This window comes from Phenylobacterium sp. (assembly GCF_013911965.1).
Classification (GTDB): domain Bacteria; phylum Pseudomonadota; class Alphaproteobacteria; order Caulobacterales; family Caulobacteraceae; genus Phenylobacterium.
This window is the reverse complement of the sequence record NZ_JACESE010000004.1, coordinates 54,802-164,425: the sequence shown is the minus strand read 5'-3', so window position 1 is coordinate 164,425 and position 109,624 is coordinate 54,802. Positions and strand designations below refer to the sequence as shown.

The 109,624-nt window shown below is 70.4% G+C and carries 113 protein-coding genes and 1 tRNA gene (2 of these 114 running past the window's edge); 42 read left to right on the top strand and 72 right to left on the bottom strand.

Features of this window, described 5'->3' with window-relative positions:
* On the top strand, positions 1-299 hold the 3' portion of the coding sequence (gene rsmD / locus H2041_RS05755; RefSeq protein WP_293410465.1) for a 16S rRNA (guanine(966)-N(2))-methyltransferase RsmD. The gene continues 274 nt to the left of window position 1, outside the view; only the last 299 of its 573 coding nucleotides appear in the window; its start codon lies beyond the left edge, outside the window; it ends in the stop codon at positions 297-299.
* Here the strand turns inward: rsmD and H2041_RS05750 are convergent.
* Positions 285-560, bottom strand: a complete 276-nt coding sequence (locus H2041_RS05750; protein ID WP_293410463.1) for a YjhX family toxin — start codon at positions 558-560, stop codon at positions 285-287. The two genes, rsmD and H2041_RS05750, sit on opposite strands and share 15 nt — an antisense overlap.
* A 350-nt stretch (positions 561-910) precedes the next feature.
* Here H2041_RS05750 and H2041_RS05745 point away from each other — a divergent pair, with 350 nt between their 5' ends.
* Positions 911-2,524, top strand: coding sequence for an ATP-binding protein (locus tag H2041_RS05745; RefSeq protein ID WP_293410461.1), 1,614 nt, complete (start codon positions 911-913; stop codon positions 2,522-2,524).
* A gap of 77 nt (positions 2,525-2,601) precedes the next feature.
* Positions 2,602-3,375, top strand: coding sequence for a MerR family transcriptional regulator (locus H2041_RS05740; protein ID WP_293410458.1), 774 nt, complete (start codon positions 2,602-2,604; stop codon positions 3,373-3,375).
* Here H2041_RS05740 and mutL read toward each other — a convergent pair.
* On the bottom strand, positions 3,372-5,237 hold the full coding sequence (mutL, locus tag H2041_RS05735; protein WP_293410710.1) for a DNA mismatch repair endonuclease MutL: 1,866 nt from the start codon (positions 5,235-5,237) through the stop codon (positions 3,372-3,374). The genes H2041_RS05740 and mutL overlap by 4 nt on opposite strands.
* 68 nt (positions 5,238-5,305) lie before the next feature.
* On the opposite strand from mutL, the gene H2041_RS05730 reads away from it, so the two are divergent.
* Positions 5,306-6,274: a TraB/GumN family protein gene (locus H2041_RS05730; RefSeq protein ID WP_293410455.1), complete on the top strand. Its 969-nt coding sequence runs from the start codon at positions 5,306-5,308 to the stop codon at positions 6,272-6,274.
* A gap of 39 nt (positions 6,275-6,313) precedes the next feature.
* Here H2041_RS05730 and H2041_RS05725 read toward each other — a convergent pair whose 3' ends face one another.
* From H2041_RS05725 to H2041_RS05700, 6 genes are all read right to left on the bottom strand, one after another.
* A complete protein-coding gene (locus H2041_RS05725) occupies positions 6,314-6,868 on the bottom strand; it encodes a DUF3035 domain-containing protein (RefSeq protein WP_293410453.1) in 555 nt (184 codons plus the stop codon).
* 62 nt (positions 6,869-6,930) lie between these two features.
* On the bottom strand, positions 6,931-7,422 hold the full coding sequence (lspA, locus tag H2041_RS05720; protein ID WP_293410451.1) for a signal peptidase II: 492 nt from the start codon (positions 7,420-7,422) through the stop codon (positions 6,931-6,933).
* Between the two features lie 58 nt (positions 7,423-7,480).
* Complete coding sequence (gene ileS, locus H2041_RS05715; protein WP_293410450.1) at positions 7,481-10,429, bottom strand: isoleucine--tRNA ligase; 2,949 nt, start codon at positions 10,427-10,429, stop codon at positions 7,481-7,483.
* A gap of 163 nt (positions 10,430-10,592) precedes the next feature.
* The gene (locus tag H2041_RS05710) at positions 10,593-11,657 is read right to left on the bottom strand and encodes a trypsin-like peptidase domain-containing protein (protein ID WP_293410447.1); all 1,065 of its coding nucleotides are present in this window, start codon (positions 11,655-11,657) and stop codon (positions 10,593-10,595) included.
* A 29-nt stretch (positions 11,658-11,686) separates the two neighbouring features.
* Positions 11,687-12,622 carry a bifunctional riboflavin kinase/FAD synthetase gene (locus tag H2041_RS05705; RefSeq protein WP_293410445.1) on the bottom strand — a complete coding sequence of 312 codons (936 nt, stop codon included), beginning with the start codon at positions 12,620-12,622 and terminating at the stop codon, positions 11,687-11,689.
* 4 nt (positions 12,623-12,626) lie between these two features.
* Entirely contained in the window at positions 12,627-13,049 is a 423-nt protein-coding gene (locus tag H2041_RS05700) for a MaoC family dehydratase (protein WP_293410443.1), read from the bottom strand.
* 123 nt (positions 13,050-13,172) lie between these two features.
* On the opposite strand from H2041_RS05700, the gene H2041_RS05695 reads away from it, so the two are divergent.
* On the top strand, positions 13,173-13,652 hold the full coding sequence (locus H2041_RS05695; RefSeq protein ID WP_293410441.1) for a copper resistance protein NlpE: 480 nt from the start codon (positions 13,173-13,175) through the stop codon (positions 13,650-13,652).
* Positions 13,653-13,658: 6 nt separating this feature from the next.
* Here the strand turns inward: H2041_RS05695 and H2041_RS05690 are convergent, their stop codons facing one another.
* The 5 genes from H2041_RS05690 to H2041_RS05670 all read right to left on the bottom strand — a co-directional run bounded on the left by H2041_RS05690 (position 13,659) and on the right by H2041_RS05670 (position 18,708).
* Positions 13,659-14,522 (bottom strand): TIGR01459 family HAD-type hydrolase, encoded by an 864-nt coding sequence (locus tag H2041_RS05690; protein ID WP_293410440.1) that lies wholly within the window; start codon positions 14,520-14,522, stop codon positions 13,659-13,661.
* A gap of 34 nt (positions 14,523-14,556) precedes the next feature.
* Complete coding sequence (locus H2041_RS05685; RefSeq protein WP_293410438.1) at positions 14,557-15,816, bottom strand: EAL domain-containing protein; 1,260 nt, start codon at positions 15,814-15,816, stop codon at positions 14,557-14,559.
* 110 nt (positions 15,817-15,926) lie between these two features.
* Positions 15,927-16,805: a 3-hydroxybutyryl-CoA dehydrogenase gene (locus tag H2041_RS05680; RefSeq protein WP_293410436.1), complete on the bottom strand. Its 879-nt coding sequence runs from the start codon at positions 16,803-16,805 to the stop codon at positions 15,927-15,929.
* Positions 16,806-17,026: 221 nt separating this feature from the next.
* The gene (locus H2041_RS05675; RefSeq protein ID WP_293410434.1) at positions 17,027-17,959 is read right to left on the bottom strand and encodes an electron transfer flavoprotein subunit alpha/FixB family protein; all 933 of its coding nucleotides are present in this window, start codon (positions 17,957-17,959) and stop codon (positions 17,027-17,029) included.
* Complete coding sequence (locus H2041_RS05670; RefSeq protein WP_293410432.1) at positions 17,959-18,708, bottom strand: electron transfer flavoprotein subunit beta/FixA family protein; 750 nt, start codon at positions 18,706-18,708, stop codon at positions 17,959-17,961. The genes H2041_RS05675 and H2041_RS05670 overlap by 1 nt, the downstream gene beginning before the upstream one ends.
* A 142-nt stretch (positions 18,709-18,850) precedes the next feature.
* On the opposite strand from H2041_RS05670, the gene H2041_RS05665 reads away from it, so the two are divergent.
* Positions 18,851-19,120: a hypothetical protein gene (locus tag H2041_RS05665; protein WP_293410430.1), complete on the top strand. Its 270-nt coding sequence runs from the start codon at positions 18,851-18,853 to the stop codon at positions 19,118-19,120.
* 13 nt (positions 19,121-19,133) lie between these two features.
* Here H2041_RS05665 and H2041_RS05660 read toward each other — a convergent pair whose 3' ends face one another.
* Both H2041_RS05660 and H2041_RS05655 read right to left on the bottom strand, forming a co-directional pair.
* A complete protein-coding gene (locus tag H2041_RS05660; RefSeq protein ID WP_293410428.1) occupies positions 19,134-19,712 on the bottom strand; it encodes a cob(I)yrinic acid a,c-diamide adenosyltransferase in 579 nt (192 codons plus the stop codon).
* A 7-nt stretch (positions 19,713-19,719) separates the two neighbouring features.
* The gene (locus H2041_RS05655) at positions 19,720-19,920 is read right to left on the bottom strand and encodes a twin transmembrane helix small protein (RefSeq protein ID WP_293410425.1); all 201 of its coding nucleotides are present in this window, start codon (positions 19,918-19,920) and stop codon (positions 19,720-19,722) included.
* Between the two features lie 370 nt (positions 19,921-20,290).
* Between H2041_RS05655 and H2041_RS05650 the strand changes: the two genes are divergently transcribed.
* Together H2041_RS05650 and H2041_RS05645 are read left to right on the top strand one after the other, a co-directional pair.
* On the top strand, positions 20,291-20,947 hold the full coding sequence (locus tag H2041_RS05650) for a TetR/AcrR family transcriptional regulator (RefSeq protein WP_293410422.1): 657 nt from the start codon (positions 20,291-20,293) through the stop codon (positions 20,945-20,947).
* Positions 20,948-21,059: 112 nt separating this feature from the next.
* Complete coding sequence (locus tag H2041_RS05645; RefSeq protein WP_293410420.1) at positions 21,060-21,674, top strand: TetR/AcrR family transcriptional regulator; 615 nt, start codon at positions 21,060-21,062, stop codon at positions 21,672-21,674.
* Between the two features lie 24 nt (positions 21,675-21,698).
* Here H2041_RS05645 and H2041_RS05640 read toward each other — a convergent pair whose 3' ends face one another.
* Entirely contained in the window at positions 21,699-23,342 is a 1,644-nt protein-coding gene (locus H2041_RS05640; protein WP_293410418.1) for an acyl-CoA dehydrogenase family protein, read from the bottom strand.
* Between the two features lie 74 nt (positions 23,343-23,416).
* On the opposite strand from H2041_RS05640, the gene H2041_RS05635 reads away from it, so the two are divergent.
* Entirely contained in the window at positions 23,417-24,043 is a 627-nt protein-coding gene (locus H2041_RS05635) for a glutathione S-transferase (RefSeq protein WP_293410415.1), read from the top strand.
* Here H2041_RS05635 and H2041_RS05630 read toward each other — a convergent pair.
* Positions 24,040-24,837, bottom strand: a complete 798-nt coding sequence (locus H2041_RS05630) for an alpha/beta fold hydrolase (protein WP_293410412.1) — start codon at positions 24,835-24,837, stop codon at positions 24,040-24,042. The two genes, H2041_RS05635 and H2041_RS05630, sit on opposite strands and share 4 nt — an antisense overlap.
* A 75-nt stretch (positions 24,838-24,912) precedes the next feature.
* On the opposite strand from H2041_RS05630, the gene H2041_RS05625 reads away from it, so the two are divergent.
* Positions 24,913-25,896, top strand: a complete 984-nt coding sequence (locus tag H2041_RS05625; protein WP_293410410.1) for a hypothetical protein — start codon at positions 24,913-24,915, stop codon at positions 25,894-25,896.
* Positions 25,897-25,901: 5 nt separating this feature from the next.
* On the opposite strand, the gene H2041_RS05620 is transcribed toward H2041_RS05625, so the two are convergent.
* The 5 genes from H2041_RS05620 to H2041_RS05600 all read right to left on the bottom strand — a co-directional run bounded on the left by H2041_RS05620 (position 25,902) and on the right by H2041_RS05600 (position 31,203).
* Positions 25,902-26,285, bottom strand: coding sequence for a GFA family protein (locus tag H2041_RS05620; protein WP_293410407.1), 384 nt, complete (start codon positions 26,283-26,285; stop codon positions 25,902-25,904).
* A 32-nt stretch (positions 26,286-26,317) separates the two neighbouring features.
* A complete protein-coding gene (locus tag H2041_RS05615) occupies positions 26,318-27,418 on the bottom strand; it encodes an aromatic ring-hydroxylating dioxygenase subunit alpha (RefSeq protein ID WP_293410405.1) in 1,101 nt (366 codons plus the stop codon).
* 45 nt (positions 27,419-27,463) lie between these two features.
* A complete protein-coding gene (locus H2041_RS05610; RefSeq protein WP_293410403.1) occupies positions 27,464-29,068 on the bottom strand; it encodes an alpha-glucosidase family protein in 1,605 nt (534 codons plus the stop codon).
* A gap of 1 nt (position 29,069) precedes the next feature.
* Positions 29,070-29,675: an ATP-dependent Clp protease proteolytic subunit gene (locus H2041_RS05605; protein WP_293410400.1), complete on the bottom strand. Its 606-nt coding sequence runs from the start codon at positions 29,673-29,675 to the stop codon at positions 29,070-29,072.
* A 64-nt stretch (positions 29,676-29,739) separates the two neighbouring features.
* Complete coding sequence (locus tag H2041_RS05600) at positions 29,740-31,203, bottom strand: M20 family peptidase (protein WP_293410397.1); 1,464 nt, start codon at positions 31,201-31,203, stop codon at positions 29,740-29,742.
* A gap of 120 nt (positions 31,204-31,323) precedes the next feature.
* Between H2041_RS05600 and H2041_RS05595 the strand changes: the two genes are divergently transcribed.
* The 3 genes from H2041_RS05595 to H2041_RS05585 all read left to right on the top strand — a co-directional run bounded on the left by H2041_RS05595 (position 31,324) and on the right by H2041_RS05585 (position 35,148).
* Positions 31,324-32,049, top strand: coding sequence for an extensin family protein (locus H2041_RS05595; protein ID WP_293410395.1), 726 nt, complete (start codon positions 31,324-31,326; stop codon positions 32,047-32,049).
* Positions 32,050-32,137: 88 nt separating this feature from the next.
* Complete coding sequence (locus tag H2041_RS05590; RefSeq protein WP_293410393.1) at positions 32,138-32,890, top strand: extensin family protein; 753 nt, start codon at positions 32,138-32,140, stop codon at positions 32,888-32,890.
* A 125-nt stretch (positions 32,891-33,015) separates the two neighbouring features.
* Positions 33,016-35,148 (top strand): TonB-dependent siderophore receptor, encoded by a 2,133-nt coding sequence (locus tag H2041_RS05585; protein WP_293410390.1) that lies wholly within the window; start codon positions 33,016-33,018, stop codon positions 35,146-35,148.
* Positions 35,149-35,152: 4 nt separating this feature from the next.
* Here the strand turns inward: H2041_RS05585 and H2041_RS05580 are convergent, their stop codons facing one another.
* From H2041_RS05580 to H2041_RS05570, 3 genes are read right to left on the bottom strand one after another with little or no spacing between them, the layout of a single operon-like run.
* Positions 35,153-35,935 (bottom strand): ATP-binding cassette domain-containing protein, encoded by a 783-nt coding sequence (locus H2041_RS05580; protein WP_293410387.1) that lies wholly within the window; start codon positions 35,933-35,935, stop codon positions 35,153-35,155.
* Positions 35,932-36,756 (bottom strand): ABC transporter permease, encoded by an 825-nt coding sequence (locus H2041_RS05575; RefSeq protein ID WP_293410384.1) that lies wholly within the window; start codon positions 36,754-36,756, stop codon positions 35,932-35,934. The genes H2041_RS05580 and H2041_RS05575 overlap by 4 nt, the downstream gene beginning before the upstream one ends.
* A gap of 53 nt (positions 36,757-36,809) precedes the next feature.
* Entirely contained in the window at positions 36,810-37,907 is a 1,098-nt protein-coding gene (locus H2041_RS05570; RefSeq protein WP_293410381.1) for a putative urea ABC transporter substrate-binding protein, read from the bottom strand.
* Between the two features lie 259 nt (positions 37,908-38,166).
* Here H2041_RS05570 and H2041_RS05565 point away from each other — a divergent pair, with 259 nt between their 5' ends.
* A complete protein-coding gene (locus H2041_RS05565; RefSeq protein WP_293410378.1) occupies positions 38,167-39,171 on the top strand; it encodes a 2-oxoglutarate and iron-dependent oxygenase domain-containing protein in 1,005 nt (334 codons plus the stop codon).
* Here the strand turns inward: H2041_RS05565 and H2041_RS05560 are convergent.
* Genes H2041_RS05560 through H2041_RS05535 form a run of 6 tightly spaced genes read right to left on the bottom strand, consistent with a single transcriptional unit; the run spans position 39,168 to position 44,411 of the window.
* Positions 39,168-39,722, bottom strand: a complete 555-nt coding sequence (locus tag H2041_RS05560) for a CopG family ribbon-helix-helix protein (RefSeq protein ID WP_293410376.1) — start codon at positions 39,720-39,722, stop codon at positions 39,168-39,170. The two genes, H2041_RS05565 and H2041_RS05560, sit on opposite strands and share 4 nt — an antisense overlap.
* The gene (locus H2041_RS05555) at positions 39,719-40,507 is read right to left on the bottom strand and encodes a hypothetical protein (protein ID WP_293410374.1); all 789 of its coding nucleotides are present in this window, start codon (positions 40,505-40,507) and stop codon (positions 39,719-39,721) included. Before H2041_RS05555 ends, H2041_RS05560 begins: the two co-directional genes overlap by 4 nt.
* An 18-nt stretch (positions 40,508-40,525) precedes the next feature.
* Positions 40,526-41,338, bottom strand: a complete 813-nt coding sequence (locus H2041_RS05550) for an ABC transporter permease (protein WP_293410372.1) — start codon at positions 41,336-41,338, stop codon at positions 40,526-40,528.
* On the bottom strand, positions 41,335-42,231 hold the full coding sequence (locus H2041_RS05545; protein WP_293410369.1) for an ABC transporter permease: 897 nt from the start codon (positions 42,229-42,231) through the stop codon (positions 41,335-41,337). The genes H2041_RS05550 and H2041_RS05545 overlap by 4 nt, the downstream gene beginning before the upstream one ends.
* Positions 42,228-43,277 (bottom strand): ABC transporter ATP-binding protein, encoded by a 1,050-nt coding sequence (locus H2041_RS05540; protein ID WP_293410367.1) that lies wholly within the window; start codon positions 43,275-43,277, stop codon positions 42,228-42,230. The genes H2041_RS05545 and H2041_RS05540 overlap by 4 nt, the downstream gene beginning before the upstream one ends.
* Positions 43,278-43,289: 12 nt before the next feature.
* On the bottom strand, positions 43,290-44,411 hold the full coding sequence (locus H2041_RS05535) for an extracellular solute-binding protein (RefSeq protein ID WP_293410365.1): 1,122 nt from the start codon (positions 44,409-44,411) through the stop codon (positions 43,290-43,292).
* A 288-nt stretch (positions 44,412-44,699) separates the two neighbouring features.
* On the opposite strand from H2041_RS05535, the gene H2041_RS05530 reads away from it, so the two are divergent.
* Both H2041_RS05530 and H2041_RS05525 read left to right on the top strand, forming a co-directional pair.
* The gene (locus H2041_RS05530; protein ID WP_293410362.1) at positions 44,700-45,881 is read left to right on the top strand and encodes a 2-oxoglutarate and iron-dependent oxygenase domain-containing protein; all 1,182 of its coding nucleotides are present in this window, start codon (positions 44,700-44,702) and stop codon (positions 45,879-45,881) included.
* Entirely contained in the window at positions 45,853-46,083 is a 231-nt protein-coding gene (locus H2041_RS05525; protein ID WP_293410360.1) for an aldehyde dehydrogenase family protein, read from the top strand. Before H2041_RS05530 ends, H2041_RS05525 begins: the two co-directional genes overlap by 29 nt.
* A gap of 32 nt (positions 46,084-46,115) precedes the next feature.
* On the opposite strand, the gene H2041_RS05520 is transcribed toward H2041_RS05525, so the two are convergent.
* The 4 genes from H2041_RS05520 to H2041_RS05505 form a co-directional block, all read right to left on the bottom strand.
* Complete coding sequence (locus H2041_RS05520) at positions 46,116-48,464, bottom strand: penicillin acylase family protein (RefSeq protein ID WP_293410357.1); 2,349 nt, start codon at positions 48,462-48,464, stop codon at positions 46,116-46,118.
* Positions 48,465-48,531: 67 nt separating this feature from the next.
* Positions 48,532-49,323 carry a DUF1295 domain-containing protein gene (locus H2041_RS05515; RefSeq protein WP_293410355.1) on the bottom strand — a complete coding sequence of 264 codons (792 nt, stop codon included), beginning with the start codon at positions 49,321-49,323 and terminating at the stop codon, positions 48,532-48,534.
* 65 nt (positions 49,324-49,388) lie between these two features.
* Entirely contained in the window at positions 49,389-50,642 is a 1,254-nt protein-coding gene (locus H2041_RS05510; RefSeq protein ID WP_293410353.1) for a cation:dicarboxylase symporter family transporter, read from the bottom strand.
* A 119-nt stretch (positions 50,643-50,761) separates the two neighbouring features.
* The gene (locus H2041_RS05505; RefSeq protein WP_293410350.1) at positions 50,762-51,853 is read right to left on the bottom strand and encodes a sensor histidine kinase; all 1,092 of its coding nucleotides are present in this window, start codon (positions 51,851-51,853) and stop codon (positions 50,762-50,764) included.
* 184 nt (positions 51,854-52,037) lie between these two features.
* On the opposite strand from H2041_RS05505, the gene H2041_RS05500 reads away from it, so the two are divergent.
* The 5 genes from H2041_RS05500 to H2041_RS05480 all read left to right on the top strand — a co-directional run bounded on the left by H2041_RS05500 (position 52,038) and on the right by H2041_RS05480 (position 57,711).
* Positions 52,038-52,679 (top strand): glutathione S-transferase family protein, encoded by a 642-nt coding sequence (locus H2041_RS05500; RefSeq protein WP_293410348.1) that lies wholly within the window; start codon positions 52,038-52,040, stop codon positions 52,677-52,679.
* Positions 52,680-52,728: 49 nt separating this feature from the next.
* Positions 52,729-54,534, top strand: a complete 1,806-nt coding sequence (gene lepA, locus H2041_RS05495) for a translation elongation factor 4 (RefSeq protein ID WP_293410345.1) — start codon at positions 52,729-52,731, stop codon at positions 54,532-54,534.
* 86 nt (positions 54,535-54,620) lie between these two features.
* Entirely contained in the window at positions 54,621-55,424 is an 804-nt protein-coding gene (locus tag H2041_RS05490) for a hypothetical protein (protein WP_293410342.1), read from the top strand.
* 157 nt (positions 55,425-55,581) lie between these two features.
* Positions 55,582-57,108 (top strand): ATP-binding protein, encoded by a 1,527-nt coding sequence (locus H2041_RS05485; RefSeq protein WP_293410339.1) that lies wholly within the window; start codon positions 55,582-55,584, stop codon positions 57,106-57,108.
* A 57-nt stretch (positions 57,109-57,165) separates the two neighbouring features.
* Positions 57,166-57,711, top strand: a complete 546-nt coding sequence (locus H2041_RS05480) for a hypothetical protein (protein ID WP_293410337.1) — start codon at positions 57,166-57,168, stop codon at positions 57,709-57,711.
* A gap of 28 nt (positions 57,712-57,739) precedes the next feature.
* Here H2041_RS05480 and H2041_RS05475 read toward each other — a convergent pair whose 3' ends face one another.
* Together H2041_RS05475 and H2041_RS05470 are read right to left on the bottom strand one after the other, a co-directional pair.
* Positions 57,740-58,228 (bottom strand): pyridoxamine 5'-phosphate oxidase family protein, encoded by a 489-nt coding sequence (locus tag H2041_RS05475; RefSeq protein ID WP_293410335.1) that lies wholly within the window; start codon positions 58,226-58,228, stop codon positions 57,740-57,742.
* Positions 58,229-58,294: 66 nt separating this feature from the next.
* Positions 58,295-59,188, bottom strand: a complete 894-nt coding sequence (locus H2041_RS05470) for a phytanoyl-CoA dioxygenase family protein (protein ID WP_293410333.1) — start codon at positions 59,186-59,188, stop codon at positions 58,295-58,297.
* 122 nt (positions 59,189-59,310) lie between these two features.
* Here H2041_RS05470 and H2041_RS05465 point away from each other — a divergent pair, with 122 nt between their 5' ends.
* The 7 genes from H2041_RS05465 (at position 59,311) to H2041_RS05435 (ending at position 63,230) form a co-directional block, all read left to right on the top strand.
* Positions 59,311-59,766, top strand: coding sequence for a DUF5615 family PIN-like protein (locus H2041_RS05465; protein ID WP_293410331.1), 456 nt, complete (start codon positions 59,311-59,313; stop codon positions 59,764-59,766).
* A 58-nt stretch (positions 59,767-59,824) separates the two neighbouring features.
* Entirely contained in the window at positions 59,825-60,010 is a 186-nt protein-coding gene (locus tag H2041_RS05460; RefSeq protein WP_293410328.1) for a YegP family protein, read from the top strand.
* Positions 60,011-60,108: 98 nt separating this feature from the next.
* Positions 60,109-60,246, top strand: a complete 138-nt coding sequence (locus H2041_RS05455; protein WP_293410326.1) for an entericidin A/B family lipoprotein — start codon at positions 60,109-60,111, stop codon at positions 60,244-60,246.
* Between the two features lie 142 nt (positions 60,247-60,388).
* On the top strand, positions 60,389-60,793 hold the full coding sequence (locus H2041_RS05450) for a DUF983 domain-containing protein (protein ID WP_293410324.1): 405 nt from the start codon (positions 60,389-60,391) through the stop codon (positions 60,791-60,793).
* A gap of 102 nt (positions 60,794-60,895) precedes the next feature.
* A complete protein-coding gene (locus tag H2041_RS05445; RefSeq protein ID WP_293410321.1) occupies positions 60,896-61,054 on the top strand; it encodes a DUF3309 family protein in 159 nt (52 codons plus the stop codon).
* 91 nt (positions 61,055-61,145) lie between these two features.
* Positions 61,146-62,480, top strand: coding sequence for an MFS transporter (locus tag H2041_RS05440; protein WP_293410318.1), 1,335 nt, complete (start codon positions 61,146-61,148; stop codon positions 62,478-62,480).
* Positions 62,481-62,486: 6 nt separating this feature from the next.
* Positions 62,487-63,230, top strand: coding sequence for a DUF599 family protein (locus H2041_RS05435; RefSeq protein WP_293410316.1), 744 nt, complete (start codon positions 62,487-62,489; stop codon positions 63,228-63,230).
* A gap of 3 nt (positions 63,231-63,233) precedes the next feature.
* Here the strand turns inward: H2041_RS05435 and H2041_RS05430 are convergent, their stop codons facing one another.
* Entirely contained in the window at positions 63,234-63,575 is a 342-nt protein-coding gene (locus H2041_RS05430) for an MmcQ/YjbR family DNA-binding protein (RefSeq protein WP_293410314.1), read from the bottom strand.
* Positions 63,572-64,222 carry a peptide-methionine (S)-S-oxide reductase MsrA gene (gene msrA / locus H2041_RS05425; RefSeq protein WP_293410311.1) on the bottom strand — a complete coding sequence of 217 codons (651 nt, stop codon included), beginning with the start codon at positions 64,220-64,222 and terminating at the stop codon, positions 63,572-63,574. The genes H2041_RS05430 and msrA overlap by 4 nt, the downstream gene beginning before the upstream one ends.
* A 202-nt stretch (positions 64,223-64,424) precedes the next feature.
* Here msrA and H2041_RS05420 point away from each other — a divergent pair.
* Positions 64,425-64,514, top strand: a tRNA-Ser gene (locus tag H2041_RS05420).
* Between the two features lie 87 nt (positions 64,515-64,601).
* On the opposite strand, the gene H2041_RS05415 is transcribed toward H2041_RS05420, so the two are convergent.
* From H2041_RS05415 to H2041_RS05375, 9 genes are all read right to left on the bottom strand, one after another.
* The gene (locus tag H2041_RS05415; protein ID WP_293410308.1) at positions 64,602-65,024 is read right to left on the bottom strand and encodes a hypothetical protein; all 423 of its coding nucleotides are present in this window, start codon (positions 65,022-65,024) and stop codon (positions 64,602-64,604) included.
* On the bottom strand, positions 65,021-66,136 hold the full coding sequence (locus H2041_RS05410) for a hypothetical protein (protein ID WP_293410306.1): 1,116 nt from the start codon (positions 66,134-66,136) through the stop codon (positions 65,021-65,023). Before H2041_RS05410 ends, H2041_RS05415 begins: the two co-directional genes overlap by 4 nt.
* A 256-nt stretch (positions 66,137-66,392) precedes the next feature.
* Entirely contained in the window at positions 66,393-66,791 is a 399-nt protein-coding gene (locus H2041_RS05405) for a hypothetical protein (protein ID WP_293410304.1), read from the bottom strand.
* A 73-nt stretch (positions 66,792-66,864) separates the two neighbouring features.
* Complete coding sequence (locus H2041_RS05400) at positions 66,865-67,218, bottom strand: hypothetical protein (RefSeq protein WP_293410301.1); 354 nt, start codon at positions 67,216-67,218, stop codon at positions 66,865-66,867.
* Between the two features lie 645 nt (positions 67,219-67,863).
* A complete protein-coding gene (locus H2041_RS05395; RefSeq protein ID WP_293410299.1) occupies positions 67,864-68,253 on the bottom strand; it encodes a VOC family protein in 390 nt (129 codons plus the stop codon).
* A 65-nt stretch (positions 68,254-68,318) separates the two neighbouring features.
* The gene (locus H2041_RS05390) at positions 68,319-68,960 is read right to left on the bottom strand and encodes an SMI1/KNR4 family protein (protein ID WP_293410297.1); all 642 of its coding nucleotides are present in this window, start codon (positions 68,958-68,960) and stop codon (positions 68,319-68,321) included.
* Entirely contained in the window at positions 68,957-69,124 is a 168-nt protein-coding gene (locus H2041_RS05385; protein ID WP_293410294.1) for a hypothetical protein, read from the bottom strand. Before H2041_RS05385 ends, H2041_RS05390 begins: the two co-directional genes overlap by 4 nt.
* Before the next feature lie 60 nt (positions 69,125-69,184).
* Entirely contained in the window at positions 69,185-69,538 is a 354-nt protein-coding gene (locus H2041_RS05380) for a TfoX/Sxy family protein (RefSeq protein ID WP_293410292.1), read from the bottom strand.
* An 11-nt stretch (positions 69,539-69,549) separates the two neighbouring features.
* Entirely contained in the window at positions 69,550-69,933 is a 384-nt protein-coding gene (locus H2041_RS05375; protein ID WP_293410289.1) for a DUF805 domain-containing protein, read from the bottom strand.
* A gap of 172 nt (positions 69,934-70,105) precedes the next feature.
* On the opposite strand from H2041_RS05375, the gene H2041_RS05370 reads away from it, so the two are divergent.
* Positions 70,106-71,035, top strand: coding sequence for a hypothetical protein (locus tag H2041_RS05370; protein ID WP_293410286.1), 930 nt, complete (start codon positions 70,106-70,108; stop codon positions 71,033-71,035).
* Between the two features lie 4 nt (positions 71,036-71,039).
* Here H2041_RS05370 and H2041_RS05365 read toward each other — a convergent pair whose 3' ends face one another.
* Entirely contained in the window at positions 71,040-72,068 is a 1,029-nt protein-coding gene (locus H2041_RS05365; RefSeq protein WP_293410285.1) for an FUSC family protein, read from the bottom strand.
* A 50-nt stretch (positions 72,069-72,118) separates the two neighbouring features.
* Positions 72,119-74,146 (bottom strand): ATP-binding protein, encoded by a 2,028-nt coding sequence (locus H2041_RS05360; protein ID WP_293410282.1) that lies wholly within the window; start codon positions 74,144-74,146, stop codon positions 72,119-72,121.
* Between the two features lie 364 nt (positions 74,147-74,510).
* Here H2041_RS05360 and H2041_RS05355 point away from each other — a divergent pair, with 364 nt between their 5' ends.
* Positions 74,511-75,047 carry a response regulator transcription factor gene (locus tag H2041_RS05355; RefSeq protein ID WP_293410278.1) on the top strand — a complete coding sequence of 179 codons (537 nt, stop codon included), beginning with the start codon at positions 74,511-74,513 and terminating at the stop codon, positions 75,045-75,047.
* 14 nt (positions 75,048-75,061) lie between these two features.
* Here H2041_RS05355 and H2041_RS05350 read toward each other — a convergent pair whose 3' ends face one another.
* Positions 75,062-75,913 carry an MBL fold metallo-hydrolase gene (locus H2041_RS05350; RefSeq protein ID WP_293410276.1) on the bottom strand — a complete coding sequence of 284 codons (852 nt, stop codon included), beginning with the start codon at positions 75,911-75,913 and terminating at the stop codon, positions 75,062-75,064.
* 67 nt (positions 75,914-75,980) lie between these two features.
* Here H2041_RS05350 and H2041_RS05345 point away from each other — a divergent pair, with 67 nt between their 5' ends.
* The 3 genes from H2041_RS05345 to H2041_RS05335 are packed head-to-tail and all read left to right on the top strand — an operon-like array spanning position 75,981 to position 77,691.
* On the top strand, positions 75,981-76,316 hold the full coding sequence (locus H2041_RS05345) for a metalloregulator ArsR/SmtB family transcription factor (protein ID WP_293410274.1): 336 nt from the start codon (positions 75,981-75,983) through the stop codon (positions 76,314-76,316).
* Entirely contained in the window at positions 76,307-77,086 is a 780-nt protein-coding gene (locus H2041_RS05340; protein ID WP_293410271.1) for a sulfite exporter TauE/SafE family protein, read from the top strand. Before H2041_RS05345 ends, H2041_RS05340 begins: the two co-directional genes overlap by 10 nt.
* Positions 77,083-77,691 carry a cyclopropane-fatty-acyl-phospholipid synthase family protein gene (locus H2041_RS05335; RefSeq protein WP_293410269.1) on the top strand — a complete coding sequence of 203 codons (609 nt, stop codon included), beginning with the start codon at positions 77,083-77,085 and terminating at the stop codon, positions 77,689-77,691. The genes H2041_RS05340 and H2041_RS05335 overlap by 4 nt, the downstream gene beginning before the upstream one ends.
* On the opposite strand, the gene H2041_RS05330 is transcribed toward H2041_RS05335, so the two are convergent.
* The 4 genes from H2041_RS05330 to H2041_RS05315 are packed head-to-tail and all read right to left on the bottom strand — an operon-like array spanning position 77,688 to position 82,679.
* Positions 77,688-78,038: a helix-turn-helix transcriptional regulator gene (locus H2041_RS05330; RefSeq protein WP_293410266.1), complete on the bottom strand. Its 351-nt coding sequence runs from the start codon at positions 78,036-78,038 to the stop codon at positions 77,688-77,690. The two genes, H2041_RS05335 and H2041_RS05330, sit on opposite strands and share 4 nt — an antisense overlap.
* A 4-nt stretch (positions 78,039-78,042) precedes the next feature.
* Positions 78,043-81,285: an efflux RND transporter permease subunit gene (locus H2041_RS05325; protein ID WP_293410264.1), complete on the bottom strand. Its 3,243-nt coding sequence runs from the start codon at positions 81,283-81,285 to the stop codon at positions 78,043-78,045.
* On the bottom strand, positions 81,285-82,310 hold the full coding sequence (locus H2041_RS05320) for an efflux RND transporter periplasmic adaptor subunit (protein WP_293410262.1): 1,026 nt from the start codon (positions 82,308-82,310) through the stop codon (positions 81,285-81,287). The genes H2041_RS05325 and H2041_RS05320 overlap by 1 nt, the downstream gene beginning before the upstream one ends.
* A 15-nt stretch (positions 82,311-82,325) precedes the next feature.
* Positions 82,326-82,679 (bottom strand): rhodanese-like domain-containing protein, encoded by a 354-nt coding sequence (locus H2041_RS05315; protein ID WP_293410259.1) that lies wholly within the window; start codon positions 82,677-82,679, stop codon positions 82,326-82,328.
* A gap of 165 nt (positions 82,680-82,844) precedes the next feature.
* Here H2041_RS05315 and H2041_RS05310 point away from each other — a divergent pair, with 165 nt between their 5' ends.
* The 3 genes from H2041_RS05310 to H2041_RS05300 are packed head-to-tail and all read left to right on the top strand — an operon-like array spanning position 82,845 to position 84,794.
* Entirely contained in the window at positions 82,845-84,122 is a 1,278-nt protein-coding gene (locus tag H2041_RS05310) for an FAD-dependent oxidoreductase (RefSeq protein WP_293410257.1), read from the top strand.
* Complete coding sequence (trxC, locus tag H2041_RS05305; protein WP_293410707.1) at positions 84,119-84,568, top strand: thioredoxin TrxC; 450 nt, start codon at positions 84,119-84,121, stop codon at positions 84,566-84,568. Before H2041_RS05310 ends, trxC begins: the two co-directional genes overlap by 4 nt.
* Before the next feature lie 22 nt (positions 84,569-84,590).
* A complete protein-coding gene (locus tag H2041_RS05300) occupies positions 84,591-84,794 on the top strand; it encodes a DUF2892 domain-containing protein (protein ID WP_293410255.1) in 204 nt (67 codons plus the stop codon).
* Here the strand turns inward: H2041_RS05300 and H2041_RS05295 are convergent.
* The gene (locus H2041_RS05295) at positions 84,754-85,866 is read right to left on the bottom strand and encodes a nitronate monooxygenase family protein (RefSeq protein WP_293410252.1); all 1,113 of its coding nucleotides are present in this window, start codon (positions 85,864-85,866) and stop codon (positions 84,754-84,756) included. The genes H2041_RS05300 and H2041_RS05295 overlap by 41 nt on opposite strands.
* A gap of 45 nt (positions 85,867-85,911) precedes the next feature.
* Positions 85,912-86,772 carry a universal stress protein gene (locus H2041_RS05290; protein ID WP_293410248.1) on the bottom strand — a complete coding sequence of 287 codons (861 nt, stop codon included), beginning with the start codon at positions 86,770-86,772 and terminating at the stop codon, positions 85,912-85,914.
* Positions 86,773-86,912: 140 nt separating this feature from the next.
* Here H2041_RS05290 and H2041_RS05285 point away from each other — a divergent pair, with 140 nt between their 5' ends.
* Positions 86,913-87,362: a host attachment protein gene (locus H2041_RS05285; protein WP_293410245.1), complete on the top strand. Its 450-nt coding sequence runs from the start codon at positions 86,913-86,915 to the stop codon at positions 87,360-87,362.
* Between the two features lie 6 nt (positions 87,363-87,368).
* Here the strand turns inward: H2041_RS05285 and H2041_RS05280 are convergent, their stop codons facing one another.
* From H2041_RS05280 to H2041_RS05270, 3 genes are all read right to left on the bottom strand, one after another.
* Positions 87,369-89,156 carry an alpha/beta fold hydrolase gene (locus H2041_RS05280; protein ID WP_293410243.1) on the bottom strand — a complete coding sequence of 596 codons (1,788 nt, stop codon included), beginning with the start codon at positions 89,154-89,156 and terminating at the stop codon, positions 87,369-87,371.
* A gap of 20 nt (positions 89,157-89,176) precedes the next feature.
* Positions 89,177-91,882, bottom strand: coding sequence for an HAD-IC family P-type ATPase (locus H2041_RS05275; RefSeq protein WP_293410241.1), 2,706 nt, complete (start codon positions 91,880-91,882; stop codon positions 89,177-89,179).
* An 87-nt stretch (positions 91,883-91,969) separates the two neighbouring features.
* A complete protein-coding gene (locus H2041_RS05270; RefSeq protein WP_293410238.1) occupies positions 91,970-93,151 on the bottom strand; it encodes a hypothetical protein in 1,182 nt (393 codons plus the stop codon).
* 108 nt (positions 93,152-93,259) lie between these two features.
* Here H2041_RS05270 and H2041_RS05265 point away from each other — a divergent pair, with 108 nt between their 5' ends.
* The 3 genes from H2041_RS05265 (at position 93,260) to H2041_RS05255 (ending at position 97,296) form a co-directional block, all read left to right on the top strand.
* Positions 93,260-94,744 carry a CehA/McbA family metallohydrolase gene (locus H2041_RS05265; RefSeq protein ID WP_293410236.1) on the top strand — a complete coding sequence of 495 codons (1,485 nt, stop codon included), beginning with the start codon at positions 93,260-93,262 and terminating at the stop codon, positions 94,742-94,744.
* Positions 94,745-94,998: 254 nt separating this feature from the next.
* The gene (locus tag H2041_RS05260) at positions 94,999-96,501 is read left to right on the top strand and encodes a PAS domain-containing methyl-accepting chemotaxis protein (protein ID WP_293410234.1); all 1,503 of its coding nucleotides are present in this window, start codon (positions 94,999-95,001) and stop codon (positions 96,499-96,501) included.
* A gap of 171 nt (positions 96,502-96,672) precedes the next feature.
* Positions 96,673-97,296, top strand: coding sequence for a DUF1134 domain-containing protein (locus tag H2041_RS05255; protein WP_293410232.1), 624 nt, complete (start codon positions 96,673-96,675; stop codon positions 97,294-97,296).
* A 1-nt stretch (position 97,297) separates the two neighbouring features.
* Here the strand turns inward: H2041_RS05255 and H2041_RS05250 are convergent, their stop codons facing one another.
* The 10 genes from H2041_RS05250 to H2041_RS05205 form a co-directional block, all read right to left on the bottom strand.
* Positions 97,298-97,744 carry a VOC family protein gene (locus H2041_RS05250; protein WP_293410230.1) on the bottom strand — a complete coding sequence of 149 codons (447 nt, stop codon included), beginning with the start codon at positions 97,742-97,744 and terminating at the stop codon, positions 97,298-97,300.
* A gap of 62 nt (positions 97,745-97,806) precedes the next feature.
* On the bottom strand, positions 97,807-100,239 hold the full coding sequence (gene pheT, locus H2041_RS05245; RefSeq protein ID WP_293410228.1) for a phenylalanine--tRNA ligase subunit beta: 2,433 nt from the start codon (positions 100,237-100,239) through the stop codon (positions 97,807-97,809).
* A 102-nt stretch (positions 100,240-100,341) separates the two neighbouring features.
* The gene (pheS, locus tag H2041_RS05240) at positions 100,342-101,451 is read right to left on the bottom strand and encodes a phenylalanine--tRNA ligase subunit alpha (protein ID WP_293410226.1); all 1,110 of its coding nucleotides are present in this window, start codon (positions 101,449-101,451) and stop codon (positions 100,342-100,344) included.
* A 124-nt stretch (positions 101,452-101,575) separates the two neighbouring features.
* Positions 101,576-101,932 (bottom strand): 50S ribosomal protein L20, encoded by a 357-nt coding sequence (gene rplT / locus H2041_RS05235; RefSeq protein WP_293410224.1) that lies wholly within the window; start codon positions 101,930-101,932, stop codon positions 101,576-101,578.
* A 17-nt stretch (positions 101,933-101,949) separates the two neighbouring features.
* On the bottom strand, positions 101,950-102,150 hold the full coding sequence (gene rpmI, locus H2041_RS05230) for a 50S ribosomal protein L35 (protein WP_293410222.1): 201 nt from the start codon (positions 102,148-102,150) through the stop codon (positions 101,950-101,952).
* A 132-nt stretch (positions 102,151-102,282) separates the two neighbouring features.
* Positions 102,283-103,494 (bottom strand): MFS transporter, encoded by a 1,212-nt coding sequence (locus tag H2041_RS05225; protein WP_293410220.1) that lies wholly within the window; start codon positions 103,492-103,494, stop codon positions 102,283-102,285.
* On the bottom strand, positions 103,491-104,756 hold the full coding sequence (locus H2041_RS05220; RefSeq protein WP_293410218.1) for an MFS transporter: 1,266 nt from the start codon (positions 104,754-104,756) through the stop codon (positions 103,491-103,493). The genes H2041_RS05225 and H2041_RS05220 overlap by 4 nt, the downstream gene beginning before the upstream one ends.
* A 188-nt stretch (positions 104,757-104,944) precedes the next feature.
* The gene (gene infC, locus H2041_RS05215) at positions 104,945-105,466 is read right to left on the bottom strand and encodes a translation initiation factor IF-3 (protein ID WP_293410705.1); all 522 of its coding nucleotides are present in this window, start codon (positions 105,464-105,466) and stop codon (positions 104,945-104,947) included.
* A 122-nt stretch (positions 105,467-105,588) separates the two neighbouring features.
* The gene (locus H2041_RS05210; RefSeq protein WP_293410215.1) at positions 105,589-106,584 is read right to left on the bottom strand and encodes a glycosyltransferase family 9 protein; all 996 of its coding nucleotides are present in this window, start codon (positions 106,582-106,584) and stop codon (positions 105,589-105,591) included.
* Positions 106,584-107,747 (bottom strand): glycosyltransferase family 4 protein, encoded by a 1,164-nt coding sequence (locus H2041_RS05205; protein WP_293410213.1) that lies wholly within the window; start codon positions 107,745-107,747, stop codon positions 106,584-106,586. Before H2041_RS05205 ends, H2041_RS05210 begins: the two co-directional genes overlap by 1 nt.
* Positions 107,748-107,829: 82 nt before the next feature.
* On the opposite strand from H2041_RS05205, the gene H2041_RS05200 reads away from it, so the two are divergent.
* A complete protein-coding gene (locus H2041_RS05200) occupies positions 107,830-108,573 on the top strand; it encodes an alpha/beta hydrolase (protein WP_293410211.1) in 744 nt (247 codons plus the stop codon).
* On the opposite strand, the gene H2041_RS05195 is transcribed toward H2041_RS05200, so the two are convergent.
* Complete coding sequence (locus H2041_RS05195) at positions 108,570-109,430, bottom strand: SDR family oxidoreductase (protein WP_293410209.1); 861 nt, start codon at positions 109,428-109,430, stop codon at positions 108,570-108,572. The genes H2041_RS05200 and H2041_RS05195 overlap by 4 nt on opposite strands.
* A gap of 4 nt (positions 109,431-109,434) precedes the next feature.
* Positions 109,435-109,624, bottom strand: partial view of an NAD-dependent epimerase/dehydratase family protein gene (locus tag H2041_RS05190; protein WP_293410206.1) — the 3' portion only. Its footprint extends 1,019 nt past the window's final position; 190 of the gene's 1,209 nt are visible here — the last part of the coding sequence; the start codon falls outside the window, past its right edge — the gene reads right to left on this strand; the stop codon is at positions 109,435-109,437.

Below are 109,624 nucleotides of genomic sequence, written 5' to 3'. Positions count from 1 at the left end.
TGGGCCTGTTCGGCCGCACGCGCGTCCACCGGCGCGATGCGACGCAACTGGGCGTCCGGCCCGGCGCCGACGGCCCGGCCTTCGACATGGCCTTCCTCGATCCGCCCTACGCCAAGGGCCTGGGGGAGATCGCGCTCGCCCGCCTGGCCGACGGCGGCTGGCTGGCGCCGGGCGCGATCGTCGTCCTCGAGCGCGGCGTCTCGGAGCCGGACTTCAGCGTCGAGGCCTATGAGGCTCTGGACGCGCGCGACTACGGCGCCGCGCGCGTCCACTTCCTGCGCTACTCACCAGGCGCGTGAGGTCGTCCGGTTGTCGGCCTGGCTCCGCAGGTTGGCCAGGCCCTCGCGGGTGATGCGATAGGGGCCGCCGCCGCGGCTGGCGATGAAGCCGCGGCGCCTCAGCGCCTTGAAGACGTGAAGGTCGCAGTCGACCAGCCGCCAGCCGTCGCCGGTGATGCAGTCGACCTCGATGATGGCGCCGCGCGCGTCGCGCACGGGCAGGATTCGGGCGCCCTGGGCCAGGGCGTGCAGCGTCCTCTGCTGCCGCTTGGGAATGTTCAAGACGGAAGTTCCGGAAGTCAGGCATAGGCCATGCCGCCCGCGCGCCGTCGCGGCGCGGGTTGCGGGGTTCCGGCCTGTGGGGTCGCGACGCCAGGGGCGTCTGCGAAGGCCTCAGGCCTGGGCGCTCATCGCAACGGGAGGCATAAGATCCCCTCTTCCAGTGGACGCAGGCTAGCACCTCCGGCGCGGGCCGCAAGTCGGGACGATTAGTCAGTATTCGGAGAAAATCGTCGGCAAAGTTACAGTTATGTGACAGAATTCAAAGCCTTATCCGTCAAGGAGCTTCACCCTCTATTAGAGCTTCACCGGTGAAGGGTTGGGCCAACCTTCGCCCCGGGAGCCCCCACTCCATGTCGGCCAACCTTTTCGACCTTGCCGCGCCCCTGCCCGCCATCTCTCCGGACACGCAAGGCCAGGGGGTCTATGACCGCTTTCAGGCCGAACCCGACACCCTGGCGATCGCGGTTGTGGACGAGGAAGGACGGCCGGTCGGCCTCGTGGAGCGCAACGCCTTCTTCGTGGCCATGGCGGCGCACTATGGCCGCGCCCTCTATGCGCTGCGGCCGATCTCGCTTCTGATGAACCGCTCGCCGCTGGTCGTCGAGGGCGACACCTCGGTGGCCGACTTCTGCGGCCAAGCCCTGGCCGAACGCGCCTCGGAACTGCTGCGCGGCTTCATCGTCACCAACGGCGGCCGCTATGCCGGCGTCGGCAGCGCGCTCTCCCTGCTTCAGGCGACCAGCGAAGCCAACCGTCGCCACGCCGACGAGATGACGGCGCTGGCCGAGACGCTGGGGCGGGCGGAGGCCCAGGCCAAGGCGGCGCTCTCGGCCAAGTCCCAGTTCCTGGCCGTGATGAGCCATGAGATCCGCACGCCGCTGAACGGCGTCCTGGCCATCGCCGACATCCTGCAGCGCAAGCTCGGCGCGGGCGAGCTGAGCCCCTATGTCCAGACCATCCAGGACTCCGGACAGACGCTCCTGCGGCTGCTGACCGACGCGCTCGACCTGTCGCGGGCCGAGTCCGGGCGCCTGGAACTGACCGAGGAGCCTTTCCGCGTGGCCTCGGTCCTCGACGACGTGGCTGCGCTGTGGAGCGCGCGGGCCGAGGAGAAGGGCGTCTCGCTGGTCTTCTCCTATGAGGGCGAGGCCGAGCAGTGGGCGTTGGGCGACGCCGTGCGCATCAAGCAGGTCTTCAACAACCTGATCAGCAACGCGCTCAAGTTCACCGACCGCGGCGGCGTGGAAGTGGTCCTGCAGGCCGAGCGTGAGGACATGGTGGTGCGGCTCGCGGGGCTGGTCCGGGACACCGGCCTCGGCGTGCCGGCCGACCGTCTGGCCCAGATCTTCCAGCCCTTCAGCCAGACCGAAGCGGGTCTGCGCCAGGGCGGCGCGGGCCTGGGTCTCTCCATCTGCCGCCAGCTGGTCGAGCAGATGGGCGGCGAGATCGCCGCCGAGCGCAATGTCGGGCCAGGCACGACCTTCCGGTTCGCGTTCCCGCTCTATGACGTGCCGGCGCCGACCGAGGCCGACGCCGACGGCGAGGGGGAGGTCGAGGCGCTGCCCGGCGGTTTCCGCGTCCTTGTCGCCGACGACAACGCCACCAACCGCCTCGTCGCCGCCACGCTCTGCGAGATGTTCGGCGGCGAGGTGACGACGGCCGAGGATGGCGAACAGGCCGTCGCCGCGGCCCGCGTCCACGCCTTCGACCTGATCCTGATGGACATCAAGATGCCCAGGCTGGACGGCCTTGGCGCCACGCGGCAGATCCGCAGCCTGCCGGGCGCGGCCGCCCGCACGCCCATCGTGGCCCTGACGGCCAACGCCGACCCCTGGGACGCGGCCGCCTACCTCGCCCAGGGCATGGACGAGGTGGTGGAAAAGCCGATCAAGGCCGAACGCCTGCTGGCGGTGATGTCGCGCCTGCTGGACGGATCCGAATCGATCGGCGAGGCGGTGGCCTGACCCGCGCACGAAAGCCGCTTGACCCTCACCCTTCGTGAGGACCCACCTGCCTTGTCCATCGGCGAGGACGAGGTTTCGTGACGGACTATACGGTCAAGACCGTGGCCAGGCTTTCCGGCGTAAGCGTGCGCACCCTGCACCATTACGACGAGATCGGCCTGCTGCGGCCGGCGCACATCGGCGCCAACGGCTACCGCTACTACGGGCGGGAGGAGCTGCTGCGCCTGCAGCAGATCCTCTTCCACCGGGAGCTCGGCATGCCGCTGGCCCAGATCGCAGCCGTGCTCGATGCGCCCGGCTTTGATCGGGCGGCGGCCCTGCGGGCCCATCGGGAGCGGCTTTGCGAGCGGATGGCGCGCAGCCGCGACCTGATCGAGACCATCGATGCGACCCTCGCCGCCCTCGAAGGAGTGACGAAGATGGACGAGACGAAGATGTACAAGGGCTTCGACCCCGAGACCCAGGCCCGGCACGAAGCCTGGCTGACCGAGCGCTACGGCGGCGGAATGGACGACAGGGTCGCCCAGTCCAAGGCCGGGCTGGCCGCCATGGGCGCGCCGGCGGCCCAGGCCCTGTTCGCCCAGGGCGAGGCGCTGGAGGCGGAGTTCGCCCGCGCGCTGGAGGCTGGCGCGCCGGCGGACTCGGAGGCGACGCAGGCGCTGGCCCGGCGCTGGTGCGACTGGATCGCCCAAGCCTGGAACCGCGCGCCGGACCGCGCCGCCTTCGAAGGCCTCAGCCGCCTCTATGAGGAGCATCCGGAGTTCCGCGCCCGCTATGAGGCGCGCTGCGCCGGCCTCACGGAGTATCTGGGCGCGGCGATGCGGGTCTTCGCCGGGCGGGAGCTCGCCTAGCGGCGGCCGAACAGCCGCTCGATGTCGGCGAGCTTCAGTTCCACATAGGTCGGCCGCCCGTGATTGCACTGGCCGGAATGGGGGGTGGCCTCCATCTGGCGCAGCAGGGCGTTCATCTCCGGGCCGGTCAGCCGGCGTCCGGCCCGGACCGACCCGTGACAGGCCATGGTGGAGCAGACCTCGGCCAGCCGCTCCTTCAGCGACAGGGCCTGGTCGGTCTCGGCCAGGTCGTCGGCGATGTCGCGCACCAGACCGCCGGCGTCGGCCTCTCCCAGCAGGGCTGGCGTCTCGCGCACCAGCACGGCGCCGGGGCCGAAGGATTCGACGACCAGGCCCAGGCCGGCCAGTTCCTCGGCGCGGGCGACGACCCGCTCGGCCTCGGCGGGATCGAGCTCGACCACCTCGGGGATCAGCAGGGCCTGGCGGGCGACCGCGCCTTCGGCCATCTCGGCCTTCATCCGCTCATAGACGAGACGCTCGTGGGCGGCGTGCTGGTCGACGATGACGACGCCGTCGCGGGTCTGGGCGACGATATAGGTCTCGTGCACCTGGGCGCGGGCCGCGCCCAGCGGGTGGTCGACGAAATCGGGGACCGGCGCCGGCGCGGGGGCCTCGGCCAGTCCGGCCGGCGCGGCGTAGGCCGGCGCCTCATGGCCAGGCTCGGTGCGGGCCGAGGTCTCCGACAGGCCCGGAATGGCCTGGGCGACCGCCTGTCCCCAGCCGCCCTGGCTCCAGCTGGAGAATCCGGCCGGGGAGGGGGCGCTCGGCCGCCAGCCCGGCGGCGGGCCGCTGGCCGGACGCAGCCCCTGCAGCGCCTCGGCGGCCACGGTGGTGGAGGCGCGATGGCCGGCGGCGGCCAGGGCGTGGCGCAGGCCGCCGACGATCAGGCCGCGCACCAGGGCCGGATCGCGGAAGCGGACCTCGGCCTTGGCCGGATGGACGTTCACATCCACCAGGGCCGGATCGAGGGTCAGGAAGAGGGCTGTCAGAGGGTGGCGGTCGCGAGCCAGGAAGTCGGCATAGGCGCCGCGCAGGGCGCCCTGCAGCAGCCGGTCGCGCACAGGCCGGCCGTTGACGAACAGGTACTGGTGGGCCGCATTGCCCCGGTTCAGGGTCGGCAGGCCGGCATAGCCCGTCAGCCGAACGCCATCCCGCTCATGGTCGATCAGCAGGGCGTTCTCGGAGAATTCGCGCCCCATGATGGCCGACAGGCGCGCCAGGCGGCCCTCGTCGCCCTCGCGCTCGGCAGGCATGCGCAGCACCCGGCGCCCGTCGACCTCCAGGGTGAAGCTGACCGCCTCGTGGGCCATGGCCTGGCGTTTCAGCTCCTCGGCGATGGCCATGGCCTCGGCCCGTTCGGACTTCATGAACTTCAGGCGGGCCGGGGTGGCGTAGAAGAGGTCGCGAACCTCCAGACGCGCCCCATGGGGTCCGGGAAAGGCGGCCGGCGTCACCTGGCCCATGGCGCCGCCGTCGACCCGCAGGCCATAGGCCTCGGCCGCGCCGCGCGCCCGGCTGGTGATCGAAAGTCGGGCCACCGAGCCGATGGAGGGCAGGGCCTCGCCGCGGAAGCCCAGGGTGGCGATGCGCAGCAGGTCGTAATCGCCGGCGTCGTCGGGGGCGAGCTTGGAGGTGGCGTGACGCTCCACGGCCAGCGGCAGCTCCTCGGGCGACAGGCCGCAGCCGTCGTCGGCCACCAGGATGCGCGACAAGCCTCCGCCTTCGACCTGCACCTCGATGTTGCGCGCCCCGGCGTCGAGCGCGTTCTCGACCAGCTCCTTGATGGCGCTGGCCGGCCGCTCGACCACCTCGCCGGCGGCGATGCGGTTGACGGTCTCGGGGGGAAGGCGGCGGATGGGCATGGTCAAGCTTGTGTCCAAATCCAAATATAGGACGATTCATGGGCCGAGCGGGGGCTTTGGGAGAGATCATGCGTCTGAAAGCCGCCCTTGCGGGCCTCGCCGTCCTCTTCGCTCCCCTGGGCGCCGGGGCCCAGCAGGCACCGGCCCAGAACCCGGCCGTCCTGGCGCCCGATCCCGACGCCACTCTGGTGGAGGAGCTGGTGGTCACCGCCCGCGACGCCGGCCCGGCCTGGTGGCGGGTGTCCGACGCGGACTCCACCGTCTATGTGCTCGGCGTGCCCTCGGTGATGCCCAAGGGCGCCGGCTGGGACCCCAGCGTGCTCGAACGGCGGCTCGACGGCGCCAATCGGGTGATCCTGCCGTTCAACAACGCCAGCGTGAACCTGCTGACCGCGCCCGGGGCGGTGATCAGTCTGATGCGGCTGCGATCCTCGACTCCCTTCGAGGACACCCTGCCGCCGGACCTGGCGCGGCGCTTCGTGGCGGCGCGCGAGGCGGCGGGCCAGGACGCCGACCGCTACAAGACGAAAAACGGTCTGGCCGCCGCCCTGCTGCTGGTCAGCGACTATCGCGACGCCGCTAGGCTCACCGCCGCCGACCCGGCCAAGACCATCGGCCGCATGGCGGAGTCGCGCGGCGTGCGTGTGGAGGCCAAGACCTATGACGCCGCGCCGCTGCTGGCGGCCATCGTCCGCACGCCGGAGTCCGCCCAGCGCGCCTGCGTGGTCGCCGCGCTCTCCGCCATCGAGGCCGGGCCGGACTCAGCGCAGGCGGCGGCCCGCGCCTGGGCCTGGGGGCAGGTCCGCGGGGCGCTGAGCGGCGAGCGGACCTACGAACGTTGCATCGCCTCAGCGCCGGGCGCGCGCGACCTGGACGCGCGGATGAAGGATGATCTGGCCCAGTCCATCGTCCGGGCGCTTCGCGAGCCCGGGCATTCGATCGCGGTGGTGCAGCTGAGGCCCCTGCTGGCCGAAGGCGGCGTGCTCGACCGCCTGCAGCGGCAGGGCTACGACATCCGCACGCCCGCCGAGGGCTGAAACGAAGACGAGGCGCCCAAGCGCCTCGTCCGTCCGGTCTCAGAGGCCGGGAAGCTTGATCCGGCCGCTGGATTCGCGGCGGATGACCACGTCGCCGCCGCCGGTGATCTCGTTGATCCGCTGCTCTTCGGCGGCGGCGTCCACGGGGGCGGGGGCTTCGGCGCCCGGAGCGCTGGGGGTCGGGCTGGACGCGCCGTCGCGCCAGAACATCACCGTATCGGCGAAGCTCTTTTCCTTGTGGGCGATGTCGCCGAACTCGTCGTCCACCACATAGCGGATCAGCGGATCGGCGCGCTCGACGCCAGCCTTGGCGACGAGAAGCTGTTCGCCCTGGCTGCGGCCGGCGGCCTCGCGTTCGCCCAGCAGGGCGGCGCGGGCGGCGCTCTCGGGCTGCAGTTCCTGCGGGCGCGGCTCGCCGGGCGCCGGCGGGCGCAGGGCGTAGTCCGGCGGCACCACCAGCGGGGCCTTGGTCACCACGCGGAATTCGTCCGGCGTGACCTTGGTCATGCCGAGCGCCTGACGGGTCGAGGTGCAGCCGGCCAGACCGACCGCAGCCGTCAGGGCGCCGGCGAGGATCATGCGGTTGAGGGTCATGACAAAACGCTCCGTAGGGCCGCCCCCGGCCGTAAAGTCCACTGCATTAGCGCAAACCACCCTCAGGCGCCAACGCCCTTGGTCTCGCGGCGGAGGCTGTCGAGCAGCAGCAGCACGACGCCGATGGTGATGCCGGAGTCGGCGATGTTGAACACCCAGGGGAAGTAGAGCCTCGAGACGTCGATGAAATCGACCACCGCCCCGAACCGCGCCCGGTCGATGGCGTTGCCGATCGCCCCGCCCATGACGAGGCCGAGCGCCGCCGCCAGCAGGCTGCGGTCGGCCTTTCGGGCCCAGAAGACCAGGACGATGGCCACGACCACGGAGAAGACCACCAGCAGCCAGCGGCCGAGGTCGGCGTCGGCGCGCAGCAGGCCGAAGCTGACGCCCTGATTCCACACCATGGTCAGGTGGAAGGGGCCGACCACCTGCTCGCTCAGTCGGCCGGGCAGGTCGTAGACGTAGAGGATCCAGTACTTGGAGAGCTGGTCGAGCACGATCACGGCGAGCGCGATCGCATAGGCGGTCCAACCCTGGCGGGTCGCCAGTTTCACGGGCCTCGTCTCCTCGTCAGCTCACGGTCAAGCCGGGCGGGCTTTATGGACGCAGCCCTCAGGCCGCGCCAGCCTCGCCGTGCGCGGCGTCCCAGGCGGCCACCGCCTCGGCGTCGCGCAGCGACAGGTCCGGATAGCGCGGATCCTCGCCCACCTCCGGCAGGACGCGCCAGGAGCGCGCGCATTTGCGCCCCTCGGCCTTGCGCGGCTCGACGGCGACCTTGGACTGTTCGGCCAGCCGGAAGGCGCCGGCCGGACCCTCGCCGGCCACCAGGCTCGCCTGGCTGGTGCGGAACACCTCGGCCGGGTCCAGGCCCTCGAAGGCGGCCATCAGCTCGGGGTCGGCGATATGGACCACCGGGGCGGCTTCCAGCGCCGCGCCGATGCGCTTCTCGCGACGTTCGACCTCCAGCGCGCCGGTCACCACCGCGGTCACCGCCTGCACCTTGGCCCAGCGGGCGGCCTCGGCCTCATTGCGCCATTCGGCTGGCGTCTGCGGGAAGACGCGCAGGGCGTTGGGGCCGGCGTCGGGGAAGCGCGTCGCCCAGGCCTCCTCGGTGGTGAAGGGCATCAGCGGCGCCAGCCAGACGGTCAGGCGCTCGAAGACGAGGTCCATCACCGTCCGCGCGGCGCGCCGCCGCAGGGCGCTGGGCATGTCGCAATAGAGGGCGTCGCGGCGCACGTCGAAGAAGAGCGCGGAGAGCTCCTCCTGGCAGAAGGCGATCAGCGGCCGGATCACGTCCTGGAAGGCGTAGGTCTCGTAGGCGGCGCGGACCTCGAGGTCGAGTTCCTGCAGCCGGTGCAGGATGAACCGCTCCAGCGGCGGCATCTGGTCGAGGGCGACCGCCTCGGCCTCCGAATAGCCGGCCAGGGCGCCCAGCATGTAGCGCAGGGTGTTGCGCAGCTTGCGGTAGGCGTCGGCGGTGGTGGCCAGGATGGTCTTGCCGATCCGCTGGTCGTCCGAATAGTCGACCATGGCGGCCCACAGGCGGATGATCTCGGCCCCGGACTCCTTGATCACCTGGTGGGGATCGACGGTGTTGCCCTTGGACTTGGACATCTTCTCGCCGTTCTCGTCCATGGTGAAGCCATGGGTGAGGACGCCGTTGTAGGGCGCGCGGCCCCGGGTGCCGGAGCTCTCGAGGAGGGAGGACTGGAACCAGCCGCGGTGCTGGTCGGAGCCTTCCAGATAGAGGTCGGCGGGCCAGCGGGTGTTCTCCCGGCCCTCCAGGGTGAAGGCGTGGGTCGAACCGGAGTCGAACCAGACGTCGAGAATGTCCTCGACCTTCTCGTAGCGCTCGGGATCGTGGGCCCCGAGGAAGTCGGCGGCGGGCCGCGTGAACCAGGCGTCGGCGCCCTCGGCCGCGATGGCGGCGATGATGCGGGCGTTGACCTCTTCGTCGTGCAGCGGCTGGCCCGTCTCCTTGTCGACGAACATGGCCAGCGGCGCGCCCCAGGCGCGCTGACGGCTGATCAGCCAGTCCGGCCGGCTCTCGACCATGGTGCGGATGCGGTTGCGGCCGGCCTCGGGATAGAAGGCGGTGGCCTCGATCGCCTCCAGCGCCGTCTCGCGCAGGGTGCGGCCGCCGTGCTGGGGCGTGTCCAGCGGCTGGTCCATGCGGATGAACCACTGCGGCGTGTTGCGGAAGATCACCGGCGCCTTGGAACGCCAGGAGTGCGGATAGGAATGCTCCAGCCGGCCGCGAGCCAGCAGGGCGCCGGCCTCGATCAGCTTCTCGATGACGGCGTTGTTGGCCGGGCCGAACTTCCCGGCCTTCTTGCCCTCGGTCTCCAGCACCTTGAGCCCGCCGAACAGCGCGACGTTCGGATAGTAGGCGCCGTCGGGATCGACCGTTTCGGGGATCTCGCGATGACCGTGGGCCAGCCAGACCAGATAGTCGTCGGCGCCGTGGCCCGGGGCGGTGTGGACGAAGCCCGTGCCGGCGTCGTCGGTGACGTGCTCGCCCGCCAGCAGGGGGACGGAGAAGGCGTAATGGGTGTCCAGCGCCGCCAGCGGGTGTTCGCAGACCATGCCGCGGCAGTCGACGGCCTCGATGCGGCGCCACCTGGCGACCTTGGCGGCCTTGAAGACGTCTTCGGCCAGCTTGTCGGCCACGATCAGCCGGTCGCCCGGCTTCGCCCAGGGCTCGAACTCCAGCCCCTCTTCCATGGCCTCGACCTGGAAGACCGAATAGGCGACGGCCTCGTTATAGGCGATGGCGCGGTTGGCGGGGATCGTCCAGGGCGTGGTGGTCCAGATCACCACGCTGGCGTTGCGGGCGGCGTCGGAGCCCTGGGCGACCGGGAACTTCACCCAGATCGTGGGGGAGACGTGGTCGTGATACTCGACCTCGGCGTCGGCCAGCGCCGTGCGCTCCACCGGGCTCCACATCACCGGTTTGGAGCCGCGATAGAGCTGGCCGCTCATGACGAACTTGTGGAACTCCGCGACGATGGCCGCCTCGCTGCCATAGTCCATGGTGGCGTAGCGGTTCTCCCAGTCGCCGATGACGCCCAGGCGCTTGAAGCCCTCCTTCTGGACCTCGATCCAGTGCGCGGCGTAGGCGCGGCACTTCTCGCGGAACTCGGCTTTGGAGACCTCGTCCTTGCGCCGGCCCTGGCTGCGCAGCTCTTCCTCGATCTTCCACTCGATCGGCAGGCCGTGGCAGTCCCAGCCGGGCACGTAGTCGACATCGTAGCCCAGGGCGAACCGCGAGCGGACCACGAAGTCCTTCAGAGTCTTCTGCAGGGCGTGGCCGATATGGATGGCGCCGTTGGCGTAGGGCGGGCCGTCGTGCAGCACGAAGAGCGGCGCGCCGGCGGCCTGCCGCGCCTTGCGGGCGGCCTGATAGAGGCCGATCTCGTCCCACTTGGCGAGGATCTGCGGCTCCTTCTGCGGCAGACCCGCGCGCATGGGGAAGTCGGTCTGGGGAAGGAAGACGGTCTCGCGATAGTCGCGGGCGCCCGGCTCGGTGGAAGCGGTGCGCTTGTCGGCGTCGTCAGCCATGGGAAATCTTAACGTCCAATCGGGTCGGAGAAGAGCGGAAACGTCCCGGCGCGCGCTGGATCGATGGGTCCGGCGGCGTCACGCCGGGCGGATAATTCGCTCGCTCGTCCAACCTCTTCTCATGGGCGCGTCCTAGCAGACGCCCGCCCGGGGGGCGAGCCCTTTAGGCCAGGGCTTCGAGCCGACGCTCCGGCGTCCGCTCCCGCGGCGTCACGGTGACCTCGAAGCGGCGGCCCTGGCGGATCGCCTCCAGCCGCATGGCGCGCCCGATGCTTTCGGGGCCGAGCGCCCGCAGGAGATCGTCCAGGCCCCGCAGCGGCCGGCCGTCGACCGCCGTCAGCAGGTCGCCGGTCTCCAGACCCGCGGCCCGCCCCGGACCCTGGGGGTCGAGGCCGGCGATCCACACGCCGAACGGATGGGAGAGCCCCATGGCGCGGGCCAGGTCGCGGGGCAGGGCGGCCTGCTGCGCGACGAGGCCGAGCGCGCCGCGCCGCACGCGGCCGTGCTGCAGCAGCTCGCCCATCACCCAGGCGGCGGTGTTGGCGGCGATGGCGAAGCAGAGCCCCTGCGCGCCGACGATGATCGCCGTGGCCACGCCGACGACGCGGCCGGCGCCGTCCACGAGCGGGCCGCCGGACGAGCCGGGATTGAGGGAGGCGTCGGTCTGGATCAGATCCTCGATCATCCGCCCGCGCTCGCCGCGCAGGGAGCGGCCCAGAGCCGAGACGACGCCGGCCGTCACCGTGGCGTCGAAGCCCAGCGGGGCGCCGATGGCCACCACCAGCTGGCCGGGCCGCAGGGTCTTGGAATCGCCCAGCTGCGCGTGGGGCAGGACCATCTCGCTCTCCGCCCGCAGGACGGCGAGGTCGGTGTCGGGGTCGTCGCCGATCACGCGCGCCCGCAGTTCCCGGCCGTCCTGGGTGCGCAGGCCCACAAGGCTCGCCCCGCGGACCACATGGCTGTTGGTGAGCACCAGCCCGTCCGGGGCCACGATCACGCCCGATCCCACGCCCTCGACGGCGCCGTCGGCGCGGAACGGGTGAACCCGCACGACCGCCGGGCCCACCTGTTCGACCGCGGTGACCACCACGCGGGAATAGCCGTCCAGCGGCGTCTCGACGGCCGGCGGATGATCTGCGGCCACAGGGGGCGGGAGCCGCCGCTGCGGCGCCTCCCGCCGGATCGCCCGGGCGAAGGTCTGATACTTGCTGGCCTTGGTGCGCGACACGTCCCCCGCCCCCCGCGTGGCCGGAAGCCTCAGAACTCCGGCATCAGGATTTTACGCGCCTGGGCGGCGTCGCGCATCACCTGTTCGACCATGGCGTCGAGGCCGTCGAACTTCAGCTCCGGCCGCAGGAAGGTGATGAGGTCCGTCTCGATGGTCTGGTCGTAGATGTCCTCGTCGAAGTCGAAGAGCCAGACCTCCAGCACCGGCGCCACCTCGCCGACCGTGGGATTGACGCCGATATTGGCCACCCCCGGCACCTCGCGCCCGTCGGGAAGGCGGGTGCGCGTGGCGTAGACGCCGAACTTCGGCTGCACGTAGTCGTCCACCTGGACATTGGCGGTGGGGAAGCCCAGTTCGCGGCCCAGCTGCCGCCCGCGCTGCACCGGACCCTCGATGGCGAACGGACGGCCGAGGATGGCCGCCGCCACCTCGGGCCGGCCGTCGCGCAAGGCGTCGCGCACGCCGGTGGAGGAGTACTTCTCCCCCTCCTTGTCGGCGACGGCGGCGGCCACCGACACGCTGAAGCCGAATTCCTCGCCATAGGCGCTCATGGTCGCGGGACTCCCGGTCCGGCCCTTGCCGAAGGAGATGTCGAAGCCGACGGCCACGTGCCGCACGCCCAGGCCCTCGTGCAGGACCTCGCGGGCGAACTCGCGGTCGGTGAGGTTCTTCATCTCCTCGTCGAACGGCAGGATGTAGAACAGGTCCACCCCCAGGGCCTCAAGCGCGCGGGCCTGCTGGGCCGGACGCATCAGGCGAAATGCCGGTTCATTGGGCTGGAAGATCCGCCGGGGATGCGGTTCGAAGCTGATCACGCCGAGCGGCGCGCCGAGCCGTCGCGCCGCCTCCGCCGCCTGGGCGATGACCTTCTGGTGCCCGCGGTGGACACCGTCGAAGTTTCCCAGCGCGACGGCCGCGCCGCGGTCGCGGGCCGACAGGCCCCGCCAGTCTCGAATGACACGCATCTGTTCAAGCGCTCCGCTTGGGAACCACGACCACGGCTTCGCCGTCAGCCACCACCTTGCCGCCCACCTTGCAGCTGGTCGCCAGCGTCACGTGACCGCGCCGCTCGTCCAGCTCGCGCACCACCACCTGGGCCACGACCTCGTCGCCGATGCCCACCGGCCGGCGGAAGCGCAGGCTCTGGGAGAGATAGACCGCGCCCGGACCCGGCAGGCGCGTGCCGAGCACGGCGGAGATATAGGCCCCGGTCAGCATGCCGTGGGCGATGCGCCGGCCGAAAGGCGTTTCCCGGGCGTAGTCCTCGTCCAGGTGCAGCGGATTGGTGTCGCCCGAGACCTGGGCGAAGGCCTCGATGTCGGCGGCGGTCACCGTGCGGGCGATCTCCGCACCCTGGTCGAGGCTGAGATCCTCGAAGAATAGTCCCGGCAAATCGCGCTCCCCTCTTGCGGCGTTCCTGGCGGCTCTACGGGCGCGGGGTTCATCTGGACGAAGCCCGCGTCCTCGCACACTCTCCGACCGCGTGGAGGCTTTCCAATGGGGGGGAAGATGGGAATGTTCAAGTCGAGCGTCGGGATCGCCATCCTGGCGGGCGTCCTGGCGTCGTGCGGCCAAGAGAGCGGCCGGCCGGCCGAAGAGGCCCCGCCGCAAACCACGGCGGCGGCGGAAGCGCCCGCCGAAACGCCGGTTCTGCTGGGCGTCTTCGAGGGCGTCCTGCCCTGCGCCGACTGCCCGGGCATCGAGACGCGGCTCGAACTGACCCGCAAGGGGCCTCATTGGGGCGACGGGACGTACCGGCTGACGGAAACCTATCAGGGCCGGGGCGATCCGATCGTCAGCGAGGGCGAGTGGGGCACGCTGCGCGGCAGCGCCGCCGATCCGGACGCCACCGTCTATCAGCTCGATCCGGCGACGCCGGAAACCAGCCGCTACTTCCGGGCGGACGGCGAAGATGCGCTGCGCGTGCTTGACCGGGATCTGAACGAGACGCCGGCCGACATGCCCTACACGCTCACCCGCGTGGCGGCGGAATAGCGGAGCTCACCAGCCGAGCGCCGCCATCGCCCAGCGCGCCTCCGCCCCTTCCTGGGCGAGCAGCCGGCCCACGGCCTCGGCGTTCAGGCCGTCAGGACCGATGGTCTCCGCGCCGTGGATCCCGCCGGCCACGAACAGCACGTCCAGGCCCTGGGCGTTGGCGCCCTTGACGTCGGTGGCCACACCGTCGCCGATGCAGAGAATGCGCGAGCGGTCGACGGGGCCGCCCGCCAGACGCTCGGCCTCGATCACGCACAGGTCGTAGATGGGCGCGTGCGGCTTGCCGGCCATGGCGACCTTGCCGCCCAGGGTCTCGTAGAGCTGGGCGAGCGCCCCGCCGCAATAGATCAGCCGGTCGCCGCGCTGCACGACGATGTCGGGATTGGCGCAGACCATCTCCAGGCCGCGGGCGGCGGCGGCCTCGAAGCGGTCCTGATAGTCGCCGGGGCCTTCGGTTTCGTCGTCGATGGGGCCGGTGCAGGCGATGAAGGCGGCCTCGTCCAGACGGGAGAAGGAGAGGCCCAGGCCCTCGTACAGCGGGGCGTCGCGGTCGGGGCCCAGGCGCCAGGCCGGACCGGGCGCGCGTTCGGCCAGCAGGCGACGGGTGGCGTCCCCGGAGGTGACGAAGGCCGACCAGGCCTCGCGCGGCACCTTCAGCGAGTCGAGCTGGGCCACCACGTCCTTGGATGGGCGTGGCGAGTTGGAGATCAGGATCACCGGTCCCCGCTCGGCGCGCCAGCGGGCGAGCGCCGCGCAGGCCTCGGGAAAGCTCTCCCGGCCGTTGTGGATGACGCCCCAGACGTCGCTCAGCAGGACGTCGTAGCGGTCGGTGAGGTCGGAAAGGCCTTGCGGCGTGGCGGGCGTGATCATGGCCGCGCGGCGGTAGCCTTCGCCGCGCCTGCGGTCAACCGCGTCCGCCGGCGCGTCGGCGGAGGTTCTGGCGCAGGAAATCCGTCGGCGGGTCGGCCTCGGCCAGGACCGCCTCGCGGATCGGGCGCGGCTCGCCGAACAGGTGCCCCTGGCCGTAGCCGACGTCGAGCTCCAGGAGGTCGACGATCTGGCGCTCGCTCTCGACCTTCTCGACGATCACCTCGACGCCATAGCGGCGGGTCAGCTGGCAGAAGTCCTCGGCCGCGAGGTCCGGCAGGGACTTCAGCACCAGGCGGCCGTCCAGCTCGACCATCTCGTCCAGCAGCATCTGGGCGCCCACGCGGACGAACTTCACGTCCGACCGGCTGAGATCCTGCAGGTCGAAATCGAGGTCGGTGACCTTGTCCAGCGAGAAGCGGAAGCCGAGATCGGCGAGCTTGGCCATGTTGCGGGCTTCCACCGAGCCGCGCGCCTCGAAGGCGGCCTGGCCCAGTTCGAAGATGAGCGCGCCGGCGAGATCCCGGTTGGCCGAGAGCATGTCCAGGAACTGCGGGAAGAAGCTCTCGTCGCCCAGGCTGGTGGGCGCCACATTGCAGAAGATGCCGACCTGACGGTCCTGCTTGGCCAGGCGACGCACGATCTGGACGCAGCGGAACAGCAGCAGGTTGTCGATCGAGGTCATCAACCCTTCAGGCTCGGCGACGCTGATGTACTCGGCGGGCATCAGGACCCGGCCGCTCTCGTCGCGCAGGCGCGAGAAGCTCTCGTAGAAGACCGTCCGCCGCTGGGGCAGGGCCACGACCGGCTGGAGATAGAGGTCGACGCGGTTTTCCGCGAGCGCGCCCCGCACCGTCTCCAGCAGGGCGGATTCCCGTCGATGGTCGTGGGCGTGGCGGGCGTGGATCGGCGGGGCGGTCATCCGCTCCTCCAGCCGCTGGCCCATGCGCTGCACCAGGTCCTCCAGCATGTGGACCTCGCTCGACAGTTCTTCGGAGCGGCGAAGGGCGTCGTCGGTGATCGTCTCGACCACCTCGGAGAGGCGCGCGTCCACCCGCTCCACCTGGTCGATCAGGATCTTGTGGGCGTCACGGATGGCGGCGATCTCGGTGCGCAGGCCGGCCGCGGTGAGCGCGTGCTCGATCAGCCCGTGGAAGGCGAAGGCCAGACCCAGGCCGCCGACCAGGGCCGCAACGCCCGCACCCCATCCGCCGCCGTTTCGCCAAAGCGACAGGGCGATGATCAGGGCCAGACAGAGATAGGCGCCGCAGAGCAGCGCGAGAGTCAGCCGTCGCATGATCCCGCCTGTTCGAATCGCCCCGATTATCGAACGGCGAGGCTCTGCAAGTCGAATGGATTAACAGAGTCGAAGTGACGCGGCCGCCGGGCGGCGGCGAAACCGGCCGATCAGCGGGTCGGGACCGGCGTCTCGCCGCGATAGTCGTAGAAGCCGCGGCCGGCCTTGCGGCCCAGCCAACCGGCCTCGACATACTTCACCAGCAGCGGGCAGGGCCGGTACTTGGAGTCGGCCAGGCCGTCGTAGAGGACGTTCATGATCGACAGGACGGTGTCCAGCCCGATGAAGTCGCCCAGCTCCAGCGGGCCCATGGGATGGTTGGCGCCCAGCTTCATGGCCGTGTCGATGGCCTCCACCGTGCCGACCCCCTCATAGAGGGTGTAGATGGCCTCGTTGATCATCGGCACCAGGATGCGGTTGACGATGAAGGCGGGGAAGTCCTCGGCGTTGGCGGTGGTCTTGCCGAGCGAGCGCGCGAAGCTCACCGCGGCCTCGTAGGTTCCGGCGTCGGTCGCGATGCCCCGGATGATCTCCACCAGGTTCATGCGCGGCACGGGGTTCATGAAGTGCAGGCCGATGAACCGCTCGGGCCGGTCCGTGGCCGAGGCCAGACGGGTGATCGAGATGGACGAGGTGTTGGAGGCCAGCAGGGTGTTTTCGGCCAGGTGCGGCGACAGGGCGCGGAAGATGGTCTTCTTGACCTCTTCGTTCTCGGTCGCAGCCTCGATGGCCAGGTCGGTGGCGCCGACGTCCTGAAGCTCGACGGCCGGCTTGATGCGGGCCAGAGCGGCGTCCATCTGCGCCTGGTCGATCATCCCGCGGGAGACCTGGCGGGCCATGGCCTGCTCGACGATCGAGACGCCCGCCTCGATGCGCTCGCGGCTGACGTCGTGCAGCCGGACTTCGTATCCGCCCAAGGCGCAGACGTGCGCGATGCCGGAGCCCATCTGGCCGGCGCCGATGACGCCGACAGACTTGATCTCAACCATGTCCATTCGCCCCAAAAACTGGCGGGCGGACGAAGAGCCGCCTCTGTCTGTGACGGCTTTCTAACATGCCGCGCGCGGGCCACGCCAAGGCCTTTATGTTGCGCCGCAATGTAATCGGTGTTCCGCCTGTGGCCGGAATGTCGCGCCTTCGCCGGCGCCGGGCGCAAGAAAAAAGGCGGCGCCCGGGGGCGCCGCCTTCGTTCTCCGGTCCGGTCCGTCGGTCAGCCGAGGGCGGACATCAGCTCCGGCACGGCCGACTTGTAGTCGGCGACCAGGCCGTAGTCGGCGACCTGGAAGATCGGCGCGTCGGGGTCCTTGTTGATCGCCACGATCACCTTGGAGTCCTTCATGCCGGCCAGGTGCTGGATGGCGCCGGAGATGCCGATGGCGATGTAGAGCTCCGGGGCGACGACCTTGCCGGTCTGGCCGACCTGGTAGTCGTTGGGCGCATAGCCCGCGTCCACGGCCGCGCGGCTGGCGCCGACGGCGGCGCCGAGCTTGTCGGCCAGGGGCTCGATCACCTTCTGGAACTCTTCGGCCGAGCCCATGGCGCGTCCGCCGGAGACCACGATCTTGGCGCCGGTCAGTTCCGGACGCTCGGACTTCACGATCTCTTCGTTCACGAACTTGGTGGCGCCCGCGCCGGCCCCGGCGTCGGCGTTCTCCACGGAGGCCGAGCCGCCTTCGCCGGCCGCCTTGAAGGCGGTCGTGCGGACGGTCAGGACCTTCTTGGCGTCTGAGGACTGGATGGTCTCCAGGGCGTTGCCGGCATAGATCGGGCGAACGAAGGTCGAGCCGTCGACCACCTCGATCACGTCGGAGATGTAGGAGACGTCCAGCTTGGCCGCGACGCGGGGCGCGAAGTTCTTGCCCTGCGAGGTGGCCGGGGCGACGACGGCGTCGTAGCCGGCGGCCAGCGGCACGATGGCGGCCTCGAAGGCCTCGGCCAGACCGTGGCCCAGGTCGTCGCTCTCGGCCAGCAGGACCTTGCGCACGCCTTCGATCTTGGCGGCCGCGTCGGCGACGCCCTTGGCGTCCTTGCCGGCCACCAGCACGTCGACGTCGCCGCCGATGGCCTTGGCCGCCGAGACGGCCTTGTGGGTGTTGTCGCTGAGCGCGCCGCCGGCGTGGTCGGCGATGACGAGAACGGCCATTAGAGCACCCCCGCTTCGTTCTTGAGCTTGGCGACCAGGTCGGCCGCGGTTTCGACCTTGATGCCGCCGCCGCGCTTCGGCGGCTCGGTCACCTTCACCACCTTCAGGCGGGGGGCGACGTCGACGCCGTAGGAGGAGACCTCCTTGGTGTCGAGCGGCTTCTTCTTGGCCTTCATGATGTTGGGCAGCGAGGCGTAGCGCGGCTCGTTCAGGCGCAGGTCGGCGGTGACGATCATCGGCAGCGGCGCCTCGATCGTCTGCAGGCCGCCGTCGACTTCACGCGTCACGGTCGCCTTGTCGCCGGACACTTCGACCTTGGAGGCGAAGGTGGCCTGCGGCCAGCCGAGCAGGGCCGCCAGCATCTGGCCGGTGGCGTTGTTGTCGCCGTCGATGGCCTGCTTGCCGAGGACCACCAGCTTCGGCGCCTCCTCGTCGATGACGCCCTTGAGCACCTTGGCCACGGCCAGCGGCTCGAGGTTGGCGTCGGTCTGGACGAGGATGGCGCGGTCGGCGCCCATGGCCAGGGCGGTCCGCAGGGTTTCCTGCGCCTGCGCCGGGCCGATGGAGACGGCCACGACCTCGGTCGCGACGCCCTTTTCCTTCAGACGGACCGCCTCTTCGACGGCGATCTCGCAGAAGGGGTTCATGGACATCTTCACATTGGCGAGGTCCACACCGGTTTCGTCGGACTTCACCCGCGGCTTGACGTTGTAATCGATCACCCGTTTGACCGGGACCAACACCTTCATGAGGGCCTCAAATTCGCTTTGGGAAGAATGGGTCGCATGGGGGCATAACGTTTCCCGCGCGCTTTGCAAGTCGGGGATATGGGGCGATTGGCGCCCCACGTGGCCCTAGTCAGGCCGCAATGCGCCGAATATGAGCGTTTCCATGAGCCGCATCATCAACCGACTGAAACTCGTATTCCTGGGCGTCTTCGCCGTCCTGGTGGCCGGCATGTTCGGCTACCATGCCTACTTCGTCTGGCCCGGCGAACGGTGCGAGGCGAAGGGCCGCTGGTGGGATCCGGAGACCCGCATCTGCGCCCGCCCGGTCCTGATCTCCGACATCACCGGCCGGACGCTTCCGGAGAAGAAGGCCGCCGAAGCCCGCGCCGCGGCCGCCGCGGCGGCCGAAGCCGAGACGCCCGCCGCGAACTAGGCCGCCCGCCGTTTCAGGTCTCCCGGGTCGCGCCAGGAATCCACAGGACGTCTTCGGCGCCGTTGTGGTTGGCGCGCCGCGCGGCGACGAACAGCAGGTCGGACAGCCTGTTCAGGTATTTGAGCGCCGGGGCGTTGACCGCCTGCTCGGCGGCGAGGCCCACGGCCAGCCGCTCCGCCCGGCGACAGACGGTCCGGGCCAGGTGCAGGGCCGCGGCGGCGGCCGAGCCCCCGGGCAGCACGAAGGAGGTGAGCGGGCCCAGATCGGCGTTGATGCGGTCGATCTCGGCCTCCAGCCGGTCCACCTGCCCCTGCGTCGTGCGCAGGACCTTGGCCGGGTCTTCGCCCTCGCGCACCGGCCGGGCAAGGTCGGCGCCGAGATCGAAGAGGTCGTTCTGGGCGCGGCTCAGAATGGCGTCGAGTTCGGCGTCCTGGGCGGTGTGCAGCCGGGCCAGCCCGATGCAGGCGTTGGCCTCGTCCACGGCTCCGTAGGCCTCCACCCGGACGTCGGTCTTGCTGACCTCCGAGCCGTCGGCGAGCCGCGTGCGGCCGCCGTCGCCGGTGCGGGTGTAGATGCGGTTCAGCACGACCATGGCGGGGTCAGCCGTTGTGCCGCCACCACACGGCGACCACCAGGACCAGGATGGCGCAGGCCTGGAGGATCACGCGCAGGCGCATCAGCCGGTTGGAATAGGAGCGGCCGAAGTCGCCGCCGCGGAAGAGAGAATAGATGCCCACGCCCAGCGCCGCCGTCACGGCCAGCAGGCTGAGGGGAATGAGGACGGCGAAGAGCTGGTTCATGCCCTATAATCTAGGCGCTTGTCGGCCGATGCGCGACTCCGCACACGCGTCGCAGTCTCCTGTTCCAGTGATCTGGCTCATCGAACGGCGTTTGGATCGCAGCCGGGGAGATCCTTCGACGGTGGGCGGCAAAGAAACCCTTAGCGGGTTGGAAACCATCTGCGACGGTGCGTCGCGCGCAACGGGCGCCGAAATTGTTCGCAACAGGCGCCGTCGCCATTGTAACAGCGGTTATTGAACACGCTCGATGAACATCCTCACTTGAGATCGTCTCCGATCGAGCGCAAATAGGCCGCCGAGATCGACGTTCGACGATTCAGGGTTGCAACCCGCGGTCGAGCCCACTTCACGGCGTGGTCAGCTGGAGTAGATGAGTATGAAACACGTGTCCGGAATCGAAGGTCAGAGCGAAGCCCGCGTCCGCATGCCGACGCGTCGCGCCCTGGCCAAGCAGCAGACCCGCGCCAAGGTCCTGGCCGCCGCCCGTCAGCTGTTCAGCACCGAAGGCTATGAAGGCGCGACCATCCGCGACATCGCCGCGGCCGCCGGCATGTCGACCGGCGCGGTCTTCGCCAACTTCGCCGACAAGTCCGAACTCTTCCGCGAAATCATGGTCGCCGACCTGGCGGCCCTGGAGGAGGCCATGATCGAGGCCGCCGCCCGCGGCCGCAACGTCGACGACGCGCTGCTCAAGATCTTCAGCGCCGGCTACGCCTTCTACAAGAGCCAGATGCCGCTCGCGCGCGCGGCCTTCGGCATGTCCTGGTCCTGCGAGGACGGTCAGGCCCTGCGCGGCATCGCCCACGTGCAACACATCGTCGACCTCTTCGGGGAACAGCTCGCCCTTGGCGTCGAGCGCGGCGAACTTTCCCAGGAGTGTGAGATCAAGCTGCGCAGCCAGATGCTGTTCGACGCCTATCTCGCCAACTATCCCAACGCGATCTTCGCCGGCTGGGGCCTGGACGCCCTTCAAGCGCGCGCCCGCGATCAGATTCGCGTCATCCTGGCCGGCGCGCGCCGCGGCTGAGCCGCCGAACTGTTTCAAAACTGAAATGGGCCTTGCGGGCCGGGCCGCCTCAGGTTCAGCTAGGCGCGGTACAGTTGCAGGACGCGTCGTCAGAACGCGCTTGGGGGGAAATTTGAACGTACGCCAGGCCCAAAAGGAGGCGACCCGGCAACGCGTCCTCGACGCGGCGCGCGACCTTTTCGAGACCGTCGGCTACGAGGAGACCACCGTGCGGGAGATCGCGCGGCAGGCCGGCGTCGCCGTCGGCAGCGTCTTCACCTGCTTCGCCTCCAAGGCCGACGTGCTGAGCCAGGTGATGGCCGAGCGGCTGGACGACCTCTATGCCGAGCTCGATCGGGTCGCGCCGCACCTGCGGGGTTCGACCGTCGACCGGCTCTGTTCGATCTTCGCTCTGCATTACGCGTTCGAGACCCGGCGCACTCAGCTCTTCCTGGCCCACATCTCCGCCGCCTACGCCTGGCGGCCGGGGTCGCCCACCACGCCCTATGGCCGCAATCCGCGTCTGCGCGGCGTGATCCGCGACTGCGTGACGGCGGGGGTGGAGCTCGGCGACGTCGATCCCGCCGCCGATCCGGACCTGATCGTCGACACGCTGATGGCCGCCTATGCGTGGAACTACCGGCTGGCCGCCTGGGAGGACGCCTCGCCCGAGCGCATGAGCGGCGTGATGGACGCGCAGATCGCCCTCATCGCCCGCGGCTTCACCCCCGGCAGGGCGGCGTCCTGATCCCGACGCCTCGCGCGCGGCGACCTAGTTGCCGCCCTCCAGCAGCCGCCGCGCAATGACCTGCGCCTGAATCTCGCCGGCGCCTTCGAAGATGTTCAGGATGCGGGCGTCGGCCAGCAGCCGGCTCACCGGCTGTTCCACCGCAAATCCGTTGCCGCCATGGATCTGGACCGCGTTGTCGGCGCTGGCCCAGGCGATCCGGGCGGCGGTCAGCTTGGCCATGCCCGCCTCCAGATCGCAGCGCCGGCCTTCGTCCTTGGCGCGTGCGGCGTACCAGGCCAGCCGGCGCGCCCCGAGGATCTCGGCGGCCATCATGGCGATCTTGTCCGCCACGCGCGGGAAGCTGGCCAGCGGCTGACCGAACTGCCGGCGCGCGAGGGCGTAGTCGACGGCCAGGTCGAGGGCGTTCTGGGCCACGCCGATGGCGCGCGCAGCCGTCTGGATGCGGGCGGATTCGAAGGTGGCCATCAGCTGGACGAAGCCCTGGCCTTCCCGTCCGCCGAGCAGGGCGTCGGCCGGAACCTCGAACCCGTCGAAGGCGATCTCATACTCCTTCATCCCCCGATAGCCGATGACCGCGATCTCCGCGCCGCTCATGCCCGCGGCGGGGAAGGGCTCAGCGTCGCCGCCGCGCGGCTTCTGCGCCAGCAACATGGACAGGCCGCGGTGGTCGCGGCTTTCGGGGGCGGTGCGGACCAGAAGCGTCATCAGGTCCGCGCGGGCGGCGTGGGTGATCCAGGTCTTGGCGCCGCTGACGCGCCAGCCGCCGGGGGTCCGATCGGCTCGCGTGCGGAGGGCGGCGAGGTCCGAGCCGGCCTCCGGCTCGGTGAAGACCGCCGTGGGCAGGATCTGTCCCGCGGCGATGGCCGGCAGCAGGCGCGTCTTCTGCTCCTCCGTTCCGTGGGCCAGGATCAACTCGCCGGCGATCTCCGAGCGGGTGCCGAGGGAGCCCACGCCGATATAGCCCCGCGACAGGGCCTCGGAGACCACGCACATGGCCACCTTGCCGAGCCCCGACCCGCCATAGGCCTCGGGCAGGGTCAGGCCGAAGACGCCGAGGGCCGAGAGCTCCTCGACGAGCGGCAGGGGAATCAGCGCGTCGTCCAGGTGCCAACGATGGGCGAAGGGGGCGATCTTCGCCGCCGCGAACGCGCAGAACTGGTCGGCGATCTGTTCGTAGGTCGCGTCGAGCCCGCTCGCCTCCAGCGACGGCCGGCCGCGGGCGGCCGCCAGCAGTTCGACAATGCGCGCAGACGCGCCCGGCGGCGGGCGCAGGCGCTCGGCCAGGGGCGCAAGACGGGCGGGGTCGAATCCCATCTCGCCCGGCCGGACGATCTCGCCCTGGCTCATCGGCAGGCCGCCGGCAAGCTGGCTCAGATACTCGTAGGCGAGCAGTTGGGCCGGACGGGCGCTGGCCTCGTCGAACTGCCCCGCCGCCGACAGCTCGCGCGCCCAGGCCGCCGTCTGACGGAGAGTCTGGGCGTAGGCCGCCGCCCAGGCGAGGCCGTGGGCGGCCCTCTGTTCGTCGTCCAGGCGCCGGCGGTCGAGCCGGCCCTCGGGCGCGATGGCGGCGGACAGGGCGAGGCGGCCCTGCGCCACGCAGGCCTCGGCCGCCTCGGCGGCGTCCTCCAGGCGATCGATCAGGTCGGCGGGAACTTCGGCGGTCATGAGCGGACTATAGGCGCAGCTTGCCCGGCGGCGCCACGTATGCGTACGCTGTAAGCGAAAAATCGGAGCCGCAAATGATCGTCGTCCACCACCTCAACGATTCCCGCTCTCAGCGCATTCTCTGGCTCCTGGAGGAACTGGGCGCGCCCTATGAGATCCGCAACTATGCGCGCGACGCCCAGACCCGGCTGGCGCCGCCGGAGCTGAAGGCCGTCCATCCCCTCGGCAAGTCGCCGGTGGTCACCGACGGCGAGATGACGGTTCACGAGTCGGGCGCGATCATCGACTACCTGATCCGCCGCCACGGGGCCGGAAAGCTGCAGCCGCCGGCGGGCAGCGCCGACCACGAGGTCTATCTGCAGTGGCTGCACTACGCCGAGGGCTCGGCCATGCTGCCCCTGATGCTGTTCATGTACGTCATGCGCCTGGGCGAGGGGGGCGCCCCCCTGCATCCGCGCATCGAGGGCGAGATCGACAACCACCTCGCCTATCTCGACCAGGCGCTCGAGGGCCGGGACTATCTGCTCGGCGAGGCCCTGACGGGCGCCGACATCCAGATGAGCTTCGTCGGCGAGGTCGGCCGCGCCTTCGGGAAACTGGCCGGCTACCCCCAAGCCACGGCCTGGCTGGACAGGCTGCACGCTCGGCCGGCCTACAAGGCCGCCATCGAGCGTGGCGGCCCCTACGGCCTGGGCGGCTAGAAGCGGTCCGCGAAGGGGTCGTCGAGCATCCCGTCGAGGAAGTCGAAGACGGCGGCCTTGGTGAGGGCGTGCGGAATGGCCGAGAAGTGGTCGCAACCGACCACGGTCACCCCGCGTCCTTCCGGGAAGGCGGAGGCCAGGCCGTCCGGATCGCCGGCGCCTGAGTCCCTCTGACCCGCCACCACCAGCACCGGCACGGGCGAGCGGTTCATGGCCTCCACGTCCAGCGGCGGATTCTGCGCCCGGGTGAAGGCGGCCAGGGCCCGGCGATCCTCGCCCTGTTCGTCGGCGAAGTGGCGGAAGCTGCGGAGCATGGGGTGGCTGATGGTTTCGGGGTCGTCAGCCAGCATGGCCTGCGCCATGGCGTCGGTCGGGCCGGACGGCGCGCGCGGCTCGAGCAGCTTCTCCCCCACGCCGCCGAGGATCAGGTTCGAGAACCGTTCCGGAGCCGCCATCGCGGCGGCGAGCGCGGTGCGCGCGCCCATGGAATAGCCGAACAGGTCCACGCGCCGCAGGTCCAGATGGTCGAGGAGGGCGATCACGTCGGCCGCCAACCGGTCGCGGCCATAGGCTTCCGGCTCGTACAGCTTTGCGCTCTCGCCATGGCCGCGCTGGTCGAGGGCGATGCAGCGCATGCCGCGGCGCTCCAGGGCGGCGTACCAGCCCGTGCGACGCCAGCCTTCCTTCCGGTTGGAGGCGAAGCCGTGGACCAGCAGCATGACGCCCCGGGACTCGTCCGGGGGCGCGATGTCGTCAAAGGCGATCTCGACGCCGTCTGTCGTGAAGGTCGGCATTAAACACTCAATAACGTCGTTCGATAGAATATGCGGCGATCGGCCGCAGAAAGACGGCCGGCAATGGAGGGAGCTATGGGCGAAACGGGTCCCGATCAATCGATCGAGCTCACCATGGACCGGATCGAGCGCGAGGCAAAGCGCGCCGCCCGGGCCAAGGAGCTCCAGGAGCGCTTCGGCGCGGCCGGCGAGGGTCGCATGGGGCCGGCGGCGGAGGCCGACGCCCTGGCGCAGAGGATCGCGCAGCTCACCGGCTGCCACAGGATCCCCTATCGCCCGCGCGACTGGGCGAGCGTGGCCGCCAAGCCGCGCATCCAGGTGGTGCGGACCAACGATCGCGAGATGGAGGCGCGCCGGGCGCTGAACGCCTACCGGCCCGGATGGCTGGAGCAGCTCTTCGGCTCCGACCGCGAGAAGCGCCGGCAACTGGCCGCCCGCGTCGCCGAGGCCGTCACCCAGGACGAGCAGGCCTATCGCGAAGCCTGGCGCGAGGCCCAGAAGCACAACGGCGAGATCGACTTCGCCTGCAAGCTCGCCGAACTCGACATGCGCACCATCAACGAGGGGCTTTCGGAACACACGACCCTGCCGGCGGCCTATGACGCCGTCGACCGCTTCCGCTTCTGCTCGCCGGCGAAGGGGCGGTTCCAGATTCAGATCGAGGCCCACGACCTGGCGGGCCTGCCCTGCGAGGAAGCCGAACGCCAGCCCGGCGGCCGGGCGGTGTTCCGCCCCATGCCGCGCGGGCGCCTGCATCAGCTTCATGGCGCCAATGTCTGCGCCTCGGCCCTCCGGTTCGCCGTCGAGATGCTGGGCTTCCTGCCGCTCGACGAGGTGGAGGTCGTCACCCACTGCGACCTGCGCAACCCGAACACCGGCCTGTTCGAGCGCCATCCCATCCTGCAGATGAAGCTGACCCACGCCGTGGCGGCGCGCACGCCGTTCGAGAAGGCCGAACCCATCGCCCTGGCCGCCCAGGTCGGGGCCAGGATGAACTGGACGCTGCAGGCGGGCTTCTCCCCCATCTCCCTCGACGGGCTGGAGGTCGACGCCGCCTGACGCCGCTAGGGCCGGGGCTCCTCCCGGTTCCGGGGGTAGCGGCGGTCAAGCGGGAAGGGCGGGAGCCAGGCCTCCCTGCGTACGGTCCAGGATTCGTGGGTCGGGACGAACTGGTTCGGCTCGTCCAGCGCGCCCAGGTGGACCTCGATCTCGTCGTCCGTGCGGGCGAGGACCGAGGATCCGCAGCGCCGGCAGAAGCATCGACCGGCAGAGTCGCCCATCTCGCCTTGGACGCTCACCGCCTCCCGCGGGAAGATGGCGGCGGCGTAGAAGAGCGCGCCGTGATGCTTGCGGCAGTCCAGGCAGTGGCAGAGGGCGACCCGACGGGGCCGGCCCACGGCGACGAACCGGACATCCCCGCAGAGACAACCGCCCTGGAACTGTTCCATGTCCGTCTCCGCCGGCGGGCGCGCGCTTCAGCCTAGCTGCGCCAGCGGAGCTGCGCGGGCTCCACCGGATTGGCGAAAGCCCGGCCCTCACGCCGGCTCTGGGCCCATTCGCGCTTGAGCTGCTGATACCACTTGGCCTGGCGGTCGGCGTCGTCGATCCACAGCAGGGAGGGATCGTAGCGCAGGCCCTCGTTCTGCAGGTTCACCATGTCGCCGTCCTGGCGCAGGAAGGCCCGGGCGCCGGCGGCGATGAAGGGCTTGAGCAGCCAGAAGGCCGGATGGTCCGACCAGACGATCTGGGTGATCCGCGTCTTGGCGGCGTTCAGCGGCGTCAGGCAGGTAAGCGACAGCACCTGCCGCTCGCCCACCGTCACATGCTCCCAGCGCAGGCCCGGAATGCGGAAGGTGATCTCGGTGAGCGGCTCGCCGCCCAGGATGGCGTAGGCGCGGCTGTTCTTGGACGGCTCGTGCCGGACCATGGAGAAGCCCTGCTCGCGCGGCTCGAACCGCTTCGACTTCTCGTGCTGGCTCTTGGAGGAGCGCCACCACCACTGCTGGTGGACGTAGGGCCCGTGGGCCGGGTCCATCAGGCCGACGACGGCGTGGTCGATATGGCTGTCGAAGTCCATGCGGTCGACCAGCTTGGGCTTTCCGCCGACCACGCCTGGAAAGACCGGCGGATCGTAGTCTGGCTCGCCGGCGCCGCGGGCGTCGCTGGCCATCCAGATGAAGACCAGGCCCTGGCTTTCGCGAACGGGGAAGCGGCGCACGCGGATCTTGGAGACGTCCATCGCCTGGTCGGCCACCAGGGAGGGAATGGCCGTGCAGGCGCCGTCCGTGCCGAAGCGCCAGCCGTGATAGGGGCATTCGACGCTCTCGCGCCCGTCGGCCTCCGCCGTCAGCTTGCCGGCCGAAAGGGGCGCGGCGCGGTGGGGGCAGATGTCGCGGATGGCGTAGGCCTCGCCCTTGCGCCCGCGGCCCAGCAGGACGGGCTCGCCGAGGATCTCGTAGCGCTGCAACTTGCCCGGCTTCAGGTCGCTGGAGAGGGCCGCGAAGTACCAGATGTCGGTGAGGAAGCCCTCGCCGAACTTCGTCGCGGTCGCGCGGGTGGTCTTGCTGTCGCCTTCGGCCATGGGCGCCTTCTAGCGGGCCGGAAACGGCCCCGCACCTAATCTAGATCAAAGTTTCAGGAACCGGCAGGCATGCGGCCCGAGCGACAGGCCGCCCTCCCGCGGTTCGGCCGTCCCGGCGCTCACGGGCAGCATCTCGCCGCCCTTCAGCAGAGGGTGAACCGCCTCGGCCGCGGCGCTGCTCATGTTGAAGACGCAGGCCACCGCCTGGCCCTCATGGCGGCGGACGAAGGCGAGGATGGGCTCGGGCGTGTCCAGGAACTCGATGCCGCCCAGGGTGAGGGCGCGCGACGCCTTGCGCAGGGCGATCATCTGCCGCGCGAAGGCCAGGGCCGAGCGGGGATCGAGCTCCTGCCGGTCGACCGCCAGCGGCCGGTGCGCCTCGGCCGCGGGCAGCCAGGCCGCGCCGGTGGAGAAGCCGAGCTGGGGCGCATCGGCCTGCCAGGGCATGGGCGTGCGGGCCCCGTCGCGGCCCTTGGCGATCGGCCAGTAGAGATCGCCCACCGGATCGCGCAGCTCGTTGCGCGTCAGTTCGGCTTCAGGCAGACCCAGCTCCTCGCCCTGATAGAGCAGGATCGTCCCGCGCAGGCTCATCAGGAGGCCGAGCATCAGCTTGGCGACGGCCACGCCCGCGCCTGGACCGCCGAAGCGGCTGACCGTGCGCATCACGTCGTGGTTGCTGAGCGAGATCGTGGGCCAGTGATCGGGATGGGCCTCCAGCGTCCGGTAGTGGTCGCGGAACGGCCCGGCCGCCAGCCTGCGCGCCTTCAGGAGCACGAAGGTGTAGGCCGAGTGCAGCCCCTCCTGCGGGCTGCAATAGGCGCCGCAGCGCTCCTCCTCCTCGGAGAACTCGCCGAACACGAAGCGGTCGGCGCCGTGCGACTCGACGCGGCGGCGGACCTCGTCCAGCAGGGGGATGTTCTCGGGCAGGTTGGAATCGAACAGGTGCCGCTGCATGTCGCTGGCGTGGGCCCAGGCGGCGCGATCGCGCTCGGCGGGCGGAACCGCCGGATTGTCCCGCAGCAGGTCGTCGTGGAGGAAGGCGTTGGCCACGTCGAGGCGGAAGCCGTCGGCGCCGCGGGCGAGCCAGGTGTCGAGCACCGAGAGGGCGGCTTCCCGGGTCGCCGGGTTGCGCCAGTTGAGCTTGGGCTGCTGGCGCAGGAACTTGTGGTGATAGTGCTGGCGGCGCGCCGGCTGATAGGCCCAGGCCGGCCCGCCGAAGACGCTGAGCCAGTTGTTGGGCGCGGTCCCGTCGTCGGCCGGATCGGCCCAGACGTACCAGTCGGCCTTGTCCCCGCCCGAACCCCCGTCGCGGCTGGCCGCGAACCAGGGATGCTCGTCGGAGGTGTGGGAGAGAACCTCGTCCAGCAGGACACGCAGGCCGCGGGCGTGCGCGGCCTGCGTCAGGGCCTGGAAGTCCTCGACCGAGCCGTAGTCCGGGTGGACCTCGTCATAGTCGGAGACGTCGTAGCCCCAGTCGCGATTGGGCGAGGGGTGGATGGGGGAGAGCCAGACGGCGTCGACGCCCAGGCTCTGCAGATAGTCCAGCTTGGCCATGACGCCCGCAAGGTCGCCATGACCGTCCCCGTCGGAGTCGAAGAAACTCCGGACGTAGACGTGGTAGACCACCGCCCCCTTCCACCAGGGGCCCATGTCAGACCGCCGCGGCGTTCTCGATGATCTTCGAGACGAGGCCGTATTCGACCGCCTTCTCGGCGTTCATCCAGAAGTTCCGATCGGTGTCCTTGACGACCTTCTCATAGGTCTGGCCGGTCTCGCGCGCGATGATGCGGTTGACCCGCTCGCGCATCTTGACGATCTCCTCGGCCTCGATCTCGATGTCCGAGGCCTGGCCCCGCACGCCGCCCATCGGCTGGTGCAGCAGGAAGCGGGTGTTCGGCAGGCAGAAGCGGTTCTCCTTGGTGGCGCCCAGGAAGATGTGCGCCCCGGCGCTCGCCACCCAGCCGGTGCCGATGACCTTCACCTTGGGACCGCAGTAGCGGATCATGTCGTGGACGGTGTCGCCGCTTTCCACGTGGCCGCCGGGGGAATTGACGAAGACCTTGATGTCCTCGTCGCTCTCGCCCGACAGGGCCAGCAGCTGGGCGGAGACGCGCTCGGCCAGCCGCATGTCGATCTCACCGAAGATGAGGACGGTGCGCGACTTGAAGAGCGCGTTCTGCACCGGCCCCGCCGTCATCGGCATGTCCGGCAGGCGGCCCTCTTTGTCGTCGTCTTCGTCTTCGAGGCGGAAACCCATTACGCTCTCCTAGAAATCAGCGGTGAGGCGGAACGTGCGTCCTCGCGCGCTCCGCCGCAAGGGGTCAGCGCGCCGCCGTGGCCATGAGCCGGGCGTAGAAGCGCACCATGCGGTCGAGATTCCCCAGCGTCATGCGCTCGTCCACCCCATGGATCATGGTCGTCTCGGACATGGAGAGGGTGATCGGCTGGAAGCGGTAGGTGTCCTGCGCCACCTCGGCCAGAAAGCGGCTGTCGGTGCCGGCGGTGACCAGGCCCGGCGCGACCGGAGCGCCGGTGACGTCGGCGGCGAGGGCGGCGATCACCTTCCAGCCGTCGGATTCCGTCGACGAGACGGCCGAGGGCTCCACCGGCGGACGGGACCAGGCGAATTCCACCGGCAGGTCGCCGACGGCGTCCTTCGCGCGCGCCAGAACGTCCTCCGAGGTGTCGCCGGGCGCGATGCGGTAGTTGATCCAGGCCTTGGCCTCGCGCGGCAGGACGTTCTCCTTGGCGCTGCCCTGCAGCATGGTCGGCGCGATGGTGGTGTGCAGCAGGGCCGCGCCGGCCGGGGTGGCCGCCATCTGGCGCAAGATCAGCGGCTCGGTCGCCCAGGTATTGGCCAGCGCCGCCTTCAGCGGCAGGGGCGCATCGGCGCCCAGGGTGCGCAGCATGTCGGCGCCGGGACCCTCCAGGCTCATCGGGAAGGGATGGTCGGTGATCTCGCTCACCGCCTTGGCCAGAACGCCGACCCCGGTCTGCGGCGGCGGGGCCGAGGAGTGGCCGCCGTCCGCCGGCGCCGAGACGATGAGGGTCGCATAGCCCTTCTCGGCGACGCCGATCAGGGCGGCGGGGCCGCCGGTCAGCGGATTGTCGGCGACCACCAGCAGGCCCTCGTCGAGGACGAACTGCGCCTTCAGGCCGCGGGCCTTCAGCAGGTCGTTGGCCGCCTGAGCCCCGCCGCCGCCGACCTCCTCGTCGTGGCCGCTGACGATGATGATGGTGCGGCGCGGCTGGAAGCCGGACGCCGCCAGGGCCTCGGCCGCCTCGAACAGGCCGATCAGGGACCCCTTGTCGTCCACCGCCCCGCGGCCCCAGACCGCGCCGTCGGCGATGACGCCGTCGAAGGGCGGATGGGTCCAGCCCTCGGCCGCGTCGGCCGGCACGACGTCCTGGTGGGCCATCAGGACGATGGGATCGAGGGACGCGTCGGACCCCGGCCAGGTGTAGACGAGGGTATGGCCGGCGACGACGTCGCGGCTCATGACCCGATGCGCCGCCGGATAGGTGGTCTGCAGCCAGGCGTGCAGCCGGTCCCACTCGGCGGCCTGGTTGTCGGCGGCCTCCTGGTGGCTGACGGTCCGGAAGCCGATGGCCTGGGACAGGTGGGCGGCGGCTGTCTGCAGGTCGAATGCGGGGGCGGGGGCCAGCGCCGTCCCAGGGTCGAGGGCGACCGGCGCCTCGTAGGTGGCGGTCCGCACGGCCGCCACGCCCGCCAGAACGACCACCGCCACCCCGGCGGCCAGCGCCGCCTTTGTCCAGATCCGCATGAGACCCCCCTGTCCTTCGCGACGGGACCTTAGGTCGCCGGCCCGCGCCAAGCCAAGGGCGTATGAACCGCCGCCCCCGGCCGGCGTTCGTCATCCGTGGAGCTTCCGGACTGGATCAGGGTGAAAAGGCCGGCGCCGCCCGAGGCTCTCGCCTTCGGAGGGCTGTGGGCGAGCCTGCTCGACTTCGCCCTGGTGGCCGTGGCGCTGGTCTGGGCGATCGACGCCTTCGCGCCGCCCCAGGACCTGCCCTGGAAGCCTCTCCGCCTCTCGCAGCCGCCGGGCCTCGCCACCGCGGCCAAGTTCGAGCGCGCCGCCCAGGATCCCGAGCTCTGTCGCCAGATCCTCGAGGAGGGCGGCGTCGACTTCACCGAAGAGCCCGACCGGCGGGCGAGCGACTGTCCGTTGACCAATACGCTGCGTCTGCGCGGCGGCGTGACGCCCCTGTCGCCCGCCGCGCCGGTGATGACCTGCCCGCTGGCGCTCGCCTACGCCTTCTGGGACCGTCACGTGCTCGAGCCGGTGGTCGAGCGCACGCTGGAGACGCAGGTGGCGCGGGTGGAGCACTACGGCGTCTTCGCCTGCCGCAACATCTACGGCCGGGCGGAAGGCCGCCGCAGCGAGCATGCCGGCGCCAACGCCCTCGATGTCGCCGCCCTCGCCCTGCAGGACGGCCGGCGCATCAGCGTCGTGGGCGACTTCCGCGACGAGGACGAGACGGGTGCGGCTCTGCGGGCGGCGCGGACCGGCGCCTGCGACTATTTCCGCGCCGTGCTCAGCCCCGACTACAACGCCGCCCACGCCGACCACCTGCATCTGGATTTCGGCCGATACGGCGTCTGTCGCTAGATTACGCGCCGCCGCCGTTAACCTTCGGTCGCCTCGCCGCGCCAGGCCCGCTAGGGTCGACGCGACCTGAACCGCCCTGCGCGAGGCCATGGCCGCCTATCGAGTCCCGCATCGTCCCGAGGTGGAGGCCCGCGCCCGGCGCCAGACCCAGATCGCCCGCTGGGTCGGGCTTGCGCTGATCTGGCTCCTCGTCGGCGTCCTGATCTTCCTCGGCGAACGCGCCATTCCCGACCAGCATCTGCCCTGGACGCCCCTCAGCGTCGTCGACCCCATCGGGGCGGCGACCAAGGCCAAGGCCGCGCGAACCGGCGAGGACGTGGCCGCCTGCCGCGGCGTGCTGGCCAAGGGCGGCCTGACCTATGTGCTGGCCGAAGACTCCGCCAACGGCTTCTGCTCGGTCCGGGACGCAATCCAGATCACCGGCGGCATGGCCCCGCTCCTGCCGGCCGATGCGGCCATGACCTGCAAGCAGGCCCTCGCCGTCGCCATCTGGGAACGCCAGATCGTCCAGCCCGCCGCCTTCGAGGCCTTCGGGCACGCGGTGGTCGGCATCGAGCACTACGGCGCCTATTCCTGCCGCCGGATCTACGGCCAGCAGGCCGGGCCGCCCAGCGAGCACGCCAGCGCCAACGCCCTGGACGTGGCCGGCTTCCGGCTGGCCAACGGGGAGGTGGTGTGGGTCAAGTCCGATTGGGACGATCCCGGGCTGCGGGGCCGCTTCCTGCGCCAGGTGCGGGAGGGCGCCTGCCGCGTCTTCATCACCACCCTGTCGCCCGACTACAACGCCGCGCACGCCGACCACCTTCACCTGGACATGGGCGGCAAGCCCCTGTGCGCCTGAGCCACACCCGGCGAGTCTGCTAGCGCGAGGCATTCGCAAGGCGTTGCCAAGGCGCCGGCCGGGCCCCTATAAGCTCCCAAATTTGCGATTGCCTCGCAATAACGTCACGCCTTGGGGGTTCCACAATGTCCATCCGTCCGTCGGTCCGTTCGCGCCTGCTGCTCGGGGCCGCTCTCGCCGCGCTCGCCGCTCCGGGACTCTCGCAGGCCGAGGATGCGCCCACCCGGGTCAGCGAACTGATCGTCACCGGCGAGGCGGGCGAGGTCACCGTCGCGACGAAGACGGACACGCCGCTGCTGGAGACGCCGCAGGCCGTCTCGGTCATCTCCGGCGAGACTCTTCGCGAGCGTGGGGTGATGTCGATCCAGGACGCGCTGCTCTATTCGGCCGGCGTCCGCTCGGACGCCTACGGCAATGACGGGCGGGTCGATTCCTACTTCGTCCGCGGCGTCGCCCCGGCCCAGTACCTGGACGGGATGCGCTCCACCTACGCCTATTACGACACCGCCAAGGTCGATCCCTATGCGCTCTCCAGCGTGGAGATCATGCGCGGCCCGGCCTCGGTGCTGTACGGCCAGGGCTCCATCGGCGGCATCGTCAATCTGACCTCGAAGCGGCCGGACTTCGTCCGCAGCGGCGAGATCGTCGGCATGGTCGGCAACTATCAGCGCACCCAGATCCAGGGCGACGTGACGGGCCCGCTCAACGGGGCCGCCACCCTGGCGGGGCGCTTGGTCTTCCTCGGCCGCGACGCCGAGACCCAGGTGGACTACATCGAGGACGACCGCTTCTTCGTGGCGCCCTCGCTCACCTGGCGGCCGAACGCCGACACCGAGTTCACCCTGCTGCTGCATCATCAGGAAGACACGACCGGCTCGACCACCCAGTTCCTGCCGCACCAGGGAACGCTGCTGCCGAACGTGAACGGCGAGCTGCCGTCCAGCACCTTCGTCAGCGAACCTGACGTGGAGCTCTATCGGGCGATCCAGTCGAACGTCAGCCTCTTCGCCCGCCACCGGTTCAACCCGCACTTCGAGTACCGGCTGAGCGCGCGCGGCTCGTGGTCGGACGTCAACTACCAGACCATGTATCCGAACAACTACAGCAACCCGCTCGACCCGTGGGTGCAGCCGGGGCAGGCGGGCTACGCCGGGCCGCAGCGGAGCATGTACCGCTACATCTCCTACTCCTTCCCGGCGTCGCGGGCCTATTCGATCGACAACCAGTTCCAGGCCGACTTCAAGACCGGCGCGGTGGCGCACAAGCTGCTGTTCGGCGTCGACGGTCAGCAGTACCGCCAGTTCATGGAGTCGGGCTCGGGCCTGACGACCGCCATCGACCTGTTCGACCCGGTCTATGGGAACTACGCGGAGCCGGCGGTGACGCGTCGGGCGACCACCGAGCAGGAGCAGCTGGGCTTCTACCTCCAGGATCAGATCACCTTCGGCGGCTGGAACCTGATCCTGGGCGTGCGCCGCGACGAGGCGGTCACGCGCTCCATCGCCGTCAGCGGCGCGGTGAGCGAGCAGGAGTCCGACGCCACCACCTATCGCGCCGGGCTGCTCTACGCCTTCGAAAACGGGCTTTCGCCCTATGTCAGCTATTCGGAGAGCTTCCTGCCGGTGGCCGGCGCCAATCTGGCCGGAGAGCCCTTCGAGCCGCAGAAGGGCGAGCAGTGGGAGGCCGGGGTGAAGTGGTCGCCTGCGCCTCAGTATCTGGTCACGGCCACGGCCTTCGACATCCGCGACACCAACCGGCTGACCAGCGACCCGACCAATCCGCTCAACCGCATCCAGACCGGCGAGGTCCGCTCCAGCGGCTTCGAACTGGAAGGCCGCGGCATCTTCCAGGAGGTCTGGGACGTGTCCGCCAACTACACCTACAACGACGTCGAGGTGTCGAAGAGCACGAACCCTCTGGAGGTCGGCAAGCCCTTCGCGGCCCAGCCGCTGCACACCGCCTCGGCCTGGGTGACGCGCCGCTTCCGCATCGGCGCCGACGGCGAGCTCAGCCTGGGTCTGGGCGCCCGCTGGTACGGCGAGTCGACCGATCAGACCGCCAACCGCACCTTCGTCCTGACGACGCCGTCCTACAGCCTCTTCGACGCGCTGATCGCCTACGAGCAGGACAACTGGCGCGCGGCGCTGAACGTGAAGAACCTCGAGGACGAGTACTATCTCACCACCTGCCTGGTGCGCGGCGACTGCTTCATCGGCGCCCGGCGGACGGTGGTCGGCAGCCTGACCTACCGCTTCTAGGGCGTCAGGCCTCCGCCGGGGCCGGCGCCATGGCGGCCAGCTCCGGCGGGATCTGCGGGCGCGCCTTGTCGTCGAGGGGGAAGTCGTAGACTGCGGTCGAGCCGAACCGGTGCGGAGCGTGCGGGTCGTGGCGGCGCTTGTCGATGGCGATCACCCGCGTGCCCAGCTTGAAGGCTTCCTTGATGTCGTGGGTGACCATCAGGATGGTCAGGCCGTGTTCGCGCCACAGCCCGGTGATCAGCTCGTGCATGTCGAGCCGGACGCCGGGGTCCAGGGCGCCGAAGGGCTCGTCGAGCAGCAGGATCCGCGGCTTGGTGATCAGGGCCTGGGCGATGGCCAGGCGCTGCTGCATGCCGCCCGACAGGGCGCGGGGATAGGCCTTGAGCGAGTCGCCCAGGCCCACCTGACGCAGCATCGCCACGGCCTCGTCGCGGGCCTGGCGACGGGCGCGGCCGGTCAGCATGCCCGTGACCGGCGCCTGATCGCAGCGGGCGCCGAACATCACGTTCTGCAGGGCGCTCATGTGCGGGAAGACGGAGTAACGCTGGAAGACCACGCCGCGGTCGGGGCCCGGCTCGGGCGGGATGGGTTCGCCGTCCAGCAGGATGGCCCCGCGGGTCGGCGCCTCCTGCCCGAGCGCCAGGCGCAGGAAGGTGCTCTTGCCCGCGCCCGAGGGGCCGACGATGGAGACGAAGGCGCCGCGGGCGACGTCGAGGCTGAGCTTTTCGAGGACGATCTTGTCGCCGTACTCCACCCATACGTTGCGGAACGAGAGGGCCGGGCTCATCGGCGGCCTCCCGGGGCGTGCGCCCACGGAAAGGCGACCCGGCTCCAGGTGAGCAGCATCAGGTCGATGACCACCGCCAGCAGGGAGATCCAGGCCACGTAGGGCAGGATGATGTCCATGGCGAGATACCGGCGCACCAGGAAGATGCGGTAGCCGAGCCCCACGTCCGAGGCGATGGCCTCGGCCGAGATCAGGAACACCCAGGCGGGCCCGAGCGAGAAACGCAGGGCGTCGATCAGGCGCGGCATGGCCTGGGGCAGGGCGACCTGCAGAGCGGTCAGCCAGGTGGAGGCGCCCAGCGTCTGGGCCTTGACGATCTGCTCCTCGGGGATGGCGGCCACATGGCCGGCCATGTCGCGGACCATGAAGGGCGTGATGCCGACGAAGATCAGCACGATCTTGGCGGTCTCCCCCAGGCCGAAGACGATGAACAGGATGGGCAGGACGGCGATCGGCGGGATGACCGATATGGTCGCCACAAGGGGCCCGAGGCCCGCCCGCGCATAGGGCAGCAGGCCGATGGAGAGGCCGAGCACCAGGGTGGTGGCCGCCGCCGCGCCCACGGCGATTCCCAGGCGCTTCAGACTGGCCCGGGTGTCGGCGACCAGCGGGATTTCGCCGGTGCGGGGGTCCTCCTGCAGGGCCATGATCTGCATGGATTCGGCCATGGCCGCCGGCGTCGGCAGGATCTTGTCGCGCGGGTTCTCCGCATGCCGCGCCTGGGCGGCGACCAGGTAAAGCAGGATGAGGGCCGCGATGGGCAGCAGGCCCAGGAGAAGGCGACCGCCGCCATGCGGCCGGGCGTTCAGCAATCGGCGCATGGGGCGGTCAGTCCTCCGACATTACGCGTCGCACAAAGGGTCGGCGGGCGGTCTTAGAGAGACCCGTCGGCCGCGGCCTGGGTGTAGGTCGGGTCGAAGCGCAGCTTCACGTTGTCGGCGTCGCCCAGGATCTTGCCGCCGGGGAATTCCAGCCCGATGTCGTCCACCGAACGCGCGCCCTGGCCGAACAGGCCGGCCTGGAAGCTGAACTGGCGCACCTTGTCATTGGCCGCCACGATGTCCTCGCCGGTCATGGCCGCCAGCGCCGCCTGAGGCTGGTAGTACATGTAGGTGGTCTTCAGCTGGTCCTCGTAGCCGGCCAGGTCGGTGCCGGCGATCTTGGCCATGGCCTCGCGGGCGGCCGCGCCTTCGGGCGTGTCGGCGCTCATCAGGGCCATGGTCTCGTACCAGATGCCCGCCAGCGCCTTGCCGAGGTTGGGATTGGCCTGCAGCGCCTCGGTCGAGACGATCATCATGTCGAGGATCTCGCCGGGGATCTGGGTCGAATTGAACACCTCGGTGGCGTTCGGCATCTTCTTGATCTCGGCCAGCTGCGGGTTCCACGGCACGACCGCGGTGGTCTCCGGCGCGGCGAAGGCGGCGACGATGTCGGCGTCGGAGGTGTTGACCACCGTCACGTCCGTCATGGCCAGGCCGGCGCTCTCCAGGGCCCGGGCCAGCAGGTAGTGCGAGACCGAGTTCTCCACGAGGTTGACCGAGCGGCCCTTGATGTCGGCCATGCTCGAGCCGCCCTTCAGGATCACCCCGTCATTGCCGTTGGAATAGTCGCCCACGATGACGACCGTGGTGTCCTTGCCGGCGGCGGCGGGGATGGTCAGCGCGTCCATGTTGGTGGAGGTGACGCCGTCCAGCTTTCCGGCCGTGAACTGGTTCAGGGATTCGACGTAGTCGTTGATCTGAACGAGCTTGATGTTCACGCCGTACTTGTCGGACCACTTCTTCACGATGCCGGCCTGTTCGGCATAGGGCCACGGCATCCATCCGGCATAGATGGTCCAGCCGATGGTGTACTCCTGGCCGGCGGCGGGCGCCGCGGCCGTCTCCTCGGCCTTCTGCCCGCAGGCGGCGAGCGCCAGACTGCCGAGCGCCGCCACTGCGACGGCGCGCAAACCCGTGATCCACGTCTTCATTCGGACCCCCTTCATCCGCGGACGCGGCCGGAGCGCCGCGCCTTCGGTATTACCCTCGGGCGATTTCGTAATAATCCAACCGGCGTTCGGCCGGGGCGGCGAGACGGCGGGCGCGGCGCCCGGATTCGAGGCGCCAAGGCGCGCAGGCGCCTGTGATCCGCTCAGTTTCGAGCGCCAGGCCGGCGGTCGGCGCGGGGGCTGGTGAGTGTTACGATCTGTTCAGTTCGTATGCGTCGAACGCAGCCCGATGGAGGCCGTTTTGAGCGGCGATTTCGACCACATTCCTATTGTGGACATCAGGGGCCTGGCCTCCGCCGACCCCGCCGAGCGCCGCGCGGTGGCCGGAGCCATGGGCGAGGCGGCCCGCGAAATCGGCTTTCTCTATGTGTGCGGCCACGGCGTGGACGAGGCGCTGTTCGAGGGGCTGCTGGACGCGGCCCGGCGCTTCTTCGACCAGCCCCTCGCCGCGAAGATGGAGAGCTATATCGGCGGCTCCTCCAACCACAGCGGCTATGTGCCGGAGGGCGAGGAGGTCTTCCCCGGCGGGACCATCGACCGGAAGGAGGCCTACGACCTCAACCTCGACCTGCCGGAGGCGCGGGGCGAGGCCCCGATGCTGGGGCCCAACCGGTGGCCCGACCTGCCGGGGTTCCGCGAGGCGGCGAGCGCCTACTACGCCGCGGTCTCCGATCTGGCGCGCCGGCTGTTCCGCGGCTTCGCCCTGGCGCTGGACCTGCCGGAGGACCACTTCGAACCCTACCGCCGCCGGCCGCCCAGCCAGCTTCGCATGATCCACTATCCCTTCGATCCCGCCGCCCAGGACCGCGAGGGGATCGGCGCCCACACCGACTATGAGTTCTTCACCATCCTGCGCGGCACGGCCCCGGGCCTGGAGGTGCTGAACGGCCGGGGCGAGTGGATCGACGCGCCGCCGGTTCCCGGCGGCTACGTCATCAACATCGGCGACATGCTGGAGGCCTGGACCAATGGCGCCTTCACCGCCACCACCCACCGGGTCCGGAAGGTGGCCGAGGAACGCTACAGCTTCCCCTTCTTCGCCACCTGCGACTACGAGACGGTGGTCGAACCCGACCCGCGGCTGGTCGCGCCGGGCGAAGCGCCCCGATATCCGCGCCTGGTGTCGGGCGAGCACCTGTTCGCCCAGACCGCCCGCACCTTCGCCTATCTGAAGGCCCGCCGCGCGCGAGGGGAGCTGGTCCTGCCGGAGGACGAGCCCCGCTTCGGCCGCACGGTCCGCGCCTAGAGGGCGGCGCGGCGGACGGCCCGCGTCTCCTCGATCTCGGCGCCGCCATGGGCGTGCAGCGGCGGAAGGAGGGATGTGGTGGTCACCAGCTTCAGCTGCTGGACGGCGCGCACGCCGCGCAGCCGGTCGCAGAGCTGCTGCAGCCGCTCCACCGAGCCCTGGACGAGCAGCACCTCCAGGGACTGGTCGTCCTCGAGGAAGACGTGCTGGGAGGAGATCACCTCCTTGACGAACTCGCTCTGCACGCGGGCGAGCGCGTGCCGCACGCGGCCGGAGTCGGCGCGGTAGATCAGGGTGATCGTGCCGGCCCGGACGCCGTCGCCGCCGTCGCGGTCCACATCGGCCACCTCGTGGCGGATCAGTTCGGCGATCAGTTGCGAGCGGCCGGGCAGGCCGCGCTCGGCCACCATCTGATCCACCTGGGCGAGCAGCCGGGCCGGCAGGCTCACGCCGATGCGGGCGAGCTGGGAGCCGGAGGCGGAGTCGGCGGCGGCTTTGCGCGGGACGTTCGGCAAGATCGCGACCTTGGCGGCGGCAGGGGCGGCCTTCATAGCGGCTCATCTTCGGTCGTGGCCAGGGCGAAGAGCGCGGCCAGCCGATCGGGCGGCGCATCCGCCTCCAGCAGGGACCAGGTCTCTCCGTCCGGGAGCCTCAGCCGCCCGCCGTGCAGTTCCGGCGGCGCGTTCCAGAGACTGCGGCCCTCCAGCCAGGGAAGCGTCGAAAGGCTGATCCGCCAGCGCTCGCCGATCCGCCCGTAGGCGATGGGCATGGACAGCAGGTCCTCGGCCGCGCTGCGCCGCCCGGCGGCGAGCTCCGCCTCCACGAGCGCCGCCAGCGACTCGCCCGCCAACGGCGCGCCGCGGCCGCGCATCATCAGGAAGTGGTCGCCGGCGATGACCAGCAGGCCCGGGCCGCCCGCGCGGGCGAAGGCGGCGCGCAGGCCGCCGCTCTCCGGCTCCAGACGCCAGATCTCCTCGTATTCGGCATGGATGCCGCCTTCGACGAGGACGTCGCCGTCGAGCGTCCAGGTCCCCTCGTCCGGGACGGGGCCGGGCGGCTGGTAGTCGAGGTCGCGCCGCCAGGCGCACATCTGCGGCGTCACAGTCAGCTGGCCCGCGAAGCCCTGGGTGCGCGCCAGCTCGACCAGTTCGGCGTCGGAATAGTCGGCGAAGCTTGTCGCGCCGGGTCTGCGGGGCGCGTCGGCGCGCACCCGGATATCGCCGTACCAGGACAACGACTGCACCCAGCAGACGCGGGTGGTGTCGTCCAGGTATCCGCCCGGCGCGGTGATCCGCTCGCGGCGCCAGACGCCGGTGACCTCGGGGGGAACGGGCACGCTTCTTGGTCCTCCGGCTCAGGCTTCCAGGGGTCGGGTGCGGCCCATCAGCCGCGGCAGGTCGGCGAGCTTCGACATCAGGATGAAGGCCGCGAAGCCCAGCGTCATGAAGATCACCGCCGCCACGCACATGGTCGGCTCGTAGCCCTGGCGCATGTTGGCGAAGATCCGGATCGGCAGGGTCTGAACCGTGAAGCCGGCGACCATGTAGGCGATCAGGTACTCGTTGATGCTGAGCACGAAGACGAAGACGAAGGCGCACAGGATGTAGGGCGTCATGGCGGGGCGGACGACCATCCGGAAGGCGTCGGAATCCCGCGCGCCCATGGTGTGGGCCGCCTCCACCTGGGCCTTGTCGATGGCCGAAAAGCCGACGCTGAGCAGGGAGAGCGGAATGCCCAGCAGGACGATGGCGTGGCTCAGCACCACATTCTCCAGCCGGCCGACATGGCCGGTGACGCCCCAGAAGGCCGACAGCATCAGGGCGGCCACCACGCCCGGTATCAGGAAGAGGGCCGCGCCGACGCCGGCCAGGGCCCGGGCGACGCGCGCTTGGTAGCGCCAGATGGCGTAGGTGATCGGCAGCGCGACGAGAACGGCGACGGCGGCGGCGAGCGCGGCGATGGTCAGCGAGCGCTCCAGCGAGGACATCCAGCCATGGTCGCCGAAGAAGGCCTCATACCAGCGCAGGCTGAACGCCGTGGGCGGGAAGCTCATGCGCCGGGTGTCGTTGAACGAGACCGAGACGACGACGATCAGCGGCGCGGCCAGGAAGAGGGCGATCAGGCCGAGGAATCCCCGGCGGGCGAGCGTCCCGAAATCGATCCTCATGCGGCGGCCTCGGGGCGGCGCGACAGGATCCGGGTCAGGGCGAGCAGGGCGACCATGAAGGCCACCACGGCCACGGCGTAGGCGGCCGCCAGGGGAACGTTGCCCGCGGCCATGGCGGCGTTGTTGATGTGGATGGCGATGGTCCACTGCGGCGGGCGGCCGAGCACCAGGGGCGTCAGATAGGCGCCGAAGGTGAAGATGACGACCAGCAGCACGCCGGTCAGGATCTGGCCCCGCATCATCGGCGCGATCACGGTGGCGAAGGTGGTCAGGCGCGAGGCGCCCATGGTGGCCGCGGCCTGCTCCACCTCCGGGTCGAGCTGGGACAGCGCCGGATAGAAGAACAGGATCACATAGGGCAGCAGCAGATAGACGAGACAGGTCAGGACCGCCGGAAAGTTGGGATAGAGCGACTGGCCCGGCGCCAGCAGGCCGACGGCGGTGAGCGCGCCGGCCAGTGAGCCGCTGGTCGAGAGCAGGACCTGGAAGGCGAAGACGATCAGCACTTCCGACAGGGAGAGCGATCCGAGCAGGAAGACGAGCCAGGCGACCTGGGCGCGCCGCCTCATGCGGGTGATGAAATAGGCGGCGGGGAAGGCGAGCGCCACGCATATGGCCGCTCCGCTGGCGGCCAGCAGCAGGGAGAAGCCCATGACGCGCGCGAAGAGCGGCGTGGCGAGCTGGCGGTACTGGGTCAGTTCGAAGCCCGGCGACCAGAGGCCGCCCACGTCGCGATGGGCCAGGCTGATCTGCACCATCAGAAAGGCCGGGACCACGGCCATCAGGGCGATATAGAGGGCCGGCCCGGCGAGCAGGCCGGTCAGCACCCAGCGGTCGCGGCCTTGCCGATCGGCCGGCGCGGAAAGGGCGAAGGGGGCTTCGACGGCGCTCATCCGGCCAGCACCCGGCAGCGTTCGGCCGGAAGACGAACATGGGCCCGGTCGCCGTGGGTCGCGCCGATCCAGTCGCGGGGCTGGACGACGCCCAGGATGTCGCCGCCCTCGCAGTCGACGCGCACCTCCACATAGGCGCCCATGTCGCGCACCAGCTTGATGATCCCGGACACCTCGTTGCAGCCGCCGCCGGCGGCCGGACTGATCAGTATGTCCTCCGGCCGGATGGCCAGGGTGGCGGGGCCGGCGGCGGGCAGTCCGGTCGCCCCGACCTTCAGCGGCGTGGCGCCGTAGCGGACGGTGTGGGCGTCGAGCACCTCGACGGGCAGCAGGTTGCTGGCCCCGATGAAGTCGGCGACGAAGCGGTTGGCCGGCTGCTTGTAGATCGAGACCGGCGGCCCGTGCTGCTGGATCTTCCCTTCGCCCATGACGACGATCGAGTCGGCCATGGACATGGCTTCCCGCTGGTCGTGGGTGACCAGGACGGTGGTGATCTTCAGCCGCTGCTGCAGCAGGCGAAGCTCGGTCTGCATCTCCTCGCGCAGCTTGGCGTCGAGCGCCGAGAAGGGCTCGTCCAGCAGGAAGACCGGCGGCTCCTGGGCGAGCGCCCGGGCGATCGCCACCCGCTGGCGCTGCCCGCCGGAGAGCTGGCTGACCGCCCGCTTCTCCAGGCCCGGCAACCGGACCAGGTCGAGCAGTTCCTCCACGCGCGCCTTGCGCTGGCGGGCGTCCCAGCCGCGCAGCTTGAGCGCGAAGCCCACGTTCTCGCCGACGCTCAGGTGGGGGAAGAGGGCGAGCGACTGGAAGACCATGCCGAACTGGCGGGCGTTCGCCGGCTGGCCTGTGATGTCGCGGCCGTTCAGCAGGATCTCGCCCGAGGTGGGGGGCTCCAGGCCCGCAATCATGCGCAGGACGGTGGTCTTGCCGCAGCCCGAGGGACCGAGGAAGCAGACGAACTCGCCGTGCGGAATGGCGAGGGAGACATGGTCGGCCGCAAGCTGCGAACCGTAGGCCTTGGTCAGGTCGCGCAGTTCGAGTCCGAACATGACCGTCGCTCCCTAGCTCGCCAGCATCTTGTTGAATTCGGTGACCATGAGGTCGAGGTGCAGGCGGCGCGCCTCGAGGTTGATGGCGATGGGCGTGGTCTGCAGGGCGAGCCCGGCGCGCGTCGCCGGGTCGAGGTCGAGCAGTTCGCCGCGGATCAGCGGCGGGGCGTGCATCTGCTTGGCGATGAGCTCCTGCGCCTGCGGCGAGATCATGAAGTCGATGAAGGCGTCGGCCTCGGCCGTCTTGGTCGAGGCCGTCGGCTGGCACCAGCTGCCGAAGTCGATGACGGGGCCCTCCTTCGGGAAGACCACCTCGATCGAGGCGCCGCTCGCCCGCAGGGTCTCGGCGACGTCGGCGAAATAGACGCCGCCCTGCACCTCGCCGTTCTCCAGCGCGGTCTGCATGCTGCCTTCGGATTCCCACCAGAGCTTGGTGTTGGGCTTCAGCCCGGCCATCTTGGCCACGCACTCGCGGATGCCCGCCTCGGACGTCAGCATCTGCGGCCCGTCGAAGAAGGTGGCGGCGGTGACCTCGAACATCGGGCCGGCGCCCGTGCCGGCCAGGCCCCAGGCGTTGCGGTGCTGCGGCGCCCAGAGCTCGGTCCAGCTCGTCGGCGTGGGCGAGATCGCCTTCGGATCGGTGACCATGGTGAAGTACCAGCCGATGCAGCCGACGGCGGCGACGCCCTCCGGCGTTCGGCTCACATAGGCGTCGGGCAGGTTGGCGAGGTTGGGGATGGCTGCGGCGTCGCGCGTGCGCCAGAGCCCGGCGGCATCGCCGCGCATCACGTCCACCGGCGCGCTGATGCAGAGGTCCATCGGGGCCTGGCCGGCCCTGTTGGCCTCGATGAGCTGCAGCAGGAACTGCAGGCCCGCCGGCTGGGGGATGGAATCCACCCGGATGCCCGTGGCCTCTGTGAAGACCGGATAGGCGTGGTCGCGCAGGGCCTGCTCGAAGTTGCCGCCGTAGGAGGAGACGCGAAGACTGCGCCCGCCGCCGGCGCCGCCGCCCGAACATCCCGCCGCCAGACCCGCGAGGCCGGCGGCCCCTGCGCCCAGGAGCAGGCCTCGTCGGTTCAGCTGGCCGGCGCGCGTCCCGGCGCCGAAAAGTCCGCCTCGACCGGTTCCACGCATCGCCAGCTCCGTACTCGCCGCCCCGCTCGGGCCCTTCGAGCCGATACCGGCGACCGGTCGCTGGCAAGCGATGGGCGAGCCGGCTGGCGAGCGCCGCACGATTGCTTGGCGGCTGGGCGCCGCCCTTGGGCGCCGCGACTACGATTTGAACAAATCGTATTACTGGAGCCGATTTCCTCCGGGCCTCGCCCATCCCGCCGCGCGAGCGGCCGTGTTCTCCGACAAGGTTTCCGCCGCGGCCCGCCGCGAGGCGTCGGCCGTGTCATCCCTGCCCAGGAGACGCGAAGCATGAGCACCGGCGAAGCGACGCAGACCGAGCCGACATCGGTGGGCGCCATGGGCGCCAAGCTGATGGCCTTCACCGAGATTCCCGTCATCGACATCGCCGCCCTTCGCGGCGACGACGCGGAGGCGAAGGCGGCGACCGTGGTCGAGATCGGCCGGGCCTGCGAGACGGTCGGCTTCTTCTACATCCGGAACCACGGCGTGCCGCAGGCGCTGATCGACCGCACCTACGAGCTGTCGCGCCAGTTCCACTATTCGCCGCGGGAGCTGCGCGAGAGGGTGCACATCCGCAACTCGCCCGGCACGCGCGGCTGGGCGCCGATCTCCGACGAGGACGACGACGGCGATCCGGAGCTCTACCGGCTGGTGGAGCCGAGCCCGGACAACGACTACCTGACCAAGCCCCGCCTGCACGCGGCCTTCGACCTGGCCATCGAGATCGACGAGGACGACCCGGACTTCAAGGCCGGCAACCTGATGCTGGTGCCCAACCAGTGGCCCGACTGGATCCCCGGCTTTCGGGAGGAGGTCATGGCCTATTACGACGCCGTGCGCGATGTCGGCGACCTGCTGTTCCAGGCCTTCGCCGAGCGCCTCGGTCTCGACCCCGACTTCTTCCGTGAGCGCACCAGGAAGACGCCCTCGCAGCTTCGCCTGCTGCACTATCCCGAAAACGACCGGCCGATGGACAACGACCATCTGGGCATCGGCGCCCATTCGGACTTCGAGTGTTTCACCATCCTGCACACCGGCGGACCGGGCCTGCAGGTGATGAACGCCGCCGACGAGTGGGTGGAGGCGCCCCCGATCGAAGGGGCCTACATCGTCAATGTCGGCGATCTGCTGGAGGGCTGGACCAACGGGCGGTTCAAGGCGACCCAGCATCGGGTGGTGAACACCGGCAAGGAGCGCTTCTCGATGCCGCTGTTCTTTGCGGTGGACTACGACGTGGTGGTCGAGCCGCTGCCGCAGTTCGTCACCGCGGATAACCCCTCGCGCTACACCCGCATCGTCGCCGGCGATCACCTGGCGGGCTTCAGCGTCCACGGCGCCAAGCACCTGCGCAAGAAGATCGTCCGCGGCGAGCTGAAGATCGACTTCCCGATCCACAGGGAGAACCCGTTCAAGCGCAAGGCGGTCAACGAGTACCAGGCCGATGCGGCGGCCAAGGAGCCGGCCCGTTGAGCGCGGCGATCGAGGCTGCGCTGAGCGGCGCCCGGGTTCGGGCGGCGAGTGGCTCGACATCGTCAAGCCGGCGGACGAGGCGGTGATCGGCCGGCTGGCGGTGGCGACCCCCGGCGATCTGGACGAGGCGCCGGCCGCCGCACAGAGCGGCTTCCAGGCCTGGCGCAGGACCACGCCGATGATGGAGGGCATCGACGCCTAACTGACCCGGAAGGTGGTCGCCCACCTGCCCGTTTAGCGGCTGGCGGGAGTCAGGACGATCACCGTCTCGGTGGCGGCCTCCACGGCCGGGCGGGAATAGACCAGCGGCACGTACTCGCCCTTGGCCCACAGCGGGAAGAGGTCGCGGTAGTGCGGGCTGGCCGGATCGCCGGACTGGCCGGGCGTGTTGACCACGCGGCTGTTGTCCCATTCGCCCACGTCCAGGACCATGCGGAAGGAGCCGCCCGCCACCACGCGGTAGTCGCTGGCCCGCCAGGTGGCCGCGAGCGGGCTCAGCATCGTGCCCGACATCGGCGCCGGCCCGACGGCCAGCCGCTCGCGGTCGCCCTGCGGGACGAGCGGGCTCAGCGGGTGTTCGAACCGGGCCTGGTGCAGGTCGCCCCAGCGCCAGGCCGAGGTGTCGGGGCCAAGCTTGTTCCGCACCTCGCTGAAGGCCGCCTGCAGGCTTTCGCTCAGGATGGCGTCCCGCGTGGCGGCGTCGGCGGTCGCGAGGAAATCGGTCACGGCCGGCAGGTCGCCGGAGCCGATGATGCGGGCGGCCGGCGCCGGGGCGGCCCTGGCCACGGCGACCCGGCCCAGATGCTTGAAGATCCACACCTCGTAGAGCGCGGCTGCGGCGCTGTCGGCGCTGGCGCGGCCGTCCCAGTCGCGCAGCAGGGCGACGGCGGAGGCGACCTCGGCGTCCCTGGGGCTGAGGCCCGCCAGCAGGGGCAGGATCTCCCGCGCCGTGGCGTTGGTCGGGTCGGTCTGCAGGGCCATGGAGTCGGCGAGGGTGACGCTGTCGTCGGCGGCCAGGACCTCGGCGATGCGGGTGAAGCGGGCGTCGTTGCTCCACTCGTAGCTCACCTGGCGCTCATAGCCCGGCGGCAGGTTGAACTGGTTGGCCGTGGCCAGCCAGCCCTGGTCCGGATCGAACGCGCTGGGGAGCTGGTCGGCGGGCAGGTAGCCGTCCCACTCGTAGCGCCCGTCGCCGGGCACCGGCGTCAGTCCGTCCCAGTTGGGCCGCACGGGCACGCGCCCGGCCGCGATCCAGCCGATGTGGCCGGAGGTGTCGGCGAAGACCTGGTTCTCGCTGGGCGCGCCGAACCGGCTCATGGCGCTCTTGAACTCGTCCCAGTTGCGCGCGGTCATGTAGTCGGCGGAGCCGAAATAGGCCGAGGTCCCCGGGCTGCCCCAGACGCTGCGCACCGCATAGGCGCGGTGGTTGGCGACGTCCTCGAAGACCACCGGGCCATGGCGCGTGAACTTCAGGGTCGCCGTGTGGGGCTCGCCGCCGCGGACGGCGATCGTCTCCTCTTCGACCCGCATCTCTTCCCAGCCGTCGCCATAGCGATAGCGCCCGGGGTTCGCCGGATCGGTTTCGTAGACGTAGAGGTCCTCCTGGTCGGCCGGGAAGATGGTCAGGCCGAAGGCGATGGTCCCGTTGTGGCCGATGGACACGCCGGGCAGGGCAGGCTCGCCGGCGCCGATGGCCGAGAAGCCCGGCGCCTCCAGGTGCACGATGTAGCGCAGCGACGGGACGCCGTGCGCCCGGTGCGGGTCGTTGGCCAGGATCGGACGCCCCGTGGCGGTGCGCGAGGGCGCGATGGTCCAGTTGTTGGAGCCTATGGCTTCGGCCGGCAGATCCTCGGCCGCGGCGACGACCACCTCGCCCGCCTCGAAGCTCACCGACTGGGTGGCGAGCCGGTAGTCGGCCAGAACCTCGGCGGGGATGGCGCAGGGGTCGAGCCCCTCGGGCAGGGCGATCTCGCGGGCCGGCTCGAGCTTGCGGTTGAGGGCGTTGGCTTCGAGCCCGGCCTCGCAGGTGATCCGCGCCCGCTCGACCTCGGCGGCGGCGTTGCGGGTCAGGCCATGGCTGCGGATGCGAACCACTTCCTCGGGCGCCCAGCGCGCCGGCCGCGCGCCCGTAATCTCGAACTCTTCCGGCAAGGGCCGCTCACCGCGCTCGATCTCGTCCACGAAGGCGTTGATCCCGGCCGTGAAGGCCTCGGCGTAGCCCTTGGCTTCCGGGCCATAGGCGGCCCATTCGGCGTCCATGTCGCCGCGATAGAGGAACAGGCGCGCCGCCCGGTCCTGGGCGACGTATTGCGGGCCGAAGTCCTCCGCCAGACGGCCGAGCCCGCGCTTGCGCCACAGGTCGATCTGCCACAGCCGGTCGCGGGCGACGTTGTAGCCCTGCAGGAAGAGGGCGTCGCGGACGCTGCCCGCATAAATGTGGGCGACGCCCCAGCGGTCGATCCGGATCTCCGCCGGCGCCTGCAGCCCCGCGACGGAGCGCGCGAGGCGCGAGGGTTCGGCCGCGGCCGAAGCCGCCAGCGCCGCCAGTCCGACGGCCGCCACAAGTCCTGCGCGTGCGCCCATGTCTCGCCTCCCTTTGTCTGTTCTTGCCGGCAGCTAAGCGGCTGCGGGGCGGGGAGGCAATCGCCGGTCAGTCCGCCTTCGGCGGCCAGGGGATGATGGACGAGGTGTTGCGGATGTAGTCCGCATAGCCCGGCCGGCGTTCCTCCATGCCCTTTTCCACCGTCGGCGCGCCGCTGCCCTTGGCGAGCAGGAAGGTGATGAGGAGGGGGCCGGCCAGGGACCAGGCGCCCAGGCCGGTCTCGGCGGCGATCATGTAGAGACCCCACCAGACGCAGGCCTCGCCGAAATAGTTGGGATGGCGGCTGTAGCGCCAAAGGCCGGTGTCGAGCACCTTGCCCCTGCTGTCCGGGTCGGCCTTGAAGCGGTCGAGCTGGGCGTCGGCGACGCCTTCATAAATGGTCCCGAAGACCGCCAGCGCCGCGCCCGCCAGCGCGAGCGGACCGAGCGGGACGGCCTCGATCTGGCCGAGCTGAACCGGCAGGGCGACGATCAACTGCAGCGGCGCCTGGGGCGCGAAGACGACGATCAGGCTGGCCAGCGGAAAGGTCCAGCCGCGCTTCTCCCGCGCCTCCGCCAGCATCTCCTCGTAGCGCCGCTCCCTGCCGTGGCGGCGCCAGCGGCGGAAGAGGTGACCGCCCAGCCGCGCGGCCCACAAGGTGCACAGGACCGCCAGGAGCCAGCCGTGGACGCCGCCGGCGCCGGCGAGCGTCAGGCTGGTCCAGGCCAGCACGGCCATGCCGGTCGGCCACCAGGCGTCGATGAAGCTGACGTCCTTCAGTCGCTGGGCGATGGCCCAGAGGACGCCGTAGCTGAACACCAGGACGGCGGCGTTGATCCAGAGAAGCTGCCAGAGGCCCATGGCCTGATCCTCTCCCATGCGTCGGGCTGCAGGGGAGTTACGCGCCGGGCGCCCCGGGGGATGCGTCAGCCGAGGGCCGTCGCCGGCTCGGGCGCCTCGTCCTCCAGAACGACGGTGACCGCCATGTCGGCCGTCACATTGCCGACGGTGCGGAAGATGTCGGGGATGACTTCGACGGCGAGCAGGACGGCGAGGATCTCCACCGGCACGCCGAGGGCGACGCAGATGGGGGCGATGCTGGCGAAGAACGAGGCCTGGCCCGGCAGGCCGACGGTTCCGATGGAGATGACGAAGGCCACGGCGACGGCGGCGGCGAACTGGGCGAAGCTGGGCGACAGGCCGTAGAGGTGGGCCACGAAGACGGCGACGGCGAGGTTCGCCACCGGACTGCTCAGGCGGAAGATGGCGACCGCCAGGGGCAGGACCACGCCGGCCACCCGCGGCGGCACGCGCAGATCGTCCTGCGCCTTCTCCAGCATGACCGGCAGGCAGGCCAGCGAGCTCTGGGTGGAGAAGGCCAGCGCCTGGACCGGCGCGGTGGCGCGGATGAAATCGGCGAACCGGCTGCGGCGGGTGAGCAGGATGAGGCCGTAGGGCAGCAGGGCGATGGCGGCGGTGACGCCGGTCACCATGACCACATACTGGGCGAGCACGCCGGCCGCGCCGAGCCCGGCCCGCAGGCCGATGCCGAGCGCCAGGGCGAAGACGCCAACCGGCGCCGCCAGCAGCACCCAGCGGACGATGACGATCATGGTTTCGGCGAGCGCGCGGAAGACCTGGGTCAGCAGCCCCCTCTGCGCCTGGGGCAGGCGGGTCAGCGCAAAGCCGAAGATGAGGCCGAAGACGACGATCTGCAGGATGGCGTCCTCGGCCGCCGCCCGGATCGGGTTGGAGGGGGCGAGCGTCGGCAGCCAGGCGGCGAAGCCCGGCGGAACCTGGACGGTGGACTGACCCTCCACCGCCGCCGTCATGGCCGCCGCGCCTTGCGGGTCCACCGGCCAGAGGGCGATCAGGCCGCTCATGGCGAAGAGACCGAAGAGCGCGCCGATGACCAGCATGATCGCAAAGAGCGCGAAGGCCCGCGCCGCCAGGCGGCCCGTGGCCGCGGCGTCGGCGGCCGAGGCGACCCCCGTGACCAGCAGCGAGAAGACCAGCGGGACGATGGTCATGCGCAGGGCGTTCAGCCACAGCGCGCCCAGCGCCTCCACCACCTCGGCCGCACGGAGGGCGGCGGGTCCGCCATAGGCGAACAGGGCCGAACCGGTGACGAGGCCGGCCACGAGGGCGCCGAGGACGAAGAGGCTGAGCGATTTGATCATGGACGACTCCGCATGCGGGGGGCGGAGATTGTCATGTTCGCGGCCGGCTGGCGCGCGCGAATGGGTCAGAACTGCGCGCCGGGGCGCAGGCGCTCACCGCCGCGGCCCTGGCCGCCGGCTCAGGCGCTCTTTGCGAGATCGTCGTGGCGCGCCGGCCGGAGGTTGGGACCGATCGGCGTGCGGATGACGCAGCACAGCCCCAGGGCGTCGAAGTCCAGGCTCACCGAACCGCCCAGCTCACCCGCCACGCCGCGTTCCAGCAGCCGCGAGCCGAAGCCTCGGCGCTCCGGCGCCGCCACCGCTCCCCCCTCGCGTTCGCGCCAGGTGATGACGGTCGCCCCTGCAACCTCATCGACCTCCGCCTCGATCTCCACCCGGCCGCCCTTGGCCCAGGCGCCGTGCTTCAGGGCGTTGGTCGCCAGCTCGTGCAGCGCCATGCCCAGTGTGACGGCGGTGTTCGGCGACATGGCGAGCGGCTCGCCCGAGAAGCGGTAGGGCTGGCCGTAGTGGCTGAGGCTGGCGTTGACCAGGTCCTCGAAGGCCGCGCCCTCCCAGCTGCGCTTGACCAGCAGATTGTGGGTGGAGGACAGCGCCATCAGGCGATCGATGAAGGTCGATCGGGCCGCCTCCGGATCCTGCTCGCCGCTCAGGGTCTGGACGGCGATCGACTGCACCGAGGCGAGCGTGTTCTTCACGCGGTGGTTCAGCTCGTCGAGCAGCAGTTTCTGCCGCGCCTCGTGCTCGCGCATCTCGACCATCGTGTCCATGGCCGCCCGCAGTTCGACGAGGGCGGCGTCGCGCTCGGCGATGCGGCGCTCGAGCTCGGCCGGGGAGGGCAGGGCGATGACCCGCGGCAGCAGGGGCCAGAGGGCGAAGGCGGTGATGACCGAGACGGCGGCAGTCGCGGCCTTGATCAGGGCCTCGACGCCATAGTCGGCGTTCCACAGCGTCCAGACCATCATGAAGTGGGTCACGCCGCAGAGCATGATGAAGCCGACGAACATCCAGATCGCCCAGCTGAACTTCACGTCGCGGCGGTGCCAGAGGAAGACGCCGAGGGCGAGCGGGATGGAGAAGTAGGCCAGGCCGATCAGCACGTCGGAGATGGCGTGCGTCCAGATCAGCTCCGGACGCCACATCAGGCAGATGCCGTGCGGATTGAGGGTGTTGGAATCGAAGAAGTAGCCGAGCCGCTCCCGAAGTCCGTCCATCGACCGCGCCCCAGAAACCCGTGTTCCGCACGGAAAGACTCGGCTGCTTTTCGGTCACCGTCCAGCCCGTTCGTCTGTGGGGCGGCGCCAATCGGCGAGGTTGTCGAGGGCGGTCCGCGGCGCCGTGACGACGCCCCGTCGTCTCCGGCGGCTAGGTGTGCGCCGAGGCTGCCGGAGCAGGACCATGATCACGGTGTGGGGGCGGAGCGACTCCTCGGCGACGGCGCGGGTGATGTGGGCGGCGGGCGAGGCCGGAGTGAGCGTCGAGCGGCGCGACTGGGGCGGCGACTTCGGCGGCAATGACGATCCGGCGTTCCGGGCCGTCAGTCCGCCGGGGCGCATCCCGGCGATCACGACGAGCACGGGCTTCAGCCTGTGGGAATCGGCGGCGATCATCCGCTGGCTGGCGAGCCGCCATCCGCAGGCCGGACTCTGGCCGGAGGACCCGCAGGCGCGCTGGCAGGCCGAGGCCTGGATGGACTGGTCCGCCGCCCCGGCCCGCGCCGTAGGCGCCGTGCGCACCGCCTATCGCCGTTCAAGCCCCGACCCGGCCGAGATGGGCCGTTCGGTCGCCGCCGCCGTGGACGTGCTCCAGGTCCTCGAGATACGGCTGGCCGGCCGCGCCTTCGTCATGGGTCGACAGCTGAGCGTCGCCGACCTCGCCCTCGGCGTCGCCGTCCACCGCTGGTTCCGCGTCCCGCCGGAACTCGAGCCGCCGCGGCTGCCCGCGCTCGCCGACTGGTACGCGCGCCTCTGCGAGCGGCCCGCCTTTCGCGAACACGTCCTGGAGAAGGTCAGCGTCCGCCCCCAGCGCGTCGGCGGCTGAGGCGATCACGCCCCTCGCGCATTCGCAGGGATGTGATAGAGGCCGTCGCATGACGACCCCGCTCTCGCGCATCCGCAACTTCTCCATCGTGGCCCACATCGACCACGGGAAATCGACCCTGTCCGACCGGCTCATCCAGGAGACGGGCGCGCTGACCCAGCGCGAAATGAAGGAGCAGGTGCTCGACTCCATGGAGATCGAGCGGGAGCGGGGCATCACCATCAAGGCCCAGACCGTGCGCCTGCACTACAAGGCCAAGGACGGCGAGACCTATGTCCTGAACCTGATGGACACGCCCGGCCACGTGGACTTCGCCTATGAGGTCAGCCGTTCGCTGGCGGCCTGCGAAGGCTCCATTCTGGTGGTGGACTCCAGCCAGGGCGTGGAGGCGCAGACGCTCGCCAACGTCTATCAGGCCATCGACAACGACCACGAGATCGTGCCGGTCCTCAACAAGATCGACCTGCCGGCCGCCGAGCCCGAGCGGGTGCGCCAGCAGATCGAGGACGTGATCGGGCTCGACGCCTCCGACGCCATCCTCTGTTCGGCCAAGACGGGCGAGGGGATCGGCGACCTCCTGGAGGCCATCGTCACCCGCCTGCCGGCGCCCAAGGGCGACCCGGACGCGCCGCTGAAGGCCCTGCTCGTCGACGCCTGGTACGACGCCTATCTGGGCGTGATCGTGCTGGTGCGCGTCATCGACGGCGTCATGAAGGCCGGCCAGAAGGTCAAGATGATGCAGACCGGCGCCACCTACGGCATCGACCGCATCGGCGTCTTTCGGCCCAAGCAGACCGAGGTGGACGAGCTCGGCCCCGGCGAGATCGGCTTCATCACCGCCTCGATCAAGGAGGTGGCCGACGCCGCCGTCGGCGACACCATCACCGAGGAGAAGCGCCCGACGGCCCAGGCCTTGTCGGGCTTCCGCGAGGCCCAGCCGGTGGTCTTCTGCGGCCTCTTCCCCGTCGACGCCGCCGACTTCGAGGATTTGCGCGCGGCCATGGGCAAGCTGCGCCTGAACGACGCCAGCTTCTCCTTCGAGATGGAGACCAGCGCCGCCCTCGGCTTCGGCTTCCGCTGCGGCTTCCTTGGGTTGCTGCACCTGGAGATCATCCAGGAGCGGCTGAGCCGCGAATTCGACCTCGACCTGATCGCCACGGCCCCCAGCGTCGTCTACCGCGTCACGCTGACCAGCGGCGAGGAGATCGAGCTGCACAACCCGGCCGACCTGCCCGACCCGGTGCGGATCGAGTCCATCGCCGAGCCGTGGATCAAGGCCACCATCCTGACGCCGGACGAACACCTGGGCTCGATCATCAAGCTCTGCCAGGACCGCCGCGGCGAGCAGCGGGAGCTGTCCTATGTCGGCCAGCGGGCCATGGTGGTCTACGACCTGCCGCTGAACGAGGTGGTCTTCGACTTCTACGACCGCCTGAAATCGATCTCCAAGGGCTACGCCTCCTTCGACTACCAGATCGAGGAGTACCGCACCGGCGACCTGGTGAAGATGTCGATCCTGGTCAATTCCGAGCCGGTGGACGCACTGTCCATGCTGGTCCACCGCACGCGGGCTGAGATGCGCGGCCGGGCCATGGTGGAGCGGATGAAGGACCTCATCCCGCAGCACATGTTCCAGATCCCCATCCAGGCGGCCATCGGCGGCCGGATCATCGCCCGCGAGACCATCCGCGCCCTGCGCAAGGACGTGACGGCCAAGTGCTATGGCGGCGACGCCAGCCGCAAGCGCAAGCTCCTCGACAAGCAGAAGGAGGGCAAGAAGCGCATGCGCCAGTTCGGCAAGGTCGAGATCCCGCAGGAAGCCTTCATCGCCGCCTTGAAGATGGACGCCGACTAGGACGTGCTGCGGGCGGCGTTGCGCCCTAAGGTTGCGGATGTCGCAATTGCCGGCCAGGGTGGGCGAGCCATTGCCCCCGAGGTCGCATGTCCCTGCTTGCCCTGATCGCCGCCGCCAGCCTGTCCGGCCCCATCGACTGCCAGTCGCGCGAGGCGGTGCTCGACGCCACGCGGCCGGTCCTGGCGGCCTGGAATGCCCAGAAATGGGAGGAGGCGAAGTCCGGCGCCGACGCCGTGATCGCCGCCTGTGGAAAGGCCGAGGGGACGGAAGCGGCCTATGCGCTCGGCTCGGACCTCGCCTACCGCGACGGCGACTTCGCCTCGGCCTTGAACCTCGCCCAGAACGTCCCGCGCCATGGTCCTTCGCCCCTGGCGCGCCTGGCCGGTCTGACGGCGGTGCAGAGCGCCATCGCACTGGGCGACGCCGAGGCGGCCGAGCGCGAGAAGCTCGCCGTCTCCGCGGCCATCGTGGCGGCTCTCACCTTCCCCGACGGTCCGATCCGCGGGCGGATGCTGGGCGGCTTCGCCGCTGGCGAGAACATGGTGATCGCGGTCGAGGGCGACTACAAGAACGGGCCGTTCGTGCGGCATCTGACCTTCATCGTCGTGCCGCGCGAGCCGCTGAAGCCTCTGCGGACGCTCATGCTGACGACCAGCCCGGCCTCGGCGATGATGGACCTGGAGGGCGTCTACGCCTTCGACGAATACGCCTGCGACCGTCACGTCCTGCTCGACATCATCCAGAGCGACCATCAACCCACCTACGACGAGATGAGGGCGCGGGTGGAGGCGCATCTCACGCAGCCGGCGGACGGCATCTCGGCGAGCAGCGCGGGTTCCGGCGGCGCCTGCCCCATGGGGGTCTTCCTCGCGCCCGGGTTCGGAAGCTGACGGCCGCCGGTCCGGCGAAGCAGCACCCCCTCGGGCCGCCGGCTTGGCGGGACGTCTGCGCGATGGCGCGGACGACCGATTTGGCCTCCGGCGACGGCCGTTAACCGCCTAGGCGCCGTGAGCGTGGAAAATCGCGGCTCCCCATCCGGAGCCCTAAATGACCTCGCCTGCCGCTGCGCAGACCTTGCCCGACCTCGCAGCCTTCTTCGATGTGTCGCTGGACATGCTCTGCATCCGCGACGCCCACTTCCGCTTCGTGCGCGTGAACGAGGCCTGGACCCGGACGCTCGGCCATCGAATCGATGCGCTCGAGGGCGCCCGCATGCTCGACTTCATCCATCCCGACGACCTCCGCCACAGCGAGGGACGGATGATCGGGATCGGCCCCGACGGCGAGATCGACGGCTTCATCAACCGCTATCGCCACGCCGACGGCAGCTATCGCAGCCTCGAATGGCGGGCGCGGCGGGTCGGAGACTACGTCTTCGGCGTCGCCCGCGACGTGACCGAACGCTTGGCGGCGGAGGCGGAGATGGCCGCCGCGCGGGAGGCGGCCGAGGCGGCCAACCGCGCCAAGAGCGACTTCCTCGCCAATATGAGCCACGAGATCCGGACGCCCCTCAACGGGGTGATCGGCGTGGCCGCGGCCCTGGCGCGCACCCCCCTGCGGGACGACCAGCGCGAGATGGTCTCGCTCATCGAGCGCTCAGGCGCGGCGCTGGAGGGGATCGTCTCCGACGTCCTCGACCTGTCCAAGATCGAAGCCGGCCGGCTGCGCCTGGACGAGACGGCCTTCGACCTTCGCGCCGAGCTCGGCCTGGTGATCGACGTCTTCCGCCTGCGGGCCGAAGAAAAGGGGCTCGACTTCCGGGTGGTCTGGGAGCCGGGCGCCGAGGGCGGCCTGGTCGGCGACCCCCTTCGTCTGCGCCAGGTGCTGACCAACCTCCTGTCCAACGCCGTCAAGTTCACGGCTCGGGGCGGCGTGTCGGTCACCGTCGGCTGCGCCCAGGGCCATCTCTCCATCTCCGTGGCCGATACGGGCGTGGGCTTCGACGCGCTCGCCGCCCGCCAGCTCTTCCAGCGCTTCTCGCAGGCGGACGGCACGATCACACGGCGCTTTGGCGGAACCGGTCTGGGACTCGCCATCAGTCGCTCGCTGGTCGAACTGATGGGGGGTGACATCTCCGCGGAGTCCGAGCCAGGGGTCGGCAGCACCTTCCAGTTCCGCCTCCCGGCGCGCCGCGCGCCGCTCGGCCCCGTCGCCGGGCGCGGCGCACCGGAGACCGGGGACCTGATGGAGCGGCTCGTCGGCCGCCGCGTCCTCCTGGCCGAGGACCATCCGGTGAACCGCCGGGTCGTGGAGCTGATCCTGGCGCCCTTCGGGGTCGAACTGACGATCGCGGAGGATGGCCGCGCGGCCCTGGAGCGCCTGGCTGTGGAACGCTTCGACCTGGTCCTGATGGACATGCAGATGCCGGTGCTCGACGGCCTGGCGGCCACGCGCGAACTGCGCCTGCGCGAGGCGGCGACCGGCGCGCCGCGCACGCCGGTGCTGATGCTCAGCGCCAACGCCATGCGCCAGCATCGCGAGGAGGCGCAAGCCGCCGGCGCCGATCGCCACGTCGCCAAGCCGGTGACGGCTCAGGCCCTGCTCCAGACGATGGCGGAGGAACTGGAGCGCTAGGTCGAGTACAATGGCCGCTCCGCCGGAACCAATCGGCCAGCTCCAGCCTGTGTGGTGATGACCTCCCTTCGCGCCTCTGCCGTCCTGCCGCTGATCGCCGCCCTGGCGCTCGCGGCCTGCTCCGAACCGGCCTCGCCGCCGGATGTCCCAGCGCCAGCCGCGCCGGCTGCATCGCCGGCCGCGCCCGCGGCCGCTCCGGCGGCGGCGGGCGAAACCGTCGGCGGGGATGGATCGGAGATCGTGCTGAACGCCCTCACGTCCGAGGACATCGAGGCCGAGACCCTGCCGGGCGAACTCGCCTGCAGCTTCATCACGAGCGGGGATGAAGCCCTGCTGCTCGCGCGCGGGAACGTCGCCTCGTCCGATCCGGCCGTGGGCGTGGTGAAGGTCGGCGACTATGTGGAGCGCGTCGCCGCGCCCGGCGGCTTCGACGGCATGCTGGGGGGAACAAGCTTCGCAGGCCGCGGCAAGACCGTGGTGATCGAGGTCACGGGCGAGCCCGTCGGCGGCGGCGAATCCCCGCCGCGGCCGGCGACGCTGACCTATCAGCGCGCCGACGGGGCGAGCCGGACCATTCCCGGCCAGTGGAACTGCGGCCCCTAGTCAGCGCCCGGGGCCGCCGATCTCAAGCCTAGTCGAGACGGACTTCGCCGACCTTGTCCTGGTAGTCCTTCTTGGGGTCGCGGCCCATCAGCACCTTCACGCCGGCGAACAGGCTGTGCTCGTTCAGCCAGATCTGCGCGCGCTCGGGCTCGAATCGCAGGAGCTGAAGCTTCGGGTCGTCCTTGCCGCCCTCGTACCAGGCCGCGACGAAGGGGTTCCAGAGACGCTCGATCGCGTCGCGGTCGTTGTCCGGGACGAGGCGGCCGTGAATGGTCGCGAACAGGTCATGGTCCTTCGAGGCGAAGTGCGCCATGGCGCGGTGGCCGGTCCCCGCCGCCTGGACCAGGTCCACCCCCTTGGCGCTGAAGATCCAGATCGGGCCGCCCTCGTCGCCCTCGATCTGGGCGGTCATGGGCTGGCTGTGGCCCTCCTCCACGCCCGTCAGGCCGAGCATGATCGTGCGGTCCGATTTAAGCGCCTTCCAGAACTTGGCTTCGAGTTCGGCGGGGTCGGCCATGGGGGCTCCTTTCGTGCTGATGTCACCAGCCGAACGGCCCCGAGCCCCCGCCGTTCCCGCGCCGGATCAGCCCGCCCGCAACTGGGAGCTGAGCGCCGCCAGGTCCTCGCCCGAGCCGAATCGCGAGCCGCTGGCTTCCCCCGTCAGCGCATGGGCCGGCGAGACGAGCTCCGGACCTTGGCCGGGCGGCAGGGGCGGGGTGTAGTAGCCCAGCGCATAGCCGCCAAGATCGTAGCCCAGCAGGGACTGGAGCTCGGGCGACAAGGTGCGGGCGATCTCCGGCGGACAGGACAGATACTGGTTCTCCTCCTGCCGCAGCCAGCCGAGCGCATAGGTGATGTTCAGGCCCCAGCGGTCGCCGTCGCTGTCGTTCGCCCCGCCGCCGTGGAAGACGCTGCCCGTATAGACCAGCACGGAGCCCGCCTTCATCGTCGCCCGCGCGATCTCGTGGGGCTCGGCGCGGCGGTCGTCGGGCCAGGCCTGGGAACCCGGGATGACCTGTGTGGCGCCGTTGGCCTCGGTGAAGTCGGTCACCGCCCAGATGGTGTTGAGCTGCGGCTCCAGCCCCTTGAGATGCGCCCCCCAGGCCCAGCGGTCGCGGTGGATGGGTTGGGCGCCCTGGCCGGGCATGATGCGGATGAGCTGGGTGAGGTGCAGCTGCCAGCGTTCGCAGTTGGGCTTGAGCAGATGGGCGCAGAGGGCCTGGACGCGGGGATCGAGGATCAGCGGACGGCAGGCCGGCGAGCGGGCCGCCAATGCGCCGGTGCGCGTGGTTCGAAAGCCGGTGAAACCGTCCTGGCCGGGCGCCGTGGCCTCGACGAACGGCGCGAGCTCGGCCTTGAGCGCGGCGACCTGGCTTGCGTTCAGCACATCGTCGACGACGAGGGCGCCGTCGCGGTCCAGAGCGGCGGTCATCTCTTCGGCTGGCGCGTCTGGCGGCAGGTGGACGAGGCTTGGCATGGTGGTGATCCTCCCCGGAGCCCTTGTTGTCGGCGCCTCCGGCGGCTCCAGCCCGGGGCGAGACCGAAGAATGGCGCCGGACGGCGAACGGGCCAAACCCGGCGGGGCGCGTTAGGGGGAAGATGCGCTTCCTGTGCGACGAGATGCTGACCCGGCTGGCCCGTCTGCTGCGCTCGGCGGGCCACGACACCGCCCTGGCGGGCGGCGGGGCGCCGGACGCCGATCTGCTGACCCAGGCGAAGGCGGAGGGACGCCTCCTGCTCACCCGCGACCGCGAACTGGCGCAGGCGGCGCATCCCGACGGCGTCCGCATCGAGGGCGACGGCGTCCTCGATCAGGCGCGGAGCCTCTCCGCCGCGGTCGAAGTCGACTGGCTGGCGGCGCCGTTCACGCGCTGCGCCATGGACAATGCCGAGCTCCGCGCCGCCGATGCGCAGGAGAGATCGCGAATGCCGGCCGAAGCGCGGTCCGGGTCCGGGCCGTTCCGGACCTGCCCGGTCTGCGGCCGCCTCTACTGGCCCGGCAGCCACGTGCGCCGCATCCGCGCCCGGCTGGAGGGCCTGGCCGGGCAAGCTTGATCTCCGGCGGTCCTTTGGCGAGAGTCGGCTATCCGACAAACCGCCGAGGGAGGGTGCGATGGCCTACAAGTTCGAGATCTTCAAGGACAAGGCGGGCGAATTCCGGGTGCGGTTCCGGGCGTCCAACGGCGAGGTCATGTTCTCCTCCGAGGGCTACGCCTCGAAATCGAGCGCCAAGAACATGATCGAGTCGATCAAGAAGAACGCGCCGGACGCCGAAGTGGTGGACGACAGCGCCGGCTGAAGCCGGCCGCCTTCTCCATTGATCCCTCCTGGGGCGCCGGCTTAGATCGCGCCGCAAGCCGGGCCATGGGGCCCGGTTCTCCGGAGAATCGACGATCCATGCGCAAGGTGATGATCCTGGCCGCCGCCGCGGCCGCCCTGATGGTGTCGGCCTGCAACACGGTCGCGGGCCTCGGCCGCGATGTCGAGGCCGCCGGCCAGGCGGTGAAGAACACCGCCGAGGACGTGAAGCGCTGAGGCTTCCATCTGCGCTTCCGCGGGCGGCCACGAGGCGCCGGCCGCGGAAGCCGACCGCCGGGCGCGCAACCTGGCCGGGCCGAGGCGGGTTTACTCGCTGCGACGGCGCGCCGCCCTTTTCCTGCCTCGCCGGAGGCCGCATATGAGCGCCATGTCCGAACCCCGTCCGAGCCTGTTCACCGCCCTCAAGCGCGGCCTCGCCGGCCGTTGCCCCCACTGCGGCAAGGGCGCTCTCTTCTGGCGCTACCTGAAGGTCGAACCGGCCTGTCACGAGTGCGGTCATGACCTGGCCCAGTACCCGGCCGACGACGGCCCGGCCTATTTCACCATCCTCATCGTGGGCCACCTGATCGTGGCGCCGCTTCTGCTCTTCCCCTTCATCTGGGAGGCGCCGGTCTGGCTCGTCGTGCCCGCCACCCTGGCGCCGCTGGCTCTGGCGACGCTCTGGATGCTGCCCAGGATCAAGGGCGCCTTCATCGGCGGGCTCTACGCGCTGGGCGTGAAGGAGCGCGACTCCCACCTCCACACGGCCGACGCCGCCGAATAGGCGCCGCCCGGTCCGGGCGCCCGCCGCCGGAACCTGAGCCGTGCGCCGTCGTTCTGCTGCGACGCGAGCGGCCGTCGTGGTCCGCTCTGACGGAGAGCGGACATGACGCTTGGCACCATCCTTCTGATCATCCTGATCCTGGCCCTGATCGGCGCCCTGCCGACCTGGGGCTACAGCCGCAGCTGGGGCTACTTTCCCTCGGGCGGCCTGGGCCTCGTCCTGGTGATCGTGCTGATCCTGGTCCTGCTCGGCCAGATATAGGGCGGCTGCGCCGGCGCTCGCGGGGCTTTCGCTTCGGGCCGCACCTCCCTAGCATCCCCCGCCAAAGCACAAGTCTTGCGGGGGGAGAGGCATGACGGCGACCGAGACGGGCGCAGACGCACAGGCGCCGGCGGGACTGCTGGCCACGGGGCTCACGCCTGTCCAGAGGCTGAAGGCGATCGCCGGCGGTTCGGCCGGCAATCTGGTGGAGTGGTACGACTGGTTCGCCTACTCCTCCTTCGCCCTCTATTTCGCCAAGCACTTCTTCCCGGACGGCGACCAGACGGCGCAGCTGCTTCAGGCGGCCGCGGTCTTCGCCATCGGCTTCCTGGCCAGGCCCGTGGGCGCCTGGCTGATGGGACTCTATGCCGACCGGGCGGGGCGGCGCGCGGCGCTGTCCCTGTCGGTGGCCATGATGTGCGCCGGCTCCTTCGTCATCGCCATCACCCCTGACTACGCCATGATCGGCGTGGGCGCGCCCATCGTGCTGCTCCTCGCCCGCCTGCTTCAGGGGCTGTCGGTGGGTGGCGAGTACGGGGCCAGCGCCACCTACCTGTCGGAGATGGCGGGGAAGAACAGGCGCGGCTTCTGGTCCAGCTTCCAGTTCGTGACGCTGATCTCGGGACAGCTGCTGGCCCTGCTGGTGCTCATCATCCTGCAGAACCTCATGCCGACGGAGGCCCTGGAAAGCTGGGGCTGGCGCATCCCCTTCTTCATCGGCGGACTGCTGGCCGTGGTGGTCTTCTGGATCCGGCGCGGCCTGGAGGAGAGCGTCTCCTTCACCAACGCCCAGGCGGCCGGGGCCGAGCGCGGCAAGACCATGATGCTGTTCCTGCACCATCCGTGGGAGACGGCGGCCATCTTCCTGCTGACCTCGGGCGGCTCGCTCGCCTTCTACGCCTACACGACCTACATGCAGAAGTTCCTGGTCAACACGGCCGGCTTCGCCAAGGACACGGCGACCTCGATCACCGCCGGCGCGCTGGTGGTCTATCTCTTCCTGCTGCCGCTGTTCGGCTGGCTGTCGGACAAGTGGGGGCGGCGGACCAATCTCGCCCTGACCTTCGGGGCGGGCATGGTCCTGACCTATCCGGTCATGACGCTGATGGCCGGGACGACGGACGCGCTTGTCGCCTTCGGCCTGATGACCCTGCTGATCGTCATCCTGACCGGCTACACCTCGGTCAGCGCCGTGACCAAGGCCGAGCTCTTCCCGGCCCATGTCCGCGCCCTCGGGGTGGCCCTGCCCTATGCGACCGCCAACGCCGTCTTCGGCGGCACGGCCGAGGCCGTGGCTCTGTGGTTCAAGGGCCAGGGGATCGAGAGCGCCTTCTACATCTATGTCTCGGCCATCATGGGCGTGGCCCTGGTGGTCTCCATCCTGCTCGGCGACAGCCGCAAGCGTAGCCTGATCCTGGAGGACTGAGGCGCTATGGACGCCCTGCGGCTCTCGACGCTGGACACCGTCGCCCTGGCGCTCTTCGCGATCGCCTGGCTGGCCTACGAACCGCTGGTGAAGGCCGCGCTCGGCCGGCGGCACATGATCAATCTCGACATGGGGGTGATCCGGGTCGCCTGGATGCGCAACATGGCCGTGCGCGAGAACAAGTTCATGGACGGCCAGCTTCTGGGCCACACCATCAACTCGGCCTCCTTCTTCGCCTCGTCCAACCTGCTCCTGATCGCCGCGGCCGCCGGCGTGCTGTTCGGCGGCGAGGACGCCTTCCGCAGCGCCTCGAGCCTGATCGTCATCAAGACCTCCTCGCGGCTGCTTTTCGAGCTGCAGCTGGCCCTGGTGCTGCTCACGCTCGCCCGCGGTCTGCTCGACTTCATCTGGGCCATCCGCCAGATGAACTACACCATCGCGGTCATCGGGGCCGCGCCGATCAGCGCCGAGGCCGCCGTGCTGCAAACCTATGGCGAGGCTTCGGGCCGGCTGATCAATCCGGCTCTGTCGGCCTTCAACGCCGGGGTGCGTGGCTATTATTTCGCCCTGGCCGCCGCGAGCTGGATCTTCGGCGCCACGGCCTTCATCGCCGCCACGATCAGCGCCGTCCTTCTGCTGGTCTGGCGCCAGCGGCGGTCCAAGGCGGCGGTCGCCATCGCCGACCTGCGGCAGATCCTGGAGGACCTGCCGCCGCCCGAGCCCGTCGCCAAGCCGCCGGCGGAGATCTGAGGCTCACGCCAGCCCGATCTCGCGCCGCTGGGCCCGCGTCAGCTTGGCGGCGACCAGGCCGTGGGCGGTGGCGAGCCAATCGGCGACCTCGTCGGGATCGAGGCTGTCGAGGTCGTCGAACCGCACCCACTTCGCCCGCGCCAGATAGGGCGCCGGCCGGGCCGGGCCGCCTTCTGTCAGCACCTCGAAGGCCAGGTCGCTCGCCTTGAACGACAGCCCGCCGGCAGAACCCAGCACTGCGAACATCTTGCCGCCCACCTTGAAGACGTGGTCGTCGCCCCACTGGACCGATAGGGTCGCGCCCGGCAGGGCCAGAGCGCAGGCCTCGATCGCCTCCGGGGTCACGCCTCGACGCCGGTCCCGATGGGGCAGGTCACGCCCGTGCCGCCGATGCCGCAATAGCCGCCGGGATTCTTGGCCAGGTACTGCTGGTGGTAGGCCTCGGCGAAATAGAAGGGACCGGCCTCGACGATCTCGGTGGTGATGGGGCCCAGGCCCTTCTCCGACAGAGCCTGCTCATAGGCCTGCTTGGAGGCGACGGCGGCCTGGGCCTGGGCGTCGTTCTCCACATAGACGCCCGAGCGGTACTGGGTGCCGATGTCGTTCCCCTGGCGCATGCCCTGGGTCGGGTCGTGGTTCTCCCAGAAGACCTTGAGTAGCTGCTCGTAGGTGACCACGCGCGGGTCATAGACCAACAGCACCGCCTCGGTGTGGCCGGTGCGGCCGCTGCACACCTCCTCATAGGTCGGGTTGGGCGTCAGGCCGTTCACATAGCCGACCGCCGTCACATAGACGCCCGGCAGCTGCCAGAAGACCCGCTCCACGCCCCAGAAGCAGCCCATGGCGAAGACCGCCGTCTCCAGCCCCTCCGGATAGGGGCCGTGCAGGGGCCGGCCGTTGACGAAATGGGTGTCGGCCGTGGGGATCGGATCGGCCCTGCCGGGCAGAGCCGTCTCGGCCGTGGGCAGTTCGGCGGGCTTGCGGAAGAACATGGGCGACCTCTCGGGCTGGCGCGGCCGGCGCGCAACCGCGCGGCCACAGGGCTTTGGTTTAAGAGATAGGACGCCTGAGGCCGTCCGCGAAGGGGCGCGACAAAGGCGCCGCAGGCGTCGTGCGCCGCGCGGCTTGCCCCCGCCCCCCGCCTCGCTATATAGACGCCCTTCCGCCGCGGGGGCCTGGCCCTTTGCGACGTGAGGTGAGGTGGCCGAGTGGTTGAAGGCGCACGCCTGGAACGCGTGTATAGGTGAAAGCCTATCGAGGGTTCGAATCCCTCTCTCACCGCCAGCCCTATCGGATAGGCTACTGGCGCCGGTATGGCGGCCACCCCCGTTCTCTCGCCCTGGCCCTACCGTCAGCACGAACCGGTCGGGTTCAATCGGCGACAGGCCCATCAGCGGGCGGGGAATCGGCGGATATTCCCCCCTTTTCGAACCATTTCACATTGCGGAAGCGGGGTTCGGCCTGAATGACTTCCTGCAGGTCGAGTAGAAACTGACGAAAGAGCTTTCGGTCCGGCCAGAGGAAGAAGGTCATATTCTGAGTGATGAGGTAGTTTTCCTCGGAATCGATGACGCTGACCTGGGCCCAGAGGCGCTTCTGTCCGCGCCAGATGTCGAGCTCCCATCCGTGTTCTTGCGCATCGATCGGTTCGGAAACACGATAGCCCTTCTGCTCGAGGCCGGCTTTCAGCGCCTCGGCGATGTTCCGCCCCGGCCAGACGACGAAGTCGGTGTCATCCTCGACAGAGTCATCCGGGAAGCCGGAGCAGAACTGAATCTCAGGTCGCAGTCTCATGGATCGATGCCTTCATCTTCGGGCGAATACATCAGATTTCCGGCCGTAGCGCCGAGCCCCCCGACCCGCGCCTTCAAGGGCGCCGGGCTGCCATGCCAGAGACGGCCGAGAGGCCCGTACTTTTTCCAGCCCAACGCCTTCCCGCTCCACCCCTTCTCGCCTCGAAATATCGGCCCTCCGTGATACGACGGATCGACTTGAAAGTGTAGCTTATAGAAATCACCGCGGCTGATCTCGGCGGGCCTAAGAACGTTGAAAACGCTCTCGCTAAATGCCGCCGGCAGTTTGAGTTTCCTGGGAAAGAAGTGGTGCCCCATTCCATTAAGATAGGGTTCTGCAAAGCGTGCAGCCTGGCGAGGTTTCAATCCCATGGCGAGGTAGTGCTCGACGTTACCGACATTGGAGACACGGCTCACGCCCTTCACCGTCTTCGCCAGAGGGCCTCCGATTGCGAGCGATCCCACGTCGAACATCAACTCCCCTTGGTTTTGCCCGATATCGAACTGCCGCTGCAGTTCGCCTTCGAAGGTGGGGGCCGTCGGCGTTGCACGAGGATCGACGTCGGCCCGCAATTGCCGTGCAAAGGACGTCACGTCATCCACCACCTTCTGAGGGTGCATAGCGCCATCGATCATGTAGCGAGCCACTGAGACGCCTGCCTGCTCGACCGCGTCGCGCGCCGACTGTCCTGGCGGGCTCAAATAGGGATCTAGCGGGTTCGCGTATCGTGTGAGGAAGATCGCACCGTCCGCCAGTCCTTGGACGGCGTGTAGTCCACCCCGAACGACGCCGGCCACGTTGCCCGCCGTGCGGGTCGCGTCGGTGGCGACGGACCGCAACTGCGGATTCTGTTCGATACCACTCTTTACAGCGGTGACTTGTCGCTTGATTTCTCGTTGGACGTTTGTCGCCGCTTCAGTGGCCCGACTTTGAGTATGCCGCAGAAGCTGCTCGCCTTGGCGCAAAAGCTCCTCGGGGGATCGGCTTGCGACGGACTGAGCAACGCCCATCGCAGTGCGCCGAGCTTCTTGGGCGGCAGCCGTTATGTCTAGGGCCGCACGTTTCGCCTTCCGGCGTTGCCGGTTCAAAAACTGCTCTAAGCTTTCGCCCATGGCTCATCATCGGCCGAAAACGGCCGCTCCTTCAGCAATGCGTACTTGGTGAGGGAATGCGAACTCACGCCCCAACTAGGGCCAGCGTCACTATGGCGCCTGATACGTCTAACGTCGAGAACAAAACACGAACAAATGACTGGAAGCTTCGGGCTAAGAAGGGGGCGCTCCTCTCCAGGCAGAGTAGTCCGGGGGCTGCTCGATCCCCGTTCGGTCTTCGCGGAACCGCCCAAGAGCCGCCTCGGCGGCGCCGAGGTTAACTCTGCGAAACTGAGCCGGCCGTTGGGGTCGGGAGCATCAGGCTAGAGGCTGACGAGAAGGCGTACTCCGCCAGCCGCATCTGCCGCCCGTCACCATCGATTCCCGCAAGTCTGAGGCTGCGCCAGATGGTCGTCAGGCAGTGGAGACTCGTCAGCCAGTCGTCTTCCGGGATGTGGATCCCCGCCTCCAGCCCCCCGCCAGGGAGGTCGCCCGCGCGGTCGCAGATGTAGCCGATCTCGGGCGCCCGGCGCCGCCACAGCGGCTGGCGCTCCAGCGGCGATATCCACAGGCGGATCCGGCGGCCGGCCAGCGGCTCGGGAGAGACCAGGCGGCCCTCCACGTTCAACATCCGGGAATAGATCAGGCCGCCCTGGAAGCGGTGCGGCTTTGGCATTCCCGGAGGGCTGGGCAGCAGGCTAAGCCCTCCGTCGACCGAAAGCAGCTCAACGACGAATTCCTGCCGCGCGCTAGCCAGCATCGGTTCGGTCCGAAAAGGCGGAGGGCATCTCCCTCTGGAAGAAATAGGCCTTCACCTCGGCGCTGTCGGATGTCTCGTTCCGGGTATGCACCTGCAGGAATCGCCAATGCGACGTCAGCGAAAGGGCCGTCGTGGCGATCGCGGCTTCCGGCAGCATCAAGACCGCCTGGATCTCATCCTCAGCGCCCGCGGGGGATATCCTTATCTCCCCCAGGGCTTGTTGACCCTTTCGGCCAAAGCGGACCTTCGGGCCGAAGGGAGTTAGGCGCGCCTTGAAGGTCTTGCCGCACGCGGCTTCCGGCGCGCAGACGCGCCCGGCCAGCGCAAAATCGCGGTCTCGCATTGGTTCCGACACGCCCGAGAGGCCCCGGGCTGGCGGCGCGCCTACGCGCAGGTTCCAGTCCCACGAAGTGACTGCGATGACCACCTGCCCGCCAAAGAGGCCCGGATGGGGAGAGACGCCATGCATCGGCGAGAGAGACCGAAATTGTTCTGAAGAGATTCACACCATCGCAGACGTGGCGTTTGTTCGCAATTTGTTCTTCCGCTTCGTCCGCACCTAAGCTATGAGGCGGACATGCTGGTCGACTGATCGCAATTCCCCGTGGGCCTCGACATCGACTACACGAGTCCGGAGGAGGTCGAGGGGCTCGAGGCCCTTGGGGCTCGGGCCTGGGCCTTCGTGGATCGGGATGCGCACGCGCCGATCTCGGAGGTCGTGCTCGCGTTCGGCGTGGCGCCGATCCTGGGCCTCTTCCTCGTGCGCTTCGACCGCCCGAGAAAGCCTGAGGATACGGAGCGGTGGGCCGTCGTCGGCGATCTCCCGCCCATGCATTTCGAAACCGACGACACGCCGACGCCCGCCCTCGCGTTGCAGCTCTATTGCGCGATTGCGCAGGACTGGGCTGACAACGTCCTGGCGGGGCGCGATCTCTCCGAGAGCTATCCCATTGAGGTCGCCCCGACCGCGGAGCACGCGAACATGCCCCTACGGCCGGTGCAGGGCGCAGAGCTTGTTGCCGTCGGGGTCGCGGACATAGGCGAGGTGGAGGGCGCCCAGGCCGCCCTGGCGCAGGCCGGGCGGGTCCTCGATGGAGACGCCGCCATGGGCCACGGCCACGTCGTGGAATTCCTTCACCTGCTCGGGCGAGGCGCACTTGAAGCCGATGGTGGCGCCGTTGGCGCAGGTGGCCGGCTCATCATTGATCGGCTCGCTGACGCAGAAGGTGGAGCCGTCGTGGCGGTAGAAGAGCCGCATGTGGCCGGTGGGCGCTTCGTTGCGGATCGGCTCGCCCGCCCCCAGCACGCCCAGCACGGCGTCGTAGAAGCGCTTGGACCGTTCGATGTCGTTCGATCCGACCATGATGTGGTTGAACATGCCTTCCCTCCCGGCGACAGCCGCGCTTTGCGGCGCACCAGTCATCGCGCCGCCCGGCGAAGGCTTCAAGCGTCGTCGGACGTTGGGCCGCTGTCGGCCCGCCCATCTGGCGTGAGGATCTTGAGCCGAACGGGACCATAGGCGCTGGATGCGGGCCAGCCCGGCTCCTCATCGTCCGGCGGGTCGGCTGCGAGGGGGGTGAACGGCGGCTCGTAGGGCAGCAGGTCCTCGGGAAAGGCGGTCGGGCGGATTTCCCCCGTGATGACGCCCGCGATGAAGGTCGTGAGGTCGCAGTCGAACGTCTCGCAGGCGTCGAGGATCAGGCCCCGGTCCCACACCACCACCCGCCAATCCGCCGGCTCGCCCTCCGTCAGCCAAAAGATGTAGTCGCCATTGTCGGTGCGGCCCACGGGCAAGAGCCCGCCCGGGTTTGGCCAGACCGGATAGGGGAGAGAATCGTCGTTCGCGAAGATCTTGCAGACGACGGAGATCTCGGCCTCCAACCGCACATAGCGGTTTCGGCCTTGGGGCAGATAGAAAAAGAAGAAGTCGAGGAAGGAGCCCAGGCCATAGAGGCGCACCAGGCTCTTGTAGTCCTCCGGAAGCTTGCTCCTGAGCTGAAGCTCGAGAGGCCCCCAAGAGCCCATGAAGGGCGCGATGGGGATGGCGGGCGGCGGGGCGACCTTCCGGAGGGCTTCGATGCTCACTTCGGCTTTGTCCTCGGCGCCTGTATGACGACGCCGGCGGGGGCTTCCCGCGTTCCCGTCGCCGTCATCACCACGTGAGCGGGAGGCGACGCCTCGCCATCGTAGAGCGGCGTCACATCGTATTCGATGACTTCGCCCCGCGCGTGGGGGAGGATCTGCAGCATCAGCGCCCTCGGTTGACCGCGTCAGTCGTGGACAAATAGAGAACGCAAGCCTGCGAATGGTCAAGCCAGATCAGGCCTCTTCGCCGGCAGCCCTCGCACAAAGGCGAGCGCGGCGTCCAGCAGGCGCGCGCGCAGGGCGTCGTCGGACCAGGCGTCTTCGGCGGCGATGATCCAGCCGGGCAGGGGACGGCCGGCGCGCAGGGGCTCGATCTGCGGATGGGCGAGCGCCCAGGCGTCCTGACCCTTGCCCAGGCGGGCCATCAAGCCGCGGTCGCTGGCGCCGCAGAGCAGGTGGCCGTCCAGCATCCAGGCGAGGCCGCCGAACATGGGCTTTTCGGACAGGCCCGAGGCGCCGCCCAGCGCCTCGTCCAGATGCTCGCGCACCAGGGCTTCGAGACCGGCATCGCGGGCCATGGCGCGGCGCTTCAGGCGGCCGGCGGAGGCTCAGGCGGCATGGGCGCGGGACCTGGCGGATCAAAGCGCTCGCCCGCAGGATGGCTGGGCTGGACGTAAAAGAAGAGGAGAAGGAGCGTGCCGAAGAACGGGATCAGGCCCGCCAGCACCCACCATCCGGTGCGGTTGATGTCGTGCAGCCGCCGCACGCCCATGGCCAGGTGCGGGAGGAAGATGACCAGGACGAGAAGCGTGCTGAAGGGCTCCATCCGCCCATTCGCGAGGCCGCCATCGAGGATGGTGGCGGCGAGGAAGGCGAGGACCACCGCCAGCACCCACCACCAGAAGGTCGCCCGGTCGGTGCGGCCGTCGAACCTGGCGTAGTTGGCGAACCCGTACTTGACCGCTTCGATCATGGCGCAAACCCGTTCTCTGCTTTCGGGCGGAGGCTAGGGCGGCGCGACGGCGCGGGCAATGTGGGGCGATCCCGGAGGCGCGGCGTCAGGCCGTGGTCGGGCGGGGAAGACGCCGTTAACCAAACCGGTGCGACTCTGGTTCGACACCAGGGCTGAGAGTTGGGCCGACCCCATGACCGCCGCCGCGATGACTGCTCCCACCGTCCATCCCGCCATCGACGACTTCATCGTCGACGGCGCCCACGTCTTCGACGAACGGGTCGATCCGAAGGCCGCCGCCGACCTGCTGGCGGAGATCCGCGCCGACCGCGACTTCGACCACCGGCTGTTCCTGACCGAGGCGGAGTTCGACGCCCACCCGCAGTACACCGGGGTCAATCCGCGGCCCGGGCGCAACCTGCTGGAGCGGTTCGAGGATCGGCTCGGCTTCGTGGAGAGGGCGCCGCACATCGTCGAGGCGGTCAGCGCGCTCCTGGGCGACGACTACGAGATCCTGAACAAGAAGATCGTCTGCGGCGTGCCCCAGGCCTCGGTGCCGGCGTGGCTTCGCCAGCGGATCCTGGGCAATCCGGTGAACAATCTCGGCGCCTATGTGCGGCCCGAGTACCGCGACGTGACCTATTTCTACGGCATCGACTTCCACCAGGACCTGATCGACTACAAGGATCGTCCGGCGGACTTCCTGACCCTCTATGTCTATCTGCACCCGGTCACACGCCTGGACGCCCCGCTGTTCCTCCTGAAGGGCAGCCACCGGTTCGGCGGCACCATCTTCCCGCACGAACTGGAGCGCGCCGGGCCCGAGGCCTGGACCTATCGCGACGGCCGCGGCGGCGAGGCGAAGGTCGACCAGCTCGTCCTGACCGGGCCGGCGGGCTATGCGGCCATGTGGCATGCCTGCACCCTGCACGGCACCCAGCCCGACGCCGCCGATCACGAGCGGATCTCCCTGCGCTACCTCCTGGCCCGGGGATCGCGACCGGACGGTATGGAGGCGGTGAACGCCACCCTCGCCGGACCCCTCTCGCTCGCCGAAACGCGCAAGGACCTGTCCGCCGAGGGCGCGGCCATCCTGAAGACCAACACGGTCAACCAGGCCTGAGGCCTCAGCCGCGGGTCCAGATCGGCTGAAGGTCGTCGAGGCTCCGGCGGACCTCGCCCAGGCCGAAGACCAGGGCCTCGATGGCGGCGGCCTCGCCAGGTGTGTGTTCGGCCGTCTTGCGGGCCGTCTCCTGGGCGCTGTCGACCGCCGCCACCAGCCGCCGGGCCGGCTCGCGAACCGTCTCGCCCGAGCCGTGCGCCTCGATCGCCGACAGATAGGCGCAGGCCGCGGTCCGGGCGTCGTCGACGGACCGGCCGAGCTCCGACTGGGTCGTCATGCCGCGCGACGGCTCGTGCTCCAGGGCCCGCTGGATGAGCACCAGCGCGTGCCACAGGCGCTCCACCCCCTCGACGGCCTCCGTCAGCGACGGCCGTTTCCGCTTGCCCAGGCGGACGCTGGCGGCGGCCTGCCGCGCCTCGCGCAGCTGGACGAGGAAGCGGTCGCGGATGGCGGCGCGATCCTGGCTCTCCTGGCCCAATGCGGCCTGCAGGCTTTCGCCCAGCAGATCGCGGCAGGTGGCCAGGGCCTCGCGCAGGCTTCTGTTGGCGCGGGCGCGCGCGCTGTCGGGCCAGACGGCGACCGCCGCCGCGGCGCCCAGAACCGCCCCCAGCATGATGGCGACGGCCCGCTCGGCCGCGCCGCCCACCACCTGCGGGTCGGCCTCCAGCGCGATCACCGAGGCGGCGACGACGCCGTAGCTCATGTTCGGCCGGAAGTGGGAGACGGCGTTGACGCCGAGGGCGGCCAGGACCAGCCGCAGGGCGGTCAGATCGTGTCCGCCGAAGAGGATGACGGTGGCCAGGCCGACCACCGTGCCCACCACAGTGCCGGCGATGCGGCCGAGGGCGGCGGTGAAGGTGCCGTCCAGGCTGGGCTGGACGACGAAGAGGGCCGAGATCACCGCCCAGGAGGTGTGCGGCAGTTCCAGCCGCTGCATGACGAACCAGGTGGCCGCCGCCGCCGCCGCCGACTGCACGGCCAGGCGTGCGGAGTCCCGCCACGGACCGCTGAAGCCCGGTACTTTTCGCGCCATGGGCTGGGAACGCGGTCATGCGGTCGCCGGTTCGGCGCGGCCTGCGCCCTTCAGCGCTTCGTGAGGCGCCGGGCCAGGGTCTGGAGCAGTTCCTCGGCCGCGATCGGCTTGGAGACGAACTCGTCCATGCCGGCCTTGCGGCAGATCTCCTGTTCCTCGGGCGAGGCGTTCGCCGTCACCGCGACGATCGGCACGCTGGCGGCGCGGCCTTCCAGCTGGCGGATCCGGCGGGTGGCTTCCAGCCCGTCCATGCGCGGCATGTTCACGTCCATCAGGACGAGGTCGAAGCGGCCGCTCCTGACCGCCTCCACCGCCGCCTCGCCGTCCTCGGCGAATTCGAAGCGCACGCCCGCCTCCTCGAGGATGATGGAGGCCACCAGCCGGTTCAGCGGATGGTCTTCGGCGACCAGCACCAGGGGATCGTCGGCTGTCGGGAGGCTGGCGGCGGCCGGCGCGGCGGGCGCGGTCGCCGCGGTCGCGGTCCGTCCCGCCCGGGGGAAGGGGATCTCGACCACGATGCAGGCCCCGCCGCCCTCGGCGCTCTGCGCCCAGATGCGGCCGCCCATCAGGCTGACGATCTCGCGGCAGATCGCCAGGCCCAGCCCCGTGCCGCCGTGCTTGCGGGTGCGTTCGGAGTCGGCCTGCACGAAGGGTTCGAACAGGCGCTCGCGATCCTGGGGTTCGATGCCCGGCCCGCTGTCGGAGACCTCGAAACGCAGCACCTCGCTGCGCGGCAGGGGACGCGCCGACAGCCGGACCTCGCCGCGGTCGGTGAACTTGATGGCGTTGTTGACCAGATTGGAGAGCACCTGCCGCAGTCGCTTGGCGTCGCCCACCACCTGGTCGGGGAGACGCGCGCCGGAAACCTTGAGCGCGATTCCCTTGGCCTCGGCGGCGAACCGCCAGACCTCGGCCACGTCGTCGAGAACCTCGCGCGGCGAGAAGGTCGAGGGCTCGATCCTCAGGGCGCCCGACTCCACCCGGGCCAGGTCGAGCACTTCGTTGAGAATGGAAAGCAGTCCCCGGCCGGAGGAGCGGATGATCTCGACCAGTTCCTGGTCGGCGTCGGCCAGGTCTCGCCGCGACAGGGCGTCGGCCACCGCCAGTATGCCGTTCAGCGGCGTGCGCAGCTCGTGGCTCATGGTGGCGACGAAGCGCGACTTGGCGTGATTGGCGGCCTCGGCCTGCACGCGGGCCTGGGCGTTCTCCTGGGCCAGTTCCTGAAGCGCACGCTTCTGGGCCTCGAGGCTGGCGCTCAGCCGTTCCAGCTCGGCGATCTTCCCCCGCAGCTCCGCATTGGCGGCGCGCAGCGCCTCGTCCTTCTGAAGCCTCGCGCTGATGTCGCGGCAGACACCGATGAACTTGCGTTCGCCGGCGATGAAGGCCTCGCCGACGGACAGTTCGATGGGGACGGTGCGTCCGCTCTTGTGCAGCAGAGGCAGGACCCGCGGGGCGACGTTGAGGATGCCCGACCGTCCGGTGTCCATGTAGCTTTCGATCCGGCCCTGGTGGGCGCTGCGATAGGGTTCGTCCATCAGCTGGACGACGGGGCGCCCGACCAGCTCTTCGGCGTCCCAGCCGGTCAGGAGCGCCGCTGCGGCGTTCGCGTCCTCGATCATCCCGCTGGTGTCGATGACGACCACCGCGTCGGCCGCGCACGTCAGGATGGCCGACAGCCGGTCTTCCAGCGCCTTCATCCGCGCCATGACCGCCGTGCGGGCGGTGACGTCCTCCACGGTCAGGACGAGCCCGGCCAGGGCGTCGGCCCGGCGGCGGGAGAGGAAACCCAGCTTCAGGGCGCGGCGTGCGTCGCCTTCGCCGAACTCCATCCGCAGGCCGCCGGCCCGCCCCGCCAGGGCGTCCTCGATCAGGGGCGCGGCGACCTCGTAGTCGCTGGGGCTCAACAGGCGCCGGAGCGGCAGGCCGGCGGCGCAGGGGGCGGGGCCCGCCCCCTCTTTCGGAAGGACGCAGGCGCCGGAGACGAACTCCAGGCGCTCGTCGAATTCCAGAACCATGAAGGCGAAGGGCGACCTCAGGAAGTCGCTGACCAGCACATCTTCCAGACCGTGGCGTCTCAAGATTTCCGCCGAAGGCGAAGGCGCCGCCGCAGTCGCCATCCCAACTCCCCCACAAAGTGACCTGTCTCAAACTTCAGGGGTTCGGACGCAGGTAGAAACTCCCCCTCATGGCCAGGACGGCGGATCAGCGGCTGTCGCGAAGGCCGGGAAAGGGCCGGGTGGCGGCTAATCGACCCTGGCCGCTCGGCTAGGTGACGGTCCAGATCAATGCCCTTACTAGGGACATGGATTTACATTGAACGCCGATATTGGCGAACCACGGGTCGGGCGGGTGGCTGAACTTAAAATAGCGGTGTCGAGTGACCAGCCACTCTGCCGAGAAGCCCTTGCCGAGCTGATCCGCCGCGAATTCGAAGTCGTCCCCGTGCTCGCGACCACTGCCGATGAGCTGCCGCGCGACGGGCGGCCCTATGATCTGCTCGTGGTGGACCTGCCCCATGGCGCGGCGCCCCAGTCGGTGCTGACCCAGTCCTTGTCCACGCCCGCCGCCCGCCGGCTGGTGACGACGCCCGCGCCCGACACGGTGGTCGCCCGCATGGCCTTCGCGCTCGGGTTCAAGGCCTTGCTGCCGAAGACCTCCCAACCGGAGCTGATGGCCGCAGCCCTGCGCCTGGTTCTGGCGGGCGGGGAGTACTTCCCCTGTTTCGACGAGGCGGAGCCGGGCGAACTCGGCGCCCGCGGGCCCCTGGAACGGCTGTCCAAGCGGCAGCGCGAGGTGCTCGAACAGATGCAGCGCGGCCGCACCAACAAGGAGATCGCCAAGCTCCTCGGCATCTCGGTGGCGACGGTGAAGCTGCACGTCCAGGCCATCCTCAGCGCCGCAGGGGCGCGCAACCGCACCGAAGCCGTCAGCCTGCTCCTGCACGATGGCGAACGTCAGACGGCGACAGGCGAGGAATAGGCGGCCGCCCGCCCTTACGAGACGGGCAGTTTAAGGAACACGCGTCCATCCTCCGCCGGGGGCAGCCGGCCGCCCCGGATGTTCACCTGAAGCGAAGGCAGCAGCAGGTTGGGGGCGGGCAGGGTGGCGTCGCGCGCCTGCCGCCGCCGCACGAACTCGGCCTCGCCGATCCCGTCGCGGACATGGACGTTGCCCGCCCGCTCCTCGGCGACGGTGGTCTCCCAGGCATAGGTCGTCCGATCGCCGCTCAGATAGTCGTGGCCGACGAAGATCTTCGTCTCCGGCGGCAGGTCGAGGATCCGGCGGATCGAACGGTAGAGGGTGGCGGCGTCCCCGCCGGGAAAGTCGGTCCGGGCGGTGCCGTAGTCGGGCATGAAGAGGGTGTCGCCCACATAGGCCGCGCCATCGATGAGATAGGTGACGCAGGCCGGCGTGTGCCCGGGCGTGTGGAGGACGATGATCTCGCTCTCGCCCAGCGGCAGACGGTCTCCGTCGGCGGCCAGCCGGTCGAAGGCCGAACCGTCCGGAACGACGTCGGCGGCGGCGAAGACCTTGGCGAAGTGGCTCTGGACCCGCGTGATCTGGTCGCCGATCACCACGGCGGCGCCTGTGGCGCGGCGGATATGGTCGGCCGCCGACAGGTGGTCGGCATGGGCATGGGTCTCGAGGACGTAGACGATCTTCAGGCCCCGTTCGGCGGCGAAGGCGAGGATGGCGTCGGCCGAGGCGGCGGCCAGCTTGCCTGAGCGGGCGTCGAAATCGAGCGCCGGGTCGATCACCGCCGCCTGACCGGTCGCCTCGTCCCAGACCAGATAGGTCACCGTCGAGGTCGGTTCGTGGAAGAAGGCGTGCTGCTGGACGGACATGGGAGGCTCCTTTCGGCCCCAATATATGCAAACTTGCTAAATTAGCAATCGTACATATAATTTCCTCATGCACGACGCACCGCCGCTGGAGGACCTGGCCCGTCGCGCCGCCGGCGCGGCCGATCTGCTGCGCCTGCTCGCCAACGAGCGCCGGCTGCAGATCCTCTGCGTCCTGCGGAGCGGGGAACGTTCGGTGGGCGAGCTGGCCGCCGCTGTGGGGCTTTCGCCCTCGGCCCTGTCGCAGCACCTGGCGCGGCTGCGGGCCGATCACCTGGTGGCGCCCCGCCGCAGGGCCCAGACCATCTTCTACCGGATCGCCGACCCCGACGTGATGCGGCTTCTGGAGACCCTGGCCGAGGTCATGGACCGGCGCGGGTCCGGACGGAGCGAGCCATGGCTCTAGACCCCGCGGTCGCGATCCTGGCGGTGTTGAGCGGCGCTGTCGTGGGCCTGCTGCTGGCGGTCTTCGGCGGCGGCGGGTCGGTGCTCGCCACGCCGGCCCTGCTCTATGTGGTGGGTCTCGGCGACACCCATCTGGCCATCGGCACCTCGGCGGCGGCGGTCGCCGTCAACGCCGCCATCAACCTGGCCGGCCATGCGCGGGGCGGGCGCGTAAAGTGGCCCTGCGCCAGCGTCTTCGCCGCCGCGGGCCTGGCCGGGACGCTGGCCGGTTCCAGCCTCGCCAAGCAGGTGGACGGCCAGGCCCTGCTCGCCTTTTTCGCCCTGGCCATGGCGGCGATCGCCGTCTCGATGATGCGCCGGCCGCGCGACGCCGGCGATCCCCACGTCCATATCAGCTGGCGTCTGACCCTGCGCCTGGCCCCGATCAGCCTGATCACCGGCTTCGCCGCAGGGTTCTTCGGCATCGGCGGCGGCTTTCTCATCGTGCCCGGCCTGATGGCCGCCACAGGCATGACTCTGGCCAATGCGGCGGCCTCTTCGCTGCTGTCGGTGGCCCTGTTCGGCGCGGCGACCTCGGCCAATTATGCGATCTCCGGCCTCGTCGTCTGGCCGGTGGCCGGGCTGTTCGTCCTGGGCGGCGCGGCGGGCGGCGCCGTCGGCCTGAAGCTCGCCGGCCTCTTGGCGCAACGCCAGTTGATGGCGCGGCGACTGTTCGCCAGCCTTGTCCTGGTCGTGGCCGCCTACGTGGCGTGGAAGGGATTGACGGGATGACGAGCGGTTTCTGGGACGAACGCTATCAGGGCGAGGCCTACCTGTTCGGCGAGGCGCCGAACGCCTTTCTCGCCCGGCAGTCCGACCGCCTGCGCCCGGGCATGACCGCCCTGGCCGTGGCGGACGGCGAAGGCCGCAACGGCGTCTGGCTGGCCGAGCAGGGCCTGGACGTTCTTTCGATCGACGCCTCCCGCGTGGCCCAGGACAAGGCGCGGCGCCTGGCGGCGCGCAGGGGAGTCGAACTCGCCTTCGAGATCGCCGACCTCTCCGCCTGGAGCTGGCCCGCCGATCGCTTCGACCTGGTGGCCGCCATCTTCATCCAGTTCGCCGATCCGCCGCTGCGGGCGCGGCTGTTCGACAACATGAAGACCGCGCTCAAGCCCGGCGGCCTGCTCCTGCTGGAAGGCTACCGTCCCGAACAGATCGCCTATGGCACGGGCGGCCCGAGGGCGGAGGAGAACCTGTACACCGAGGCGCTGCTGGCCGAGGCCTTCTCCGACTTCGAGATCCTGAGCCTCCAGGCCTATGAGGCGACGATCGAGGAGGGCGCCGGCCACAGCGGTCCGTCGGCGCTCATCGACCTGGTCGCCCGGCGCCCGCTCTAGCCTCTGGTCTTGCCGCGATAGATGTCGCAGAGCGTGTCGATGACCCGCGCCGCCGCCGGATCGGTCAGGCGGTAATAGATGGTCTGGCCGTCGCGCCGCGTCCCCACCACGCCCTCGGCGCGCAGCTTGGCCAGGTGCTGGGAGGCGGCGGACTGGGCCAGGCCCACATGTTCGGCGAGCTGACCCACCGAGCATTCGCCTTCGCCCAGCTTGCACAGGATGATCAGCCGCTGCTCGCTGGCCATCAGCTTCATCAGGCGCGCGGCGGCTGCGGCGCTGGCCTCCAGTTCCGCCAGTTCGGCGGGCTTGGGCAACTGTTCGGCCACGGCGGCGGGGGCTTTGCTCATGGCGTTAATCTAGGCTCCCTCCGTGGCCGGACAAGGCGGCTTGCGCGCTGGCCGGGCGGCCGTCGTCGCGCAGGACCACGTAGATGGCCGGGATGACCAGCACGGTCAGCAGGGTGGAGGAGGCCAGGCCGAAGAGCAGCGAGATGGCCAGACCCTGGAAGATGGGGTCGAACAGGATCACCGCCGCCCCGATCATGGCCGCCAGGGCGGTCAGGACGATCGGCTTGAAGCGGATGGCGCCGGCCTCCAGCAGCACGTCGCGGAGCGGCCGGCCCTCCCCCTGCGAGTGGCGAATGAAGTCCACCAGCAGGATGGAGTTGCGGACGATGATGCCCGCCAGGGCGATGAAGCCGATCATCGAGGTGGCCGTGAACGGCGCGCCGAACAGGATGTGGCCGATGACGATCCCCACCAGGGTGAGCGGGATGGGCGTCAGGATGACCAGCGGCAGGCGGAAGCTTTTGAACTGGGCGACCACCAGCACATAGATGCCCAGGATCGCCACGGCGAAGGCCGCGCCCATATCGCGGAAGGTCACCCAGGTGATTTCCCACTCGCCGTCCCACAGCAGGGTGGGCGTGCTCTCGTCCAGAGGCTGGCCGTTCAGCCGGACCTCGGGCTTGGGCAGGTCGCCCCAGTCGTGCGCCTCGATGGCGTCGCCCACCGCCAGCATGCCGTAGATCGGCGCCTCGTACTCGCCGGCCAGTTCGGCGGTGACCATCTCGGCGTCGCGGCCGTCCCGGCGATAGATCAGGTGCGAGCCGGCTTCCTCGGTGGCGTCGACCACCTCGCCCAGCTCGACCAGGCGTCGCCCGTGCGGCCCGTCGGCGAGGGCCACGGGGGTCGTCGCCAGCCGCTGGCTCCAGGTGCGGTCGGATTGCGGCAGTCGGATGGAGATCTCCAGCGGCGTGCGGCCTTCGCCCCGATGCGCATAGCCGACGGTGGAGCCGCCCAGGACGGCGCCAATGGAGTCCAGCACCTGACCTTCGGGGACGCCCAGGTATTCCATCTGCTCGCGCACCGGGGTGAGGCGCAGGCGCGGCCGCGGCTGGCCGGCGCTGTCGTCCACGTCGACGATGTAGGGGACCTGATGGAAGATCTCCTTCACCTCCGCGGCCACGGCGCGACGGGTCCCGGCGTCCGGGCCGTAGATCTCGGCCAGCAGGGTGGCCATGACCGGCGGACCCGGCGGAGCCTCGACCACCTTGATCGAACCGCCGGGCGGCAGGGGCAGGCGGGCCAGCCGCTTACGCAGGTCGAGCGCCACAGCGTGACTCGCACGATCGCGCTCGGACTTGTGCGACAGGGTGACCGCCAGGTCCCCCATCTCCGGCCGCTCGCGCAGGAAGTAGTGGCGCACCAGGCCGTTGAAGTTGAACGGCGAGGCCGTGCCGGCATAGGCCTCGATGGCCGTCACCTCGGGCAGGGTGCGGGTGATGGCGGCCGCCGCATCCAGCGTCCGTTCGGTGGCTTCCAGGCTTGTCCCTTCGGGCAGGTCGACGACCACCTGCAGCTCCGACTTGTTGTCGAAGGGCAGCAGCTTCACCGTCACCGTCTTGGTGGCGAACATGGCCATGGACAGAAGGGTCGCGACGCCCACGGCGATCAGGAAGATCCAGGCGCTGCGGCGGCTGGCGATCACGCGGCCGGCGATCCTGCGATAGACCGCCCCGATCCGGCCCTCGCCCTCGGCGTGCCCATGGCCGGCGGCGAGCGTCTGGCGGGCGAAGCGGATCATCAGCCACGGCGCGATCACCACGGCGACGAAGAAGGAGAAGACCATGGCCGCCGAGGCGTTGACCGGGATCGGCGCCATGTAGGGGCCCATCAGGCCCGAGACGAACAGCATGGGCAGCAGGGCGGCCACGACGGTCAGCGTCGCCACCACCGTCGGATTGCCCACCTCGGCGACGGCCTCGACCGTGGCCTGGGTGCGGCTGCGGCCGTCCTTCATCGCCCAGTGGCGGGCGATGTTCTCGATCATGACGATGGCGTCGTCGACCAGGATGCCGATGGAGAAGATCAGAGCGAACAGGCTGACCCGGTTGATGGTGTAGCCCATCAGATTGGAGGCGAAGAGGGTCAGGAGGATGGTGGTCGGGATGACCACGGCGGTGACGCCGGCCTCGCGCCAGCCGATGGCGAAGCCGATCAGGATGACGATGGAGACGGTCGCCAGCCCCAGGTGGAAGAGCAGTTCGTTGGCCTTCTCGTTGGCCGTCTCGCCATAGTCGCGGCTGACCGACACCTGCAGACCCTCCGGAATCAGAGAGCCCTTCAGCGTCTCGACGCGCTCATGGATGTGCTCGGCGACGACGACGGCGTTGGCGCCCTTGCGCTTGGCGATGGCCAGGCTGACCGCGGGCGCCTGGCGCCAGCCATCCTCGCTCTCCGCATAGCGCCAGACGCGCGCCTGGTCCTCCCGCGGCGCCTGGACCACATTGGCCACATCGCGAAGATAGACCGGCTCGCCGTCCACCGAGGCGACGGTCAGCAGGCCGACGGCCTGGGCCGAGCGCAGGGTCTCGCCCGCCGCCACCTGCACCGCCTGGCCCTCCTCGCGGATCACGCCGGCGGGAAAGCTGCGGTTGGCCTGGCGGACGGTGTCGATGACCGAGCTCAGCGGCACGCCGCGCAGGGCGAGCCGTTCCGGGTCGGGCTCGATGCGGATCTCGTCGGGGCGCCCGCCGACGATGAAGGTCAGGCCGACATCCTCGACCTTGGCCACCTCGTTCTGCAGCTTGAGCGCGATGTCGTAGAGGGCCTGGTCGGTCCAGCGGTCGGCCGCTCCGGGCTCCGGGCTCAGCGTCAGCACGACGGCGGGCACGTCGTTGATGCCGCGCGTGACGATCATCGGTTCAGGGATGCCGACGGGAATCCGGTCGTAGTTGGCGCGGACCTTCTCGTGCACGCGCACGGCCGCGTCGTCGGGATCCTCGCCGACCTCGAAGCGGGCGGTGACCAGGACCTGGTCGTCCTCCACCTGGGTGTAGACGTGGTCGACCGCGTCGATGCTCTGGACGATGGTCTCCAGCGGCTTGGCCACCAGCTCGGCGGCGTCGGGCGCGCGCAGGCCCGGGGCCGCGACCATGATGTCGACCATGGGCACGCTGATCTGCGGCTCCTCCTCGCGCGGGATCGACATCAGGGCCAGCAGGCCCATGGCGATCGCCGCCAGAAGGAAGAGGGGCGTCAGGGGCGAATGGAGGGTCGCCTGGGTCAGGCGGCCGGACAGGCCGAGCTTCATCAGGAGGCTCCGGCGCTCAGGACCACGTCGCCGGGTCGCGCGCCCGACAGGATCTCGACCATGCCCTCGACCGGGGCCGGGGCGGTCTGGACGGCCACGTCGCTGACGCGGTCCTCGGGACCGACCACGCGCACGAAGTCTATCCCGAACCGGGTCGCGACATAGCGCTCGGGCAGAACCAGGGCCTGGCGTTCGCCCAGCGGCGCCTGCACCCGCACCCGCTGGCCGACGCGGTCGGCGGTCAGGCCCGCAACCGTGATGTCGGCCACCACCCGGCCGGCGTTCACCGCCGGATAGAGCTGGCTGATCACGCCTTCGCCGGCCAGGCCGGGCAGGTCGCCGGTTTCGATCGACACCTTCTGGCCGACCCGCAGGGCGCGGCCCTGGGCCTCGGGAATCTCCAGCCGCAGCACGGGCTCGCCCGCCGTGATGGTGGCGACCGACTGGCCCGGCGAGACGACCGAGCCCGCAGGCACGTCGGCGGCGAGCACGCGCCCGGACGTGGGAGCGAAGATGGCGCCCTGGGATCCGAGTTCGGCGCTGGCGGCCCGCTGGGCCTGGGCGGCCTGGGCCTGGCCGCGGGCGGCCTTGGCGGCGGCCTCGGCCTGGTCGAGCCGCGCCTTGGCGTAGAAGCCCTTCTCGTAGAGGGTGCGGACCCGCGCCAGATCAGCCTCGGCGCGCGCCGCCTCGGCCGCCGCCGCGGCGGCCTGGGCCCCGTAGGCGGCGGTCTCCAGGCTCAGCCGCTCGTCGGCCACGCGGCCAATCAGCTGCCCCTTCCGCACCAGGTCGCCCTCCCGGACGGCCAGTTCCACCAGGGTGCCGCCGATGCGCGCCCGGGCCTCGGCCATGTCGCGGGTGGTCACCGTGGCGGCCGCCGGCTTCAGGTCGGCCACGGCCTGCGGGCGCAGGGTCAGGCGCTCGCCCTTGGCGGCGGCCGCCTCGGGTGTCGGCGTGGCCTCGCGCTCGGCGCAGCCGGCGCCGGCCAGGGCCAGGGCGAAAAGGCTTGCGGTGAGGAGGGTGCGCATCGAGGACCTCGGATTTCAGCGGACGTCGCGCACGGCGCCGGTCGCCGGATCGATCCGGATGACCGGCAGCCCGGCGGCGCGCCAGGCGCCGATGCCGCCGGCCAGGTGTCCGGCCAGGGCGACGCCGGCCTGGCGGCAGCGGTCCAGCGCCATGGCCGAGCGCTTGCCCGAGCCGCACTGCAGGACGAGGGCCCGGCTTCCGCCGACGGGCAGGGCCTCGGGATCGAAGGTGGAGAGCGGGAAGTTCAGCGCGCCGTGAATCCGTTCGGCGCCGTATTCGGCCGGCTCGCGCACGTCGATCAGGACGATCTCGCGGGCGGCGAGGCTGTCGCGGACCTGGGCGGGGGTGAGGTCGGTGGCGGCGGTCATGGGCGGCTCCTGGAACTGCATCTTGCGACGCTATTGGAATATGCGTAACTGCGCATATAATAAAACACGTGACCTGTTCAAGCAGGCGCGACCCTGGAGGCGGGCGGTCCGCACCGCTTTGACCCGGGTCAATGTCGGAGGCCGGGAAGGGATCAGGATCAGATCATGACGAAGCCCATCATCGCCGTATTGGGAGCTGGCCTTGGCGGGGCCATCGCCGCTTTCGAAATCAAGGAAGCTGTGCGCTCGCGCGCCGAAGTGACCGTCGTCTCCCAGGGCGACGTCTTCCACTTCGTGCCCTCCAACCCCTGGGTCGCCGTAGGCTGGCGAAAGCGCGAGGCCATCGAGGTCGAGCTGCCGCCGGTCATGGCCCGCAAGAAGATCGGCTTCACCGGCGTCGGCGCCCGCCGGGTCCACCCGGCGGAGAACCGCATCGAGCTGAACGACGGCGAAAGCCTCTTCTACGACTATCTCGTCATCGCCACCGGACCGGAGCTGGCCTTCGACGAGATCGAGGGCCTGGGGCCGGAGGCGAACACGCACTCCATCTGCCATGTGGCCCACGCCGAAAAGGCCGGCGAAGCCTTCGAGGCCTTCGTGCGCAACCCGGGACCGATCGTGGTGGGCGCGGTGCAGGGCGCCTCCTGCTACGGGCCGGCCTACGAGTTCGCCATGATCCTCGACACCGAGCTGCGCCGCCGGAAGGTGCGCGACCGGACCCCCATGACCTTTGTCACCGCAGAGCCCTATGTGGGCCATCTCGGCCTCGACGGGGTCGGCGACACCAAGGGGCTGCTGGAGAGCGAGATGCGCCAGCGGCATATCAAGTTCATCACCAGCGCCCGCGTCGCCAAGGTCGCGCCAGGGCAGATGACCGTCGAGGAGGTCGCCGAGGACGGCTCGGTGAAGGCCACGCACGAACTGCCCTTCGCCTATTCGATGATGCTGCCGGCCTTCCGCGGCGTGCCGGCGGTCATGGGGATCGAGGGCCTGACCAATCCCCGCGGCTTCATCCTGGCCGACAAGCACCAGCGCAATCCGACCTTCCCGAACGTCTTCTCGCTCGGGGTCTGCGTGGCCATCCCGCCGGTGGGCAAGACGCCCGTCCCGGTCGGCGTGCCCAAGACCGGCTTCATGATCGAGAGCATGGTCACCGCCATCGCGGAGAACCTGAAAGAGGTTCTGGACGGCCGCGAGCCGACGCACGAGGCGACCTGGAACGCCATCTGCCTGGCGGACTTCGGCGACGGCGGCGTGGCCTTCATCGCCCAGCCGCAGATCCCGCCCCGGAACATCAACTGGTCGGCCGAGGGCGGCTGGGTCCACCTGGCGAAGATCGGGTTCGAGAAATACTTCATCGGCAAGGTGAAACGCGGCGAGAGCGCGCCCTTTTACGAGAAGTGGGCCCTCGACCTGATGGGGGCCAGGAAGCTGAAGGCCTGATCCCCATGGTCCAGATCGTCTGTCCGAACTGCGCCGCCGCCAACCGCGTCCCCGAGGCCAAGGACCCCGCCCAGGCCAGGTGCGGCCGGTGCGGCGAGAAACTCTTCCAGGGCGCGCCGGTGGAGGTGGACGCCGGACGCTTCCAGGTTCATCGCCGGTCCAACCAGGGCCTGCCGGTGCTGGTGGACGTCTGGGCGCCCTGGTGCGGGCCCTGTCGGGCCATGGCGCCGCAGTTTGCCGCCGCCGCCCAGCGGATGGAGCCCAAGGTCCGCTTCCTGAAGCTCAACGCCGACGAGGCCCCCGAGGCCAGCGCGGCCCTGGGCGTGTCCTCCATCCCCGCGCTCATCCTGCTCCAGGACGGGCGCGAGGTGGCCCGCAAGGCCGGCGCCATGAGCGCCGACCAGATCGCCGCCTGGGTGAACCAGGCGCTCATGCAGGGGGCCTGAGGCCTCCAAGGAGCATCGCAAAATGACCCTCGACCGCGCCGTCTTCGTGTTCGCCGGCCTCGTCGTCCTGACGGGCCTGGCGCTCGCCCACTATGTCAGCCCCTGGTGGATGCTGCTCAGCGCCTTCGCCGGCCTCAACATGATCCAGGCCGCCTTCACCGGCTTTTGCCCGGCGGCCATGGTCTTCAAGCGCCTGGGCGTGAAGCCGGGTCCGGCCTTCCGCTAAGGCCCGCCAGCCGCGCCAGGCCGTCCGCCGCCAGTCGGCGGGTCAGGGACCCGGCGTCGGTTTCGACGGCCAGGGCCGCGGCCTGGCCGGCCCAGAGGTTGGTGAAGTCCGGCCCGAGCCGCGCCGCGCGCAAGGGGCCGAGCGCGCCCGCCGCCGTAGGGAAGGGCGGCGCGTCGGACGACAGCGGCCCGACCTCGCGCATCAGCCGGTTGTAGAGGCCGCGCGCCGGGCGGCCGGTGAACAGGTTGGTGACCGCCGTGCCGTCGTCGCGCGCCTGCGCCAGAGCCCGGCGGTGGAAGTCGGGAATGGCCGCCTCGGGCGTGCGCAGATAGGCCGTGCCCACCTGCACCCCGCTGGCCCCGAGCGCGAAGGCCGCGGCCACGCCGCGTCCGTCGGCGACGCCGCCGGCGGCGATCACCGGAATCTCGACGGCCTCGGCGATCTGCGGGACCAGGGCGAAGGTCCCCGGCTGGGCGGCCATGTCCTGCGTCAGGAAGCTGCCGCGGTGGCCGCCGGCCTCGAAGCCCATGGCGATGACGGCGTCGCAGCCGTGATCGGCCAGCCAGCGCGCCTCGGCGACCGTCGTGGCCGAACTCAGCACGCGGGCGCCGGCGGCCTTGACCCGCGCAAGCAGGGCCTGCGCCGGCAGGCCGAAGTGAAAGCTCACCACCTCGGGGCGCAGGTCCTCCACCACGCGGCAGAAGTCCTCGTCGAACGGCGCACGGCTGGCGGCCGGCGCGGGCGTGTCGGCGTCGAGGCCGAGCTCGGCGTAGTAGGGCGCCAGCCGCGCCCGCCAGCGGCCTTGCGCATCGGCGTCCGGCTCGGGCGGCGTGTGGCAGAAGAAGTTGAGGTTCAGCGGCGCCCTGACGGCCTCACGGAAGCGGGCGACCTGATCGCGCGCGGTCTCCGCCGAGATCAGGGCGCAGGGCAGGGCGCCCAGCCCGCCGGCGCGTGCGACGGCGATGGCCATTTCGACCGTGGACGATCCGGCCATGGGGGCCTGGAGGATGGGAAGCTCAAGCCCCAGCAGGTCGAGGAGGCGGCGGTCAGGCCAGGCGGTGGGATCGCTCATCCGGCCTAGATGTCCCGCCGCCGCGCCGGCCACAAGCCCGCGGCGTCAGTGACTGAGCAGCAGCCAGCAGCGGGGCTCGTCGAGCAGGGTGCGTGTGACGCCGCCGAAGGCCCATTCCCTCAGGCGGCTGTGGCCGTAGGCGCCGGCGACGATCAGATCGGCCCCTATGGCCAGGGCCTCGGCGTTCAGCTCGTCCACGACGTCGGCCTCGACGCCGGCGGAGACGCGCGCCCGCGCATTGATCCCATGCCGGTCGAGCCAGGCGGCGACGTCGCTGGTCTGCGCCTCGGCGTATTCGGCGTCCGGTTCGGCGCAGACCGCCTGGACCACCACCTCCTGCGTCCGGCGAAGCAGGGGCAGGGCGTCGATCACCGCCCGCCGCGCCTCTCGCGTATCCTTCCACGCCACCACGGCCGCACGGCCCGCGAAATGGTCGGCGCCTTCGGGGGCGATCAGCACGGGACGGCCGGCCTGCATGACCACCTCGGCGGGATCGGCGGCGCGGTAGTAGTTCACGCTGGGGGCCGCGCCCACGATCACGAGGTCGGCCGAGCGGGCGACCATGGCCAGGGCGCGGGCGGGCATGTCGCGGCAGATGCGCCACTCCGCGCCCAGGCCCTCGGCGGCCTTGCGGAACTCGGCCTCGGCGGACTTCAGATTGGCCTCGATCTGCTCGGACATGGCCGCGACCCACTCTGCGGTGGTCACGCCGGCATAGGGATTGGCCGGAGCGAGAGGCTCGGCCATCTCGGCGCCCAGTCCGGTCAGCTGCGCGCCGAGCCTCTGAGCGAGGTCGGCGGCGGCCCGCACGAGCCCCGCCGAGCGCCCCGCCGGCTCGGCATGGACGAGGATGCGGACGATCCCGCCGGGGGCGGCGGCCTGCATTGGGGATGTCGTCTCGGTCATGGGAAGCTCCGGAGCGGCGAGGGTGTCTTGCACGCCAGGTCACATCCTAGGCGAGAGCCTCGCCGCCGAATTGATCTGGGTCAGGGGCGGCGAGCCCCGGCCGGCGCAGCATGGTCCCGCAGTTCGCAAGGGTGATGTTCATGCAAGACGAAGGTGTGACCTGGATCGTGGCGGCCGACGGGGCCGAGGCCAAGGTGTTCGAGGAACGGCTCAAGGCCGGCGCGGTTCACGAACTGCCCGACTGGCGCATGAGCCAGAGCGGCGGCGACTTCCCCAAGGCGACCAGCCACGGCGCCACCGTTCACGAGAGCGGCGGCCCGGGCCGTCATCAGAGCGGCGAGCATGCGCCGCGTCAGGAGGCGGAGGACCGCTTTCTCCGCCGGGTGGCCGAGGCGCTCGGACAGGCGGCGAGCCGCAACACCTATCAGCACCTGGTGCTGATGGCGCCCCCGCGGGCGCTGGGCGCCCTCCGCTCGGCCTTGCCGAAGCCGGCGCACGACCGGCTGGCGGGTTCGGACGCCCACGAGTGCGTGCGGGAAGGCGCCGAACAGATCCGCGAGCGGCTGCGGGCGGTGCGCGCGCGCAGCTGACCGCCCTCAGGTCTCCAGCACGTAGAGGCCGGGCGCCGGCTCCAAGGCGGGGTAGCCGGCCTCGCGCCGGCCCAGCGGCGGCGGCGGCGCCCGCTCGGCCGAGCTCTTCTCCTCCAGCCAGGCGATCCAGGCGGGCCACCAGGATCCGTCCTGGCGCGGGGTCTCCTGCAGCCAGACGTCCGGGTCGACGAAGGGCGCGCCGGCGTTGCTGCGGCCGATCTGGTAGTAGGCGCGCGGCTTTCCCGGTGGGCTCAGGACGCTGGTGTTGTGCCCCCCGCCGGTGAGGACGAAGGTCGTCTCCGCCGAGGCCAGCAGTCGGATCTTGTAGACCGAACGCCAGGGCGCGATGTGGTCGCGCTCGGCGCCCAGGGCGAAGATCGGCGTGCGGATGTCCTTGAGCGCCACCGCCCGCCCCGCGACCGGGTACTCGCCATGGGCGAAGCTGTTGTCGAGAAACAGCCGACGCAGATACTCGCCGTGCATGCGCGCGGGCATGCGCGTGGAGTCGGCGAGCCAGGCGTCCAGGGCGCCGGCCGGCTTCGGCGCGGCGAGCAGATAGCGGTCGACCAGCCGGGCGAAGACCAGTTCGTTGGCGCGCAGGGCGTTGAAGGCGCCGGCCATCTGCCGGGCGTCCAGATAGCCCTGGACCAGCATCAGGTCCTCCAGCAGCGAAAGCTGGCTCTCGTCGATGAAGAGCATCAGCTCGCCGGCCTCTTCGAAGTCGGTCTGGGCGGCCAGAAGCGTCAGGCTGGCCAGGCGCTCGTCCCCGTCGCGGTCCATGGCGGCCGCGGCGATGGCCAGGGCCGTGCCCCCGAGACAGTAGCCGACCGCATGGGCCTGGCCGGCGCCGGTGATCGCCAGGGCCGCGTCGAGAGCGGCCATGATCCCCTGCTCGCGATAGGCGTCGAAGCTGGTGTCGCGCAGCTCGGCGCCCGGGTTCTTCCAGGAGATCATGAAGACGGTGAAGCCCGCCTCCGTCAGCTGGCGGACGAGGGAGTCCTCGGGCGTCAGATCCAGGATGTAGCCCTTCATGATCCAGGCCGGGACGATCACGACCGGCTCGCGGCGCACCGTCTCGGCGGCCGGCGCATACTGGATCAGCTCCATCAGCGCGTTGCGCAGGACCACCCGGCCCGGCGAGAGGGCCATCGTCTCGCCGACGCGGAAGGCGTCCAGGCCCTTCAGGGGGGCTCCGGCCGCGTAGCGCATCAGATCCTCGATCAGCAGCGCCGCGCCCGCGGCGAACACTCCGCCGCCCGTGGCGGCGGCGGCGGCCAGCACCTGGGGATTGGTCCAGGGGAAGTTCACCGGCGCCACCGCGTTCAGGGCGAAGCGGCCGAGGAACTCGACCCGGCGGCGGTGGTGCTCGGCCACCCCGCGGATGTCGGTGGTGGCGGCGCGCCACTGAGCCTCCGCCGCCAGATGGGCCTGGGCCAGCAGGCGGAAAGGCAGACCGTCCCAGTCCGGATGCCGGAACCGCCGGTCGCCAGGCTCCGGGCGGAACGCCCAGTCTCCGCCGGCGCTGACGGTTTCGCGCCAGAGCGTCATGGCCGCGTCGGCGGCTTCCCGCCAGAGTTCGATCTGCCGGCCTGGCGCGACGGAGAGGTGAAAGGCCCAGTCCTCCCACGCCTGCAAGGCCGCCCACGGGGACTGGCCGCCGGAGAGCAGGGCGAAACGTCCGTGCAGCCGGCGGTCGAAGGGGTCGAGATCGGGTTCGGGGCGGGCCCGCAGCTGATCCAGCGCCCCGGCCAGCCAGGCCGCAGGGGTCGTCGCGGCGGAGTAGGCGCGCGTCATGATCGAGCCTCCCTTTCGACTCAGCCTGACCTCGCGAGGACGGCGGCGCCTTGATGGGGGTCAATCCTGCGGGCGACCGCCTTGTGCGCCTCGGCCACCAGGACGACCGAGGCGGCCAGGCTCAGGGCCATGAGCCACTCTGCGGGTGCGACCGGCGCCACGCCGAGGACGCCGCGAACGCCGGGCGTGTACATGGCCGCGACATGGAGCGCCTGGGCCGCCGCCACCGCGGCCAGCACCCAGGGGTTGGCGCGCAGGGGGATGCGGAACAGCGAGCGGGTCTCCGAGCGGCAGTTGAGGACGTGGACGTTCTCGAAGAAGACCATGAACAGCAGGGTCAGGTTGCGGGCCTCGGCCTCCGTCCATCCCTGGAAGAGCAGGGCGGCGAACAGGCCGAAGCCCAGCACCCCGGCGTAGAGGCCGTTCGTCGCGCACTGGCCGATCATGCGGCGGTCGAAGATCGGCTGTCCCGGCGGCCGCGGCGGGCGCGCCATGGCGTCGGGCTCGCGGCGTTCGAAAGCGAGCGCGATGTCCTGGACGCCATTGGTCACCAGGTTGAGCCACAGGATCTGGACCGCGGTCAGCGGGATCGGCAGATCGAACAGTAAGGCCAGGGCGACGAGCGCCACCTCGGCGATCGCCGTGCTGATCAGCATCCAGATGATTTTGCGGATGTTGTCATAGGCCGCCCGGCCCTCCTCCACGCCGGCGACGATGGAGGCGAAGTTGTCGTCCACCAGGATCAGGTCCGCCGCCCCCCGCGCCACGTCCGATCCGGAAGCGCCCATGGCCACCCCGACATGCGCCGTCTTCAAGGCCGGGGCGTCGTTCACCCCATCGCCCGTGACGGCGACGAAGTGGCCGGCGTCCTGCAGGGCCTGGACGATCAGCGTCTTCTGGGCCGGCTCGACGCGCGCGAAGATGCGGGCTTCCGAGATCCGCTTCGAGAGCGCCGGCTCGGTCAGAGCGGCGAGTTCGCGGCCGGTGAGCACCTCTTCCGGCGCGGCCATGCCAAGCCGCCGCGCGATGGCGCTGGCCGTGGCCGGATGATCGCCCGTGACCATGCGCACCTCGACGCCCGCCGACCGGCAGAGCGCCACGGCCTCGAAGGCTTCCGGGCGCAGAGGATCGATCAGCCCGGCCAGGCCCAGGAATTCGAGGCCTTCCAGAGCCGGCTCCAGCCGATCGTCTGGTCGGCCCAGCATCCGTTCGGCGACGGCGATGACCCGGTAGCCCTCGGCCGCGAGCGCCTCCGCCGCCGCCAGAGCCTCGGCGCGCGCTTCCGGCGGGCACATGGCCAGGATCCGCTCCGGCGCACCCTTGACCGACAGGCGCGCGCCCTCGCCGCAACGGTGCGCCGCCGCGCAGAAGCCCCGCTCCGGTTCATAGGGAATGCGCGAGATCAGCTCTCCCGTGTCGCCGGGCGGGAAGGCGGCGCCGCGCAGCTTCGCCCCCAGGACCTTGAAGGCCACGTCGACAGGGTCGCCGGAGGCCTCGACGGCGCCGTCGTCGATCTTCATCACCGCCTCGTTGGCCCGCGCCGCCGCCTGGGCGAGGCGGCGCAGAGAGTCCCAGGCCGCCGCCGACCCGGCCGCTTCGCCGATGGGCTCGATCGCCCCTTCCAGGCCGAGGCCTTCGCCGCCCACCGTGAAGCCCGTCCCATCCGGAGTGACGATCCGCGTGACGGTCAGGCGGTTGATGGTCAGGGTGCCCGTCTTGTCGCTGGCGATGACGGTGCAGGAGCCCAGCCCCTCCACCGCCGGCAGGCGGCGCACCACGACGTTCCGCCGCGACATGCGCAGCGAGGCGACCGCGAGGGCCACGGTGATCGCCACCGGCAGTCCCTCCGGAATCGCCGAGACGGCGAGCGCGGTGGCGGTCAGGAAGACCTCGGCCAGTTCGGCGCCGCGAGCCAGGTGCAGGAGGCCGAGGGCCAGAACGAGCGCCAGGATGGCCAGGGCGATCCGGCGCGAGAAGACCTCCATCCGCACGAGCAGGGGCGGCGGCGCGTCCCGTCCGGACAGGAGCCCCGCCACCTGGCCGATCTGCGTCGCCTCGCCGGTGGCGCAGACCACGCCGACGCCGCGCCCCGCGAGCACCGCGGAGCCGGCGAAGACCATGTTGCGACGGTCGCCCACCGTCTCGTCGCCCGTCCCCAGCCAGTCGGCGGACTTCTCCACCAGGGCCGACTCGCCCGTCAGAAGGGATTCGTCGACCCGCAGCTGGTGGGCGGACAGCAGGCGAAGGTCGGCCGGGGCGGCCATGCCGGACTCCAGCAGGACGACGTCGCCCGGCACGAGGTCGTCGGCCTCCGCCGTCCGTCGCGCCCCGTCCCGCAGGACGAGCGCCATGAGCTTCAGGCTGGCCTTCAGCGCCGCGGCGCTGCGCTCGGCCCGGCTTTCCTGGAGGGCGCCGATGGCGGCGTTGATGATCAGGATGACCGCGATGAACACCGCGTCGCGCCCGTGGCCCAGCGCCGCGGAGACCACGGCGGCGGCCAGCAGCACGTAGATGAGCGGACTGCGGAACTGGCCGAGGACGACGCCGAGAAGGCCCTGCCCGCCGCGTTCGGGCAAGGTGTTGGGTCCGAACCGCGCGAGCCGGCCGGCGGCCTCCGCGCCCGACAGACCCCCAGGTTCGCTCTGGAGCCGATCGAGAGCCTCGGTGGTGGGCAGGGCGTGCCAGGCGGGGGCGGCCTCGGCGCGGGGGAGGGGCGTTGCGCGCATGCGGTCTCCTAGCGCGCCAGTCTGGCGCCCCCGACCCTCGGCGCCTTGGTCTGGATCAAGCCCCGCGTCTCGGCGGCGCGGCGCGGCCTATTCGACGGGCAGCAGATCGGCCGACCAGGGGCGGCCGCCCACCGGAACCGTCTGCATGCGGCAGACGCCCGGTCCGGTGAGGAACGGGATGCGCGTCTCGCGCACGGCCTTGAGCTCGCGGGCGCTGCGGATGTTGGTCACGCCCGGCCAGATCCGGCGGCGACGATAGGCGGGCAGACGGGCGGCGAAGCGGCGCATGACCGCCAGCCGGCGCTCCGGCTCGGCGGCCGGCAGGACGAGGGTGACGCTGGTCACCGCGCGCGAAGTGAGCTGGTCGATCTCGAAGGCCGGGTCGCTGGTCCGCAGGTCGATGGCGCCGAACCGGCCCTCCAGGGCCTCGCGCAGCTGAGTCAGGGCCTGGAAGGACGGCGCGCGGGGCACGTCATAGACGGCCGCGGCGAGGCGGCGGCGTTCGGAGAGCGGCAGGATGGCGATCATGTCCGCATAGGCCGCGCGCCGGGTCGGCCGCATGAGGGTGGAGAAGGAGACCGGCAGGTAGAGCGGTGTCTGGCTCGGGCTCTCGGCCAGCAACCGCATGGCGGCGATGACGCAGGCGGCGTCGAACACGTCCGGCTCCTCGGGCAGGTGCTCGTCGCCGTCGACGAGGCTGAAGTGCGTCCGCGCATCGGCCGGCGTGCAGCTGATGACGTCGGCCACGAAGACCTCCCGGCCGGCATAGTAGACGCCCTGCACGCCTTCGATGTTCGGCGCCCGTTCGGGCGGCGGCGCCGACGGGGCGGCGGCGGAGGGCGCGGCCGTGGCCGCCGCCTGGTCCGGCGGCGTCAGTATGCGCGTGCCGTCAGGGCCGATGCGGCTCAGCCGCGCGCCGGGGGGAATGGCCGAGGGATCGGTCATGGCCCGCGCCACGCCTTCGGCGTCCAGGGTGGCGAAGTCGTCCAGGGTCTCGTCCGGCCCCTCGAAGAGCAGGATGGTCACCTCGCTCTCGTCGCTCTTGCCGAACAGGTGGACGTGGAGTTCGTCGGACAGGCGCCCGAGCTCGGCGGTGTCCAGTTCGGGCGCCCGGGGATCGGTCAGCAGGAAGGCGTAGGGGTTGATCTCGGAAAACCGCCGGGGCCACGCCCAGCGCGTCTCCAGAAAGGCGCTGGTGAACTTGGCGACCAGGGCCGCAAGCACATCCTGCGGCAGTTCCGTCTGGCCCGTCCGGACCACAACCCTCAAACACGCTACTGCCGACAAGGCGAACCTCCAGTTGGAAGGGTGAACTTGACAGCCTCCGATGAAGTCGAAGTTTATCGCCGCGAGGTTGTGCGACCGCGGGGAGCGCCGATGCCGAGCCGGGCCATCCTGGGGTTGATCGCCCTTCTGCTGTGGCCGGTCCTGGCGCTGGCTCAGATCCCCGATCGCGCCCCCGATCTCGTCCTGACGGGCGTCCTCACCGGCGCCGACCACGAGACCTATCGCGAACTGCCGTTCGAGCCGCCGCCGGGGACGCAGAGGATCACCGTCGCCTTCGACTATTCGGGCCGCGACGCCCGCACGACCGTCGACCTCGGCCTTTTCGGTCCGGCCGGATTCCGCGGCTGGAGCGGCGGGAACAAGGCGAGCTTCACCGTCGCGGCGACGGACGCCACTCCCTCCTATCTGCCCGGACCGCTCGAGACGGGGGTGTGGCGGCTCGTTCTCGGCGTCCCCAACATCCGCCCGACGACGCGCGCACGCTACGAGGCGCGGCTCTGGTTCGATAGGGCGGAAGCCTTCGCCGGATTCGCCGATGCGCCGGTCGCGGACGGCGAGCGGTGGTGGCGCGGCGACCTGCACGTCCATTCGGGGCACAGCGACGGCGCCTGCAAAAGCCGCTCCGGCGCGAGGATCGCCTGTCCTCTGTTCCGCGTCCTGCAGGCGGCGGCCGAGGCCGACCTCGACTTCGTGGCGGTCACCGACCACAACACCGTCTCCCAGGCCCAGGGCCTGCGGGAATTGCAGCCCTATTTCGACGATCTCCTGGTGATCGCCGGGCGAGAGATCACCACCTTTCAGGGGCACGCCAACCTCTTCGGGCCTGTCGCCTTCGTCGACTTCCGCCTGGGCGGCGAGCAGACGCCGGATCTCGACGCCATGCTCGGCCAGGCCGAGGCGGCGGGCGGCCTGGTCTCGGTGAACCATCCCGCCCTGCCGTCGGGCGAAGCCTGCATGGGCTGCGGCTGGCGCGCGGAGACCGACTGGTCGCGCATCGCCGCGGTGGAGGTGATCAACGGCGGCACGCTGGCCCTCTTCCAGGGACAGGCCGAGAACCCGCTCGACGGCGTCGCCTTCTGGCAGGCGCGGCTGGACGAGGGCCACCGCCTCACGGCCATCGCCGGCAGCGACAGCCACGACGCCGACCGGCCGCGCGGCGAGCCGGGGGCGGTCGGCCGTCCGGCCACGGTGGTTCGCGCTCCAGCCCTCTCCCAGCAGGACATCCTCGCCGCCGTCCGCGCCGGACGCGTCTTCGTCGATGTGGCCGGCGACAGCGGCCGCACCCTCGACCTCGCCGTTCGGGCGGGCGGAGGCGGCGCGCGGATGGGGGAGGATCTCGCCCTGCCGGCCGGGCTGCGGGCCGAATTCGCCGCCGAGGCGACCGGTCGTCCGGGCGACCAGATCGAAGTGCTCGTCTCGGGCGCCGAACCCTACCGCCTGCCCCTGTCGGCGGACGGACCCACGCGGTTCGCCGTCACCGGCGATGGCCGTCGGGGCTGGGTGCGGCTCAACCTGCGCGACAGCGAGGGCCGCCTGATCCTCATCGGCAATCCGGTCTATCTGAACTGGCGCTAGGCCCGATTCGCTCGCGGCGCGCTGTTCGGCGAACTATGTTACGACCCCTTGGTCAGTGTGCTCCTCTGCCAGATGGATAGGTCTAGACCGTCGTGATGGGCAAAAGACTTACCTTGAAGTGCAAGAAAAGCCAGACAACTTCGGGTAGAACGTGGAAAACGCCGCGTTAACCAGCTCTTCTTCTTTGCCAAATACTTAATGTCGGTGGGCGCGATCTAATGTGTCGCAACATCCACCAGGCGAGAGGGGATCCGATGATCAAGTTCGGCCGGAAGCAGGACGGGCGTACTGAGCAGCAGGTGGCGGAAATGGAGGCGATGATCGCCGCCTTCCACCGGTCGCAGGCCGTCATCGAGTTCGCACTCGACGGCACAATCCTGACGGCCAATGAGAACTTCCTCGGCGCCCTGGGCTACCGCGCGGACGAAGTGGTCGGGCGCCGGCACTCGATGTTCGTCGATCCCGCCTACGCGGCCAGCCCGGACTATGCCGAGTTCTGGCGGGCCCTGAACCGCGGCGAATTCCTCTCGAACAAGTATCTGCGCTTCGGCAAGGGCGGCAAGGAGGTCTGGATTCAGGCCACCTACAACCCAGTGTTCGATCCTTCGGGCAAGCCCTACAAGGTGGTCAAGTTCGCCACCGACGTGACCGAGGTGGAGCTGGACCGCAAGCGCCGCAACGAGGAGCAGCAGGCCGCGCACGAGCGCCAGCAGCAGGCGATGGAACGCATCGGATCAGGTCTCTCGGCCCTGGCGGGCGGCGACCTGCGCTGCCGCATCGACGGAGACTTCCCCACCGAATATGCGCGGCTCCAGACCGACTTCAACGCCGCCGCCTCCAGCCTGGCCGACGCCATGGGCGTGATCGTCAGCACCACCGGCAGCATCAGCGGCGCCACCGCGGAGATCGCCCAGGCGGCCGACGACCTTTCCCGCCGCACCGAGCAGCAGGCGGCGAGCCTCGAGGAGACGGCCGCAGCCCTCGACCAGCTGACCGCCACCGTCAGGCGGACCGCCGAGAGCGCCCGGGAGGCGCGCGATACGGTCGGGACCGCCCGCACCGACGCGGAGGCCTCCGGCCAGGTGGTCGACCAGGCGATCGAAGCCATGGGCGCCATCGAGAAGTCCTCGGCCGAGATCGGCCAGATCATCGGTGTGATCGACGAGATCGCCTTCCAGACCAACCTTCTGGCCCTGAACGCCGGCGTCGAGGCGGCCCGAGCGGGCGAGGCCGGCCGCGGCTTCGCCGTCGTCGCCTCCGAGGTGCGGGCGCTCGCCCAGCGCTCGGCCGACGCGGCCAAGGAGATCAAGGCGCTGATCGGCGCCTCGGCCGGCCATGTCAGCTCCGGCGTGGAGCTTGTCGGCCGCACGGGCGAGGCGCTGCGGCGCATCCTCGCCCAGGTGGGCCAGATCAACGGCCTCGTCTCGGAGATCGCCGCCTCGGCCCAGGAGCAGGCGACGGGTCTCTCGGAGGTCAACACCGCGGTCAACCAGATGGATCAGATGACCCAGCAGAACGCGGCCATGGTCGAGGAATCCACCGCCGCCAGCCACGCCCTGGCCCAGGACGCCGACGAACTGACCCGTCTCATGGGCCGCTTCTCGGTCGACAGCGCCGAGGCCCGCGCGCCCACCCGTCGGCGCGCCGCGCCGCCGTCGCGGCCCGCCGAACGGGCCCGGCCGGCGATGCAGGTCGTCGGCAATACGGCGCTGAAGGCCCGCCCCACGGCGGCGGCCGAGGACTGGCAGGAGTTCTAGAACCCGGCGCGATCTGATGGCCTCGGATCGCTGCGCCAGAGGGGTGTGAGCCTGTAACCTGGCGGCGAGGGCTGCGGCCCGTCGAACATGCTTAAGCGGCCGTTAATCGCGGGCGCCGCATTGATGCCGCGAGGGGGCGGGACGATCACACCTCCAAGGAGAGAGATTCGCATGGACCGTCGCAAGCTGATCGTTTCGGGCCTCGCCGTCGCCGGCGCGAGCGGACTGTCCGGGTGCGCTTCGGCCCAGCCGGCGCCCCAGGGGCCGCCCGCTCCGCAACACGACCCGAACTATCCGGCGCAGACCCCCGCCGAGACCTATACGCGTGAGGAGATCGTCCAGGACGTCTCCGATTTCCTGGGCGTGACGGCCGAGGCCGCGGGCGGGGCGGTGGAGCGGATCTTCGCCGAGAACGGCCGTCCCACGGGCTATATCGCCGGCGAGGAAGGCTCGGCCGCCATCGCCATCGGCGCCCGCTACGGCCGCGGCCTGCTCTACATGAAGAACCGCCCGACCCAGGAGGTCTTCTGGCAGGGCCCCTCCGTCGGCTGGGACTTCGGCGGCAACGCCAGCCGGGTCTTCACCCTCTGCTACAATCTCCATTACCCCGACGCGATCTTCCAGCGCTTCCCGGGCGTCGAGGGTTCGGCCTACCTGGTCGGCGGCCTGGGCGTGAACTACCAGAAGGCCAACGACATCATCCTGGCGCCGATCCGGGCCGGGGTCGGCCTGCGCCTGGGCGCCAATGTCGGCTACCTGGCCTACAGCCGGCAGCGGAACATCTTCCCGTTCTGACCTAGCCCAGCGGCGCCTGGACCTGGCGCTCGGGCGTGTCGAACAGGCCCCGGCCGGGGACGTGGTTCAGCTCCAGCCTCACGCCGTCAGGGTCTTCGAAGAGGATGGAGTAGTAGCCGGGGGCCCAGGCGTCGTCCCGCGGCTCACGAACGACCACACAGTCTTCGCCCTCCAGGAAGCTGTGGAGGGCGTCGACGTCCTCGCGCGACCGCGCCCGGAAGCAGACATGGTGCAGGCCGACCCGGTTCTGCACGAACCGCTCGCCCGCGTGCTCGGCCGCAGGCCTCTGCACGGCGAAGCCCGTCCGCCCGCCGACGCAGTAGAAGACGTTCTCCGAATCCATCACGGGCGTCAGCCCCAGGAAGGGCAGGAGCCGGCGATAGAATGCCCGCGAGCGCTCGAAGTCGCCGGCGGTGACGAAGACGTGGGCGACGCCGTTGATCTCCATGGCTTTCCTCCGAAATGGACCGGACGCCAGTCGGCGCCGGCCACCGCGGCGGAAGTCAAGGCTCAGGTCCGCAGCCTGGCGCCCGTCGCCTTGGCGGCGGCCGCCACCACCTTGGCCGAGAGCTGCTCGATCTCGGCCTCGGCCAGCGTGTGGTCCTGCGGCTGGATGAGGATCTCGACCGCCAGGGACTTCATCCCTTCGCCCAGATTGGCCCCGCGATAGACGTCGAAGACGCGCGCCTGAGCGATCAGCTGCTTGTCGGCGCCGGCGATGGCGCGGACCAGGTCGCCGGCGGCCACGCCCTCCTCGACCACGAAGGCGAAGTCGCGGCTGAGCGGCATGAGCGTCGACAGCGCCAGAGGCGGTTTGGTCTTCACCGCCTTGCGCTTGCCCTCGGGGATCGCCTCCAGGGTCAGTTCGAAGCCCAGGACGGGGCCGGCCACGTCCAGCGCCTTGAGCACCCGCGGGTGCAGCTCGCCGAACTCCGCCACGACATTCTTCGGCCCGAGCTGCAGGCGGGCCGAGCGGCCGGGGTGCCACCAGGCGGAGGACGAACCCTGCGCCACCTGCAGGGCTGGCGCGCCGAGCTCCTCGAGAAGCGAGATGAGATCGGCCTTCAGCGCGAAGAGCGGATCCTCGCCCTTGCCGTCCCAGCGCCGCGGGGGGTGCGGCGCGACGATGGCGGCCACCACCGTCGACTGGTCGGCCGGCTCGTCGCCACGATAGATCGGCCCAACCTCGAACAGGGCCACGTCGGGGAAGCCCTTGCGGGCGTTGCGGCCGGCGCCCTCGATCAGATTGGGCAGCGCCGAGGGGCGCATGCAGTCGAGATCCGAGGAGATCGGATTGGCGACCACCAGCTCATCCTGGCCGCCGCCGAACAGGCGCGCCGTCTCCCGCGACAGGAAGCTCCAGGTCACCGCCTCGGCATAGCCCAGGGCGGCCATGGCGCGTCGCGCGGTGCGGATGCGGTTCTGCCGAATGCTCAGCACGCCGCCGGCGGGGCGGGCGATCTCGGGCAGGGGCTCGGCCGGCAGGGCGCCGAAGCCCTCGATGCGGGCGACCTCCTCGACGAGGTCGGCGCGGCCTTCCACGTCGCGGCGCCAGGTCGGCGGCGTGACCTGGTCGCCTTCGAGGGCGAAGCCGAGGTCGGAAAGGATCTGATCGATCCGCGCGTCGTCGAGCGACAGGCCGGTGAGCTGGCGCACATAGGCCCTGTCGAAGGTGATCGGGCCGGGCGCGGCGGGCGCCTCTCCGGCCACGAGGATGTCCGAGGCTTCGCCGCCGCAGATCTCCAGGATGAGCCGGGTGGCGAGCTCCAGGCCCGGAACCACCGAGCCCGTGTCGACGCCGCGCGCGAAGCGGTACTGGGCGTCCGAGGTGATGCCGGTGGTCCGCCCCGTCTGGGCCGTGCGGATCGGATCGAACCAGGCGCTCTCGACGAAGACCTCGGTCGTTCCCTCGTCGCAGCCGGTGGACTCCCCGCCCATGACGCCGCCCAGGCCGACGGGCCGCTCGCCGTTCGCATCGGCGATGACGCACATCTCCGAGGTCAGGTCATAGGTTTTGCCGTCGAGCGCGATGAGCTGCTCGTCGTGGTGCTCGGCGGGCGTGGCTTCGTCGGTGTGGGCCGGGCGGCCCTGGTCCTGCCCGTGGCCCAGGCGCGCGACCACCACGTCGCCGACGAGCTTGGCCCGGTCATAGACGTGCAGCGGCCGCGCACGGTCGTAGGAGATCAGGTTGGTGATATCCACGAGCGCATTGATCGGGCGCAGGCCGATGGAGACCAGCCGCTGCTGCAGCCAGGCGGGCGAGGGACCGTTCTTCACCCCGCGGATCAGCCGGCCGGCGAAGACGGGGCAGGCCTCGGGCGCGTCGAGGCGGATCTGCACCGGACAGGGGAAGCCGCCCGTCACCGGCGCGATCGACGGGTCCTTCAGCTTGCCCAGGCCCGCGGCGGCCAGGTCGCGGGCGATGCCGGCCACGCCCAGCCAGTCGGGGCGGTTGGGCGTGACCTCGAAGTCGATGACGGCCTCCAGGCCCAGCGCCTCGGCGGCCGAGGCGCCGACGGGGAGGGCGTCCGGCAGTTCCATGATGCCGTCGGACTCCTCGGCCACCTCGAGCTCGGAAGCCGAGCAGAGCATGCCGTTAGAGACCACGCCGCGCACCGGCCGCGCCTCCAGCGTGATGCCGGAGCCGGGCACATAGGCGCCGAGCGGCGCATAGATGGTGGTCAGACCCGGCCGGGCGTTCGGGGCGCCGCAGACGATCTCCTTGCGGCCGTCCTTGGTGTCCACCTGGCAGACACGCAGCCGGTCGGCGTTGGGGTGCTGCACGGCCTCGACGATCTTAGCGACGGAGAAGGCGGCGAGCTTGGCCGCGGGGTTCTCCACGTGCTCGACCTCGAGCCCGGCCATGGTCATGGCCTCGACCACCTGTTCGACGGTGGCCTCGGTGTCGAGGTGCTCCTTGAGCCAGGAAAGCGTGAACTTCATCGTCTTGCGCTCATCTGATCCGCCCCTCCTGTCCGAGGGGGATCGCGAGGCGGCTGACCGCCTCGCCGGGCGCTCCCGGTGGGGAGCCTGTTCGAACGGCCTCTAGCTCAGGCCGGTGGCGGGATTGGGCATGGCGAAGGGCGAGAAGCCGTAGTGGCCCAGCCAACGCACGTCGCTGGCGAACATGTCGCGCAGGTCCGGCATGCCGTACTTCAGCATCCCCAGACGGTCGACGCCGAAGCCGAAGGCGAAGCCCTGCCACACGTCCGGATCGAGGCCGCAGTTGCGCAGCACATTGGGGTGGACCATGCCGCAGCCGACCACCTCCAGCCAGTCCGCGCCGGCGCCGATCTTCACGTCCCCGCCGGAGCGGTCGCACTGCACGTCCATCTCCGCCGAGGGCTCGGTGAAGGGGAAGTGGTGGGGGCGGAAGCGGCTGACCACGCCCTCGGCCTCGAAGAAGCGGGCGATGAAGGTCTCCAGCGTCCACTTCAGGTGGCCCATGTGGATGGCCTTGTCGATGACCAGGCCCTCCATCTGGTGGAACATGGGCGTGTGGGTCGCGTCGCTGTCGCAGCGATAGGTGCGGCCGGGCACGACGACCCGGATCGGCGGCTCCTGGCCGGTGGCGACCCAGGCCGGGACCTTCTCGTTCAGCTGACGCATCACGCGCACCTGCACGGGGCTGGTGTGGGTGCGCAGCACCTTTCGGTCGCCGTTCTCGTCGGGCGCCATGAAGAAGGTGTCGTGCATCTCCCGCGCCGGGTGCTTGGGCGGGAAGTTCAGCGCCGTGAAGTTGTTGAAGTCGGTCTCGATGTCCGGACCTTCGGCGACCGAGAAGCCCAACTCGGCGAAGATCGCGATCATCTCGTCCATCACCTGCATGGTGGGATGGACGCTGCCCTTGCGCCGCGGCGGCGGGGGCAGGGACAGGTCGACCGTCTCGGCGGCCAGCCGGCGATCCAGTTCGGCCGCCTCCATCGCAGCCTTGCGTTCGGCGATGCGTCCGGCGACGGCGTCGCGCAGGCCGTTGATGGCCGGGCCCTTCTCGCGGCGTTCGTCGGGGCTCATCTTGCCCAGCGATTTCAGCAGCTCGGAGATCTGGCCGCTCTTGCCCAGGGCGGCGACGCGGATCGCCTCCAGCTCGGCGATGTCGCCGGCGGCGTCCACCCGGGCGGTCAGTTCGGTCTTCAGCGTGTCGAGGTCTGTCATGGCCTGGGTGCTCTATCGCGTGGTCGTGTGCGCGGGAAGGGCGGGCAGCAAAAAGCCCTCCGGCGGCTCCCGCCGGAGGGCTCATTGTCAGATGGCGGGCGGCGTAAAGCCTCCCATCGACCCGTCAAGCCAGCGCGGCGCGAACCTTGTCGGCGATGGCCTTGAAACCGGTCGGGTCGTTGCCCGCGATATCCGCGAGGACCTTGCGGTCCATTTCGATCCCGGCCTTCTCAAGGCCGAAGATAAATCGGGAATAGGTCATGCCTTCCAGGCGGGCCGCGGCGTTGATCCGCTGGATCCACAGCGAACGGAAGTTGCGCTTGCGGACCTTGCGGTCGCGATAGGCGTACTGGCCGGCCTTGTCGACCGCGGCCTTGGCGGCCCGGATGGTGTTCTTGCGGCGGCCATAGAAGCCCTTGGCCTGCTCCAGAACCTTCTTGTGCTTGGCGTGGGCGACCACGCCGCGTTTCACGCGTGCCATATCTTATGCGCTCCCGATCACAGGCCGTAGGGCAGGTAGGTCTTGATGATCTTGGCGTCGGCCTCGCTCATCACCTTGGTGCCGCGGTTCTGGCGGATGTACTTGGCGTTGTGGCTGATCAGCCGGTGACGCTTGCCCGCCACGCCGGCCTTCAGCTTGCCGGTCGCGGTGATCTTGAAGCGCTTCTTGGCGCCCGACTTCGTCTTCAGTTTCGGCATTTCCCTTGCGGAGCGCGGACGCCCCGTCCTCTGGCGTATTGATGAGCCGCCCTGGCATGCCTTTGGCCAGACGGCTCCGAAGAGCGGGGCGTGTACGCGAACGGGGCGCAAAAGGCAAGTCCGCCGCCGGCCTCAGGCGCTGCGGCCGGGAACCCTCGCCATGATCTGCAGGCACAGCCAGATGGCCGGCAGGATGAGCAGCGCGGTCAGGGCGAAGGGGGCGCCGGGCGAGATCAGCGAAAAGAGCTGGCCGGCCAGGATCGGCCCGCCGATGCGCGCGAGCGCGTTGTTGGACATGTTCAGGCCCAGGACCTCGCCCTGCCGTTCGGCCGGGGTGGCCATGGAGATCAGGGCCACAAGGTTGGGGAAGGTCACCGACTGGCCGAGAACCACGATGCACAGGCCGATCACCGCCATGGGCCAGCCGACGGCGGCGAACTGGGTCAGCATGCCGACGAACATCAGGCACAGCCCGGCCAGCAGGACCCGGCCCTCGCCGTGGCGGCGGACCAGCCGGCCTGTGAGCGACCCCTGCGCGACCGCGCCGATGACGCCGATCAGCATGAAGGCCAGGCCGATCTCCCGCGGTCCCCAGCCGAACCGCGCTTCGGTCCAGAGCCCGTAGGTGGCCTCGATGCCGGCGAAACCGGAAATGGTCACGAAGCTGATCAGGAAGACGCGCGCGATGACCGGATCGGCGAGGGCGATGCGCAGGGCCTCGCTTCGCGGGGCCCTGTGCGCGGCGGGCGCGTCCGCAGCCCGAGGCGTGATCGTCTCGCGCATGAAGAGGAAGACGCCGGCGGTCGCCGCGAGGCCGAAGCCTGCGGCGGCGAAGAGCGGAATCTGGAACCCGGTCGGCCCGAGGTCCGGCCGCGCCAGCAGGCCGCCCAGGGCCGGTCCGACCATGAAGCCCATGGAGAAGGCCGAGCCCATGAGCCCCATGCGGCCAGCGCGCTCGTGGGGCGGGGTGATGTCGGCCAGATAGCCCTGAAGCGTCGAGATGTTGCCCGACATGAAGCCGCCGACAAGGCGGGTGGCGAGCGCGATCCAGATGCCGGGCGCGAGCGCCAGGGCGACATAGGCCAGCGCCCCGCCGGCCGTCGTCAGGATCAGCACCGGCCGGCGGCCGAGGCGGTCCGACAGCCGCCCCCAGAAGGGCTCGCCCAGGAACTGGCCCACCGAGAAGGCGGAGAACATCAGGGTGATCTGCCAGGCCGGCGCATCGAAGGCCTGTCCGAAGAACGGCAGAAGCGGGATGACGAGCCCGAACCCCGCCATGTTCAGGAAGATGACCGACAGGAGCACCACCAGCGCCCGCAGGTCCCCGGGCGCCGGCGCGGTCACGAGTGACTGCCGCAGGGCTTGGCTTCGGCCTCCAGCTGGGCCTCGACCTTGGCTTCGAAGACCGGGGCCCGGCGGCTGGCGGCCAGGGCGAGCCAGATGGCGGGCGCCAGCATCAGGGCGGCCAGGAAGAACGGGCCGCTGATCGAGACGCCGGCGAAGGCGAGGCCGGCGCAGAAGGGCCCCACGACCCGGGCGAGGGCGCCCATGGCGTTGTTCAGCCCCAGGATCTGCCCTGTGCGGGCCGGGTCGGCCGTGCGCGAGATCAGGGCGCCGACATTGGGGAAGGCCACCGACTGGCCCACGGCCATGCAGCACATCAGGGCGATGACCACCGCGCCGTTGGGCGCGAAGGGCTGGGCCAGCGCGCTGACGAGGGTCAGGGCCATGCCGACGGCGAGCATCGGGCCCTCGCCATATCGCTCGGAGAGGCGGCCGGTGATGAACATCTGCGTCGTCGCCGCGCAGACGCCGACGAAGGCGAAGCAGACGCCGATCTCCCGCGGCCCCCAGTCGAACTTCGCCTGGGTCCACAGGCCGAAGATGGATTCCACGCCGGTGAAGGCGAAACCGACCATGAAGGTCAGCAGCATGAGACGGCCCACGACGGGATGTCCGACCGCTTCGCCGATGGCCGACCAGCGGCTGGGCTGGTGGTCGAAGACCTCCTGGCGGGTGCGGCTCTCACGGATGAAGAACAGGATGGACAGGGCCGAGGCGGCCGCCAGGCTGGAGGCGATCAGCAGGGGCAGGCGGAAGCCCAGGGGACCGGCCTCCGGGTGGGCGAAGATGCCCCCGACGGACGGACCGACGATCAGGCCCACATTCCAGGCCGCGCCCATATAGGCCATCCGCCGCGCGCGCTTCTCGGGCGGGGTGACGTCGGCGATGTAGCCCTGGATGACCGAGCCGTTGCCGCTCGCCAGGCCGCCCAGGAAACGGACGCCGAGCGCCACCCAGACGCTGGGGGCGAAGGCGAGGGCCAGATAGCAGAGGCAGTTGCCGGCGATGGTGCTGATCAGGATCGGCTTGCGGCCGTACTTGTCCGACAGCCGGCCCCAGAAGGGCTCGCCGAAGAAGGCGCCGGCCGAATAGGCGGAGAAGACGAGCGCGATCTGCCAGGCCGGAGCGTCGAACGACTTGGCGTAGAAGGGCAGCAACGGAACGATGATTCCGAAGCCCAGCATATTGATGAAGATGACGGCGATCAGCGATGGCGCAGCCATTGCGGACGGAGTCGCCGCACGTGACGCAGTCCCCAGCATGGCGGCGGTGTTAGGCTGAGCCCGATCCGGCGGCAAGGGGTCACGTAACGGCGTCGTGGGCGGATTTTCCGAATCGCCGTCGCCGTGTCCCCGCCGCGCCAGTGTTCCGAAAAACGGGTATGCGACGGGCCGAAAGAAAAGGGCCGGCGTCGCCGCCGGCCCTCTGCCTCGATCTGATCGGCCGCGCGCTAGCGGGGGGCCAGGATCATGATCATCTGACGGCCCTCCATACGGGGCTCGTACTCGACCTTGGCGACCTCCTCGAAGTCGGCCTTCACCTTCTGCAGCAGCTTCATGCCGAGTTCCGGGTGGGCCAGCTCGCGGCCGCGGAAGCGCAGGGTGACCTTGACCTTGTCGCCTTCCTCGAAGAAGCGGTGCATCGAGCGCGACTTCACTTCGTAGTCGTGCGTGTCGATGTTGGGGCGGAGTTTGATCTCCTTGATCTCCACCACCTTCTGCCGCTTGCGCGCCTCGTTCTTCTTCTTCTGCTCCTGGAACTTGAACTTGCCGTAGTCCAGGATCTTGCAAACGGGCGGATCCGCATTGGGCACGATCTCCACGAGATCGAGACCCACTTCCGCTGCGGCTTCCAAGGCGGCCGAGGTCGGCATCACACCTTGCTTCTCACCGTTCTGGTCGATGAGCAGGACGCGCGGAACGCGGATGTCCTCATTGATGCGCGGCCCTTCTTTCTGGGGCGGCGCCTGCATGGGGCGGCGAATAGGCAAAGCTCCTAGGTCAGTTTCAGCAAAATCAGCCTGGCCAGGAACGACTCGCACGCGAGACGCTCCGACCATACACGCTCAATATATGACCGCGCGGCCTCTGGCGATCAAGCGTTCGCCCGGAGCGTCGGCGCAGGGGCCAGGGCGGAGGCCGCCTGCAGAACCTGGGCCACGGGCATGTCGGCGAGGTTTTCCGCCTGCAGGACGGCCACATGTCCGCGCGGCGCCGACAGGATCGGATCCGAGGCCTTGGAGAACAGCACGATCGTCGGCGGCCCGGCGGCGGCGGCCAGGTGCACGGGCCCCGTATCGTTGCCCACGACCAGGGCCGCCTTGGCGCCGAGCATGGCCACGCGGGCGAGGTCGGTGCGCCCCGTCAGGTCGCGCGCCTTGCCCACATGCTTCTGGATGGCGCGGGCGAGCGCGCTCTCCTGCGGTCCGCCGATGACGACGATGTCGAAGCCGCGGTCATAGAGGGCCTTGGCCAGTTCGCCGTACTTCTCGACGGGCCAGCGCTTGTCCTGGCGGTGGGCCGAGCCGCCGGGCGCCATCAGCACATAGGGCCGCGGCTGGATGCCGCCGGCCACCGGCCGTTCCGGCGGCGCCTTGCGCAGGATCCACGAGACGTCGGGCCCCGGCGCGCTGCCCGGCTCGGTCGGCGCATCGGGCCAGATTCCGGCCGCCTTCAACTGGTCGGCGTGCCGCTCCAGCGTGTGCATGCGGTCGCGGCGCGGATTCCTGTGCGGCAGGGCGCAGCCGAGCGCGATCCCCGACCACTCCGGCGCGAACGGCTGCAGGCCGTGGAAGATCATGTTGGACCGCGAGGAGGTCTGGAGATCATAGACGCGGTCGTACTTCGCCTTCCGCAGCCGGCCCACCAGGGTGAGCCAATCGCCCAGCCCCTCCGGCCGCCCGTCTGTCTCCACCTCGTTGAAGTAGGGACACAGCTTGGCCAGCCCTTCGAAGGGCGGCGTCGTCAGGAGCGTGATCCGCGCCTTCGGGTGCGCCTGGCGGATCCTCTTGGCCGCGGCGAGGGCCAGGATGAAGTCGCCCATGGCCGACAGCTTGATGACCAGGACCTTCTTGATCTCCTTGCTGGCCATCAGCGGCGCGCCTCCAGCACGCGTTCATAGGCTTCCAGTGTGGCCGCGCACATGGCGTCGACCGAATAGAGCTGACGCGCCCGGTTGGCCGCGGTCTGGCCCATGGCGGCCAGCCGGGCGGGGCCGGCCTCCAGCGCCCGCTTCAGGGCGCCCGCCCAGGCCTCGGCGTCGCCGGGGGGGACCAGCCATCCGGTTTCGCCCGGCAGGACGGTCTCGGTCATCCCGCCCAGCCGGGAGGCGATGACCGGCCGGCCCATCACCTGCGGCTCCACGGCGGTACGGCCGAAGGATTCCGGGACGATGGACGACAGCAGAGCGACATCGGCCAGCATGTAGGCGGCGGGCATGTCATCGCAATGGCCGACCAGGCGGATCTCTTCGGAAAGCCCGGCCTGCGAAATCTGGGCGAGGAGCTCCTGCCGATAGTCCGTGCGGCCCTGGTCGTCGCCGGCGAAAAGGATGCGGAAGTCCGTCCGCCCCTGCGCCTTCAGCTTCTGCGCGGCCTCGATGACGGTGGCGTGGCCCTTGATGCGGGTCAGGCGGGCGGCGAGGACGAAGGTGGTGAGGTCGCGCCGTTCGGGCGCGTCCCAGGCCGCGCGCAGGGCCCCGATCCGCTCGGGCGTCACCCAGCCGGGATTGAACCGCGTCAGATCCACGCCGCGAGGAATGCTGACGATCCGCGCCGGATCGAGGCCGTGTTCCTTCAGCACATGGTCGCGCGTGAAGTCGGAGTTGGCGATGACCAGGTCGCCCCGCGTCATCACGGCGTTGTACCAGCGCTTGAGGCCGGATTTGGCGTTGTAGACGCCGTGATAGGTGGCCACGAAGGGCGTGTCGGTCGCCTGGGCCGCCCACAGGGCCGAGAAGGCCGGCGCGCGGGAGCGGGCATGCACCAGGCTCACCTTCTCCCTGCGGATCAGGTCCGCGAGGCGGGCGGCGTTGCCCAGCATCACCAGCGGGTTCTTCGACTGGACCGGCATCTGGGCCAGGCGACCGCCGTCGCTCTCCAGGCGCGCGGCCATGCGCCCCCCGCGCGTCGCCACCAGGGCCTTGCCCCCGGCGCGGACGACGGCCTGGGCGACGTCGATCGTGGTCTGTTCGGCCCCCCCGGTGTCGAGCTCGGGCACGACCTGAAGAAGGGTGAAGTCCGGCGGCAAAGTCACGGCGCCCTGCATAGCGCACCCGGCGGGCGGGTAAACCCTGCACCGCCTGTGACGGAGGCGGGGCGAGGGGCTATAGAGCCTCATGCGCGAAACGACTGGAATGCTCGAGCGCCCCGGCGGGGCGAGGCTGGCCTGGCGCCGCATCGACGGCGCGGGCCCGACCGTTGTGTGGATGGGCGGATTCCGCTCCGACATGGCCGGGACCAAGGCCGAGGCCCTGGCCCGGTGGGCGGCCGAGCGGGGCCGCGCCTATGTGCGCTTCGACTATTTCGGCCACGGCGAGTCGGAGGGCGACTTCCGCGACGGGACGATCACCCGCTGGCGCGAGGACGCCCTGGCGGTGCTCGACGAACTGGCGCCGGGGCCGGTGATCCCCGTCGGCTCCTCCATGGGGGGCTGGATCGCCTGCCTCTGCGCCATGGTGCGGTCCGACCGGATCGCCGGGCTGGTGCTCGTCGCCCCCGCGCCGGACTTCACCGAGAAGCTGATGGGGCCGGAAATCGACGCCGCAGCGCGTGCGAGTCTCGAGGAGACCGGCGTCTGGATGCGGCCTTCGGACTATGGCGAGCCCTATCCGATCACGCGGGCCCTGCTCGAGGACGGCGCCCGCTGGTCCATCCTTCCCGGCCCTGTTCCGATCGAGGCGCCCGTGCGCATCCTGCAGGGCGGCGAGGATCCCGACGTTCCGTGGCGCCACGCCCTGGAACTCGCCCAGGCGATCAAGAGCCGCGATCTGGTCTTCCACCTGATCAAGGACGGCGACCATCGGCTGTCGCGCGACCCGGACCTGGCGCGCCTGCGGCTGGCGGTGGAGGAGTTCGCCTAGCTGCCCGCCGCAAGCACGGCGGCGAGGCCCTCGCGATAGGTCGGATAGGTTGGCCGCCAGCCGAGCTCGGCCTTGGCGCGGGCGTTCGAGACCCGCTTGCTCTCGGCGTAGAAGCGTTGCGCGGCCGGCGGCAGGCGCGCGTCCTCAAGGCTCACCTCCGGCGGCGGCGCCTGGCCGAGCAGGTGGGCGGCATAGGCCACCACCTCGCTGTTGGGCGCCGGCTCGTCGTCACAGAGATTGTAGATCCCGCCGGCCCTGGGGCGGGCGATGGAGGCCGCCAGGCCGCCGGCCAGGTCGTCCACATGGATGCGCGAGAAGACCTGCCCCGGAGTCGAGATGCGGCGCGCCCGGCCTTCGCGAAGGCGATCGAAGGCCGAGCGGCCGGGGCCATAGATGCCCGGCAGGCGGAAGACGGTCACCGTCAGCCCCATGCCCTTGCCGACGTCCAGCCAGTCCCGTTCGGCCGCGACCCGCCGCGCGCCCTCCATCGACTGGGCCGCCAGCCGGCCCTGCTCGAAGACCCAGCCGCCCTGGCGGTCGCCATAGACGCCGGTGGTCGAGAGGTAGCCCAGCCAGTCGGGAAAGGCCTGGGCGCGGGCCATGGCGGGAACGAGCGTGCGCAGGCCAGGACAGCCCTGGGCGTCCGGCGGCGCCGTGACGAGGACCGCGTCGGCGTCTTTCAGCGCCGCGACCAGCCGCGCAGGCTCGGCCAGCGGGACGGGGACCACGCCCTCGGCTTCAAGCCGCCCGGCGTCTTCCGGCCTGCGGAGGGTGGCGGCGATCTCCCAGCCCTGCGGCCCCAGCCGCCGCGCGACGGCGGCGGCCGAAAAGCCATAGCCGAAGACGAGGAGACGCACGGACCTATTCGGCCGCCACCGCCTTGCCCTGGGCTGCGGCCGCGGCGGCGCGTTCGGCGTTCCAGTGGGAGACGCAGGGCACCTTGGTCAGGTCCGCCCGGTCCTTGTAGGCGCGGGCGATCTCGGCGACCTCCATCAGGAGGCCGTCCTCCAGCGTGATGGGGTTGAGGCCCAGGTCGAGCAGGCACTTGTTC

Excerpts from the sequence above, each read along its gene's own strand:
- H2041_RS05745 (WP_293410461.1), top strand. The coding sequence starts at position 911 with ATGTCGGCCAACCTTTTCGACCTTGCCGCGCCCCTGCCCGCCATCTCT.
- mutL (WP_293410710.1), bottom strand. The coding sequence starts at position 5,237 with ATGCCCATCCGCCGCCTTCCCCCCGAGACCGTCAACCGCATCGCCGCC.
- H2041_RS05730 (WP_293410455.1), top strand. The coding sequence starts at position 5,306 with ATGCGTCTGAAAGCCGCCCTTGCGGGCCTCGCCGTCCTCTTCGCTCCC.
- H2041_RS05725 (WP_293410453.1), bottom strand. The coding sequence starts at position 6,868 with ATGACCCTCAACCGCATGATCCTCGCCGGCGCCCTGACGGCTGCGGTC.
- ileS (WP_293410450.1), bottom strand. The coding sequence starts at position 10,429 with ATGGCTGACGACGCCGACAAGCGCACCGCTTCCACCGAGCCGGGCGCC.
- H2041_RS05705 (WP_293410445.1), bottom strand. The coding sequence starts at position 12,622 with ATGCGTGTCATTCGAGACTGGCGGGGCCTGTCGGCCCGCGACCGCGGC.
- H2041_RS05695 (WP_293410441.1), top strand. The coding sequence starts at position 13,173 with ATGTTCAAGTCGAGCGTCGGGATCGCCATCCTGGCGGGCGTCCTGGCG.
- H2041_RS05690 (WP_293410440.1), bottom strand. The coding sequence starts at position 14,522 with ATGATCACGCCCGCCACGCCGCAAGGCCTTTCCGACCTCACCGACCGC.
- H2041_RS05685 (WP_293410438.1), bottom strand. The coding sequence starts at position 15,816 with ATGCGACGGCTGACTCTCGCGCTGCTCTGCGGCGCCTATCTCTGTCTG.
- H2041_RS05680 (WP_293410436.1), bottom strand. The coding sequence starts at position 16,805 with ATGGTTGAGATCAAGTCTGTCGGCGTCATCGGCGCCGGCCAGATGGGC.
- H2041_RS05675 (WP_293410434.1), bottom strand. The coding sequence starts at position 17,959 with ATGGCCGTTCTCGTCATCGCCGACCACGCCGGCGGCGCGCTCAGCGAC.
- H2041_RS05670 (WP_293410432.1), bottom strand. The coding sequence starts at position 18,708 with ATGAAGGTGTTGGTCCCGGTCAAACGGGTGATCGATTACAACGTCAAG.
- H2041_RS05665 (WP_293410430.1), top strand. The coding sequence starts at position 18,851 with ATGAGCCGCATCATCAACCGACTGAAACTCGTATTCCTGGGCGTCTTC.
- H2041_RS05660 (WP_293410428.1), bottom strand. The coding sequence starts at position 19,712 with ATGGTCGTGCTGAACCGCATCTACACCCGCACCGGCGACGGCGGCCGC.
- H2041_RS05655 (WP_293410425.1), bottom strand. The coding sequence starts at position 19,920 with ATGAACCAGCTCTTCGCCGTCCTCATTCCCCTCAGCCTGCTGGCCGTG.
- H2041_RS05650 (WP_293410422.1), top strand. The coding sequence starts at position 20,291 with ATGAGTATGAAACACGTGTCCGGAATCGAAGGTCAGAGCGAAGCCCGC.
- H2041_RS05640 (WP_293410418.1), bottom strand. The coding sequence starts at position 23,342 with ATGACCGCCGAAGTTCCCGCCGACCTGATCGATCGCCTGGAGGACGCC.
- H2041_RS05635 (WP_293410415.1), top strand. The coding sequence starts at position 23,417 with ATGATCGTCGTCCACCACCTCAACGATTCCCGCTCTCAGCGCATTCTC.
- H2041_RS05630 (WP_293410412.1), bottom strand. The coding sequence starts at position 24,837 with ATGCCGACCTTCACGACAGACGGCGTCGAGATCGCCTTTGACGACATC.
- H2041_RS05625 (WP_293410410.1), top strand. The coding sequence starts at position 24,913 with ATGGGCGAAACGGGTCCCGATCAATCGATCGAGCTCACCATGGACCGG.
- H2041_RS05620 (WP_293410407.1), bottom strand. The coding sequence starts at position 26,285 with ATGGAACAGTTCCAGGGCGGTTGTCTCTGCGGGGATGTCCGGTTCGTC.
- H2041_RS05615 (WP_293410405.1), bottom strand. The coding sequence starts at position 27,418 with ATGGCCGAAGGCGACAGCAAGACCACCCGCGCGACCGCGACGAAGTTC.
- H2041_RS05610 (WP_293410403.1), bottom strand. The coding sequence starts at position 29,068 with ATGGGCCCCTGGTGGAAGGGGGCGGTGGTCTACCACGTCTACGTCCGG.
- H2041_RS05605 (WP_293410400.1), bottom strand. The coding sequence starts at position 29,675 with ATGGGTTTCCGCCTCGAAGACGAAGACGACGACAAAGAGGGCCGCCTG.
- H2041_RS05600 (WP_293410397.1), bottom strand. The coding sequence starts at position 31,203 with ATGCGGATCTGGACAAAGGCGGCGCTGGCCGCCGGGGTGGCGGTGGTC.
- H2041_RS05590 (WP_293410393.1), top strand. The coding sequence starts at position 32,138 with ATGGCCGCCTATCGAGTCCCGCATCGTCCCGAGGTGGAGGCCCGCGCC.
- H2041_RS05585 (WP_293410390.1), top strand. The coding sequence starts at position 33,016 with ATGTCCATCCGTCCGTCGGTCCGTTCGCGCCTGCTGCTCGGGGCCGCT.
- H2041_RS05580 (WP_293410387.1), bottom strand. The coding sequence starts at position 35,935 with ATGAGCCCGGCCCTCTCGTTCCGCAACGTATGGGTGGAGTACGGCGAC.
- H2041_RS05575 (WP_293410384.1), bottom strand. The coding sequence starts at position 36,756 with ATGCGCCGATTGCTGAACGCCCGGCCGCATGGCGGCGGTCGCCTTCTC.
- H2041_RS05570 (WP_293410381.1), bottom strand. The coding sequence starts at position 37,907 with ATGAAGACGTGGATCACGGGTTTGCGCGCCGTCGCAGTGGCGGCGCTC.
- H2041_RS05560 (WP_293410376.1), bottom strand. The coding sequence starts at position 39,722 with ATGAAGGCCGCCCCTGCCGCCGCCAAGGTCGCGATCTTGCCGAACGTC.
- H2041_RS05550 (WP_293410372.1), bottom strand. The coding sequence starts at position 41,338 with ATGAGGATCGATTTCGGGACGCTCGCCCGCCGGGGATTCCTCGGCCTG.
- H2041_RS05545 (WP_293410369.1), bottom strand. The coding sequence starts at position 42,231 with ATGAGCGCCGTCGAAGCCCCCTTCGCCCTTTCCGCGCCGGCCGATCGG.
- H2041_RS05540 (WP_293410367.1), bottom strand. The coding sequence starts at position 43,277 with ATGTTCGGACTCGAACTGCGCGACCTGACCAAGGCCTACGGTTCGCAG.
- H2041_RS05535 (WP_293410365.1), bottom strand. The coding sequence starts at position 44,411 with ATGCGTGGAACCGGTCGAGGCGGACTTTTCGGCGCCGGGACGCGCGCC.
- H2041_RS05530 (WP_293410362.1), top strand. The coding sequence starts at position 44,700 with ATGAGCACCGGCGAAGCGACGCAGACCGAGCCGACATCGGTGGGCGCC.
- H2041_RS05525 (WP_293410360.1), top strand. The coding sequence starts at position 45,853 with ATGCGGCGGCCAAGGAGCCGGCCCGTTGAGCGCGGCGATCGAGGCTGC.
- H2041_RS05520 (WP_293410357.1), bottom strand. The coding sequence starts at position 48,464 with ATGGGCGCACGCGCAGGACTTGTGGCGGCCGTCGGACTGGCGGCGCTG.
- H2041_RS05515 (WP_293410355.1), bottom strand. The coding sequence starts at position 49,323 with ATGGGCCTCTGGCAGCTTCTCTGGATCAACGCCGCCGTCCTGGTGTTC.
- H2041_RS05510 (WP_293410353.1), bottom strand. The coding sequence starts at position 50,642 with ATGATCAAATCGCTCAGCCTCTTCGTCCTCGGCGCCCTCGTGGCCGGC.
- H2041_RS05505 (WP_293410350.1), bottom strand. The coding sequence starts at position 51,853 with ATGGACGGACTTCGGGAGCGGCTCGGCTACTTCTTCGATTCCAACACC.
- H2041_RS05500 (WP_293410348.1), top strand. The coding sequence starts at position 52,038 with ATGATCACGGTGTGGGGGCGGAGCGACTCCTCGGCGACGGCGCGGGTG.
- lepA (WP_293410345.1), top strand. The coding sequence starts at position 52,729 with ATGACGACCCCGCTCTCGCGCATCCGCAACTTCTCCATCGTGGCCCAC.
- H2041_RS05490 (WP_293410342.1), top strand. The coding sequence starts at position 54,621 with ATGTCCCTGCTTGCCCTGATCGCCGCCGCCAGCCTGTCCGGCCCCATC.
- H2041_RS05485 (WP_293410339.1), top strand. The coding sequence starts at position 55,582 with ATGACCTCGCCTGCCGCTGCGCAGACCTTGCCCGACCTCGCAGCCTTC.
- H2041_RS05480 (WP_293410337.1), top strand. The coding sequence starts at position 57,166 with ATGACCTCCCTTCGCGCCTCTGCCGTCCTGCCGCTGATCGCCGCCCTG.
- H2041_RS05475 (WP_293410335.1), bottom strand. The coding sequence starts at position 58,228 with ATGGCCGACCCCGCCGAACTCGAAGCCAAGTTCTGGAAGGCGCTTAAA.
- H2041_RS05470 (WP_293410333.1), bottom strand. The coding sequence starts at position 59,188 with ATGCCAAGCCTCGTCCACCTGCCGCCAGACGCGCCAGCCGAAGAGATG.
- H2041_RS05465 (WP_293410331.1), top strand. The coding sequence starts at position 59,311 with ATGCGCTTCCTGTGCGACGAGATGCTGACCCGGCTGGCCCGTCTGCTG.
- H2041_RS05460 (WP_293410328.1), top strand. The coding sequence starts at position 59,825 with ATGGCCTACAAGTTCGAGATCTTCAAGGACAAGGCGGGCGAATTCCGG.
- H2041_RS05455 (WP_293410326.1), top strand. The coding sequence starts at position 60,109 with ATGCGCAAGGTGATGATCCTGGCCGCCGCCGCGGCCGCCCTGATGGTG.
- H2041_RS05450 (WP_293410324.1), top strand. The coding sequence starts at position 60,389 with ATGAGCGCCATGTCCGAACCCCGTCCGAGCCTGTTCACCGCCCTCAAG.
- H2041_RS05445 (WP_293410321.1), top strand. The coding sequence starts at position 60,896 with ATGACGCTTGGCACCATCCTTCTGATCATCCTGATCCTGGCCCTGATC.
- H2041_RS05440 (WP_293410318.1), top strand. The coding sequence starts at position 61,146 with ATGACGGCGACCGAGACGGGCGCAGACGCACAGGCGCCGGCGGGACTG.
- H2041_RS05435 (WP_293410316.1), top strand. The coding sequence starts at position 62,487 with ATGGACGCCCTGCGGCTCTCGACGCTGGACACCGTCGCCCTGGCGCTC.
- msrA (WP_293410311.1), bottom strand. The coding sequence starts at position 64,222 with ATGTTCTTCCGCAAGCCCGCCGAACTGCCCACGGCCGAGACGGCTCTG.
- H2041_RS05415 (WP_293410308.1), bottom strand. The coding sequence starts at position 65,024 with ATGAGACTGCGACCTGAGATTCAGTTCTGCTCCGGCTTCCCGGATGAC.
- H2041_RS05410 (WP_293410306.1), bottom strand. The coding sequence starts at position 66,136 with ATGGGCGAAAGCTTAGAGCAGTTTTTGAACCGGCAACGCCGGAAGGCG.
- H2041_RS05405 (WP_293410304.1), bottom strand. The coding sequence starts at position 66,791 with ATGCCAAAGCCGCACCGCTTCCAGGGCGGCCTGATCTATTCCCGGATG.
- H2041_RS05400 (WP_293410301.1), bottom strand. The coding sequence starts at position 67,218 with ATGCGAGACCGCGATTTTGCGCTGGCCGGGCGCGTCTGCGCGCCGGAA.
- H2041_RS05395 (WP_293410299.1), bottom strand. The coding sequence starts at position 68,253 with ATGTTCAACCACATCATGGTCGGATCGAACGACATCGAACGGTCCAAG.
- H2041_RS05385 (WP_293410294.1), bottom strand. The coding sequence starts at position 69,124 with ATGCTGCAGATCCTCCCCCACGCGCGGGGCGAAGTCATCGAATACGAT.
- H2041_RS05380 (WP_293410292.1), bottom strand. The coding sequence starts at position 69,538 with ATGGCCCGCGATGCCGGTCTCGAAGCCCTGGTGCGCGAGCATCTGGAC.
- H2041_RS05375 (WP_293410289.1), bottom strand. The coding sequence starts at position 69,933 with ATGATCGAAGCGGTCAAGTACGGGTTCGCCAACTACGCCAGGTTCGAC.
- H2041_RS05370 (WP_293410286.1), top strand. The coding sequence starts at position 70,106 with ATGACCGCCGCCGCGATGACTGCTCCCACCGTCCATCCCGCCATCGAC.
- H2041_RS05365 (WP_293410285.1), bottom strand. The coding sequence starts at position 72,068 with ATGGCGCGAAAAGTACCGGGCTTCAGCGGTCCGTGGCGGGACTCCGCA.
- H2041_RS05350 (WP_293410276.1), bottom strand. The coding sequence starts at position 75,913 with ATGTCCGTCCAGCAGCACGCCTTCTTCCACGAACCGACCTCGACGGTG.
- H2041_RS05345 (WP_293410274.1), top strand. The coding sequence starts at position 75,981 with ATGCACGACGCACCGCCGCTGGAGGACCTGGCCCGTCGCGCCGCCGGC.
- H2041_RS05340 (WP_293410271.1), top strand. The coding sequence starts at position 76,307 with ATGGCTCTAGACCCCGCGGTCGCGATCCTGGCGGTGTTGAGCGGCGCT.
- H2041_RS05335 (WP_293410269.1), top strand. The coding sequence starts at position 77,083 with ATGACGAGCGGTTTCTGGGACGAACGCTATCAGGGCGAGGCCTACCTG.
- H2041_RS05330 (WP_293410266.1), bottom strand. The coding sequence starts at position 78,038 with ATGAGCAAAGCCCCCGCCGCCGTGGCCGAACAGTTGCCCAAGCCCGCC.
- H2041_RS05325 (WP_293410264.1), bottom strand. The coding sequence starts at position 81,285 with ATGAAGCTCGGCCTGTCCGGCCGCCTGACCCAGGCGACCCTCCATTCG.
- H2041_RS05320 (WP_293410262.1), bottom strand. The coding sequence starts at position 82,310 with ATGCGCACCCTCCTCACCGCAAGCCTTTTCGCCCTGGCCCTGGCCGGC.
- H2041_RS05315 (WP_293410259.1), bottom strand. The coding sequence starts at position 82,679 with ATGACCGCCGCCACCGACCTCACCCCCGCCCAGGTCCGCGACAGCCTC.
- H2041_RS05310 (WP_293410257.1), top strand. The coding sequence starts at position 82,845 with ATGACGAAGCCCATCATCGCCGTATTGGGAGCTGGCCTTGGCGGGGCC.
- H2041_RS05300 (WP_293410255.1), top strand. The coding sequence starts at position 84,591 with ATGACCCTCGACCGCGCCGTCTTCGTGTTCGCCGGCCTCGTCGTCCTG.
- H2041_RS05295 (WP_293410252.1), bottom strand. The coding sequence starts at position 85,866 with ATGAGCGATCCCACCGCCTGGCCTGACCGCCGCCTCCTCGACCTGCTG.
- H2041_RS05290 (WP_293410248.1), bottom strand. The coding sequence starts at position 86,772 with ATGACCGAGACGACATCCCCAATGCAGGCCGCCGCCCCCGGCGGGATC.
- H2041_RS05285 (WP_293410245.1), top strand. The coding sequence starts at position 86,913 with ATGCAAGACGAAGGTGTGACCTGGATCGTGGCGGCCGACGGGGCCGAG.
- H2041_RS05280 (WP_293410243.1), bottom strand. The coding sequence starts at position 89,156 with ATGACGCGCGCCTACTCCGCCGCGACGACCCCTGCGGCCTGGCTGGCC.
- H2041_RS05275 (WP_293410241.1), bottom strand. The coding sequence starts at position 91,882 with ATGCGCGCAACGCCCCTCCCCCGCGCCGAGGCCGCCCCCGCCTGGCAC.
- H2041_RS05265 (WP_293410236.1), top strand. The coding sequence starts at position 93,260 with ATGCCGAGCCGGGCCATCCTGGGGTTGATCGCCCTTCTGCTGTGGCCG.
- H2041_RS05260 (WP_293410234.1), top strand. The coding sequence starts at position 94,999 with ATGATCAAGTTCGGCCGGAAGCAGGACGGGCGTACTGAGCAGCAGGTG.
- H2041_RS05255 (WP_293410232.1), top strand. The coding sequence starts at position 96,673 with ATGGACCGTCGCAAGCTGATCGTTTCGGGCCTCGCCGTCGCCGGCGCG.
- H2041_RS05250 (WP_293410230.1), bottom strand. The coding sequence starts at position 97,744 with ATGGAGATCAACGGCGTCGCCCACGTCTTCGTCACCGCCGGCGACTTC.
- pheT (WP_293410228.1), bottom strand. The coding sequence starts at position 100,239 with ATGAAGTTCACGCTTTCCTGGCTCAAGGAGCACCTCGACACCGAGGCC.
- pheS (WP_293410226.1), bottom strand. The coding sequence starts at position 101,451 with ATGACAGACCTCGACACGCTGAAGACCGAACTGACCGCCCGGGTGGAC.
- rplT (WP_293410224.1), bottom strand. The coding sequence starts at position 101,932 with ATGGCACGCGTGAAACGCGGCGTGGTCGCCCACGCCAAGCACAAGAAG.
- rpmI (WP_293410222.1), bottom strand. The coding sequence starts at position 102,150 with ATGCCGAAACTGAAGACGAAGTCGGGCGCCAAGAAGCGCTTCAAGATC.
- H2041_RS05220 (WP_293410218.1), bottom strand. The coding sequence starts at position 104,756 with ATGCTGGGGACTGCGTCACGTGCGGCGACTCCGTCCGCAATGGCTGCG.
- infC (WP_293410705.1), bottom strand. The coding sequence starts at position 105,466 with ATGCAGGCGCCGCCCCAGAAAGAAGGGCCGCGCATCAATGAGGACATC.
- H2041_RS05210 (WP_293410215.1), bottom strand. The coding sequence starts at position 106,584 with ATGGCCAGCAAGGAGATCAAGAAGGTCCTGGTCATCAAGCTGTCGGCC.
- H2041_RS05200 (WP_293410211.1), top strand. The coding sequence starts at position 107,830 with ATGCGCGAAACGACTGGAATGCTCGAGCGCCCCGGCGGGGCGAGGCTG.